98 protein-coding genes and 2 tRNA genes (2 of these 100 cut by a window edge) are annotated in these 115,343 nt (G+C 62.5%); 47 read left to right on the top strand and 53 right to left on the bottom strand.

Translation table 11 applies throughout. The annotated features are described in order from the left end of the window. Nucleotides 1-1,315: the 5' portion of a phosphoribosylformylglycinamidine synthase subunit PurL gene (gene purL, locus LGQ03_RS03355; protein ID WP_226747225.1), read on the bottom strand. 845 nt of this gene lie to the left of the window's left edge; the window shows 1,315 of its 2,160 coding nt (coding positions 1-1,315); the start codon lies at nt 1,313-1,315; its stop codon lies beyond the left edge, outside the window. Nucleotides 1,316-1,577: 262 nt separating this feature from the next. Continuing rightward, nucleotides 1,578-2,486: a LysR family transcriptional regulator gene (locus LGQ03_RS03350; RefSeq protein ID WP_090160657.1), complete on the bottom strand. Its 909-nt coding sequence runs from the start codon at nt 2,484-2,486 to the stop codon at nt 1,578-1,580. Between the two features lie 146 nt (nt 2,487-2,632). On the opposite strand from LGQ03_RS03350, the gene LGQ03_RS03345 reads away from it, so the two are divergent. The 11 genes from LGQ03_RS03345 to LGQ03_RS03295 all read left to right on the top strand — a co-directional run bounded on the left by LGQ03_RS03345 (nt 2,633) and on the right by LGQ03_RS03295 (nt 14,375). Then, nucleotides 2,633-6,037, top strand: a complete 3,405-nt coding sequence (locus LGQ03_RS03345) for an indolepyruvate ferredoxin oxidoreductase family protein (protein ID WP_226747224.1) — start codon at nt 2,633-2,635, stop codon at nt 6,035-6,037. Between the two features lie 129 nt (nt 6,038-6,166). After that, nucleotides 6,167-6,979 carry a glutamate racemase gene (murI, locus tag LGQ03_RS03340; protein ID WP_056035066.1) on the top strand — a complete coding sequence of 271 codons (813 nt, stop codon included), beginning with the start codon at nt 6,167-6,169 and terminating at the stop codon, nt 6,977-6,979. Between the two features lie 52 nt (nt 6,980-7,031). Then, complete coding sequence (argC, locus tag LGQ03_RS03335) at nt 7,032-8,060, top strand: N-acetyl-gamma-glutamyl-phosphate reductase (RefSeq protein ID WP_226747223.1); 1,029 nt, start codon at nt 7,032-7,034, stop codon at nt 8,058-8,060. Further along, a complete protein-coding gene (gene ccmE, locus LGQ03_RS03330; protein ID WP_090160664.1) occupies nt 8,057-8,515 on the top strand; it encodes a cytochrome c maturation protein CcmE in 459 nt (152 codons plus the stop codon). The genes argC and ccmE overlap by 4 nt, the downstream gene beginning before the upstream one ends. A gap of 45 nt (nt 8,516-8,560) precedes the next feature. Next, nucleotides 8,561-9,172 carry a holin-associated N-acetylmuramidase gene (locus LGQ03_RS03325; RefSeq protein ID WP_226747222.1) on the top strand — a complete coding sequence of 204 codons (612 nt, stop codon included), beginning with the start codon at nt 8,561-8,563 and terminating at the stop codon, nt 9,170-9,172. Beyond that, nucleotides 9,163-9,699, top strand: coding sequence for a holin family protein (locus LGQ03_RS03320; protein ID WP_226747221.1), 537 nt, complete (start codon nt 9,163-9,165; stop codon nt 9,697-9,699). The genes LGQ03_RS03325 and LGQ03_RS03320 overlap by 10 nt, the downstream gene beginning before the upstream one ends. After that, a complete protein-coding gene (locus tag LGQ03_RS03315; RefSeq protein ID WP_090160671.1) occupies nt 9,689-9,892 on the top strand; it encodes a hemolysin XhlA family protein in 204 nt (67 codons plus the stop codon). The genes LGQ03_RS03320 and LGQ03_RS03315 overlap by 11 nt, the downstream gene beginning before the upstream one ends. 75 nt (nt 9,893-9,967) lie before the next feature. Next, nucleotides 9,968-11,935, top strand: coding sequence for a heme lyase CcmF/NrfE family subunit (locus LGQ03_RS03310; protein ID WP_226747220.1), 1,968 nt, complete (start codon nt 9,968-9,970; stop codon nt 11,933-11,935). Then, nucleotides 11,932-12,375: a cytochrome c-type biogenesis protein gene (locus LGQ03_RS03305; RefSeq protein ID WP_226747219.1), complete on the top strand. Its 444-nt coding sequence runs from the start codon at nt 11,932-11,934 to the stop codon at nt 12,373-12,375. The genes LGQ03_RS03310 and LGQ03_RS03305 overlap by 4 nt, the downstream gene beginning before the upstream one ends. A 68-nt stretch (nt 12,376-12,443) precedes the next feature. Further along, the gene (locus LGQ03_RS03300; protein WP_226747218.1) at nt 12,444-13,217 is read left to right on the top strand and encodes an enoyl-CoA hydratase-related protein; all 774 of its coding nucleotides are present in this window, start codon (nt 12,444-12,446) and stop codon (nt 13,215-13,217) included. Between the two features lie 54 nt (nt 13,218-13,271). Beyond that, on the top strand, nt 13,272-14,375 hold the full coding sequence (locus tag LGQ03_RS03295) for an alkene reductase (RefSeq protein ID WP_226747217.1): 1,104 nt from the start codon (nt 13,272-13,274) through the stop codon (nt 14,373-14,375). A gap of 38 nt (nt 14,376-14,413) precedes the next feature. Here LGQ03_RS03295 and LGQ03_RS03290 read toward each other — a convergent pair whose 3' ends face one another. From LGQ03_RS03290 to gltX, 3 genes are all read right to left on the bottom strand, one after another. Further along, the gene (locus LGQ03_RS03290; RefSeq protein WP_226747216.1) at nt 14,414-14,938 is read right to left on the bottom strand and encodes a GNAT family N-acetyltransferase; all 525 of its coding nucleotides are present in this window, start codon (nt 14,936-14,938) and stop codon (nt 14,414-14,416) included. After that, nucleotides 14,910-16,199 (bottom strand): citrate synthase, encoded by a 1,290-nt coding sequence (gene gltA, locus LGQ03_RS03285; RefSeq protein ID WP_371260147.1) that lies wholly within the window; start codon nt 16,197-16,199, stop codon nt 14,910-14,912. The genes LGQ03_RS03290 and gltA overlap by 29 nt, the downstream gene beginning before the upstream one ends. A gap of 67 nt (nt 16,200-16,266) precedes the next feature. Then, nucleotides 16,267-17,670: a glutamate--tRNA ligase gene (gltX, locus tag LGQ03_RS03280; RefSeq protein WP_226747215.1), complete on the bottom strand. Its 1,404-nt coding sequence runs from the start codon at nt 17,668-17,670 to the stop codon at nt 16,267-16,269. Nucleotides 17,671-17,751: 81 nt separating this feature from the next. Between gltX and LGQ03_RS03275 the strand changes: the two genes are divergently transcribed. Further along, nucleotides 17,752-19,815, top strand: a complete 2,064-nt coding sequence (locus LGQ03_RS03275) for a ComEC/Rec2 family competence protein (protein ID WP_319004443.1) — start codon at nt 17,752-17,754, stop codon at nt 19,813-19,815. Here the strand turns inward: LGQ03_RS03275 and lexA are convergent. From lexA to LGQ03_RS03235, 8 genes are all read right to left on the bottom strand, one after another. Further along, nucleotides 19,809-20,495, bottom strand: a complete 687-nt coding sequence (lexA, locus tag LGQ03_RS03270) for a transcriptional repressor LexA (RefSeq protein WP_226747213.1) — start codon at nt 20,493-20,495, stop codon at nt 19,809-19,811. The two genes, LGQ03_RS03275 and lexA, sit on opposite strands and share 7 nt — an antisense overlap. A gap of 82 nt (nt 20,496-20,577) precedes the next feature. Beyond that, entirely contained in the window at nt 20,578-21,750 is a 1,173-nt protein-coding gene (locus LGQ03_RS03265) for a molybdopterin molybdotransferase MoeA (RefSeq protein WP_226747212.1), read from the bottom strand. Continuing rightward, nucleotides 21,747-22,619 carry a GIY-YIG nuclease family protein gene (locus LGQ03_RS03260; protein ID WP_226747211.1) on the bottom strand — a complete coding sequence of 291 codons (873 nt, stop codon included), beginning with the start codon at nt 22,617-22,619 and terminating at the stop codon, nt 21,747-21,749. Before LGQ03_RS03260 ends, LGQ03_RS03265 begins: the two co-directional genes overlap by 4 nt. Nucleotides 22,620-22,636: 17 nt before the next feature. After that, the gene (gene moaC / locus LGQ03_RS03255) at nt 22,637-23,110 is read right to left on the bottom strand and encodes a cyclic pyranopterin monophosphate synthase MoaC (RefSeq protein ID WP_226747210.1); all 474 of its coding nucleotides are present in this window, start codon (nt 23,108-23,110) and stop codon (nt 22,637-22,639) included. 1 nt (nt 23,111) lies between these two features. After that, a complete protein-coding gene (gene trpC / locus LGQ03_RS03250; RefSeq protein ID WP_226747209.1) occupies nt 23,112-23,924 on the bottom strand; it encodes an indole-3-glycerol phosphate synthase TrpC in 813 nt (270 codons plus the stop codon). Beyond that, nucleotides 23,921-24,574: a uracil-DNA glycosylase gene (locus tag LGQ03_RS03245; RefSeq protein ID WP_226747208.1), complete on the bottom strand. Its 654-nt coding sequence runs from the start codon at nt 24,572-24,574 to the stop codon at nt 23,921-23,923. Before LGQ03_RS03245 ends, trpC begins: the two co-directional genes overlap by 4 nt. Then, nucleotides 24,558-25,571 (bottom strand): anthranilate phosphoribosyltransferase, encoded by a 1,014-nt coding sequence (gene trpD, locus LGQ03_RS03240; RefSeq protein ID WP_226747207.1) that lies wholly within the window; start codon nt 25,569-25,571, stop codon nt 24,558-24,560. Before trpD ends, LGQ03_RS03245 begins: the two co-directional genes overlap by 17 nt. Continuing rightward, nucleotides 25,568-26,161 (bottom strand): anthranilate synthase component II, encoded by a 594-nt coding sequence (locus LGQ03_RS03235; RefSeq protein ID WP_090160702.1) that lies wholly within the window; start codon nt 26,159-26,161, stop codon nt 25,568-25,570. The genes trpD and LGQ03_RS03235 overlap by 4 nt, the downstream gene beginning before the upstream one ends. A 131-nt stretch (nt 26,162-26,292) precedes the next feature. Between LGQ03_RS03235 and LGQ03_RS03230 the strand changes: the two genes are divergently transcribed. Next, complete coding sequence (locus LGQ03_RS03230; RefSeq protein ID WP_226747206.1) at nt 26,293-27,921, top strand: divergent polysaccharide deacetylase family protein; 1,629 nt, start codon at nt 26,293-26,295, stop codon at nt 27,919-27,921. Nucleotides 27,922-27,924: 3 nt separating this feature from the next. On the opposite strand, the gene trpE is transcribed toward LGQ03_RS03230, so the two are convergent. The 6 genes from trpE to fabI all read right to left on the bottom strand — a co-directional run bounded on the left by trpE (nt 27,925) and on the right by fabI (nt 34,619). Further along, on the bottom strand, nt 27,925-29,433 hold the full coding sequence (gene trpE, locus LGQ03_RS03225; RefSeq protein WP_226747205.1) for an anthranilate synthase component I: 1,509 nt from the start codon (nt 29,431-29,433) through the stop codon (nt 27,925-27,927). A gap of 2 nt (nt 29,434-29,435) precedes the next feature. Then, nucleotides 29,436-31,277, bottom strand: a complete 1,842-nt coding sequence (locus LGQ03_RS03220; protein WP_226747204.1) for a SurA N-terminal domain-containing protein — start codon at nt 31,275-31,277, stop codon at nt 29,436-29,438. A gap of 64 nt (nt 31,278-31,341) precedes the next feature. Continuing rightward, entirely contained in the window at nt 31,342-32,514 is a 1,173-nt protein-coding gene (locus LGQ03_RS03215; RefSeq protein WP_226747203.1) for an aminotransferase, read from the bottom strand. Nucleotides 32,515-32,659: 145 nt separating this feature from the next. Beyond that, complete coding sequence (gene gpt / locus LGQ03_RS03210) at nt 32,660-33,181, bottom strand: xanthine phosphoribosyltransferase (protein ID WP_056034782.1); 522 nt, start codon at nt 33,179-33,181, stop codon at nt 32,660-32,662. A gap of 20 nt (nt 33,182-33,201) precedes the next feature. Next, nucleotides 33,202-33,816: a LysE family translocator gene (locus LGQ03_RS03205; protein ID WP_226747202.1), complete on the bottom strand. Its 615-nt coding sequence runs from the start codon at nt 33,814-33,816 to the stop codon at nt 33,202-33,204. Continuing rightward, nucleotides 33,813-34,619, bottom strand: coding sequence for an enoyl-ACP reductase FabI (fabI, locus tag LGQ03_RS03200; protein ID WP_090160717.1), 807 nt, complete (start codon nt 34,617-34,619; stop codon nt 33,813-33,815). The genes LGQ03_RS03205 and fabI overlap by 4 nt, the downstream gene beginning before the upstream one ends. Nucleotides 34,620-34,754: 135 nt before the next feature. On the opposite strand from fabI, the gene pdxH reads away from it, so the two are divergent. From pdxH to LGQ03_RS03175, 5 genes are all read left to right on the top strand, one after another. After that, nucleotides 34,755-35,360 (top strand): pyridoxamine 5'-phosphate oxidase, encoded by a 606-nt coding sequence (pdxH, locus tag LGQ03_RS03195; protein WP_226747201.1) that lies wholly within the window; start codon nt 34,755-34,757, stop codon nt 35,358-35,360. Nucleotides 35,361-35,393: 33 nt separating this feature from the next. Further along, nucleotides 35,394-35,918: a cold-shock protein gene (locus tag LGQ03_RS03190; RefSeq protein ID WP_226747200.1), complete on the top strand. Its 525-nt coding sequence runs from the start codon at nt 35,394-35,396 to the stop codon at nt 35,916-35,918. Further along, nucleotides 35,918-36,388 carry a DUF192 domain-containing protein gene (locus tag LGQ03_RS03185; protein ID WP_404807373.1) on the top strand — a complete coding sequence of 157 codons (471 nt, stop codon included), beginning with the start codon at nt 35,918-35,920 and terminating at the stop codon, nt 36,386-36,388. The genes LGQ03_RS03190 and LGQ03_RS03185 overlap by 1 nt, the downstream gene beginning before the upstream one ends. A 48-nt stretch (nt 36,389-36,436) precedes the next feature. Then, nucleotides 36,437-36,513, top strand: a tRNA-Pro gene (locus tag LGQ03_RS03180). A 532-nt stretch (nt 36,514-37,045) separates the two neighbouring features. Continuing rightward, nucleotides 37,046-40,702 (top strand): vitamin B12-dependent ribonucleotide reductase, encoded by a 3,657-nt coding sequence (locus tag LGQ03_RS03175; protein ID WP_226747199.1) that lies wholly within the window; start codon nt 37,046-37,048, stop codon nt 40,700-40,702. Between the two features lie 211 nt (nt 40,703-40,913). Here the strand turns inward: LGQ03_RS03175 and LGQ03_RS03170 are convergent, their stop codons facing one another. Further along, complete coding sequence (locus tag LGQ03_RS03170) at nt 40,914-41,789, bottom strand: hypothetical protein (protein ID WP_226747198.1); 876 nt, start codon at nt 41,787-41,789, stop codon at nt 40,914-40,916. Nucleotides 41,790-41,875: 86 nt separating this feature from the next. Between LGQ03_RS03170 and LGQ03_RS03165 the strand changes: the two genes are divergently transcribed. The 4 genes from LGQ03_RS03165 to LGQ03_RS03150 all read left to right on the top strand — a co-directional run bounded on the left by LGQ03_RS03165 (nt 41,876) and on the right by LGQ03_RS03150 (nt 44,943). Continuing rightward, nucleotides 41,876-43,531: an ABC transporter permease gene (locus LGQ03_RS03165; protein WP_226747197.1), complete on the top strand. Its 1,656-nt coding sequence runs from the start codon at nt 41,876-41,878 to the stop codon at nt 43,529-43,531. 76 nt (nt 43,532-43,607) lie between these two features. Continuing rightward, nucleotides 43,608-43,683 (top strand) — tRNA-Thr (locus LGQ03_RS03160). 61 nt (nt 43,684-43,744) lie between these two features. Then, nucleotides 43,745-44,455: a DUF6538 domain-containing protein gene (locus LGQ03_RS03155; protein WP_226747196.1), complete on the top strand. Its 711-nt coding sequence runs from the start codon at nt 43,745-43,747 to the stop codon at nt 44,453-44,455. A 20-nt stretch (nt 44,456-44,475) separates the two neighbouring features. After that, a complete protein-coding gene (locus tag LGQ03_RS03150) occupies nt 44,476-44,943 on the top strand; it encodes a tyrosine-type recombinase/integrase (protein WP_264194529.1) in 468 nt (155 codons plus the stop codon). 37 nt (nt 44,944-44,980) lie between these two features. Here LGQ03_RS03150 and LGQ03_RS03145 read toward each other — a convergent pair whose 3' ends face one another. Beyond that, entirely contained in the window at nt 44,981-45,553 is a 573-nt protein-coding gene (locus LGQ03_RS03145; protein ID WP_226747195.1) for a hypothetical protein, read from the bottom strand. A gap of 340 nt (nt 45,554-45,893) precedes the next feature. On the opposite strand from LGQ03_RS03145, the gene LGQ03_RS03140 reads away from it, so the two are divergent. Next, entirely contained in the window at nt 45,894-47,111 is a 1,218-nt protein-coding gene (locus LGQ03_RS03140) for an FAD-binding domain-containing protein (protein ID WP_226747194.1), read from the top strand. On the opposite strand, the gene LGQ03_RS03135 is transcribed toward LGQ03_RS03140, so the two are convergent. The 4 genes from LGQ03_RS03135 to LGQ03_RS03120 form a co-directional block, all read right to left on the bottom strand. Next, nucleotides 47,108-48,355 (bottom strand): multidrug effflux MFS transporter, encoded by a 1,248-nt coding sequence (locus tag LGQ03_RS03135; protein ID WP_226747193.1) that lies wholly within the window; start codon nt 48,353-48,355, stop codon nt 47,108-47,110. The two genes, LGQ03_RS03140 and LGQ03_RS03135, sit on opposite strands and share 4 nt — an antisense overlap. An 87-nt stretch (nt 48,356-48,442) precedes the next feature. After that, entirely contained in the window at nt 48,443-51,748 is a 3,306-nt protein-coding gene (locus LGQ03_RS03130; protein WP_226747192.1) for an error-prone DNA polymerase, read from the bottom strand. Between the two features lie 288 nt (nt 51,749-52,036). Then, nucleotides 52,037-53,752 (bottom strand): Y-family DNA polymerase, encoded by a 1,716-nt coding sequence (locus LGQ03_RS03125; protein ID WP_226747191.1) that lies wholly within the window; start codon nt 53,750-53,752, stop codon nt 52,037-52,039. 15 nt (nt 53,753-53,767) lie between these two features. Then, the gene (locus tag LGQ03_RS03120; RefSeq protein WP_226747190.1) at nt 53,768-54,445 is read right to left on the bottom strand and encodes an ImuA family protein; all 678 of its coding nucleotides are present in this window, start codon (nt 54,443-54,445) and stop codon (nt 53,768-53,770) included. A 130-nt stretch (nt 54,446-54,575) separates the two neighbouring features. On the opposite strand from LGQ03_RS03120, the gene xylB reads away from it, so the two are divergent. Beyond that, nucleotides 54,576-56,030, top strand: a complete 1,455-nt coding sequence (gene xylB, locus LGQ03_RS03115; protein ID WP_226747189.1) for a xylulokinase — start codon at nt 54,576-54,578, stop codon at nt 56,028-56,030. Between the two features lie 136 nt (nt 56,031-56,166). Here xylB and LGQ03_RS03110 read toward each other — a convergent pair whose 3' ends face one another. The 6 genes from LGQ03_RS03110 to LGQ03_RS03085 form a co-directional block, all read right to left on the bottom strand. Further along, the gene (locus tag LGQ03_RS03110; protein ID WP_226747188.1) at nt 56,167-57,234 is read right to left on the bottom strand and encodes a TRAP transporter substrate-binding protein; all 1,068 of its coding nucleotides are present in this window, start codon (nt 57,232-57,234) and stop codon (nt 56,167-56,169) included. 36 nt (nt 57,235-57,270) lie between these two features. Next, on the bottom strand, nt 57,271-58,749 hold the full coding sequence (locus LGQ03_RS03105) for a TRAP transporter large permease (RefSeq protein WP_090159616.1): 1,479 nt from the start codon (nt 58,747-58,749) through the stop codon (nt 57,271-57,273). After that, the gene (locus tag LGQ03_RS03100; protein WP_090159615.1) at nt 58,749-59,342 is read right to left on the bottom strand and encodes a TRAP transporter small permease; all 594 of its coding nucleotides are present in this window, start codon (nt 59,340-59,342) and stop codon (nt 58,749-58,751) included. The genes LGQ03_RS03105 and LGQ03_RS03100 overlap by 1 nt, the downstream gene beginning before the upstream one ends. 102 nt (nt 59,343-59,444) lie before the next feature. Next, nucleotides 59,445-59,948: a flavin reductase family protein gene (locus LGQ03_RS03095; RefSeq protein ID WP_177172697.1), complete on the bottom strand. Its 504-nt coding sequence runs from the start codon at nt 59,946-59,948 to the stop codon at nt 59,445-59,447. Between the two features lie 2 nt (nt 59,949-59,950). Continuing rightward, nucleotides 59,951-60,844, bottom strand: coding sequence for an aldo/keto reductase (locus LGQ03_RS03090; protein WP_226747187.1), 894 nt, complete (start codon nt 60,842-60,844; stop codon nt 59,951-59,953). After that, nucleotides 60,844-62,004, bottom strand: coding sequence for an LLM class flavin-dependent oxidoreductase (locus LGQ03_RS03085; RefSeq protein WP_226747186.1), 1,161 nt, complete (start codon nt 62,002-62,004; stop codon nt 60,844-60,846). The genes LGQ03_RS03090 and LGQ03_RS03085 overlap by 1 nt, the downstream gene beginning before the upstream one ends. A 58-nt stretch (nt 62,005-62,062) precedes the next feature. Here LGQ03_RS03085 and LGQ03_RS03080 point away from each other — a divergent pair, with 58 nt between their 5' ends. Genes LGQ03_RS03080 through LGQ03_RS03070 form a run of 3 tightly spaced genes read left to right on the top strand, consistent with a single transcriptional unit; the run spans nt 62,063 to nt 66,307 of the window. Beyond that, nucleotides 62,063-62,758 carry a GntR family transcriptional regulator gene (locus tag LGQ03_RS03080; protein WP_090159612.1) on the top strand — a complete coding sequence of 232 codons (696 nt, stop codon included), beginning with the start codon at nt 62,063-62,065 and terminating at the stop codon, nt 62,756-62,758. Continuing rightward, the gene (locus LGQ03_RS03075) at nt 62,718-63,872 is read left to right on the top strand and encodes a Gfo/Idh/MocA family protein (protein WP_226747185.1); all 1,155 of its coding nucleotides are present in this window, start codon (nt 62,718-62,720) and stop codon (nt 63,870-63,872) included. The genes LGQ03_RS03080 and LGQ03_RS03075 overlap by 41 nt, the downstream gene beginning before the upstream one ends. Continuing rightward, on the top strand, nt 63,869-66,307 hold the full coding sequence (locus tag LGQ03_RS03070; protein ID WP_226747184.1) for a beta-glucosidase: 2,439 nt from the start codon (nt 63,869-63,871) through the stop codon (nt 66,305-66,307). Before LGQ03_RS03075 ends, LGQ03_RS03070 begins: the two co-directional genes overlap by 4 nt. Here the strand turns inward: LGQ03_RS03070 and LGQ03_RS03065 are convergent. The 5 genes from LGQ03_RS03065 to LGQ03_RS03045 form a co-directional block, all read right to left on the bottom strand. Beyond that, nucleotides 66,304-68,520, bottom strand: coding sequence for a hypothetical protein (locus tag LGQ03_RS03065; protein ID WP_226747183.1), 2,217 nt, complete (start codon nt 68,518-68,520; stop codon nt 66,304-66,306). The genes LGQ03_RS03070 and LGQ03_RS03065 overlap by 4 nt on opposite strands. Nucleotides 68,521-68,650: 130 nt before the next feature. Further along, nucleotides 68,651-69,217 carry a PqiC family protein gene (locus tag LGQ03_RS03060; protein ID WP_226747182.1) on the bottom strand — a complete coding sequence of 189 codons (567 nt, stop codon included), beginning with the start codon at nt 69,215-69,217 and terminating at the stop codon, nt 68,651-68,653. Between the two features lie 3 nt (nt 69,218-69,220). Then, the gene (locus tag LGQ03_RS03055; RefSeq protein WP_226747181.1) at nt 69,221-71,659 is read right to left on the bottom strand and encodes a PqiB family protein; all 2,439 of its coding nucleotides are present in this window, start codon (nt 71,657-71,659) and stop codon (nt 69,221-69,223) included. Continuing rightward, complete coding sequence (locus LGQ03_RS03050) at nt 71,652-72,260, bottom strand: paraquat-inducible protein A (RefSeq protein ID WP_404807399.1); 609 nt, start codon at nt 72,258-72,260, stop codon at nt 71,652-71,654. Before LGQ03_RS03050 ends, LGQ03_RS03055 begins: the two co-directional genes overlap by 8 nt. Then, the gene (locus tag LGQ03_RS03045) at nt 72,260-72,886 is read right to left on the bottom strand and encodes a paraquat-inducible protein A (protein WP_090159666.1); all 627 of its coding nucleotides are present in this window, start codon (nt 72,884-72,886) and stop codon (nt 72,260-72,262) included. The genes LGQ03_RS03050 and LGQ03_RS03045 overlap by 1 nt, the downstream gene beginning before the upstream one ends. A 107-nt stretch (nt 72,887-72,993) precedes the next feature. On the opposite strand from LGQ03_RS03045, the gene LGQ03_RS03040 reads away from it, so the two are divergent. Then, nucleotides 72,994-73,680, top strand: a complete 687-nt coding sequence (locus LGQ03_RS03040) for a fumarylacetoacetate hydrolase family protein (RefSeq protein ID WP_226747179.1) — start codon at nt 72,994-72,996, stop codon at nt 73,678-73,680. Nucleotides 73,681-73,682: 2 nt separating this feature from the next. Here LGQ03_RS03040 and LGQ03_RS03035 read toward each other — a convergent pair whose 3' ends face one another. Then, entirely contained in the window at nt 73,683-74,318 is a 636-nt protein-coding gene (locus tag LGQ03_RS03035) for a nucleoside/nucleotide kinase family protein (RefSeq protein WP_226747274.1), read from the bottom strand. A gap of 156 nt (nt 74,319-74,474) precedes the next feature. Between LGQ03_RS03035 and LGQ03_RS03030 the strand changes: the two genes are divergently transcribed. The 5 genes from LGQ03_RS03030 to LGQ03_RS03010 all read left to right on the top strand — a co-directional run bounded on the left by LGQ03_RS03030 (nt 74,475) and on the right by LGQ03_RS03010 (nt 82,872). Beyond that, nucleotides 74,475-75,404: a YihY/virulence factor BrkB family protein gene (locus tag LGQ03_RS03030; RefSeq protein ID WP_226747178.1), complete on the top strand. Its 930-nt coding sequence runs from the start codon at nt 74,475-74,477 to the stop codon at nt 75,402-75,404. 110 nt (nt 75,405-75,514) lie between these two features. After that, a complete protein-coding gene (locus LGQ03_RS03025; RefSeq protein ID WP_264194518.1) occupies nt 75,515-77,998 on the top strand; it encodes a BapA/Bap/LapF family prefix-like domain-containing protein in 2,484 nt (827 codons plus the stop codon). Nucleotides 77,999-78,227: 229 nt separating this feature from the next. Further along, the gene (locus LGQ03_RS03020) at nt 78,228-79,457 is read left to right on the top strand and encodes a TolC family protein (RefSeq protein WP_226747177.1); all 1,230 of its coding nucleotides are present in this window, start codon (nt 78,228-78,230) and stop codon (nt 79,455-79,457) included. Then, nucleotides 79,454-81,703 carry an ATP-binding cassette domain-containing protein gene (locus LGQ03_RS03015; RefSeq protein ID WP_226747176.1) on the top strand — a complete coding sequence of 750 codons (2,250 nt, stop codon included), beginning with the start codon at nt 79,454-79,456 and terminating at the stop codon, nt 81,701-81,703. Before LGQ03_RS03020 ends, LGQ03_RS03015 begins: the two co-directional genes overlap by 4 nt. Continuing rightward, nucleotides 81,703-82,872 (top strand): HlyD family efflux transporter periplasmic adaptor subunit, encoded by a 1,170-nt coding sequence (locus LGQ03_RS03010; RefSeq protein ID WP_226747175.1) that lies wholly within the window; start codon nt 81,703-81,705, stop codon nt 82,870-82,872. Before LGQ03_RS03015 ends, LGQ03_RS03010 begins: the two co-directional genes overlap by 1 nt. A gap of 223 nt (nt 82,873-83,095) precedes the next feature. On the opposite strand, the gene kynU is transcribed toward LGQ03_RS03010, so the two are convergent. Together kynU and LGQ03_RS03000 are read right to left on the bottom strand one after the other, a co-directional pair. Further along, nucleotides 83,096-84,286: a kynureninase gene (gene kynU / locus LGQ03_RS03005; protein ID WP_226747174.1), complete on the bottom strand. Its 1,191-nt coding sequence runs from the start codon at nt 84,284-84,286 to the stop codon at nt 83,096-83,098. Between the two features lie 61 nt (nt 84,287-84,347). Continuing rightward, nucleotides 84,348-85,109, bottom strand: coding sequence for an SDR family NAD(P)-dependent oxidoreductase (locus tag LGQ03_RS03000; protein ID WP_226747173.1), 762 nt, complete (start codon nt 85,107-85,109; stop codon nt 84,348-84,350). Nucleotides 85,110-85,172: 63 nt separating this feature from the next. Here LGQ03_RS03000 and LGQ03_RS02995 point away from each other — a divergent pair, with 63 nt between their 5' ends. From LGQ03_RS02995 to LGQ03_RS02980, 4 genes are all read left to right on the top strand, one after another. Continuing rightward, a complete protein-coding gene (locus tag LGQ03_RS02995) occupies nt 85,173-85,610 on the top strand; it encodes a methyltransferase family protein (protein ID WP_226747172.1) in 438 nt (145 codons plus the stop codon). A gap of 79 nt (nt 85,611-85,689) precedes the next feature. Then, entirely contained in the window at nt 85,690-87,264 is a 1,575-nt protein-coding gene (locus LGQ03_RS02990; protein WP_226747171.1) for a Re/Si-specific NAD(P)(+) transhydrogenase subunit alpha, read from the top strand. Between the two features lie 14 nt (nt 87,265-87,278). Continuing rightward, complete coding sequence (locus LGQ03_RS02985; RefSeq protein ID WP_226747170.1) at nt 87,279-88,727, top strand: NAD(P)(+) transhydrogenase (Re/Si-specific) subunit beta; 1,449 nt, start codon at nt 87,279-87,281, stop codon at nt 88,725-88,727. Between the two features lie 181 nt (nt 88,728-88,908). Then, nucleotides 88,909-89,556 carry a HupA family protein gene (locus LGQ03_RS02980; protein ID WP_226747169.1) on the top strand — a complete coding sequence of 216 codons (648 nt, stop codon included), beginning with the start codon at nt 88,909-88,911 and terminating at the stop codon, nt 89,554-89,556. Nucleotides 89,557-89,649: 93 nt separating this feature from the next. On the opposite strand, the gene LGQ03_RS02975 is transcribed toward LGQ03_RS02980, so the two are convergent. After that, entirely contained in the window at nt 89,650-90,198 is a 549-nt protein-coding gene (locus LGQ03_RS02975) for a pseudouridine synthase (RefSeq protein ID WP_090159594.1), read from the bottom strand. Between the two features lie 226 nt (nt 90,199-90,424). Between LGQ03_RS02975 and LGQ03_RS02970 the strand changes: the two genes are divergently transcribed. Beyond that, complete coding sequence (locus tag LGQ03_RS02970; protein ID WP_226747168.1) at nt 90,425-91,591, top strand: type III PLP-dependent enzyme; 1,167 nt, start codon at nt 90,425-90,427, stop codon at nt 91,589-91,591. 145 nt (nt 91,592-91,736) lie between these two features. Continuing rightward, entirely contained in the window at nt 91,737-93,017 is a 1,281-nt protein-coding gene (locus LGQ03_RS02965; protein WP_090159592.1) for a DUF3422 family protein, read from the top strand. Nucleotides 93,018-93,071: 54 nt separating this feature from the next. Here the strand turns inward: LGQ03_RS02965 and LGQ03_RS02960 are convergent, their stop codons facing one another. The 6 genes from LGQ03_RS02960 to LGQ03_RS02935 all read right to left on the bottom strand — a co-directional run bounded on the left by LGQ03_RS02960 (nt 93,072) and on the right by LGQ03_RS02935 (nt 100,277). Continuing rightward, on the bottom strand, nt 93,072-94,424 hold the full coding sequence (locus LGQ03_RS02960; protein WP_226747167.1) for an MATE family efflux transporter: 1,353 nt from the start codon (nt 94,422-94,424) through the stop codon (nt 93,072-93,074). Nucleotides 94,425-94,475: 51 nt separating this feature from the next. Continuing rightward, nucleotides 94,476-95,450 carry an ABC transporter permease gene (locus LGQ03_RS02955; protein WP_226747166.1) on the bottom strand — a complete coding sequence of 325 codons (975 nt, stop codon included), beginning with the start codon at nt 95,448-95,450 and terminating at the stop codon, nt 94,476-94,478. After that, entirely contained in the window at nt 95,443-96,450 is a 1,008-nt protein-coding gene (locus LGQ03_RS02950; protein ID WP_090159590.1) for an ABC transporter permease, read from the bottom strand. The genes LGQ03_RS02955 and LGQ03_RS02950 overlap by 8 nt, the downstream gene beginning before the upstream one ends. A gap of 73 nt (nt 96,451-96,523) precedes the next feature. Further along, nucleotides 96,524-98,248 (bottom strand): peptide ABC transporter substrate-binding protein, encoded by a 1,725-nt coding sequence (locus LGQ03_RS02945; protein ID WP_090159589.1) that lies wholly within the window; start codon nt 98,246-98,248, stop codon nt 96,524-96,526. A gap of 3 nt (nt 98,249-98,251) precedes the next feature. Beyond that, nucleotides 98,252-99,289 (bottom strand): ABC transporter ATP-binding protein, encoded by a 1,038-nt coding sequence (locus tag LGQ03_RS02940; RefSeq protein ID WP_226747272.1) that lies wholly within the window; start codon nt 99,287-99,289, stop codon nt 98,252-98,254. Next, complete coding sequence (locus LGQ03_RS02935) at nt 99,279-100,277, bottom strand: ABC transporter ATP-binding protein (RefSeq protein ID WP_226747165.1); 999 nt, start codon at nt 100,275-100,277, stop codon at nt 99,279-99,281. The genes LGQ03_RS02940 and LGQ03_RS02935 overlap by 11 nt, the downstream gene beginning before the upstream one ends. A 191-nt stretch (nt 100,278-100,468) precedes the next feature. On the opposite strand from LGQ03_RS02935, the gene LGQ03_RS02930 reads away from it, so the two are divergent. Genes LGQ03_RS02930 through LGQ03_RS02915 form a run of 4 tightly spaced genes read left to right on the top strand, consistent with a single transcriptional unit; the run spans nt 100,469 to nt 105,036 of the window. Continuing rightward, nucleotides 100,469-101,272: a glycosyl transferase gene (locus LGQ03_RS02930; RefSeq protein ID WP_090159586.1), complete on the top strand. Its 804-nt coding sequence runs from the start codon at nt 100,469-100,471 to the stop codon at nt 101,270-101,272. A 44-nt stretch (nt 101,273-101,316) separates the two neighbouring features. Continuing rightward, nucleotides 101,317-102,483, top strand: a complete 1,167-nt coding sequence (argE, locus tag LGQ03_RS02925) for an acetylornithine deacetylase (protein ID WP_226747271.1) — start codon at nt 101,317-101,319, stop codon at nt 102,481-102,483. After that, nucleotides 102,480-103,820 (top strand): NAD(P)/FAD-dependent oxidoreductase, encoded by a 1,341-nt coding sequence (locus tag LGQ03_RS02920; protein ID WP_226747164.1) that lies wholly within the window; start codon nt 102,480-102,482, stop codon nt 103,818-103,820. The genes argE and LGQ03_RS02920 overlap by 4 nt, the downstream gene beginning before the upstream one ends. A 52-nt stretch (nt 103,821-103,872) precedes the next feature. After that, nucleotides 103,873-105,036 (top strand): M20 aminoacylase family protein, encoded by a 1,164-nt coding sequence (locus LGQ03_RS02915; protein WP_226747163.1) that lies wholly within the window; start codon nt 103,873-103,875, stop codon nt 105,034-105,036. 74 nt (nt 105,037-105,110) lie between these two features. On the opposite strand, the gene LGQ03_RS02910 is transcribed toward LGQ03_RS02915, so the two are convergent. The 3 genes from LGQ03_RS02910 to moaA are packed head-to-tail and all read right to left on the bottom strand — an operon-like array spanning nt 105,111 to nt 108,420. Further along, entirely contained in the window at nt 105,111-106,151 is a 1,041-nt protein-coding gene (locus tag LGQ03_RS02910; protein ID WP_226747162.1) for a glycosyltransferase family 4 protein, read from the bottom strand. Next, entirely contained in the window at nt 106,148-107,416 is a 1,269-nt protein-coding gene (locus LGQ03_RS02905) for a 3-deoxy-D-manno-octulosonic acid transferase (protein WP_226747161.1), read from the bottom strand. Before LGQ03_RS02905 ends, LGQ03_RS02910 begins: the two co-directional genes overlap by 4 nt. Then, nucleotides 107,416-108,420: a GTP 3',8-cyclase MoaA gene (moaA, locus tag LGQ03_RS02900; protein WP_226747160.1), complete on the bottom strand. Its 1,005-nt coding sequence runs from the start codon at nt 108,418-108,420 to the stop codon at nt 107,416-107,418. The genes LGQ03_RS02905 and moaA overlap by 1 nt, the downstream gene beginning before the upstream one ends. 85 nt (nt 108,421-108,505) lie before the next feature. On the opposite strand from moaA, the gene LGQ03_RS02895 reads away from it, so the two are divergent. After that, the gene (locus tag LGQ03_RS02895; protein WP_226747159.1) at nt 108,506-108,982 is read left to right on the top strand and encodes a D-galactarate dehydratase; all 477 of its coding nucleotides are present in this window, start codon (nt 108,506-108,508) and stop codon (nt 108,980-108,982) included. An 80-nt stretch (nt 108,983-109,062) separates the two neighbouring features. Here LGQ03_RS02895 and glmS read toward each other — a convergent pair whose 3' ends face one another. Together glmS and glmU are read right to left on the bottom strand one after the other, a co-directional pair. Further along, the gene (gene glmS, locus LGQ03_RS02890; protein WP_226747158.1) at nt 109,063-110,886 is read right to left on the bottom strand and encodes a glutamine--fructose-6-phosphate transaminase (isomerizing); all 1,824 of its coding nucleotides are present in this window, start codon (nt 110,884-110,886) and stop codon (nt 109,063-109,065) included. A gap of 1 nt (nt 110,887) precedes the next feature. Then, nucleotides 110,888-112,240: a bifunctional UDP-N-acetylglucosamine diphosphorylase/glucosamine-1-phosphate N-acetyltransferase GlmU gene (gene glmU, locus LGQ03_RS02885; RefSeq protein WP_226747157.1), complete on the bottom strand. Its 1,353-nt coding sequence runs from the start codon at nt 112,238-112,240 to the stop codon at nt 110,888-110,890. A 121-nt stretch (nt 112,241-112,361) separates the two neighbouring features. On the opposite strand from glmU, the gene LGQ03_RS02880 reads away from it, so the two are divergent. Beyond that, nucleotides 112,362-113,033 carry an HAD-IA family hydrolase gene (locus LGQ03_RS02880; RefSeq protein WP_226747156.1) on the top strand — a complete coding sequence of 224 codons (672 nt, stop codon included), beginning with the start codon at nt 112,362-112,364 and terminating at the stop codon, nt 113,031-113,033. 98 nt (nt 113,034-113,131) lie between these two features. Beyond that, complete coding sequence (locus LGQ03_RS02875; RefSeq protein ID WP_226747155.1) at nt 113,132-113,650, top strand: hypothetical protein; 519 nt, start codon at nt 113,132-113,134, stop codon at nt 113,648-113,650. A gap of 86 nt (nt 113,651-113,736) precedes the next feature. Here the strand turns inward: LGQ03_RS02875 and LGQ03_RS02870 are convergent, their stop codons facing one another. Continuing rightward, nucleotides 113,737-114,117, bottom strand: a complete 381-nt coding sequence (locus LGQ03_RS02870) for a RidA family protein (protein WP_226747154.1) — start codon at nt 114,115-114,117, stop codon at nt 113,737-113,739. A gap of 102 nt (nt 114,118-114,219) precedes the next feature. Here LGQ03_RS02870 and LGQ03_RS02865 point away from each other — a divergent pair, with 102 nt between their 5' ends. Then, nucleotides 114,220-114,963, top strand: a complete 744-nt coding sequence (locus LGQ03_RS02865; RefSeq protein ID WP_226747153.1) for a helix-turn-helix transcriptional regulator — start codon at nt 114,220-114,222, stop codon at nt 114,961-114,963. Between the two features lie 131 nt (nt 114,964-115,094). On the opposite strand, the gene LGQ03_RS02860 is transcribed toward LGQ03_RS02865, so the two are convergent. Continuing rightward, nucleotides 115,095-115,343, bottom strand: partial view of a CreA family protein gene (locus LGQ03_RS02860; protein WP_090159573.1) — the 3' portion only. 207 nt of this gene lie beyond the right edge of the window; 249 of the gene's 456 nt are visible here — the last part of the coding sequence; the start codon falls outside the window, past its right edge — the gene reads right to left on this strand; it ends in the stop codon at nt 115,095-115,097.

The raw sequence follows: 115,343 nt of genomic DNA, 5'->3' as shown, positions 1-115,343 counted from the left end.
CGCGGATGATGCCAGACCCGGCCCCGGGTGTGCGCAGCGTATCGGCCATCACCTGGCTGTCGTATTGCTCATAGACCCAGGCCTTGCTGGCACAGTTCGGGCTGCCGATCAGGCTGCGCAGACCGTCGATCGGGTCGACGTGTGGTACGTCACCCACGGGCGCGGCGGCGGGCGTTTCTTCCCACGGGCGGTCGTATTCGGGGGCGGTGGACGACAGCTTGGACAGCGGCAGATCGGCCTTTACCTCGCCGTTGTGGAGGATCAGGAACCGGTCCTCTGCAATAGTTTCACCCACGATGGCGAAATCGAGGTCCCATTTCACGAAGACCGCACGTGCCTCTGCCTCCAGCTCTGGCTTGAGCACCATCAGCATCCGTTCCTGGGATTCCGACAGCATCATCTCGTAGGCGGTCATGCCGGTTTCGCGCTGCGGCACGTCCTCGAGGTTGAGCTTGACGCCCAAACCGCCCTTGTCGCCCATCTCGACCGCAGAACAGGTCAGGCCGGCGGCCCCCATATCCTGAATGGAAATCACGGCCCCCGTGGTCATCAGTTCCAGCGTCGCCTCCATCAGGCGCTTTTCGGTGAAGGGGTCGCCGACCTGCACCGTGGGGCGCTTGTCCTCGATCGTGTCGTCGAATTCGGCGCTGGCCATCGTGGCCCCACCAACGCCGTCGCGGCCGGTTTTGGCCCCCAGATACACGACAGGCATCCCGACACCCGATGCGGCGGAATAGAAAATCTTGTCCGCGTCAGCGAGCCCGGCGGCGAATGCGTTCACAAGGCAGTTGCCGTTGTAGGATTTATCGAACCGGACCTCGCCGCCGACTGTCGGCACGCCGAAACAATTGCCGTAGCCGCCCACGCCTGCCACCACACCGCTGACCAGCGATTTCGTCTTGGGGTGGCTGGGTTCGCCGAACGAAAGTGAGTTCATCGCGGCGATGGGCCGGGCACCCATGGTGAACACGTCGCGGAGGATCCCGCCAACACCGGTGGCCGCACCCTGATATGGCTCGATATAGCTGGGGTGATTGTGGCTTTCCATCTTGAACACCACGGCCTGACCGTCACCGATATCCACGACGCCCGCGTTTTCGCCGGGGCCGCAGATGACCTGTGGGCCGGTTGTGGGCAGCGTGCGCAGCCAGCGTTTGGATGACTTGTAGGAACAGTGTTCGTTCCACATCGCGGAAAAGATGCCCATTTCCGTAAATGTCGGGTCCCGTCCGAGGATTTTCAGCACCTCTTGCCATTCGTCGGGCGAAAACCCGTGTGCTGCGATGACGTCGGCGGTGATGATCGGATCGGACATAAAAGATTCCCCACGAGCTGTTCTGTGCCTTTTAGGGGAGGCTGGGACGAAGGGGAAGGTGATCCTTGGGCCGCGCTTCAGGCAAAAAAATGCCGGGCACAAAGGCCCGGCGCAGTCCAACAGGGAGGTAGAGGCACACCAAATGATGTTTTTGCCTCTGTTTCAGCAGATAGGGCGCAAGGATTAAGCGATCAAGAAAAAACCATACGCGCGCGTGCAGACCCGCTATGTGATGCGTGCATGGCGCAACACTCGCTGAGGTTTAGTCTTCGCGCCCCAGCTCTGCCAGTGATCTGCGATGGGCGAAGATTTCGTCCTGAACGAAATCCCGAAACGCCATGATCCGTTTCGACTGCCGCAATTCCTCGGGGTAGGCGAGGAAGACGGGAACCTCGCCGCTTTCGAGGGATGGCAAGCAGCGTACGAGGTGGGGGAAATCCTGCACCACATAGTCAGGCAGGACGCCGACGCCGAGGTTGTTGATGACGCCCTGCAGGACGCCGTAATAGTTGTTCACCGTAAAGATCGACGTCACCTCATGTGACAGCAAGTGATGGATCAGCGTGGCACCGGCGCTGACCTGGGTCGACGACAGCTGTTGGCAGATCAGGCGATGGTTCGAAATGTCGGTGATATTGTCCAGCGGGCGGCGCTGGTCGAGGTAGGCTTGTGTTGCGTACAGACGCATGCGCACACTCATCAGGCGTTTGCGGATCAAGTCTGCCTGTGACGGTTCCTTCATGCGGATGGCGACATCTGCCTCGCGCATGGGCAGATCCAGCACACGTTCCTCGAGCATCAGGTCGATCTTGATGTCGGGATACATCTCGTAGAGTTTGGGCAGGCGCGGGGCGAGCCAGAGAGTGCCGAAACCGGTGGTCGTGGTGACGCGCAATTCCCCGAACACCTCTTCTTCGCTGTCACGAATGCGGGCTGCGGCCGCGTCAAGGCGGCGGTTCATGGATTTCGTGGCATCGAACAGCAGTTCACCCTGTTCGGTGAGAATCAGTCCACGCGCATGACGGTGGAAAAGCGTGGTGTTCAGCGTCTCTTCGAGGGCGCGGATCTGGCGGCTGACCGCCGATTGCGACAGGTGCAGGACATCGCCTGCATGGGTCAGTGACCCCGCATCCGCAACCGCGTGAAATATTCGAAGCTTATCCCAGTCCATGACCCGCCCGTAGTGCCTTAAATTATTTGTAGTTTGAAACTTGGTTACGCTGACTCTGTTAAATATACAATCAAAGCCGCCCTCGGAATTATTCTTTGTAGGTCAGCAAATGTGACCTAAGATGCCTATATTGCAGGGAGGTTTGCATGACACGTCAAGATATTTCGCTAAACGATCGGTTTGATCTGTCCAAGCGGCATGTGTTGCTGAACGGAACACAGGCACTGGTGCGGTTGATGCTCATGCAGCGGGCACGTGATGCACGCGCTGGGCTGAACACCGCCGGTTATGTGACCGGATATCGTGGCTCGCCGCTGGGCGCTGTGGACATGCAGATGGCGCGTGCGGCCAAATCACTGACTGACGCCCAAGTGACGTTTCAGCCTGGCCTGAACGAGGATCTGGCGGCAACCGCACTCTGGGGTAGTCAGCAAGCCGAGCTGCGCGGCGAGGGGAAATACGACGGCGTGTTCGGCCTGTGGTACGGCAAGGGGCCGGGTGTGGACCGGTCCGGCGATGTGATGCGGCATGCCAACATGGCGGGCACATCGCCCCACGGTGGTGTCATCATGGCGATGGGTGACGACCACACGGGTGAATCCAGCACCACGCTGCATCAGTCCGACTTCGCGATGATCGACGCCTACATGCCGATTGTCAGCCCTGCCGGTGTCCAGGAGGTGCTGGACTACGGCCTCTATGCCTGGGCGCTGTCGCGCTATGCCGGTGTCTGGGTCGGTCTCAAGACGATGAAGGACACGATCGAGGTCACCTCTGTCGTGGACGGCGATCCGCACTGGCTGTCATTCGTGACACCCGACCTGGCCCTGCCGCCCGAGGGTCTGAACATTCGCCTTGTCGATACACCCGTCGCCCAAGAGGCACGCATGATCGACCATAAACGGTTCGCGGCAGAGGCGTTCAGCCGGGCCAACAAGATGGATCAGCGCAAGTGGGGCAAGCACGGTGCCAAGATCGGTTTTGTCGCCGCGGGCAAGAACTGGTTGGATTTGCAGCACGCCCTGTCCCTGCTGGGCATCGACGCGCAAGAGGCCGAGCGTCTGGGTATCACCACCTACAAGGTCGGTCAGGTCTGGCCGTTGGACATGGCGGGATTTCACGATTTTGCGGCAGGTCTCGATCTGGTGGTCGTGGTCGAGGAAAAACGCAAGCTGATCGAGGTGCAGGTCAAGGAGGCGCTGTTCGACGACACCAACACCCGGGTGTACGGCTGGCACAAGGGCGATGAACATTCTGCCGGTCGCCGCGAAGAGATTTTTCCGACGCGCTATGCGCTGGACCCGATCTGGATCGCGGAAAAACTGGGCGGCATCCTGGTCGAAGAAGGCTGCGCCTCGGACGGTGTGATGCAGGGGTTGGATGCGCTGGCAGAGGCGCGCCGCGCCGACAATGTGCCGGAAATCGCGGCACGCTTGCCGTATTTCTGTTCGGGCTGTCCGCATAATTCCAGCACCAAGGTGCCGGAGGGATCGCGCGCCTATGCGGGCATCGGCTGTCACTACATGGTGCAATGGATGGACCGCGACACCGTTGGTTTCACCCAGATGGGCGGCGAGGGCGCGAACTGGGTCGGTGAGGCCCCGTTCAGCAAGACGGGCCATGTGTTCCAGAACCTCGGTGATGGGACGTACAACCACTCCGGCGTGCAGGCGATCCGCTTTGCCCTGATGGCGGGGACGACGATCACCTACAAGATCCTCTATAATGACGCGGTTGCGATGACGGGCGGACAAGGTAACGACGGCGGTCTGACGGCCGAGCAGATCGTGCGCGAACTGCTGGCGATGGGCGTGCGCGACGTGCGCGTGGTCTATGACGAAAAAGAGGACGTGGATGCATCCCACTTTCCCAGCGGTGTGCCGCTGGCGGAACGGTCAGAACTGCCGCGCGTGCAGGCGGAACTGGCGCAGGTCAAGGGCGTCAGCGCCTTGGTCTACATCCAGACCTGTGCCGCCGAAAAACGCCGGCGCCGCAAGCGTGGCCAGTTTCCCGACCCCGACAAACGCGTGTTCATCAACACGGACGTCTGCGAAGGCTGCGGCGACTGCGGTGTGCAATCGAACTGCGTATCGATCGTCCCGGTTGAAACCGAACTGGGCCGCAAACGCGCCATCGACCAATCGTCCTGCAACAAGGACTTTTCCTGCGTCAAAGGGTTCTGTCCGTCCTTTGTGACCGTCGCAGGCGCGCAGTTGAAAAAGGCCGCGACAACGACCGTGGATGTGGGCGACCTGCCGTTGGCGGATTTGCCTGCGATCAATGGCACCCATAACGTCGTGATCACCGGTGTGGGCGGCACGGGTGTCGTCACGATTGGGGCCGTGCTGGCGATGGCGGCGCATCTGGACGGCAAGGGCGCTGGCATGATGGAAATGGCCGGCCTCGCGCAAAAGGGTGGGGCCGTGCACATTCATTGCCGCCTGGCAGAGCGGCCCGAGGATATCAGCGCGATCCGCGTGGCCACGGGCGAATGCGACGCGCTGATCGGTGGCGATCTGGTGGTCAGTGCAGGGGCCAAGACGCTGGGCCTGATGAAAACCGGGCGCACGCGCGGGGTCGTGAACGCGCATGAAATCATCACCGGCGATTTCACCCGCAACACGGAATTTCAACTGCCCGTGGACGAATTGAAACTAAGCCTGACGCGGCGGTTGCAGGACAAGGTGGCGCTGTTCGACGCGACCGAACTGGCCAAAGCGACGATGGGCGACAGCATCTATTCGAACATGATGATCTTTGGTGCGGCCTGGCAGATGGGCGCGATCCCGGTGTCGCTGGACGCCATTCTGCGTGCCATTGAACTGAACGGTGCGGCCGTGGACCGCAACAAACAGGCGTTCGACCTTGGGCGCTGGGCGGTGCTGCACCCTGAACGGGCCGCGCGGGTGTCGGAACCGCAGGTCGTCGCATTGCCCAAATCGCTGGACGACCGGATCGCATTCCGCGTCGATCACCTGACCGCCTACCAGAACAAGCGGTTGGCGAAACGCTATCTGCGGATGGTGGATCGTTTCAGTGACCCCGCGATGCGTGAGGCAGTGGCGCTGGGTTATCACAAACTGCTGGCCTACAAAGACGAATACGAAGTCGCCCGCTTGTTGCGCGATACCGAGGCCAAGGCGCGCGCGGCCTTTGACGGGGATGTGTCGCTGACCTATCACCTTGCGCCGCCGATGCTGACGAAAACCGGTGCTGATGGGCGACCCGTGAAACGAGAGTTCGGGGCCGCGATGGCGCGTGCCTTTCCGCTGCTTGCACGGCTCAAGGTGCTGCGCGGCACACCACTTGATCCATTCGGTCGGACTGCGGAACGGCGGATGGAACGGGCGTTGATTGCGCAATACGAGGCCGATATGACCCACATCGCCGACCTGCCGGTCAGTGACGCCACGATTGCGCTGGCACGTCTGCCGCTGGACATTCGCGGTTTCGGTCCCGTCAAACATGCCAATGCGTCCAAGGCGGAAAAGACACGCGAGATGCTGCTGGCGGCCATCGCCCGTCCAGATCAGCAGGTGGCCGCGGAATAGGTCGCTGCCGTCCGCATTTTCCCGTCACCGTGCAAAACCCTGCATGGATTTCTGGCGTCAACCGACGTATGGCTGATGCAAACACGTCCGCGCCACGATTGGCGCGGGCCCGGCACAGAGGGTACGGCAATGGCAGTGGGTATTTTCGACAGCGGACTGGGCGGGCTGACCGTTCTTGACGCAATTTCCAAGCGGTTGCCCGATTTGCCGCTTGTCTATCTGGGTGACAGTGCCAACGCGCCATACGGCGTGCGTGACGCGGACGATATCTATGACCTGACCACCCGTGCCACGCAGCGTCTGTTCGACGAGGGGTGCGATCTGGTGATCCTCGCCTGCAACACGGCCAGTGCTGCCGCACTTCGCCGGATGCAAGAAGGCTGGGTGCCCAAGGACAAGCGCGTGTTGGGTGTGTTCGTGCCATTGATCGAGGCGCTGACCGAACGCGAATGGGGCGACAATTCCCCGCCGCGCGAGGTCGAGGTGAAACATGTGGCACTCTTTGCCACGCCCGCCACGGTGCGCAGTCGTGCGTTTCAGCGCGAGTTGGCATTCCGCGCCATCGGTGTCGATGTCGAGGCACAGGCCTGTGGCGGTGTCGTCGACGCCATCGAGGACGGCGATTTCATTCTGGCCGAGGCGCTGGTGCGCAGCCATGTGGATGCGCTGAAACGCAAGATGCCTGACCCCGATGCCGCGATGCTGGGCTGCACCCACTACCCCTTGATGGCAGAGGTGTTTCAGGATGCGCTGGGTGCCGGGGTCAAGGTGTTCAGCCAGGCAAATCTGGTGGCCGAGAGCCTTGCGCATTACCTCGACCGACGCCCTGAAATGGTGGGCAAGGGCATGACCTCGAAATTCCTGACGTCCGGTGATCCGAAAAAGGTATCGGACCGTGCGATGCAGTTCCTGCGACATCCGATCACCTTTGCCAAAGCGTGAATTGAAGCGGGCGCGCCGCGTCCCTATTTGATCCCACAAGGGAGACCATGACATGACCCATAACGTCGCCATTCTGGGCGCATCCGGATACACTGGTGCAGAGCTTGTGCGCCTGATCGCCACGCACCCGTCGCTGGCCATCACCGGCCTGTCCGGCAATTCCAAGGCCGGGATGGCAATGGCGGATGTGTTTCCGCATTTGCGCCACCTTGATCTGCCGCGCCTGACCACAATCGAGGACATGGATCTGTCCGGCGTCGATCTGGTGTTCTGCGCGCTGCCCCATGCGACCTCTCAGGCGGTCATCAAGGCGCTGCCGTCGAATCTGAAAATCGTCGACCTGTCTGCCGATTTCCGTCTGCGTGACCCGGCGGCCTATGAAAAATGGTACGGCAAGCCCCACGCCGCGCCAGAATTGCAAAAAGAGGCCGTCTACGGCCTGACCGAATTCTACCGTGACCAGATCCGCACAGCCCGTCTGGTGGCGGGCACCGGATGCAATGCGGCGACAGGCCAATACGCGCTGCGTCCGCTGATCGCGACGGGTGTTATCGACCTGGACGACATCAACATAAATCTGTTGGCGGCCGTGTCGGGCGCGGGGCGCGCGCTCAAGGAAAACCTGCTGCACGCGGAACTGTCCGAAGGCGCGCATGCCTATGCCGTCGGCGGCACCCACCGGCATCTGGGCGAATTCGATCAGGAATTTTCCGCCATCGCAGGGCGCGATGTGCGCGTGCAGTTCACGCCGCATCTGATCCCCGCAAACCGCGGTATCCTGGCCACCATATCGGTCAAGGGTGACGCTGCAACGATCCACCAAACCCTCTCTGACGCCTACGCCAAAGAGCCATTCATCGAGGTTTTGCCCATGGGACAGCATCCGTCCATCAAACACATCCGCGCCAGCAATTTCTGCCATATCGGCGTCGTGGCTGACCGCATCGCCGGGCGCGCGCAGGTGATCGCATCGCTGGACAACCTGACCAAGGGGTCGTCAGGGCAGGCGTTGCAGAACGCCAACCTGATGCTGGGTCTGCCGGAAACGGAGGGTCTGATGATGGCCCCGGTGTTCCCATGAAGGGTCTCAAGAAAAAACGGCGCATTCAGGTGATGGCGCTGTCCGGTGTCTGCGTTGCGGCGGTTCTTGGCTTGCTTGCGGTGCTGCCAGAGGAATCGTTCCAGTTCTTTCGCGCGCCGTCAGAAGTCGCCGCCGACCCGCCGCGCGAGACAGAGTTGTTCCGCATCGGCGGTCTGGTCGAGGTCGGAACGCTGGTGCGCGGCACCGGCACGCAGGTTGCGTTCAATGTGACCGATGGTGGTGCATCGATTCCGGTCGTCTACACCGGTATCCTGCCGGATCTCTTTGAAGAAGGTCAGGGCATGGTCGGGCAGGGCCGTTACATCAACGGCACCTTTGAAGCCATTGAAATCCTTGCGCGACATGATGAGGAATACATGCCGCAAGAGGTCATAGACGCGCTCAAGGAACAGGGCACCTACGTGGAACCGGGCGCTGAGGTCGCAACCAATTAACCTTTGACCGCTGATCCTGCCTGCACCCCAGCAGGAGGATCGCGAATGCAGAGCGTTGAACAGATTGCGGCTGAAATCGTCGCCCGCGAGGGTGGTTTCGTCGACGATCCCGACGATCCCGGCGGGGCTACGCAGCATGGTGTGACGATCCACACGCTGCGGCGGCTCGGACTTGATCTGGACGGTGACGGCGATGTCGATGCAGCCGACGTGCGACGGATCAGTCGCGACCGAGCCGTGCAGATCTATATCCAGCACTATTTCGAGGCCCCCCGCATCGGCACCTTGCCGGATGCGTTGCACGCCAGCGTATTCGATATGTATGTCAATGCGGGCAACAATGCGGTCAAGATTTTGCAACGTCTTTTCAATCGGATGCGGCTGGATGTTCAGGTCGATGGTGTCATCGGTGCACAGACTGCGACCGCTGCTGTGCGGGCGATGGAGGCCGCGCCGGATCATCTGGTCGATGCCTACGGTATCGCGCGGCGCAATTATTATTACGCGCTGGCGGACCAGCGCCCCGCCAGCCGGAAATACGCCCGCCGTCGCGATGGCGGCAGAGGCGGCTGGATCACGCGGGCGGAAATGTTCATCGCCCCCCGCTATCATCTGAGCGACGCGCAGCACCGCGAGAGGACACGGGCATGGGAATGATCGACAGGGTGATGGCTTGGGTTTTTGGTGACGGGCGCAATGTCGTGGCCGAAACGGTCGAGGTGTTCCGCGAGAACATCGAAGGCCGCGCGCAGCGGCTGACCGATGAAAAGGCGGCCGCATTGGCCCAATTCGCCGCCGAATTTGCGCAGCCGCGCAAGGGATTATTTGACAGAATGATCGACGGGCTGAACCGGTTGCCGCGTCCCTTGCTGGCGCTGGGAACGATCGGGTTGTTTGTCTCGGCGATGACCAGCCCGGCGTGGTTTGCCAGCCGGATGGCGGGTGTCGCGCTGATCCCCGAACCGCTGTGGTGGTTGATGGGGGCGATTGTCAGTTTCTATTTCGGCGCACGCTATCAGGTCAAAGGTCAGGAATTCCAACGATCGGTCGCGGAATCCGTCATCCGGAGCGAGGCGGTGATCAAGGACGCGGCCGCACCGCCCCCGGACACGATCGCATTGCCCGAGGGTTATGCCGACAATGCGGCCCTTACGGACTGGTGGAGGTCCCGCAATGCAATCTGACTGGCCCGATGTCGTTGAAAAACGCCTTGTCGCGCTGGAGACGCATAACGCGGTTGCTGCGGTCCAGATGCTGAATGTGTCCGAGCGGCTCAGCGCGATCGAGGACACGCTGAAATGGCTGGTGCGGCTGATTGTCGGCGGGCTGGTGGTGGCGGGGATCACCTATGTCGTCCAGGGCGGGCTGGCCGTCTGACAAGGGCGTTGTGCCGCAGATGAATTTGTTGCGAAACCTATGTCGGTGGCCCTTGCGATGGGCTATGTTACCGACATGTTTATTGAACTTGCACACTTCGCCCTGATCCTGGCCTTTGTCGTGGCCATCGCGCAAACCGTCGTGCCCCTGGTGGGCGCAGCCAAGGGGTGGCGCGGCTGGATGGCTTTTGCCGATCCGGCGGCCACTTCGCAGCTGATCCTTGTCACATTTGCCTTCGCGGTCCTGACCTGGGCCTTTGTCGTGTCCGATTTTTCGGTCGCGCTGGTCTATGCAAACAGCCACACGCTGAAACCGATGCTGTACAAGGTCACCGGCGTCTGGGGCAACCACGAGGGGTCGATGCTGTTGTGGGTGTTGATCCTCGCGTTGTTCGGGGCGAGCGCGGCATGGTTCGGTGGCAACTTGCCTGCCACGCTCAAGGCACGCGTGCTGGCGGTGCAGGGCAGCATCTCGGTCGCCTTTATCGCGTTCATTCTGTTCACCTCCAATCCGTTCGCGCGGCTTGCCGTGCCGCCGTTGGACGGGCGTGATCTGAACCCGCTGTTGCAGGATCCGGGTTTGGCGTTTCACCCGCCGTTCCTCTACCTCGGCTACGTCGGCCTCAGCATGACATTCAGCTTTGCCGTGGCCGCGCTGATCGAAGGGCGCGTCGATGCGGCCTGGGGTCGCTGGGTGCGGCCCTGGACGCTGGCCGCATGGATGTTCCTGACCGTGGGCATCGCGCTGGGGTCCTGGTGGGCCTATTACGAGCTGGGCTGGGGCGGTTTCTGGTTCTGGGATCCGGTCGAAAACGCAAGCTTCATGCCGTGGTTGATCGCGGCTGCCCTGCTGCACAGTGCCATCGTCGTGGAAAAACGCGAAACGCTCAAGAGTTGGACGATCCTGCTGGCCATCCTTGCCTTTGGGTTTTCATTGCTCGGTGCCTTCATCGTGCGGTCGGGGGTGCTGACATCGGTACACGCCTTTGCCAACGATCCTGAGCGCGGCATGTTCATCCTGCTGATCCTCGGTCTGTATCTGGGGGGGGCGCTGACCCTCTTTGCAGCGCGCGCGGGGGCGATGCAGTCGCAGGGCGCGTTCGGCACCGTCAGCCGGGAATCGGCACTGGTGCTGAACAACATCCTTCTGGCTGTCAGCGCATTCGTGGTGTTCATCGGGACGATCTGGCCGCTGGTTGCCGAAATGGTGTTCGACCGGACATTGTCGGTCGGTCCGCCGTTCTTTGACGCGGCATTCACGCCATTCATGGTCATCTTGGCCATCGCTCTGCCGCTTGGGTCACTCTTGGCATGGAAACGTGGCAAGCTGGGCCGCGCCACCGGACCGCTGGTCGGGCTGGTGATCCTGTCGGTGGCTCTCGCCGGTTTGGCCTACGCGGTCTATTCGGGCCGGTCGATGGTCGGGCCCGTCGGCGTGGCCCTGGGCGTCTGGGTTGTCGGTGGTGCGCTGCTGGACCTGTGGCTGCGGGCCGGGCGCGGTCCGGTCGGTGATCGCCTGCGGCGCATCACGCGGCTGCCGCGTGCCGATTGGGGCAAATCGGTCGCCCATCTGGGCATGGGTGTCACCGTGTTCGGCATCGCTGCGATGACAGCGTGGAACGTCGAGGATATTCGCGTGGTGAACGTAGGCGACACCTACGAGGTCGGTGATTACGCCGTCACGCTGACGGCGATCGACGATATCGAAGGGCCGAACTACCTGTCCACGATGGCCAGCCTGTCGATCAGCCACAAAGGTGCGGAACCCTTTGTCCTGATGCCGGAAAAGCGGTTCTATCCGGTGGCGCAGATGCCCACGACCGAGGCCGCGATCGACAACGGGTTCCTGCGCGATGTCTACGCGGTAATCGGTGATCCGCAGGCCGGTGGTGGCTATGCTGTGCGCGTCTATCTCAAGCCGTTCGCCAACTGGATCTGGGGTGGTGCGATCCTGATGTCGTTGGGCGGTCTGATCTCGCTTACGGACCGGCGTCTGCGCTTTGCCGTCGGCGCGCGCAAGCCGCAGGCGGTCGCCGCGGAATGAGGTGGCTCGCCCTGATCCTGTGCCTGTGGGCGCTGCCTGCCTTTGCGGTTGATCCCAGCGAGGTGCTGGATGACCCCGTGCTGGAGGAACGCGCCCGCGACCTGAGCAAGGGCTTGCGTTGCCCGGTCTGCCAGAACGAAAGCATCGACGAATCCAACGCGCCCATCAGCCGGGAATTGCGCGTTTTGCTGCGCGAACGCTTGGTCGCTGGCGACAGTGATGCAGAGGTGCGGGAATTTCTGGTCGCGCGGTTCGGGGAATTCGTGTTGCTGGAACCCGACCGCACTGGGGTGAACATTATCCTGTGGTGGGCCGCGCCCGCGCTGCTGTTGTTGGCGCTGGGGGTGGGCTGGACCGCGATCCGGCGCAAACCGGGCACGGGGGATGCGCAGCTGACGGAAAAGGAACGCGCCGAGCTGGAGAAAATCCTGCGGTCCTGACGTTTGGTTTTCATGGCTTTGACCCTGTCGTCGGTTAGGCTGTGCAAAACCAGCAGCAGGACCGACCCATGGACTATACCGCGATCACCGTGAACGTCAGCGACGATGTCGTCACGATTACCATGAACCGCCCCGAAAAGATGAACGCGCTGAACGGCACCATGCGGTCCGAACTGACCCATGCTGTCATGGATGCACCCAACCAAGGACGCGTGCTGGTGCTGACCGGGTCGGACCGTGCGTTCTGTTCCGGTCAGGAACTCAGCTTTGGCGAGGCGGCGAACCTCGACCTCGAAGCCGTGTTGCGCGACGAATACGTGCCGATGCTGAGGGCCATCGTGGATTGTCCGCTGCCGACCATCGCCGCCGTGAATGGTGTGGCGGCAGGGGCAGGGGCAAACCTCGCGCTTGTGTTCGACGTGGTGCTGGCCAGCGAAGATGCCTATTTCGTGCAGGCCTTTGCCAAGATCGGTCTGATCCCCGACGCGGGCGGCACATGGTTCCTGCCGCGTCAGGTCGGATTTGCACGGGCGATGGGGGCATCTTTGTTCGCGGACAAGATCAGCGCCAAACAGGCCGCCGACTGGGGTATGATTTATGAATCCGTACCGGCGGATGATTTCGCCGCACATTGGCAGGCGCGCGCCGGGCAACTGGCGCAGGGTCCGACGCAGACTTATCACCATATCAAACAGGCACTGCGCGCCAGTTTTGACAATGATCTGGATAAACAGCTCGCGCTGGAGGCCGAATTGCAGGGCAAATGTGGCAAGACGCGTGATTTTGGCGAAGGTGTCGCGGCCTTTGTTGAAAAACGCACAGCGCGATTTCAGGGGCGGTAACGGAACAGGTCGCCGGATTCCGGGTTGGTTTCCGAACCAAGAAGGAACCAACCCATGACCGACCAAGATATGCTGTTCAGCCCCATCGAGATGGGCACGATCACCTTGCCCAACCGCGTGCTGATGGCGCCGCTGACCCGCAACCGCGCCCAACCCGACGGAATGCCGTCCGATATGGCCGTGCCGTATTATCGCCAACGGGCCAGCGCGGGCCTGATCCTGACCGAGGCCACGCAGATTTCAGAAATGGGCAAGGGGTATATCAACACCCCCGGCATCCATACCGAGGCGCAGGCCGCCAAGTGGCGCGAGATCACCGACGCGGTCCATGCCGAGGGCGGGCGTATCTTTATCCAGCTTTGGCATGTCGGACGGATCAGCCATACATCCGTCCTGCCCGATGGCCGACAGCCTGTTTCCGCGACCGCCAAACCTGCAAAGGCACAGACCTTTACCCACGATGGTTTCGTGGACTGTTCTGATCCGGTGGCACTGGATGCGGACGGGATCAAGGAAACCCTAAACGACTACCGCGAGGCGGCACGTCTGGCCAAGGTCGCTGGGTTCGACGGCGTCGAGGTTCACGCGGCAAACGGCTATCTGATCGAGCAATTCTTGCAAGACAGCGTGAACGACCGCACCGACGAATACGGTGGCAGCGTCGAGAACCGGATGCGTTTCCTGCAAGAGGCGCTGGACGTCGTGGGTGAACACTGGGACGCCGACCGCATCGGCGTGCGCCTGTCACCGCTGGGTCAGGCCAACGACGGTGGTGACAGCGATCCGCTGACGCACTACAGCGCGATCTACAAGATGTTGAGCGACCGCAAGCTGGCCTACCTGCACGTCCTCGAAAGCTTTCCTGGTAGTGACAACGGCGAAGGGCAGGATCTGATCGACGCCCTGCGCGACCACTACGACGGTTTCTATATGGCGAACGGTGGCTATGACGTGGCCCGCGCGCGCGAGGTCATCACCAGCGGTCGCGCGGATGCCGTGACCTTTGGCCGCCCGTTCATCGCGAACCCGGATTTGCCACGCCGGTTCAATCTGGATGCGGCCCTGAACGAACCCGATCCCGATACGTTCTACGGCGGTGACGAGAAGGGCTACATCGACTATCCGTTCCTCGACGACCACGAGGCCGTGGCAAGCTGACGGATCAGGGGCACCCGACAGGGTGCCCCTTTTTCGTGTCAGGTATATGGCCGCTGCAGCGCGTAATACGCGCTGTCCGACCAGACACCGCCGATGCAATAGGTGCGCTTGGCGCGATGTGTCTCGATGAACCCCAGCGCGGTCAGGGCAGCGGCAGATGCGGTATTGCGTGGGTCGATATCGGCCATCAGGTGGGGGACCTGCGTGGTGGCAAACAGATAGGGAATGATGGCGTTCATCGCCTCGGTCACATAGCCCTGTCGCCAGTGATCGGGATGCAGGATGAAACCGACCTCTTCATCACGATAGAGACCGGCACAGCCGATGACCCTGCCGCTCAGGTCCAGCGCGAAATAGGTCAGCGGTGTCTGTGCGATCATCCCGTCCAGACTGCGGGATGTCACCGCGGGGCTGTCATGGGGCAGGGTGGACCAATACCGCATTGCGCGTGGGTCCGAATAGATGGCGAACAGATCGTCCAGATCGCCCGATGCGGGACGGCGCAGCACCAGCCGCGCCGTCACCAGAACAGGATCAGCGGTTTTCGATGTCAACGTAGTCACGGGTGGTTTCACCCATGTACAGCTGGCGCGGACGACCGATTTTCAGCTGCGGATCGGACAGTTGTTCCTGCCACTGCGATACCCAACCGATGGTCCGGCTGACCGCAAAGATCGGCGTGAACATGGATGTGGGGAAACCCATCGCCTCGAGGATGATGCCCGAATAGAAATCGACGTTCGGGAACAGCTTTTTCTCGGCGAAATAAGGATCCTCGAGCGCGGCCTGTTCCAGCGCCTTGGCGACCTTCAGCGTTTCGTTGTTCTCGATCCCCAGCAGGTCCAGAACTTCGTCGGCGGACTCCTTCATCACCGTCGCGCGCGGGTCAAAGTTCTTGTACACGCGGTGGCCAAATCCCATCAGGCGGAACGGGTCGTTCTTGTCCTTTGCCTTGGCGATGTATTCGGGGATGCGGTCGACGGTGCCGATTTCGCGCAGCATTTCCAGACAGGCTTGGTTCGCACCGCCGTGTGCCGGTCCCCACAGGCAGGCAATCCCTGCCGCGATGCAGGCAAACGGGTTTGCGCCCGACGACGATGCAAGACGCACGGTGGATGTCGATGCGTTCTGTTCGTGGTCCGCGTGCAGCGTGAAAATGCGGTCCATCGCCCGCGCCAGCACCGGATCGACATTATAGTTTTCAGCCGGAACGCTGAAACACATGTTCAGGAAATTCGACGCGTAATCCAGATCGTTGCGCGGATACACGAAAGGCTGGCCCACGTGGTACTTGTAGGCCATCGCCGCGATCGTCGGCATCTTGGCGATCAGGCGGAACGCTGCGATTTCGCGCTGCTTTTCGTCGTGAATGTCGGTGCTGTCGTGATAGAATGCGGACATGGCACCGACGACACCGACCATGATGGCCATCGGATGCGCGTCACGGCGGAAACCACGGAAAAAGTTCATCATCTGCTCGTGCAGCATCGTGTGATGCGTCACGATGAATTCGAATTCCTCAAGCTGTTCTGCATTCGGCAACTCGCCGTTCAGCAGCAGATAGCACACTTCGAGGTAGTGGGATTTTGCCGCCAGCTGGTCGATGGGATAGCCACGGTGCAAAAGCTCGCCCTTGTCACCGTCGATGAAGGTGATGGTGCTGTCCGTCGAGGCTGTCGACGTGAAACCGGGGTCATAGGTAAACACGCCAGCCTGCGCATAAAGCTTGCGAATATCGAGGACATCGGGACCAGAGGTCGGCGTGAAGATTGGCAGGTCATAGTCCTTGCCGTCGATCGTCAGCTTTGCGCTTTTTTCCGTCATAGTCAGTCCTTACTTTCACTCGTCGCCGGGGCGACCATATTGGGACGGCGCTTTCACCCTTGGATGATCAGGCCGCAGCGGCGGTGATCCGGGCCAGCGATTCCTCGCGGCCGAGCACCAGCATCATATCGAAAACACTTGGGGAAACCGACCGGCCCGCCAGTGCCGCCCGCAGCGGCCCGGCCAGCTTGCCCAGCTTGGTGTCGCGGGCGGTCGCAAAGTCGGCGATCGCCTCCTCTAACGTATTCCGGTCCCACGTAACATTTTGCAGGTGCGGCGTCAATTCTGCGAGATATTGCTGCGCCGTAGCATCAAGCGCCTTGGCGGCCTTTTCATCGGGCACGATGGGGCGTTCCGTCAGCACGAAATGCGCCTTTTCCAGCAGTTCGGGAAAGGTTTTGGACCGTTCCTTGAGCGCGGGCATCGCGCGCAGCAAGCCGTCCGCCTGACGTTCGGTCAACGCCAGCGCACCCGTCGCCGCAAGGTAGCCCTGAATTTCGGCAACCAGGGCGGCATCATCCATGATGGCGATATGCTGGCCGCTGATGTGTTCCAGTTTTTTCAGGTCGAACCGGGCGGGCGATTTGCCGATCCCGTCCAGATCGAACCAGTCGCGCGCCTGTGCATCGGTGAAAAACTCGTCGTCGCCATGGCTCCATCCCAGACGGGCAAGGTAATTGCGCATACCGGCAGCGGGATAGCCCATTTTCTGGTAATCGGCGGCCGCAGTCGCCCCGTGGCGTTTCGACAGTTTCTTGCCGTCGGCGCCGAAAATCAGCGGGATATGCGCAAGGGTGGGTTTGTCCCAACCCATCGCGTCATAGATCAGGTTCTGGCGAAAACTGTTGGCCAGATGATCGTCGCCCCTGATGACATGGGTCACGCCCATGTCGTGATCGTCGACAACCACGGCCAGCATGTAGACAGGCGTGCCATCGGATCGCAGCAGGATCATGTCGTCCAGCTGATCGTTCGACCAGGTCACATCGCCCTGCACCGTATCATGCAGCGTGGTCGATCCGTCGCGGGGCGCCTTGACCCGGACCACATAGGGCGCGTCGGGGTGATCGGCCTCTGCCACGTCGCGCCAGGGCGAACGGAACAGGGTCGATGTCTTGTTGGCGCGCGCGTCCTCGCGGAATGCCTCGATTTCTTCGGGCGTGGAAAAGCATTTATAGGCCGTGCCGTCCGCCAGCATTTGCAGTGCGACTTCGGCATGACGGTCCGCGTTGGCTGCCTGAGAGGTCGGCTCGCCGTCCCAGTCAAGACCCAGCCAGGTCAGCCCGTCCAGGATCACTTGGGTGTTTTCGGGGTTCGACCGTGCCTTGTCCGTATCCTCGATCCGCAGCAGGAAGGTGCCACCATGCCCCCGCGCATAGAGCCAGTTGAACAGCGCAGTGCGCGCGCCGCCGATGTGCAGGGCCCCGGTCGGAGAGGGCGCGAAACGGGTGACGGGCGGGGTGGCTGTCATGAAAATTAACCTGTCGTTTACCAGTGCAGGCCAAGCTGCCTGCGTTGCATGTTGGATATGGCGACAGGGGGTAAAGAACAAGTGCAAGCGGCCCTTTCGGCGCAGCGCGGCGGGTTGATCCACTGGTTGCCGGTTTGCCTTGGGATCGGGATCGGCGGCTACTTCGCATTGCGGTTTGAACCCGGGTTGCCAGTCTGGATCGGCCTTGCTGGGCTCTCGCTTGGATGTTTGTGGTTGGCACGTGCGCTGCCGCAGGCCTATGCGCCGCTTGCATTGGCCGTTGCCTGTATCTGCGCCGGGGCGGGACTGGCCAAGGTGCAGACTGCGGCACATGACGCGCCCGTGTTGAGCTTCAGATACTACGGTCCCATTGCGGGCCGTGTGGTGAATATCGACCGATCGTCTTCGGATGCGGTGCGCCTGACACTGGACCGGGTGGCGCTGGACGGTGTGCCGCTGGACCGGACGCCGCGCCGTGTCCGTGTGTCGCTGCACGGCGATCAGCCAATTACCGGCTGGCATCCCGGTGACCAACTGGTGCTGACAGGACATCTGTCCGCCCCGAATGGTCCTGCAGAACCCGGTGGATTTGATTTTCGCAGACACGCCTGGTTTCAATCGATCGGTGCCGTCGGCTATACTCGCACCCCCGTTCTGCGGTCCGCCCCGCCCGAAGGCGGCACTGCACTTCTCGTCTTTCGGATTCGCATGGCCATTTCCGAGGGTGTGCAGACACGTCTGCCGGGGGATGCGGGTGCCCTTGCGACCGCGATCATCACGGGTGACCGATCCGGGATCAGCCAGACGGCGCTGCAGGATCTGCGGGACGCGAACCTCGCGCATCTGCTTGCGATTTCGGGCCTGCACATGGGGTTGCTCACGACGTTCATTTTCCTTGTGGTCCGCGTGGGGCTGTCGTGCTGGCCTGCGCTCGCGCTGCGTGTCCCGGTGAAAAAGGTCGCCGCACTTGTGGCCTTGTTCTCCGGTGCCGCCTATCTCGGGCTGTCGGGCGGGTCCGTTGCCACCCAGCGCGCCTTTATCATGGTGTCCGTAATGTTGCTTGCGGTGTTGCTGGACAGACGGGCACTGACGCTGCGGGCTGTGGCACTGGCGGCCACGATCGTGCTGGTGCTGCGGCCCGACGCGCTGACCGGGCCGGGTTTCCAGATGTCGTTTGCCGCGACGACAGCCTTGGTTGTGGTGTTCGGTTTGCTGCGGGGACGCCAGTTTGGGCCTGGGTGGATGCGCGGCATCGTGGGTGTCGTCATCTCTTCGGCCGTGGCGGGGCTGGCGACCGCACCCATTGCCGCGGCTCATTTCAACCAGGTGCCGCACTACGGATTGCTGGCGAACCTGGCCAGCGTGCCGTTGATGGGCGCGATCATCATGCCGGCCGCGGTGCTGGCAGCCTGCCTGGCACCGCTCGGCCTCGAAGGTATCGGCCTGTGGATCATGGGCCAAGGGCTACGCTGGATCCTGTGGGTCGCGGGCACCGTCGCGGGCTGGGACGGTGCCGTCAGCCATGTTGTTGCACCGGGGCCATCCGTTCTGCCCTTGCTCTGCCTTGGGTTGCTGTGGTTGATCCTGTGGCGCGGGGCCGCGCGTTGGGCGGGGATCGTGGCAGTGATTGCGGCCTTTGGCCTATGGGCGGGCACCACGCGACCCGCCATCCTGATTGCCGATACCGGTGGACTGATCGGGCGCATGACACCAGAGGGGCGCGCCTTGTCGCGGGCAACGGGCAACGGGTTTGTGGCGACGATCTGGCTGGAAAACGATGGTGCTCCGGCCGAACAGGCGGTCGCTGCCGCCCGCGCCGGGTTTCTGACCCAAGGCGCCGTGGTTTCGGCCACCGTCGGACCACTGCATATCGTCCAGGTCCGGGGCAAGACCGAATTGGCCCGGCTCAAGGGATGCGGAGGCGCCGATGTGCTGGTCCTGACCGTGCCCGACACTGCCGTGCGACCCTGCCTTGTCCTTGACCCGGTCACGCTTCGCGCGGCGGGCGCGGTTGCCATCGACGTCACGGATGCTGACGGCCTCACTGTAACGACCGTGCAGATGCTTACAGGACAGCGGCCATGGACACCCACTGCGCCACAGCAACGCGTTGCTGTGGACATTCAGATCGCCCGCGTTCAGTAGGTGCGGATCAGACCCACCAGACGCCCTTGCACCTTGACCTGATCATCGCGAAACCGCCGCGTCTCGTAGGCGGGATTGGCAGCCTCCAGCGCGATGGTCGATCCTGTGCGCCGGAACCGCTTGAGCGTGGCTTCCTGATCCTCGACCAATGCGACAACGATATCGCCGTTATCGGCCGTGCTGGTTTCACGGATCACGACAACATCGCCGTCATTGATCCCGGCCTCGATCATCGAGTCGCCCCTGACCTCCAGCGCGTAGTGTTCACCCTTGCCTAACATGGATTGCGGCACAGCGACCGAATGCGACACCTCTGAAATGGCGGCGATCGGAACACCGGCAGCGATCCGACCCATCACGTTCAATTCCACTGCTGCAATGCTGACGTCGCGGTCCCGTGAGGGGCGGCTGTCTGGACGGTCACCATCGATGACGCGCGGTGTGAACCCCGGTTTGTCCATCATGCTGTCGGGCAGTTTCACGATTTCCAACGCGCGGGCGCGATGCGCCAGCCTGCGGATGAAACCGCGTTCCTCCAGCGCCGTGATCAGACGGTGAATCCCGGATTTCGACCGCAGATCCAGCGCTTCCTTCATTTCGTCGAATGAGGGGGGGACGCCGTCGCGCTGCACGCGCTTGTGGATGAATTCCAGCAGATCGAGCTGTTTCTTGGTCAACATGGCAGGCCCCCGGGGTCAAGCGACAGAAGTGTTCGCCCGTGTTCTACCTCTGTTCCCGTTTTGTGTCAATATTGCCCACGCGCTATATCGCAATCACCGCGATCCGGTCACCTGCGCGCCTTGCCGGATCACCGACGGGCCGGACGGCCAGGCAATTGGCCTGAGACAACACACTCAAGAGGGCGGAATCTTGACGATCGAAAACGGTGACGCTGTCACCCGCGCAAACGGCACGCATGTAGTGTTCGCGCGGTCCGTTCGCTGTCAGGTCATGGGTCAATATGGCACTGCGGCGCGGCGCTGGCCGGGCCGAAAGCCCGGACATGGCCGCGATCAGCGGCAACAGAAAAACATGACCGCAAACCATGGCCGACACCGGATTTCCGGGCAGACCGACCATCGCGGCACCATCCACGCGGCCTGCCATCAGTGGTTTGCCGGGGCGCATCGCCACCTTGTAGAATGCACGCTCCATGCCGCGTGCGCCCGCGGCAGCCGCCACCAGATCATGATCTCCGACAGACGCACCGCCGATCGTGACGATCAGATCAGCGCCGCGCGCCAGATCAAAGGCAAGCGCGAGACTGGCGTGCGTGTCCCGTGCGATGGGCAGCAGCCGCACGTCAGCACCATGTGCGCGCAGCAATGCCGCCAGACCATGATTGTTGGACGCGATGATTTGATCCGGACCGGGTGTTTCGCCGGGCTGTACCAGCTCGTCTCCGGTTGCGACGATTGCCACGACCGGCCGGCGCGTCACGGGCACCCGCGCGATGTTCATGGCCGCCAGCAAGGCGATATCGGCAGGGGTCAGCCGTCGCGGCGCACCCAGCAAGTCGCCTGCCAGAAAATCCGCCCCCGCGGGTCTGACGTAGGCATTGCCGTCCAGATCGGCACGCAGCGTGATCACGTCCGCGTCGCGCGCGACGTCCTCCTGGATCACGACGCGGTCCGCCCCTTGCGGCAGGGGGGCCCCGGTAAAGATGCGCACGGCCTGTCCATTGGCAATGGCACCGTCGAAACCGTGTCCGGCGGCGGCCTCTCCGATGACGTGAAACCGTGCACCCGGTGCGACAGCCGCGCCATGCACCGCATAGCCATCCATCGCCGAGGCGGCAAAGGGCGGCTGCGTGCGTTGCGCCGCCACGTTGCGTGCCAGAACACGGCCCGCCGCATGGTCCAGCGGCACCCATTCCACGTCCAGCGGGGTTACCAGCGCAAAGAGCGCATCCAGCGCCTCCACCACGCTGATCATGTTGCGGCCTCACCGATGCTTGCTGCTTCCCAATCGGCAAAGGTGCGGCCGTCGGGCAGGGTCCAGGAAATTCGCCCGTTGGCCGACCGGCCCGCGACGACTGCGGCAGCGGCCGAGGGGCTGCTGAAGGCATAGTCTTCGGTGAACACGAGATGGTCGCCTTGCCTCACAAGGATGCCCTGCTGCTGCAGTTGATCGTATTGCTTGGAATAGCTCTGAAATTTTGCAGAACCGACCCACGAGCCACGTGCGAGGGAGCCTTTTTGCACGACCAATTCACCATCATCAATCTGCGCCGTGGCCTGAACGCCGTATTTTGGCAGGATGAAGGAGAACACTGGGGCACGCTGTAGATGACCCGCTTGGGGCGTGACCGCCTTGGGCCGCGCCTTGCTCAGGAACAGATCAACCCGGATCGCAGGAAGGACCATGTTCAACGTGTCAAGGAAGGCCTCCATGTTCGCCGTCGCGGCTTCTGACAGGCTGCTGCGGGTTGGTTGGTTGCCATTTTCAAGCGGGGTGTGCCCAACCTGTTTCGCCAGTTCGACCAACCGCGATTCAAGGTATTTGACGTGCGCCTTGTGCAGGTTGTTGGCAGAGGTCGTGATCAGGATCGCCTCGTTCCACCAGTCCTTGTTCACCACGTGGGATTTGAGGCGCTCGCGCATGTCCTCGCCTTCGCCGATATAGGCCAGCGGTCCGTCCTCGGCTTCACCCAGCAAGACGTAGACGCCGGTATATCCTGCCTCGACCCGCGCCAGCGCCTTGGCAATCTGGGTGCGCGGGGTGCGCAGCACGTGTCCGGTCCAGTTGAACACTTCGGCGGTCAGCATCCCGTCGGGGCGACCGTCGATAAAGAATAACTCCAATGACCGGCCTGCTTCGCTCATTCGGCCGTGAACCGCCCGGATTTGCCGCCATCCTTGAGCGTGACGCGCACGCCGGAGATTACCATGTCCTTTTGTACGGCCTTGACCATGTCGTGCACGGTCAGGGCGGCGACCGATACGGCGGTCAGTGCCTCCATCTCGACGCCCGTTTTCCCGGTGGTTTTCACGGTGGCGCTGATGCGCACGCCGGGCAGGGCGGGGTCGGGGGTCAGATCGACGCTGACCTTGGTGATGGGCAGCGGATGGCACAGCGGGATCAGATCGGCGCAACGTTTCGCACCCATGATGCCGGCCAACCGTGCAGTGCCCAGCACGTCGCCCTTGTCCGCGCGGCCCTCGGTGACCAGCGCCAGCGTTTCGGCCGTCATCGTGATATGCCCCTCGGCCACGGCGATCCGCGCGGTCACATCCTTGTCGGACACATCGACCATATGGGCATGGCCCGCGCTGTCGAAATGCGAAAGTGTCATATCACAGGCCCGCCGGGTTCACGGGGTTGGCCAGCAGATCGCGCGTTGCCTGTTCCACATCGTCCTGCCGCATCAGCGTTTCGCCGATCAGGAACGTGCGCGCGCCGTAGCGGGCGAGGTCGGCCAGATCCTCTGGCGTGGCAAGCCCGCTTTCCGACACGATGGTCCGCCCGGCCGGCACGTGTTTGGACAGCGCCCGCGTGGTATCCAGCGTGGTTTCAAAGGTGTTCAGATCCCGGTTGTTGATCCCCAGAAGCTGCGCATCAAGATCGGCGGCGCGGTCCAGTTCGGCGCGGTCGTGCACCTCGACCAGAACGTCCATGCCCCAGGATTCGGCTGCGTCCTCCAGCTCGTGGGCCTGTGCATCGCTGACGCTGGCCATGATGATCAGGATGCAATCGGCCCCCCAGGCGCGCGCCTGTGCGACCTGATAGGTGTCGTACAGGAAATCCTTGCGCAGCACCGGCAGGTCGCAGGCCGCACGCGCCTGCACCAGATAATCGGGCGCGCCCTGAAACGACGGGCCGTCGGTCAGCACGGACAGGCAGGCGGCACCGCCTGAGGCATAGGCCGCGGCGATGGCGGCGGGATCGAAATCTGCGCGGATCAGCCCCTTGGACGGGCTGGCCTTTTTCACCTCTGCGATCAGGCCATATCCGTCCTGTGCCGCGCGGTGCAGCGTGGCCGCAAAGGGACGTACGGGGCCTGCGTCACGGGCACGGGCCTCCATTTCGGACAGTGGCACTTCGGCCTTCTCTGCCGCGATTTCGTCCAGTTTGTAGGCCTTGATGCGGTCGAGAATGGTCTGTGTCATGCGGGGTCCGTCCAATGAATGGGTCGTTCACTGCGGGTTGTAAGCCACGTGTTCACAGTTGAAAATGGCCCAGAGCCGAAAAACCCGCGATGCGCCGACAGTGGCGAGGGATGTGCTGCGGTCAGTACCAGATGATGTGCTGCCCGCGGGGCAAAGCGCCGCGCAGGCCCACCCCACAGCACAAAGGCCCGTGGCGCGTCCTCCAACCGGGCGATGACCTGTTTGACCAGCACGTCCCAGCCCAGACGCGCATGCGCCGATGCCGCACCCTGCGGCACGGACAGCGCGGTGTTCAACAGCAACACCCCCTGATCGGCCCAGTCGTCCAGCGAAGTCTTGGTCCGGGATGCGCCCAGATCGGTCCGAATTTCCTTGAAGATATTGCCCAGCGAATCCAGCCGCCCGCCAAAGCCGTCGGGGATCGAGAACGCCAGACCGTCGGCCTTGCCGGGGGTGTGATAGGGGTCTTGTCCCAAGATCACGACACGGGTGTCGTCCGGTTGCGTGCGGCGCAGTGCTGCAAACATCAGGTCCTGCGGTGGAAAGACCGGTCGCGCCTCGCCGGCCAGCGTGGCCTTGATCGCGGGCCAGTGGTCCGCCCAGAACGGCAGGTCAGCCCAGCCGCCCAGCCCCTCAGGCGGCGGTGACACGTGCCAGCGCCTCGACCGCGCGCAGGGCAGCGCCGCTGTCGATGCTTTCGGCTGCCAGCGCCACACCAGCGGGCAGGTCCGCTGCCTTGCCAGCGATCAGCAGGGCTGCGGCAGCGTTCAGCAGCACGGCGTCCCGATAGGCCGATGGCGCACCATCCAGCAGGGCGCGAAAGGCGGTGGCGTTTTCGGCGGGCGTGCCGCCGACGATATCGGCAAAGGGATGCACCGGCAGGCCCGCGTCCTGCGGTGTGACCTCGAATTCGGTAATGGCACCGTCCTTGATCGCGGCAACCCAGCTGGTGCCGGTGATCGTCAGTTCGTCGGTGCCGTCGGACCCGTGGACCAGCCAGGCGGCCTCGGTGCCCAAGGCCAGCAGGACCTCTGCCATGGGGCGGATCAGGTCGCGGGTGAAAGCGCCGGTCAACTGGCGTTTGACGCCTGCCGGGTTCGTCAACGGCCCCAGAATATTGAAAATCGTACGGGTGCCCAGTTCAGCCCGCACGGGGCCGACGTGGGCCATGGCGGGATGATGCATCGGGGCCATCATGAACCCGATACCGGCCTCGTTGAGCGCGCGTTCCACCACGTCCGGGCCGACCATGACGTTGATGCCCATGGCCGATTGCACATCCGCCGTGCCGGATTTCGACGACAGGTTCTTGTTGCCATGTTTGGCGACGGGCACGCCTGCACCGGCCACGACAAAGGCCGTCGCGGTCGAAATGTTCAGCGTATGTTTGCCGTCGCCACCGGTGCCCACGATATCCATCGCACCCTCCGGTGCGCGCACGGGCAGGCACTTGGCACGCATCACGGCGGCGGCGGCGGCATATTCGTCTACCGTTTCGCCCCGCGTGCGCAGCGCCATCAGGAAACCGCCGATCTGCGCGGGGGTGGCATCGCCGTTGAACAGGATGCCGAATGCATCCTCGGCTTGCGCGCGGGTCAGCGGACCCGTGGCCGCAGCGTCGATCAGCGGTTTGAGCGCATCGCTCATGCCGCGACCTGCGGTTTCACCTGCGCCAGATCGAGAAAGTTCTGCAACATCTGGTGGCCGTGCTCGGAACGGATACTCTCGGGGTGGAACTGCACGCCCTGGATCGGCAGGTCCCGGTGTTGCAGACCCATGATCGTGCCGTCCTCCAGATGCGCCGTCACCTCCAGGCTGTCGGGCAGGGTGGCGGGATCGACCACAAGGCTGTGATAGCGCGTCGCGAGAAACGGATCAGGCAACCCCTTGAACACGCCCTGTCCGGCGTGATGCATGGTGCCCATCTTGCCGTGGACGATCTCGCCCGCGCGCACCACCTTGCCACCAAAGGCCTGACCGATGGTCTGATGTCCCAGGCAGACACCCAGCAGCGGCGTCCGCGTCTCGGCTGCGGCATGGGTGAGGGCCAGACAGATGCCCGCCTGATCGGGGTCGCAGGGGCCGGGTGACAGCACGATGGCCTGCGGTTTCATCGCCATCGCCTCTTGCACGTCGATCTTGTCGTTGCGCCGCACCTGTACATCGGCACCCAGATCACCCAGGTAATGCACAAGATTATAGGTGAAACTATCGTAGTTATCGATCAGCAGGATCATGTTGTCACCGGGCCTTGGGTCAATTAGGGGCTACCGTCCGGGCGGGACCACACGGTATAGTCGCACCCGATATGAGGGCTGATGCAGGCAGGCGTCAAGGGCAGGCCCCGACAGGCAAAGGGATTAGCGGTATGGCATTCGTGAAAGGCGCGGCATGGGGCGTTGTTGTGGGCGGCATGGCCGTCGCCACGGGATCGTTGCTGGCACCGCAGCCTGTGGGCAACACGCCTCCGGTCTTGCCACAGACCGAGGCCCCGCAGGCAAATGCCACGCCTGAACCGTTGCCCGATGTCGCCTTGATCGAGGCGCCGGAGGCGTCGCAGCCAGCGGACATGACCGAACCCGCGCTGTCGTCCCCGACCGTCGAGGCCCAAACACCCACCCCCGAGACGCAAAGCGCGCAGACACCCGATCCCGCCGTGATCGAACCTGAGTTGGTATCGCCGGAACCCGACACAACGGTATCGATCGCCACCGCGCCCGAAGAACCCGTCCTGCCCAACCCGCAAAGCCTGTCACCGCAGGTGCCCGCATCGGAGGCGGATGTGGCGCTGTCGACAACGCCACCGCCGCCCGTCGTGGTCGATGTGCCGGAACCCGACGAAACGATGCCGTCCACATCGGACGATGCAGCCGATGCTCCCGTGGTCGTCATGGTCGAACCCGCCCCGACCGCCGAGGACATACCGCCGCAGGATACGCCTGAAACAGCAACCGGGACGCAAGATGAGACGGTCACAGATGTCGCAGAACCCGAGGCACCCGCGCCCGATGCGCCAGACGACGAACAGGTCATCGCATCAGCGCCCGTCGTGATCGATACGCCTGCACCCCAGGACCCGGACTCTGCGGGTGACGCGGGCTCTCCGCTTGCTGTCTCGGACATCACGACACCCGATGCTGCAATGCCCGATCCCGCACCTGCGGACGGGACGGTGGACAGCGCAGCTGAAGCCGCGCCGACGGTCGTGACGATCATCGACGGGCCCACCGGCACCACCACGGACCCTGCCACCGGCATCACGATCCGGCGCCCCGCTGGCGATACCCCTGTCGCGCCCGCTGCAGCAGAGGCGGAACCGCTGCCCGCCCTGGTGGAATTCGCGGCGTTTTTCGACAATCCCGATGCTCTGCCGCAGATGAGTGTAATTCTGATCGACGACGGCGCATTGCCCAACGGCCCGCGCGCGCTGCAAGAGGTGCCGTTTCCGGTCACCATCGTTCTGGACCCGTCGCGTCCCGGTGTGTCGGAGCTGATGGACGCCTACCGCGCAGGCGGATTCGAGGTGGCCGCCCGCGCAAGCCTGCCGCAGGGCGGGACGGCCGCCGATGTGGCGGTCGCGCTCGAGGCGACGTTCGACGCCTTGCCGCAGAGCGTGGCACTGGTGCAGACCGATGGTGCTGCACTGGGGCGGTCGGACCCTGCCACAGAGCAGGTCGTCGCCACCTTGGCAGCTGACGGTCGCGGGTTGGTGCAGGCAGACAGCGGCCTGAACGGTGCAGCGACCGTGGCCGATGCGCAGGATGTGCCCAATGGTGTCATTTTTCGTGATCTGACAGATGTCGATCAGGACGCGCGGGTCATCCGGCGGTTCATGGATCAGGCGGCGTTCCATGCTGGGCAGCAGGACGGCGTGATCCTGCTGGCACGGCTGACGCCTGAAACCCTGTCGGCGATGATCCTGTGGGGCACCGCCAACCGCGCGCGACAGGTTGCGATGGCACCGCTGTCCGCGACGCTACTGGCCGGGGGCGACTGACCGCTAGCGGTTGCCGCCCTTGGAGAACATCGCGGCATCGGCAGCGGCCTTGCGGATCGCATTCGATTTGTGGACGGTTTCCTGATATTCCGCCTCGGGGTCGCTGTCATAGACGACACCGCCACCGGCCTGAATATACAGGTTCTGATCCTTGAGGACGGCAGTCCGCAGCGCGATGCACATGTCCATGTCACCATTCGCACTGAAATAGCCGACACCACCACCGTAGACACCGCGCTTTTCAGGTTCCAGCTCGTCGATGATCTGCATCGCACGCACCTTGGGCGCGCCTGAGACCGTGCCTGCGGGCATCCCGGCAAAGAATGCCGACAGCGCGTCCTGGTCATCGGCCAGTTCGCCGACGACGTTCGACACGATGTGCATCACGTGGCTGTAGTATTCGACCTTGAATTCCTCGGTCGGGCGGACGGTGCCGATCTTGGACACCTTGCCGGTGTCGTTGCGCCCCAAATCCAGCAGCATTAGGTGTTCTGCCAGCTCTTTCTTGTCGGCCATCAGGTCGGCCTCGTTGGCGGCGTCCTCCTCAGGGGTGGCACCGCGCGGGCGCGTGCCGGCAATGGGCCGGATCGTCACGCGGCTGCCGGTCACCTGCACCAGAATTTCCGGTGAGGCCCCGATGACCTGATAGCCGCCAAAGTTGAAATAGAACATGTAGGGCGACGGGTTGGTGCGTCGCAGGCTGCGATACAGCGCAAACGGCGGTTCGGGGAAATCCAGCGTCCAGCGTTGGCTTGGCACCACCTGAAAGATATCGCCTGCGCGGATATATTCCTTGGCCCGTTCGACCAGCGCGATATAGGCATCATGCCCGATGTTGGACCGCGGTTCGCCTACGGGGGCCGGGTCGGCCATGTCGCGCCGGTCCGGCACGGCACGCGACAGGGCGCGTTCGGCCTCCATCACGCGTTCGGCCGCCTGCGCATAGGCCGCTTTTGCGCTGACGTCCGCATTGACCCAGGCAGGCGCCACAAGGATCACGTCGCCCTTGACCCCGTCCAGCACCGCGATCACCGAAGGGCGCATCATGACCGCATCTGGCAGGCCCAGCGGGTCGGGGTTCACATCCGGCAGATGTTCGACAAGCCGGATCATGTCATAGCCCAGGTAGCCGAACAAACCGGCACTGGCCCCCGGCAGGTCCACCGGCAGATCGATCCGCGATTCCGCGATCAATCCGCGCAAGGCCTCCAGCGGGGGGACCGTATCGGCGACAAATCCATCGGGGTCATAGCGTGCGGTCCGGTTGGTCCGGCTGGCACCCGCGTGGCAATCCCAGATCAGATCGGGGTTCATGCCAACGATGGAATAGCGCCCGCGGATTTCACCGCCCGTCACGCTCTCGAGCATGAAGCTGTTCACACCGGCATCGCCCAGCTTCAGCATCAACGACACCGGTGTGTCCAGATCGGCAGCCAGCCGGGTCCAGACAATCTGGTTCTGACCGGCGTTGTAGCCGGCGGCAAAGGTCTCGAAATCGGGGGACTGGCGCATGGTCATTGCATCTGCGAATTGACGGCGTTGACGGCGTTCTGGTCGATCACCACATCCGTCCGCATCCGTACATCATTGGCAAAGGCATCGTAGATGTCCTGCGCCAGACCGGCGGCAATCTGTTCTGACAGCGCATCGCGTTGTGCCGCGACCCGTTCGTTGTCGGGATCGGCGGGCGTCACGCGATTCAGACGCACGATCAGCGCCCCATCCGGGGTGGGCAGGGCACGCACCTGTGACGTCTCCATCGCGAACACCTCTTGCATGAAACCGGCGGGCGCGCCTTCGACAAAGCTGCCCCGCGTCAGGTTCTGCTGTTCGACCGGGTCGAGGCCAAGGCTGTCGAGCCGGGTCATCGGCATGACCTGCGTTGCCAGTTCTTCGGCGCGGGCAATGATTGCCAGTCGTTCGGCGGCCGCACGCCATGCAGCGTCCAGACGGTCACTGACCTCGGCCATCGGTTGCAGGGCAGGGGGTGTCACGCTGTCCAGACGGACGGCGAAAATTCCGCCGTCCTCCAGTTCTTCGAGGGTGGTGAATGCACCTTCCTCGACAGCCGCCGCAGCATTGCGAAAACTGTCGTAGGCAGCAGGGCCATCGGTCGTGTCGGGGGTGACGCTAATGCTGCCCAGCTCCAGTTCGGTCCGGTCGGCCAGATCCTCGAGCGTGGCACCGCCCGCGATCAGGTCGTTGATCTGCTCTGCGCTCTGGTTGATGACGCGGCGGGCCTGCGCTGTCGCAAGTTCCTGTTCCAGATCGGGTGCGGCGTCCTCAAAGGGGATGTTTTCCGCGGCAAGGATCGCGTTCACGCGAAACAGCGCCGGTCCCAGCGATGTCTCGATGGGGCCCACGACATCATCCGGTGCTGCGGCAAAGACGGCATCGCCAGCGGCCCCCAGATCGTCGCGGCTGACGTCGCCAAGGTCGACATCCGACAACGACAGACCGCGCTGAGTGACCAGCGCGTCGAAATCGGTCTCGTTCGCTGCGATCTGTTGCTGTGCGGTGTCTGCCGCCGCGGCGTCGGGAAACACAAGCCGTTCGACAAGGCGGCGTTCGGGTTGCTGGAACTGGCTGATCCGGTCCTCATATAGGTTGCGCACCTGATCCTCGGGGATCGTGACGTCATCGGCCAGCATGGCCGGAGTCAGCATCACATAGGTGATTTCGCGCGCCTCGGGGGCGGTGAACATGTCCGGATTTTCATCGTAAAAGGTCTGCAGATCGGCCTCGGTCGGGCCGGGCACCGGGGTGTCCAGATCATCGACGGTCACAGGCGCAAAGACGATATCGCGCGTTTCCCCCAGAAAGGTCAGCAGCGTATCCACATAGACGGGCGGCATTTCCACGCCGCTGATCACGGCACCCTGCAACAGCGTGCGGGCGACATCGGCGCGCAGGGACGCCTCGAATTCGGCCTCGGTCATGCCGGCATTGGCCAGGGCACGGCGGTACGTTTCGCGGTCAAAATTGCCGGACAGGGACTGAAATGCCTGGGTTGACAGGACCTCGTCGCGGACGCGGTCATCACCGATGGACAACCCCAGCCGGGCGGTTTCGTTGTCCAGCGTCGCGATCGTTACCACCTGGTTCAGCACCTGCCGGTCCAGACCGCTGGCCTGCGCCTGCTGGAACGTGACACGGTTGCCGACCTGCGCCTCGAGACTGCGCAACTGGTTGTTCAACGCGCTCTGGTAGCTTGACACCGAAATTTCGGTGTCACCCGCCATGCCCAGACGCTGGATCGACCCTGTGAATCCGCCGGTGCCAAAGCCCAGCAAGCCCACGAACAGCAGGATCAGGATCACCCAGACGCCGAATCGTGATTTCTTCTGCTTAGCCATGTGATGCGGTCCCCTGATACGTGGTCCGCGCTTCAATATGGGGGCCGGGCGGGTCGTGCAAGCCTCAGGGCGCGATCAGGGCCAGACGGTCGAACAATTCCGCGATGGCGGGGCGGTCGACATTGGCAAATGCGATCCGTATTTCCGATGCACCCAAGGGGTCGGACGCAGGCCGGAACATGGTCCCGGGCAGACAGAGGATGCCTGCGTTTTTCACCAGCCATGGCGCGAGATCGGCGGACGACATGTCGAACGGGTGACGCAGGTAGGCGAAATAGGCCCCGCATCCGCGCAACTGCCAGCCCTTCTCGGCCAGTTTCGGAAAATGGTCCATGATGGCCGCGCGCCGGTCGAGGATTTCTTGCCGTTCGCCGGCCAGCCAGGTGCCCAGATTGCGCATCCCCCAGAGCGCGGCGCGTTGGCCCAGCTGGTTGGGGCAGATCGTGACGGTGTCGAGAAACTTTTCCACCTCCGCGAGGCGGGCAGAGGACGCGACGATGGCGCCAACCCGGTGGCCGGTCAGCCGGTAAGCCTTGGAGAACGAATAGAGCTGGATCAGCGTATCGTCCCAATCGCCCGCAAAGAGGTCATGTGGCGCCCCGTCGCGGGCATCGAAATCGCGGTAGGTTTCATCAAGGATCAGCGCGATGCCGCGGCTGCGGCAAAGATCACGAAAATCGGTCAGCGTTTGCGCTGGATATTCGACGCCGCCGGGATTGTTGGGACTGACCAGCGCGATCGCGCGCGTCCGTCCGGTGATCAGCTTTGCTGCATCCACAGCCCGCGGAATCAGATCAGGCCCAGTCTGCAGGGGAACCGTCCTGACACCGGACATATCCAGCCACATGGCGTGATTGAAATAATAGGGCACCGGCAGGATGACCTCGTCATCCTCGCCGCACAGGGTCGAAATCGCGGCCGCGAATGCCTGATTGCAACCCGACGTGATGGCGATCTGGTCGGCACGGATCCGGCCGCCGTATGCACCGGACCACTGGGCTGCCACCTCGGCCCGTAGGTCGGGCAAACCCAGTACGGGCCCATAAAGGTGTGCGCCTGCGTCCTCCATCACGATCCTGGCCATTTCCGCACGCATCCGCTCGGGCGGTGCGTCCAGTGGGGCGGCCTGGCTCACGTTCAGCAATGCACGGCCTTCGGGATGGGTTACGCCATCCAGCCAGCGCCGTGCCTCCATCACCGGTGGCGGAAAAGTCAGTGATGTGCGTGATCGTGACATGAGACTTCCCCGAACAGAGCGGCTGCGCCGCACGCGATTTTTGCCTTTGGCCTTCGGCCACGGCGGTATTTTGAGTATTTTTGGCAAGATGATGCGGTTTAATATCATCTTGCCCCAAATACTCCCGCCGGAGGCTCCTACGATCTCAATCCTTGCCGCGGTAGGGTTCGACGTATTGCAGGGCCATGTCCCAGGGAAAGAAAATCCAGGTGTCCTGACTGACTTCGGTGATGAAGGTATCGACCTGCGGGCGACCCTTTGGTTTGGCATAGACCGTTGCGAAATGTGCCTTGGGATACATTTCGCGAACCACCTCGAGCGTGCGGCCGCTGTCGACGAGGTCGTCGACAATCAGGATGCCGGTCCCGTCGCCCATCATGTCGGCGTCCGGCATCTTGAGAACCTTGGTTTCGGATTGTTCCTGATGATCGTAGGATTTGACCGAAATCGTGTCCACCGTGCGGATGTCGAGTTCTCTTGCGACGATCATCGCGGGGGCCATGCCACCACGGGTGATGGCCACGATGGCGCGCCAGCCGCCGCCCTTTTCGCCGGCCTCGCCCTCTGGTCCCAGACCATCGAGCCGCCATGCCAGCGCACGGCTGTCACGGTGGATCTGGTCCCAACTGATGTGAAAGCCTTTTTCGTGGGGCAGGCGGTCCGGCATGGGGTGTCCTTTCAGGGTGGTCAGGTCAGGGCAATCTTGAGGCCGAGCAGGGCCAGGAAGCCGCCAAAGGCCCGGTCGATCCAGGTCTTTGCGCGGGCATAGGCCGCGCGGGGGCGCGGCAGTGAGAAAAGGCGGGCCACAAGGATGTACCACAGCGTTTCATTGGCAAACACGGCGGCGAGTATTGCCAGTTTCCAGGCCTGCGCCGTATCGGCCGGGACCAATCCGACAAAAACCGCGCCAAAAAATACGGCCGGTTTGGGATTGGAGGCAAAGGTCAGAAAGCCAAACCGGATGGCAGAGCCAGCGGTCCGCGGACGTGCAGCACTGTCAGGGGCGGGCAGCGGGTTGCGGGCGTGCCGCCACATCATCACGGCAATAAAAAACAGGAATGCCGCCCCCACCAGTTTCAGCGCCAGAAAAAGCGTCGGCATCAGTTCAAAGACCAGCGCAAGGCCCGCCATCGCGGCCCCCGCCCAGAGCAGAGCGCCAAGTCCAAAGCCCAATGCCAGCGCGCAGGCCACGCGAAACCCGTCCGATGCCGCGACCCGCAGTGCAACCACAAACGAGGGTCCCGGCGAAATCGCGGCGGCCAGATGGATCAGCACGACCGAGGCAAAGGCGGCAAATGTCATTCCTTGGTGATGTCGGGCGCGTCGACCGCCTTCATGCCGACAACGTGGTAGCCTGCGTCGACGTGCAACACCTCGCCCGTGACGGCGCTGCCCAGGTCCGACAGAAGGTAGAGCGCGGATTTACCGACCTCTTCCTGGGTGACGGTGCGGCGCAGGGGCGAGTTGTATTCGTTCCATTTCATGATCAGGCGGAAATCACCGATGCCGGAGGCGGCCAGTGTCTTGATCGTGCCTGCGCTGATGGCGTTCACACGGATGTTGTCCTTGCCCAGATCCTCGGCCAGGTAGCGCACGGATGCCTCGAGTGCGGCCTTGGCGACACCCATGACGTTGTAATGCGGCATGACCTTTTCCGCGCCGTAGTAGGACAGCGTCAGGCAGGACCCGCCGTCGGTCATCATCTTTTCCGCGCGCTGCACCACGGCGGTAAACGAGTAGACCGAGATGTCCATCGAGGTCAGGAAGTTCTGGCGCGAGGTGTCCACGTAGCGGCCACGCAATTCGTTCTTGTCCGAAAATCCGATGGCGTGGACGATGAAATCCATCTTGTCCCAGTGTTCGCCAAGCTGGGTGAACATCGCGTCCACGCTGTCCATGTCGCCCACATCGCAGGGCAGCACGATGTCGGACCCGACTTGTTCTGCCAGCGGTGCGACGCGTTTTTTCAACGCCTCGCCCTGATAGGAAAACGCGAGTTCCGCGCCCGCATCGGCCAGCGCCTTGGCGATGCCCCAGGCGATGGATTTGTCGTTGGCCAGACCCATGATGAGGCCTCGTTTTCCTGCCATCAGTGTAGAGGTCATGTGGGCACCCTTGCGCAAAATCGAAACGTCTGTTCCGTTTAGGTGATGAACGGGCGCTGGACAAGTATTGCCGCAAAGGCGAAAACGTTGTCCGCGGCCATGCGACGGGCGCGTTTTGAACTGTGGAGCGTTGCGATGACTGACCGGGACGGTATTTTTGCGGGCGATGATCCGTTCGAGCTGACCCGGCGGTGGCTGTCCGAGGCCGAGGCCACCGAGGTCAATGATCCCAACGCCATTGCATTGTCGACAGTCGATTCGACCGGCATGCCCAATGTGCGGGTCGTTCTGCTCAAGCAGATTGAGGACGATGCCTTTGTGTTCTATACGAACTATGAGGGCACCAAGGCGCAAGAGCTGGACGCCAGCGGTCGGGCGGCCTTTGTGATGCATTGGAAATCCTTGCGCCGCCAGATCCGGGTGCGTGGTCTGGTCAGCCGCGAGGACGGCGCGCAGGCCGATGCGTATTACCGCAGTCGTGACCTGAACAGTCGGATCGGGGCCTGGGCGTCCGCGCAATCGCAACCCGTGGAATCCCGGCAGGCCTTGATGGACAGGGTTGCAGCGGCGACGCAGGCGCAGGGTGATGACCCTGACCGGCCCCCGTTCTGGGGTGGCTACCGATTGCGGCCGCTGGAAATTGAATTCTGGGCCGACGGCGCGCATCGCTTGCACGACCGGTTCACGTGGCGGCGGCACGACCTGACGTCGGAATGGCAGATTCAACGGCTTTTCCCTTAGGCGCGGCACGAGCATGAAACAGGAGTGTGTCTGATGGAGGTCGACAAGACCGGCGAGGAGATGACGGGCACCGTCAAATGGTTCGATCCGGGCAAGGGGTTCGGTTTCGTGGTCCGCGACGGTGGTGGACCCGATGTGCTGCTGCATTCGAACGTGCTGCGCAACTACGGGCAGGCCTCTATTTCCGAAGGCAGCGCTGTGCGTATGACAGTGGTCAGCACCCCGCGCGGGGATCAGGCCGAACGGATTTTGTCCATCACACCTCCGGCCAGCAGTGGCGGTGCGCCACTGGACGATCTGGAACATCTGACCGATGCCGAACGCGCGCAGATGCCCTTGCTGCCGGCGCGGGTCAAATGGTTCGACAAGGCCAAGGGGTTCGGTTTCGCAAACGTGTTTGGTGCGCGGGATGATATTTTCGTACATGTCGAAGTGGTGCGGCGCTGCGGCCTGGCCGAGCTGACCGCCGGAGAGGCGATCGCGATCAGGGTCATGCAGGGCGAACGGGGCCGCATGGCGGTCGAAATCAAATCTTGGGATCTGGGCGAGGACATCTGATGCGACTGACACTGACGATCGTGGCGCTGGCGCTGATGCCGGCAACCGATGCCATCGCAGCAAGCTGCGATCCTGCCGTTGTCACCGTGCTGGGTGATTTCGGTCGCGCACGGTTCGCCGTGGATGTCGCGGATGACGACGCCGAACGGGCGCAGGGCCTGATGAACGTCGCCGAAATGGGCACGATGGAAGGCATGATCTTTGTCTATGATGCGCCGCAACCAGCCAGCTTCTGGATGCGCAACACGCTGATCCCGCTCGACATGATCTTTGCGGCCGAAGATGGCACGATCAGCCATATCCATCCGCAGGCGGTGCCACTGGACGAAACACCCATCTTTGGTGGGGACAACATCAAGTATGTTCTGGAAATCAACGGTGGGCTTGCACAGCGGTTAGGGATCGATGCGGGCGACGTGTTGCAGCATCCAGCGATCGGCCCGGATCCCGTGGCACCCTGCGATCCGTAAATTCGGGCTTTTCAATCGTCGTGGCCTCCCTTATGGGTGGCGACGGTTCGGGGCGTAGCGCAGCCTGGTAGCGCATCTGTTTTGGGAACAGAGGGTCGTAGGTTCGAATCCTATCGCCCCGACCAACATCCACACATCATGATCAGGACCGCGACACCCGGTCGCGATTCGTCCCCTGCGGGGCATGACACATCATCTTGTGTGTGACCCATTTGCACGGACACCTTGTTGTATCCAAATTGCGCGATTCTTGGGCGTCAAAAGTAAACATTGCGTTAACCACTGACCCTAAGTCACCGTAAACCCTGACGGAGTTCTGACCCGTTCGGTGGATGAAATTGTGGACAAGCCGCGCATGAATCGGTGGGCTGTTTTTCGCCCTCGGCTTTGCCTTTTGGTCAATCAGGAAAAAGCTGATTTTGTGTAAATAAATCCGTTGACCCTCTCCCCCCATGTACGTCAGGTTGTGCGAGCTGGCACCAATCGCACTAGATGTAGTGTCCGGTTGGTGCAGTTTAAGCGGTAAGCGTTGAGCGTGAGAGCTGGGTGAAAACCTGGCCAAGTCCGTTTTGACGCATCGGCTGAACGGGCCTGCAGGCGCGGGCGCACGCAAATTGAGACAGGGCCGCAGCGCGGCAGGGCACAAAGGGATCGACCATGAAAATTGAACGCAACTTTACGACCCAAGGACAGGACGCCTACGCGGATATCGCCTTCAAGAGCGCCACGTCCGAGATCCGCAATCCGGACGGCACCGTGGTTTTCAAACTCGAAGGCTGCGAAATCCCCAAGGCATGGTCACAGGTTGCGTCCGATGTCATCGCCCAGAAATATTTCCGCAAGGCAGGCGTCCCGTCGGCCGTGAAAAAGGTCAAGGAAAAGGGCGTGCCCGCGTTCCTGTGGCGTTCCGTTCCCGCTGACGACGCCACGTTCGGCGGCGAAACCAGTGCCAAGCAAGTGTTTGACCGTCTGGCGGGTGCCTGGACCTATTGGGGCTGGAAAGGTGGCTATTTCACCACCGAAGAAGACGCGCGCGCCTATTTCGACGAAATGCGCCACATGCTGGCGACCCAGCGCGCAGCACCCAACAGCCCGCAGTGGTTCAACACGGGCTTGCACTGGGCCTACGGCATCGATGGCCCGGCACAGGGGCACTACTATGTCGATTTCGAAACCAAGGAACTGACAAAATCCGCTTCCAGCTACGAACACCCCCAGCCGCATGCCTGTTTCATCCAGTCCGTCGGTGACGATCTGGTGAACGAAGGCGGCATCATGGACCTGTGGGTCCGCGAGGCGCGTCTGTTCAAATACGGCTCTGGCACCGGCACCAACTTCTCGTCCCTGCGTGGCGAGGGCGAGGCGCTATCGGGTGGTGGCAAATCCTCCGGCCTGATGGGATTCCTGAAAATCGGTGACCGTGCAGCGGGTGCCATCAAATCGGGCGGCACGACACGCCGCGCGGCCAAGATGGTGATCGTCGACGCCGACCATCCCGACATCGAGGAATTCATCAACTGGAAGGTGCTGGAGGAACAAAAAGTCGCCAGCATCGTTGCCGGGTCCAAGATGCACGAAGAAAAGCTGAACGCGATCTTTGCCGCGATCAAGGCGTGGGACGGCACCGCCGAGGACGCCTATGACCCCAAGGTGAACCCTGCACTGCAAGCGGCTGTAAAAGCTGCTAAAAAGGTCGCGATCCCCGAGACCTACGTCAAGCGTGTGCTGGACTATGCCAAGCAGGGTCACACCAGCATCGAATTTCCAACCTATGACACCGACTGGGATTCCGAGGCTTATTCCAGCGTCTCCGGCCAGAACTCGAACAACTCCATTCGCGTGACCGACGCCTTCCTCAAGGCGGTCGAGAACGACGACGACTGGAAACTGATCAACCGCCGCAACGGCGAGGTCGCCAAGATCATCAAGGCGCGTGATCTGTGGGAACAGGTCGGCCACGCCGCATGGGCCTGCGCCGATCCCGGCATCCAGTACCACGACACCGTCAACGCCTGGCACACCTGCCCGGAGGATGGCGCGATCCGCGGCTCCAACCCTTGTTCGGAATACATGTTCCTGGACGACACCGCCTGTAACCTGGCGTCCATGAACCTGCTGACGTTCTACGAAAACGGCGAATTCCAGGCAGACGACTATATCCACGCCACGCGCCTGTGGACCGTCACGCTGGAAATCAGCGTGTTGATGGCGCAGTTCCCGTCCAAGGAAATCGCGCAGCGGTCCTATGATTTCCGCACGCTGGGTCTGGGCTATGCCAACATCGGCGGTCTGCTGATGAACATGGGTCTGGGTTACGACAGTGACGAAGGCCGTGCGATGGCCGGTGCGCTGACCGCGATCCTGACCGGCGTGTCCTATGCCACCTCTGCCGAAATGGCCGGAGAGCTGGGTGCTTTCCCCGGCTACGCCAAGAACGCACAGCACATGCTGCGCGTCATCCGCAACCACCGCAATGCAGCCAAAGGCAAGCTGGTCGGCTATGAAGGGCTCGAGATCAAGCCTGTCCCGCTGGACCGCAAGTCCTGCCCCGACGCCCGCCTGCCAAAGCTGGCCGTCGAGGCTTGGGACACGGCGCTGGAGCTGGGTGAAAAGCACGGCTACCGCAACGCGCAGGTCAGCGTGATCGCGCCCACCGGCACCATCGGTCTGGTGATGGATTGCGACACCACGGGGATCGAGCCGGACTTTGCGCTGGTGAAATTCAAGAAACTGGCCGGCGGCGGCTATTTCAAGATCATCAACCAGTCGGTGCCTGCCGCGCTGGAAAAGCTGGGCTACCGCACCAGCCAGATCGAGGAAATCATCGCCTATGCCGTGGGTCACGGGTCCATCGGTCAGGCACCGGGGATCAACCACACGTCACTGGTGGGACATGGTTTCGGTCAGGCCGAGATCGACAAGATCGAAGGCGCACTGAAGGCCGCGTTCGACATCCGGTTCGTGTTCAACCAGTGGACGCTGGGCGAGGATTTCTGCACCGGCACGCTGGGCATTCCGGCGGACAAGCTGAACGATCCGACCTTTGACCTGCTGCGCCACCTTGGGTTCACCAAGGCAGACATCGAAGCTGCCAACGCCCACGTTTGCGGAACCATGACGCTGGAAGGTGCGCCCCACCTCAAAGAAGAGCACTACAGCGTGTTCGACTGCGCCAACCCCTGCGGCAAGATCGGCAAACGTTACCTGAGCGTCGACAGCCACATCCACATGATGGCCGCCGCCCAGTCGTTCATCTCGGGCGCGATTTCCAAGACGATCAACATGCCCAACGACGCCACGATCGTGGATTGTCAAAAGGCCTATGAGCTGTCGTGGTCGCTGGGGATCAAGGCCAACGCGCTGTACCGTGACGGATCGAAACTGAGCCAACCACTCGCCGCATCGCTGGTCGAGGACGACGACGAGGCCGCCGAGATCCTGGAAACCGGCACGCAGCACGAAAAGGCTGCGGTGCTGGCCGAAAAGATCGTCGAAAAGATCATCGTCAAGGAGATCATCAAGTCGCACCGCGAAAAGATGCCCGAGCGCCGCAAGGGCTATACGCAAAAGGCGATTGTCGGCGGTCATAAGGTCTATTTGCGCACCGGTGAATACGAGGACGGCAAGCTGGGCGAGATCTTTATCGACATGCACAAGGAAGGTGCCGGTTTCCGCGCGATGATGAACAACTTTGCCATCGCCGTGTCCGTGGGCCTGCAATATGGCGTGCCGCTGGAGGAATTCGTGGACGCCTTTACGTTCACGAAATTCGAACCCGCAGGCATGGTGCAGGGCAACGACAGCATCAAGAATGCGACCTCGATCCTGGATTACATCTTCCGCGAATTGGCGGTCAGCTACCTCGACCGGACCGATCTGGCGCATGTCAAACCAGAGGGCGCGGCATTCGACGACATCGGCCGCGGTGTCGAGGAAGGTGTGACCAACGTGCAGACGCCGACCGAATCCGCTGCCAGCCGCAGCCTGGAGGTGCTCAAGCAGATCAGCTCGACCGGATACCTGCGCAAGCGGATGCCGCAGGAACTGGTGGTGCTCCAGGGCGGTCAGTCCGCCATGGATGAAACCGTCGCCGCACTGCAGACGCTGGTGCCCGAGATGACGGCCAAGGTCGCATCCGCGATGGGACAGGCCAGCAGCAGCGCCGCTGTCGCTACGTCGATTTCGGCCCGCGACAAGGCCAAGATGCAGGGCTACGAGGGTGACCCCTGTGGCGAATGCGGCAACTACACGCTGGTGCGCAACGGCACCTGCATGAAGTGCAACACCTGCGGCGGGACATCCGGCTGTAGCTAAAGTTTAGGGAGCCCCGAATTTTCTGCGAAAATTCGGGGCTTCAGCGTTCCGCTTCGGTTTGACCGGATGCGGACGTAGATCGGGCCGCAGGCATAAAACATTCCGAGCGGTGAACCAATCGAGCCTGATCGACGAACCTCAAAGGGCGCCCCTGTGGCGCCCTTTTTTTCGTTCTTGCATGGACAGGTTGCGGTTGGCCCCGTGGCCCCGGTCAGACGCCGATGAAACGCACGCCGTCCATGGCGGCGATCCGCTGCACGTCCTCCTCGTAGAGGTCGCTCAACTCCTGGATGTCGTCGGCGGTCATGCCCGGCAGATCGACGGTTTCCTCGATTTCCTCATCCAGCGCGTATTTGTCCAGGAATGCCGCGATGACCCTCCGTTTCTGGGACAATGTCTTGGGCGGGTGGGCGTTGAGGTAGTTGATATAGCGGTTCATGCCCTCGTTCGACATGATCGTGGCCAGTAGGTCATGCGCGCCGTTGATCTTGGTGTCCTGCGGCAACCCGGTCAGCGCCAGCACGATTTCGTCCCAGATCAGCGGCGTATCCTCGTTGCACCAGACCGTCAGCGTCAGATGCGGTGCCACCTGGAGGATGCGTTCGATCATATCGGACCAACGGATGTCGAACGGGTCCTTGCCGGCCATGAATTCGTCAAAGGTTTCGGACTTTGACTTGCGGAAGGCATCGGGCAAGAAGGTCGCCGGATCGCGAATGGCAAGAAAGATATCCAGGTCATCCTGCGGAAACAGCTGCAACATCCCCCGCAGCTTGAATTCGGTCTGCGCATAAAGCACGCCGGATTCGAAAATGCGGTTGGGAATGCAGATGAAATTCGAGTTGCTCAGCACAATGCGGTCCGGCGTTTCGTCAGACAGGATCGAATCCAGCATGATCTGACGGGTATCGGGGGCAGGGGGCAGACCGTTGAGGTTCTGGATCGTCTCGCGCAGCAGCCGGCGGTATTTGCCAGGCCCGGGGGCCGCGATATCGTGCTCCTTGAGGATGGCACCGTTTTTCAGGATCGTGCGGATCAACCGGTCTTCGTCCGTGCAATTTGCGCCAAGGTGCAGGGCGATTTCCATAAAAGAGCCTGTTTTCAGTTCCGGACGGTTTGTCGCAATATAACGGGAAATCTGGACAGCGAAACAGCTATCGGTTAGCGCAAGGCATGTCCGACCAAACTGCTCAGATATTGTCACAACCGGGCCGTCCGGCCCGCCGCAGGGTCAACCTGTGGTCGGTTGGTGCGCTGTTGATCGCATTGATCGTGATTGCCCCGCTGGTGGCCGTCGTCTGGTTTGCGCTGAACCCCACCGAAAACATCTGGCCGCATCTGTTGCGCACCACCTTGCCACGCTACCTGACGAACACAGGATTGCTGATGGCCGGCACGGGGTTGCTGACGGGTGTCGTCGGCACGGCCTGTGCCTGGCTGGTGGTCATGTACCGGTTTCCCGGACGTGGCTGGCTGCAATGGGCGCTGCTGATGCCGCTAGCCGTACCGGCCTATGTCGGGGCCTACGCGTTGGTGGATCTGCTGGACTATGCGGGGCCGGTCCAGACCACATTGCGCGACACATTCGGCTGGGCCACGTCGCGCGATTACTGGTTTCCCCAGATCCGCACCCGTTGGGCGGCAGTCGTGGTGATCGGTGCCTCGCTTTATCCTTATGTCTACCTGCTGACCCGTGCTGCATTCCGCGAACAATCGGGTGCGGGATACGAGGTCGCCCGCGCGCTGGGTGTCGGGCCCTGGGGCCGATTTGGCCGGGTCGGGCTACCGCTCGCGCGGCCTGCGATCGCGGCGGGTGTAGCCGTGGTGATGATGGAAACCGTCAACGATTTCGGCACCGTGGATTATTTCGCGGTGCAGACGCTGACTACGGGAATCTTTTCGGTCTGGCGGCAGGGGGGCAACCTGGGGGGTGCCGCGCAGATTGCCTGTGTCATCCTGACGGTGATCGTCGTGCTCGTTACGCTGGAAAAGAAAAGCCGTAGGCGCGCCCGCTTTGCCGCCGGGGCGCGCAATGTGCGCCCGGTTGAACCCGTGGCACTGCACGGCTGGCGGGCCTGGGTGGCGACGGTGATCTGCACCATTCCGGTGCTGGTGGGCTTTGTCCTGCCGGTCAGCGTGATCGCATCCCACGCGATGAATGCCGCTGAATGGGCCGCACCCGGCCTCGCAGAGGCGATGACGCGCACGCTGATCATTTGCGGCAGTGCTGCGGTTCTGGCCGTGTTGGGCGGCGTTTTCATGGTCTACGGCACGCGCCTGTCGGGCCGCCGTTTGCCGCAGTTGTTGTTGCCTGTCACGGCGCTTGGATACGCGGCACCCGGTGCTGTGCTGGCCCTTGGCATTCTGGTGCCGCTGGCGGCCTTCGACAACCGGCTGGCCGATCTTGTGCTGGCGGTGACCGGAACAGACCCGGGCCTGATGCTGACGGGCAGCGCGGGCGTGGTCGTTCTGGCCTATGTGGTGCGATTCTTTGCCATTTCAGAGGGGAGCGCTGACGCGGCCCTGGGTCGTATCCCGGCCAGTCTGCCGATGGCCGCGCGCTCGCTGGGGAAATCCGCTGGCCAGACGCTGGCCCGCGTACATGTGCCCCTGATCAGCGCCAGCATCGGATCTGTCCTGCTGCTGACATTCGTGGACGCGGTCAAGGAATTGCCTGCGACGCTGATGCTCTATCGTCACGATACCCTGTCCACGCGGGTCTACGCCAAGGCATCGCTCGAGGATATTTCGGGGGCCGCCCCGGCCGCGCTGATCATCTGCGGGGTGGGCCTGTGCGCGGTGCTGCTTCTTGCGCGCGCAAACCGCTGATTTGGTACAAAGCGGGCTTGCGTTTTCCCACGGGCGTTTTTATAGCAGCGCCAACGGTCGACCCCAGGGTCCACCGGCCCCTATAGCTCAGCTGGTAGAGCAACTGATTTGTAATCAGTAGGTCCGCGGTTCGAGTCCGTGTGGGGGCACCACCAATCTACGCAACGCATTGAAAACGTTCAGCTAATTATGATTTAGCAGGAACCGTAGAACATGCCGAAGTACATTTATGCGCCCTATACCTTCGTCAAGGACGGGATATTTTACTTCATCAGACGAATCCCAGTGGACGTCAGGAAGCATTACACCACGTCTAAAATCTCTCACTCATTGAAGACTAGATCACCCCAAGTGGCCGCATCACGCGCTATGCGAACTGCCAGCCAGCTTGATGAATATTGGTATCAGTGGAAGTGCCAAGGTGTTCGACTTCCTGGCCAGCATCTTTTGAAGACATCAAGCATGGTCGTTTCGCGTCAGAGCAATGGCCCAGATGTCAAAGCCACTGCCCTGAAGGTTTCGGACTGTGTTGACATCTACTTGAACCAAAAAGGGGTAGGGAAGGGCGACACATTCAAGCGGGCAGCTACACGAAACTGCGGCTACGTCATCAAGTACTGCGGCAACGTTCCTATTGAACAACTATCAAAGGCCCACGCAAACAAAGTCCGTGACGAATTGGTAGCCAAAGGCATGGCAGGTAGCAGCATTGCCCGCATATTAGGGACTATTCGTTCCGTGTTGAATTTTGCGGCAAGCGAGGAAGGGGTCGATTTCAAGAATCCGTTTGGCAATGTCTATTTTGATCGATCTGCAAAGGTGCAGGTACGCAGCCCTGTGCAAGCTAGTGATATCAAGCTAGTGATATCAAGATCGTCCAGGCCGAATGCAAGAAGGTCGATGATGACCTACGCTGGCTTATAGCCCTAGTTGCAGATAGCGGTATGCGCCTTGCAGAAGCTGCAGGTCTTAGGTGCGAGGATTTTCAAATCGATGAGGATGGCAATATATCTGCTCAGATCATTCCCCACCCATGGCGACGCTTGAAAACGAGCCAAAGCGAACGAACGATACCATTGGTTGGGTCATCGGCATGGGTAGCGAAACGCGTCTTAGCATCACAACGACAAGGTGGTTTTGCCTTTCCTAGATACAACAGGACCGACGTTACGAATGCGAATTCTGCAAGTGCTGCATCAAACAAATGGCTAAGGGCATACTTGCCAGAGGGAACGTCCATGCACGGATTCCGACACTCAATGCGGGACAGGCTTAGGGCTGTTGAGTGTCCCGCGGATATTGTTGACCAAATCGGAGGGTGGGGTACGGTTGGTGTTGGTCAGTCTTATGGCTCTGGTTATCCCGTTGCAGTTCTTCGCAAGTACATGGATAAAGTTTCTAATAATATCTAAAGATGTTTTACGAGAATTAAAATTGTATTGACTGTGTCTAAAGTAAAGCATCTTCTAATTCCCGAAAAGCGCTATCAAGGAAGTTCAGGACTGAAATATTTGCGTTATTATTTGAGATAAAGTTCCCACCTCCCGCCATAACTTCGAACAGCCCGTTAAGTCCATCTAAGTTTTCTGGTCGGACAAGTGAAATGTCAACACTTCCATAACATTGACCATTATTCAATCTTTTCGCGCTAACGAATATCATGAAGGTCCATTGACTATTTTTATCTGATATCTCGTAGCCCAGATTTTTGAGCTTATCCTCCGAGTAGGTCTGTGACTCCCCCAAATTAGTCCAACATCCATCAATTGCGTTGTCATCCACAATGACGCGAATGGGGCCAAAATTAACTGGTTCCATATTTTTAGACCAGACAATTGCCGATGCTGTATTTGGTAGGAAGCTGAAAGCTAGAACTATTGAAAGAAAGGAACTCCGAAGTAGTTTGAAGCCAAATGAATGGATGGTCGTTATATATGGTATAGTTCGGCGAAGTAGATGCTTGGTGAAGTAAAATATCCCGTCCTTAACGAAGGTATGGGGCGCATAAATGTACTTCGGCATGTTCTACGGTTCCTGCTAAATCATAATTAGCTGAACGTTTTCAATGCTTTGCGTTGAAAAATGGTGCCCCCACACGGATATTGTGGTTTGTGTTGTGTTCCTGTTGCAGGCACCGCAAAGGTAGGAAACGTTAGCAAAACAAGGGGTATCGTAGTTTGAAGTTCTGGGTCAACAGGCACCAAATGTACTACGGTTTGTTCTACGGTAGCCTGACGGTGGCTTGAACGTGATCTTCAAACCGGACGCCTTTTGGTGTGCGTCTCTGCGCATCATGTCGCAACCTGTTGAAAGAACCAAAGCTTGCGCCATCTCTCGGCCAAATATGCCAAGAGGAGCTGCGATGATCCGCCAGACACCGACCCGTGCTGCTGCACTGGATGCCATGCAGGATTTTGTTCCGGCGATGGGGCGCCGATATGAAAACCGTCGCAACTACGATCTTGGGCCGGGCCAGCACATCGCCGTTTCGACATTGTCGCCCTATCTGCGCAGGCGTCTGATCACCGAGCAAGAGGTCGTGGCGGCGGCCCATGCGGCGCACGGGCCGGACCGTGCCGAAAAATTCATCCAAGAGGTCATCTGGCGCAGCTATTTCAAAGGCTGGCTGGAACGACGCCCGCAGGTCTGGGACAGCTACCGCAACGGGCTAGGTCATGATCTGGAATCGCTGGACCGGGACAAACGCCTGCGACGCGATGTCGAATTGGCCGAGGCCGGTCAGACCGACATCGCTTGTTTCAACGCCTGGGCCGAGGAACTGGTCAGCACCGGCTATCTGCACAATCACGCGCGGATGTGGTTTGCGTCGATCTGGATTTTCACCCTGGGCCTGCCATGGCGATTGGGTGCGGACTTTTTCTACCGGCATCTGCTGGATGGTGATGCGGCATCCAATACACTCAGCTGGCGCTGGGTGGCGGGGCTGCATACCCGCGGCAAACCCTATCCTGCACGCGCGCAGAACATCGCGACCTATACCGAAGGCCGGTTCGCTCCTGACCACGGGACGCTTGCCGAGGTCGACAAGGGGTTGGAGGATAACGAGCCCGACGGCCTGCCGGACCTGCAACCGCTGCGTGATGTGACCGCGCCGAAAACGGGTGCACCGACCGTGTTGTTGATCACGGACGAGGATTGCTGCGTGACCGACTTTGACCTTGATGGACTGGACCTGCGCGGCGCTGCGACGCTGGCGACCAGCCATTTGCGATCACCACGGCCTGTGGCGGATCAGGTTGTCCGGTTCGAGCGCGGCGCCGTTGACGACACGGCGCAGCGGGCCGGGCTGACCGCCACCGCCATGCAGGCCGATGATCCATCGGCACTGGCCGATTGGGCCGCCAGCTTGGGGGCCGCACAGATCGTGACGCCCTATGTGACCCGCGGCCCGCTCTATGATTGGTTGATGCAGGCGCGGGGTGGTCTTGATGCCAAGGGCATCACCCTGGCCGAGTTGCGCCGCGACTGGGACGCCGCGATCTGGCCCAAGGCAACGGCCGGATTTTTCAAGGTGAAAAAGACCATTCCGGACCTGCTGGACCGGTTCATCACGTCCTAGGCGTCTGATCGTCTGGCAAAGAGTGTGCCACCCTCGGCCCAGGCGGCTGCGGCCAATGCCACACTCGCCAGTACTAGCCCGCCGCCCAGCAGCGGGATCAGCGTCCCGTCATAGAGGTAGCCCACGATCCCGCCCAGCACACCGCCCAGCACCGTCTGTGCGGCCCCCAGCACGGCCGATCCGACACCGGCGACATGGCCCAACGGGTTCATGGCCAGCGCGTTGAAATTCGGCGGAACGATGCCCACGCAGCTCATCATTACGGTAAACAATGTGATGAACAGCCAGAACGGCGTATGTCCACCTGCGGCCACGGCCAGCCCCAGATGCAGCAGCGTGACGACGATGAACAGACACAGTGCCGCGTGCGACAACCGCCGGGTTCCGAATCTTGCGACCAGTTTGCTGTTCACAAAGGCCGTGACGGACATGACCAGCGCCACGACCGAAAACCACAGTGTGAATTCCGCGCCCATGCCGTAGATCTGCGTATAGATCTGTTCGGCCTGCGCGATGAATGCAAAGACAAAGGCAAAGAACGACCCCATGGCGATCAGGTAGCCGACCGAGATGCGGTTTGTCAGGACAATACGGAATGCCTCGGCCACCGGGCGCAATTGCAGCGGTCGCCTGTCGGCGGGTGCCAGGGTTTCGCGCAGGCGGAACCACGTCCAGACAAAGGCACCGGCCCCGATCCCGAACATCACGCCCGACACCTCTCGCCAGTTGCCCCAGAGCATGATCAGGCTGCCCAGATTGGGGGCCAGCACTGGCATGATCATGAAGACCATCATCACCAGCGACATGACGCTTGCCATCTGTTCGCCCGCAAAACGGTCGCGCACGGCGGCCGTGGCGATAACACGGGTGGCGGCTGCACCCACGCCCTGCACGAACCGCATCGCCAGCAGGGCACCAAAGGTCGGCACAAAGACGGCAGCCAGGGCACCGATCAGATAGATCGCCAGACCCGCAAACAGGATGGGTCGCCGGCCGAACCGGTCCGACAGCGGTCCATAGATGACCTGCGCGCCGCCAAAACCCAGCACATAGGCGCTGATGACGAACTGGCGCTGGTTTTCGTCCGATACGTTCAGCGCCGTTCCGATATTCTGCAGTGCCGGAATATAGACGTCGATGGCTGCGGAATTCAGCGCCATCAGCAGGGCCATCATGGCCACGAATTCCACATAGGGAATGTCTGTACCCGTCTTGCGCGGGATCGGTGTCGTGCGGGCCGTCATGCGCGGTGCCTTTGGTTGTTTCGGGTCCGGCTTCTGCCCTTTTGTGGCAAAGTGCAACCTGCGCGGCTGTGCGATTGCGCAGGTTGGTCAGTGGAAATCCCTGCTCTTGGGGATCACGCGCACATCGCGCGGGTGCTGGCGTCCGCCCTGTGATGGCAGTGGTTTGGTCACGTGATCGGCCCGTGACACGGCGACGGGCATGGCGTCGGGGGCCAGTCTCAGCAGCGCGTCGGATCGGTCGATCAGGCGTGTGGCGACGATATGGATGATCTCTGCGTCGCGCTGGATGTAACCTTCGACGGCCAGCAGGCGTGACTGCATGACAGCCTTGCGGTAGGTCGCCATGACCTTGGGCCAGACGACGATATTGGCCACACCGTGCTCGTCCTCAATGGTGATGAAACAGACCCCCTTGGCCGAACCGGGGCGCTGACGGATCAGCACGATCCCGGCCATGCGGACTTTCTGACCCATATAAGAGTTTGGCAAGTCGGCGGTGCTGGCATAGCCCTGCCGCGTCATGGACTGGCGCAGGAACGAAATCGGATGCGCCTTGAGTGACAGGCGCAGCGTCTGGTAATCGGCTACCACCTGTTCGCAGACGGGCATCACGGGCAGGGGCACGGTGACCTCTGATCCCTCGTCACTGCCGTCCTGAAACAGCGGCAGATCGGGTGCGTCGCGCAGCCCCTTTGCCTCCCACAGGGCTTGCCTGCGGTCGATGAACAGCGACCGGACGGCGTCCGCCTCGGCCAGCCTGCGCACGATGGCCGCCGACAAACCGGCGCGGGTGTGTAGGTCCTTTACGTCCGTATAGGGCGCATCGCGCGCCGCCACGATCCGGGCCGCAGCCTCGGCCCGCAAGCCGCCGATCTGCCGCATCCCCAGCCGCAGCGCGAACCCGCGCCCCGCCGGTTCCAACGTGCAATCCCATTCCGAGGTGTTCACATCCACAGGCCGCACCGTGACCCCGTGATCGCGCGCACAGCGCACCAGTTGCGCAGGCGCATAGAACCCCATCGGCTGGGAATTCAGCAGCGCGGCGGTAAAGGCCGCCGGATAATGACACTTCAGCCAGCTGGACACATAGACCAGCTGCGCGAAACTGGCGGCGTGGCTTTCGGGAAATCCGTATTCCCCGAACCCCTTGATTTGGTCAAAACAGCGTTGCGCGAAATCCGCGTCATAGCCGCGTTTGACCATCCGCCCGACCATCTTTTCCTGCAACAGCTCGATCGTGCCGCGACTGCGGAACGTCGCCATTGCCTTGCGTAACTCGTTCGCTTCTGCCGGGCTGAATTCTGCTGCATCAATCGCGATCTTCATCGCCTGTTCCTGAAAGATCGGCACCCCCAGTGTCCGGCCAAGGATATTCTTCAGCTCTGACGGGTCGTGCGGCGCGCCGGGGCTGGGATAGCTGACAGGTTCCTCGCCCGATCTGCGCCGCAGGTAGGGGTGCACCATATCGCCCTGAATAGGGCCGGGCCGCACGATCGCCACCTCGATCACCAGGTCGTAGAACGTGCGCGGTCGCAGCCGTGGCAGCATGTTCATCTGGGCGCGGCTCTCGATCTGGAACACGCCGACCGTGTCGCCCTTGCAGATCATGTTATAGACGCGCGGGTCCTCTTGCGGCACTGTCGCCAGCGTCCAGTCCTGCCCGTAATGCGCTGAAATCAAATCGAAACATTTGCGGATGCAGGTCAGCATTCCCAGCGCAAGGATATCCACCTTGAGGATACCCAGCGCGTCGATATCGTCCTTGTCCCACTCGATGAACGTGCGGTCCGGCATCGCCCCGTTGCCGATGGGCACGGTTTCGGTCAGCTTTTTCTGGGTCAGGATGAACCCGCCCACGTGCTGGCCCAGATGTCGCGGCATCCCGATCAGCTGTTGCGCCACGATCAGCGCACGCCGCACGGTGGGGTCGGTCAGATCGACACCGGCCTCGTCGGCGTTGTTCTCTGCGATCTCACGCCCGAAACTGCCCCAGACGGTTTTGGCCAGCGCCCCGGTGATATCCTCTGACAGGCCCATGACCTTGCCCACCTCGCGGATCGCGGACCGGGGGCGATAGTGGATCACCGTGGCACACAACCCCGCCCGGTCGCGGCCGTATTTTTCATAGATATGCTGGATCACCTCCTCGCGCCGCTCGTGTTCGAAATCGACGTCGATGTCGGGGGGCTCCTTGCGTTCCTCGCTGATGAACCGCTCGAACAGCAAGGCGTGCTGTGCGGGGTCCACGGCGGTGATGCCCAGCACGTAGCACACGGCGGAATTCGCGGCCGACCCGCGCCCCTGACACAGGATCGGCGGCTGCGCCTCTTCGCGGGCAAAGCGGATGATGTCGTGGATCGTCAGGAAATACTGGGCGATGTCCAGCTTTTGGATCATCGCCAGCTCCTTGCGCAGCACGGCCTGCGTCTGATCCGGTATGCCGTCCGGGTAGCGCGCGGCGGCCCCCGCCCAGGTCAGCGCCTCCAGATGCGCCTGCGGGGTCGTGTCCTGCGGAATGACCTCCGAGGGGTATTCATAGGCCAACTCGGTCAGGTCAAAGGTGCAGGCATCCGCCACCGCCCGGGTCGCGGCGATCGCGTGGGGCCATTCGGCGAACAGCGCCTGCATCTGGGCGGGCGATTTCAGATGCCGCTCTGCGTTGGCCTCCAGCCGGTAACCGGCCTTGGCGAGCGTCGTTTTCTCGCGGATGCAGGTCATCACATCCTGCAAGGGACGGCGTTGTGGCGCATGATACAGAACATCATTCGTCGCCAGCAGGCGCAGCCCGTGCCGGTCTGCCAGCGCATCCAGCCGGTTGATCCGCGCCCGGTCGTCACCGCGATACAGATAGCTTGCCGCGATATGGCGCAACGTCGGCAAGCGGCGTACCAGACCGGGCAGGACACGCGCAAAGCCCGCCAGATCATCGGGTGGCACAACAATCAGCTGCACCCCTTCGGCATGGGCCGCCAGATCGTCCAGCGTCAGATCACAGACCCCCTTGGCCTGCCATGTTCCGTCAGGATCGTGTCGCCGCCCCTTGGAAATCAGCGCGCTCAGCCGACCATAGGCCGCCCTGTCACGCGGATAGGCCAGAAAGGTCTCGCCTCCCACCAGTGCGATCCGCGCACCGATCACGGGACGCATCGTGGCCTTTTTCGTCTCGGTATGGATGCGGACAACCCCGGCGAGCGTGTTCAGATCAGCACAGCCCAGCGCATCATACCCAAGCGCCCATGCCTCTGCCGCGAAATCGGCGGCGTCTGATGCGCCCCGCAGGAACGAAAAACAGGTGAACAGCCCCAGTTCGACATAGGCCGATCTGGGGTTGGGGGTGTAAACACCATCCTCCGGCAAGGTATGGCGGGGGTGGGCATTGTCGTTCTCAGGCACCGGGGGCGTCCCGCACATCGCGGTTGCATGGGGGCGCTGCCCCCGCCGCCTGCGGCGGCCCCCCCGGGATATTTTGGACCAGAAGAAGGTCCTGACGCCTAAGAAGAGTCCAGCGTTCCATGCCCGGAACAGGACACGGAACGCCTTCTCCTGGTGCGGTCATCGGCGTCCCCGCCTGTACCGCAACACCATTCTTGCAAACGTTGGTTAAGAAACCCTTGCTTCTTCTGGTCAAAAATATCCCCGGGGGGGCCCGCAGGGCGGGGGCAGAGCCCCCGGCAACGCCAGTCACCCAAAGCATCCGTGCACGAACCAACGCGGGACCGTGCCGCGCTCGTCCCCAAGGACGCCGTCACGGTAAATCCACAGCCTGTGGCCCGCCTGTGCCTCGACCCGGTAATAATCGCGTAGGCGTGTGCCGGGGCGGTCGTTCCACCATTCGGGGGCGATCCGTTCAGGTCCGGCAAAACGCGTGACCCTGTGCGTCTGCTTGCGCCAGACGAATTGCGCGGGCGGTCCCTCTGGCACGGCGTAGAGCACGCGGATTTCCTCGGGGTAGTCGAACAGGCAGGGGGGGCGGTCCTGTGCGGCCAGAGCGGCAGGATCGGCGTCATGCAGCGACATCGCCGGCAGCCAGCCCGCTGCGCGTTCGGGCAGGTGGCTGGGCAGGGGCGCGGGCACCTGCACTGCGTGATGACCCAGGCGGGCCACCAGCCGGTCGATCAGCTGGGCCGCTTGCGCACCGTCATCGGCCCGCCCGTCCAGCCAGGTCTGCACCTGTCTCATGTCCTCGGCCATATCCGCGCTTAACGTGATCAGATCGAAGCCGAAACCTGGGTCGATCCGGTCCAGCCTGTCACCCCAGAGCCGCATCAGATGCGCGGGATCGCGGCTGGGCCGGGCCGTCGCGGCGCTGACGTGCGATACCTCGCCATCGGTGCGGTAGACCGTCACCGTCACGCGGCGTGCGCCAAATCCGGCAGCACCGAGCGCGTCACACAGATCCTTGCACAGGTCCGGCAGATAGGCGGTCGGGTCCTGCACGGGTTCGGCCAGTCGCGCCTGCACGGCAAAGCGGGGCGGCTCTGCCTCGGCGTTCACGGGTTCGGGCAACCGGCCCTGCAACTGGTCCAGCCGCGCCAGCGGGTTCTGTGGCAGGGCCGTCGTGGCAAAGCGTCTGGCCAGGCTGACACGCGGCACGGCGGCCAGATCGCCTATGGTTTTCAGCCCCAGCCGTTGCAGCAACAGCACGGTATCAGCCTCCAGCCGCAGAGCGCGCGCGGGCAGGGGGGCGGTGGCCTGCGCCAGCCCCTCGGGGGTGACGACTGCCCGCACGGGACCAAACCGTGCCAGCGCCCAGGCCGCGCCATGGGTGGGGGCCATGGCCAGCCGGGTGGACAGGCCCAGCAGGCTGAACTGGCCCTCGATTTCGCGCAGCAGCGCCGCCTCGCCGCCCCACAGGTGATCAGAGCCTGTCGTGTCCAGCACCAGCCCGTCATCACCGTCCAGCGCCGTCCAGGGACACCAGCGCCGCGCCCAGAGCATCAGCCGTTCCAGCGCCATGCGGTCGCCGTCGGTGTCGGCCCAGGCCACCCGCAGGGCGGGGCACAGCGCGCGCATGTCCACGACCCGTGCGCCTGGTTGAATGCCGGCCATGCGGGCCGCGCGATTGACAGCATGCACCACGGGGCCGTGCGGACCCTCGACCGACAGGGCAACAGGCAGATCGTCCGGGGGCGCATCCTGTCGCCCCGCAGCCCAGCGCAGCCAGCGCGCAATGGCCAGATCCTCGAACTGGATGCTGACGATGCGCCGTTGCCGCGCGTCGCGATCCGCCCGGGGGGCCTCGGGGGTGGCGGTTTCAGCCTTGCGCGCTGCCGGAACCGGAGGTGTTGTCGAGCGATGCGGCCGCACCGCGCGCCACAATGGCCCGGGCCCGGGGGCGTGATTTGGTGCGCGGGGGGCGTCCTGGTCCGGGACGCGCAGTTGTGTCAGGCGGCTCATCCAGTCCTCCCTGGCCTAGGCGCGCGCGGCGGCGGGTATTGCCGTGTCGGGGGCGGTGGCATGGCTGAGCACCAGGCCACGGTGATCCTGTCGCGCCACCCAGGACCCCGGCGCACGACCACGGGCGCGAAACAGGTCGGCCTGCCACAGGGGCGCACCCGGCGCGCGGTTGTCATAGGGTTGGGGCAGCGCGGGCAGCGCAGCGATCCGCCAACGCTGGCGTGCAGCACTCAGGTTGGGGGTGGCGGCGCGGCGGATCAGCAGGGCAGGCACCGCCCGTGCTTCGGCCCGCAGGGCCAGCCGCTTGGTCGCGGTGAAATCAAGGGCAGGCGGGTCGCCCCAGACCTCGCCCAAGACGGCACAGACGCCGCTGCTGTACAACGCCTCTTCCATGGCCCACAGGACATCCACGGGGCGGTTTGCCATGACGTGCAACAGTTTCAATCCGCGCGGCAGCCCCGCCAGATAGGGGCGGCCCGCCTCGCGCCGTGAAATACGGTCCTGCACCCACAACACCGGGCGCGGATCACCCGCCAGCGCCGCAAGCTGCGCGCAGACAAACCCGATCACCGCCGCATCCAGCGTGCTGGTGGCAAAACATTCCGACAGTGTCGGTTCCAGCGCATGCACATGGTCCATGGTCTGGTCTGCACCGGGAAAGAGGCTGTCCGACGGGTCCTGCACGGGGGTCATCCGATTCCATTTGTTCCTGATTTGTTCTAGTCCGTTCCGCCGGTTTGGTCAATTCGCGGGACCGTGTTCGCCCTCGTCAGGCGGGGGGCGATCGGCTAAGGTCTTGCGAGACAACAAAAGGATTTTTAGCATGTTTATCGGGTTGGACCTGGGCACGTCGGGGCTCAAGGGGATCGTGATCGATGACAACCAGCGTGTTCTGGCCGAAGCCGTCGCATCCCTTGCCGTGCAGCGCCTGCATGATGGCTGGTCCGAACAGGACCCCGCCGACTGGATCGCGGCTGCGCAACAGGTCATGGGCGGGTTGCGCGATCAGGTCGATCTGTCGGCTGTGCAGGGCATTGGCCTGTCGGGACATATGCATGGTGCCACGCTGCTGGACAGCAACGATGCGGTGCTGCGCCCCTGCATCCTGTGGAACGATACCCGTGCCGCGCGCGAGGCGGCCGTGCTGGACGACAATCCCGACTTTCGTCGCCTGACCGGCAATATCGTCTTTCCCGGTTTCACCGCGCCGAAACTGGCCTGGGTGCGCAACCATGAACCCGACATCTTTGCCCGCGTGGCCAAGGTGCTGTTGCCCAAGGACTACCTGCGCCTGTGGCTGACCGGCGAGCATGTCGCAGAGATGTCGGACGCGGCAGGCACCAGTTGGCTGGATGTCGGCGCACGCGACTGGTCGGACGATCTGTTGGCGGCAACCGGGCTGGACCGGGACGCGATGCCCCGTCTGGTCGAAGGATCGCAAGTGTCCGGCACCTTGCGTCCGGGACTGGCTGCGGAATGGGGCATGACCGCCGTGCCCGTCGCGGGCGGGGGCGGTGACAATGCCGCCAGCGCCGTGGGCGTGGGCGTGGTGCAACCGGGTCAGGCCTTTGTATCGCTGGGCACATCGGGCGTGCTCTTTGCGGCCAGCGACAGCTATCAGCCCGACGCGGCCAGTGCGGTGCATACGTTCTGCCACGCGCTGCCTGACACCTGGCACCAGATGGGCGTGATCCTGGCTGCAGGCGACGCGATCAACTGGTGGGCCGGTGTGGCGGGGGCGAAAGCGTCTGAGTTGACAGCAAACCTAGGGGATTTGCGTGCACCGGGCGGCGCGCTTTTCCTGCCTTATCTGGGGGGAGAGCGCACACCGCACAATGACGCCGCCGTGCGCGGCCAGCTGATGCATCTGGATCATGCCACCGACCGCGACGCCATCACCCGTGCCGTGCTCGAGGGTGTTACCCACGCGTTCCGCGACAGCTATGATGCGCTGACGGGGACCGGCACGCAGATCGACCGGCTGATCGGCGTCGGTGGTGGCACGCGGTCCGACTACTGGGTGCAGGCGATCGCCACGGCACTTGGTCTGCCAGTGGAAATTCCGGTGGCCGGTGATTTCGGCGGCGCATTCGGTGCGGCGCGCCTGGGCCTGATGGCTGCGACCGGCGCGGGTGTAGAGGCGGTTGCCACAACACCGCAGATCGCGCGGGTTGTGGAACCGGTGGTCGCGTTGCAGGACGACTTTGCTGCCGCCCATGCGCGGTATCGGGCGGCCTACGGGGCGGTGACCGGGTCGGGGGCGCTGCCCCCAGCCTGACGGCGTCCCCCGGAGGTATTTCTGGCAAGATGATGCGCAGGCTGTCCTGCCCCTGCTTTCGGTCTTTGCCATATACGCGAAGCAAACAAAAAGGGGGCCGCAAATTGCGGCCCCCTTGGGATCAGATTGGTCCGGGTCAGTTCAGTTCTGCTGCGTATTCCGCATCGAGCCGCGCCTGAACATCGGCGACGGTTGCGAGCATGGAGTCCAGTGCCTCGTTGCCGCCGTCGACGTTTTCACGGAACCAGTCCTGCACCGGGGCTGCGGCCTCGAGGAACATCTGCTTTTCCTCGGGGGTGGGGACATAGATGTCGCCGCCGCCGTCAACAAAGGCCTGGTAGGCCTCGATGGATTTCCGCTTGGGCGAGGCGAATGTCGCCTGCTGCAACTGGTAGAAACCGTCCGCCACGACCTTGCGCAGATCCTCTGGCATCGACATGAACTTTTCGTTGTTCATGAACCACAGCGCGCCCATATAGGCGTGACCGTCCAGCGTCAGATACTGCAGGCCCGCATCGGGGAATTTCATCGACATGATGTCGGTGATCCCGTTTTTCGTGCCCTCGACCACACCGGTTTGCAGCGAGGTGAACAGCTCTGGCCACGGAATACCCGTGGGCGAGGCACCCAGCGCCGACGTCAGCACCTGCGGCAATTCTGCCGGGACGGTGCGGATTTTCAGACCTTCGAGATCAGAGGGCTGCTGCACCCGGCGTTGCGTGTTGGCAAAGTTGCGCCAGCCACCGGTGTTGCCGATGGTCATCAGGCGGACCTGATCGTCAGAGGCGTCGCGCACCAGCTGGCGCATGGTCGCCACGAATGGCGATCCGTTGTCCAGCACGGCTTCGGCCACGCGGTCGTCGGCCATCAGATAGGGCAGGTCCAGCACCTGCACGAAAGGAAACAGCGAGGCTGTGCCGCCCGAGGTCGAGATATAGACGTCGATCGACCCTTCGGCCACGCCCTCGAGGCATTCCTCACCGGTGGAACACAGCTGCGTGCCGATGAACATCTCGACGGCGATCTTGCCGTTCGACGCGCTCTCGACGTAGTTCTTGAACACGACCAGACCGTCGTAATCCTCGTCGTTTTCGTTGGAATTGGCCGTGGCGCGGATGGTGAACTCTGTGTGGGCCTCGGCCCAGGCCGCGGTGGTTCCCGCCAGCATTGCGGCGGCCAGGGCCCCGGTCAGCAGATGTTTCATGGTCTCTCTCCCTTGGTTGGTGACGTCAGTCTCTTGTTATTGGGCGAACCCCGTCAAGCGGGGAATCGTCATGGATATCTCGGGGATATATGTGATCAGAAATATGACAAGGATTTCGACGGCGAGGAACGGCAGGATCGCGCGGGCGATGGTTTCCACCCTTTCGCCCGAGACGGTCGAACTGACGAACAGCACCAGCCCCATGGGCGGCGTGGCAAGGCCCACGGTGAGGTTCACGCTCATGATCATGGCGAAATGAATCGGATCGACGCCGAGGCTGACAAAGATCGGACCCAGAATCGGGCCGAGGATGATGATCGCGGGGCCTGCGTCCAGAAACATGCCCACGACGAACAGCAGGATGTTGATCAAGAACAGCAGGATCAACGGATTGGACGACAGCGACAGCATGAAATCCGACATGATCTGTGGCGCGTAGGACAGGGATACCACCGTCTTGAACGCGACCGCGGCACCCACCAGCAACAACACGGCCGCGGTACCCAGTGCCGATTTCGACAGCACCGCCCAGAGATCGGTCAGGGTCATCGAGCGCAACACGAAAAAGCTGACGATCAGCGCATATGCTACGGCTACGGCGGAGGCTTCGGTCGGGGTGAACACGCCCAGCAGGATACCGCCCAGAATGATGATCGGGGTTTGCAGCGGGGCCACGGCCTTTTTGCAGATCAGGCGGAAATCGGGGCTGACACGTTCACGCAGGCGCAGCAGGCCGAAATGCACCGCCAGAACCGATACCGCGTAATGCAGCCAGCCACCGTAGCCCTGCGCGTCAAAAAGCAGCCCTGTCAGTGCAAACAGCAGATAGCCAAGGTTCAGACGCAATAGCGTGAAACTGACCCAGTATTCCGTCCGGCTGATGGTCTGTCCGGGACTGACGATGCGTTCGGCCTTGGGCAGGTCATAGCGGTCGGCCATCAGGCGTACGGTCAGCATCAACCCCAGTCCGACCAGAATGCCGGGCACGATGCCGGCCAGAAACAGGGCCGCGACGCTCTCGCCCATGACGTAGGCGTAGATGATCATGATCCCGCTGGGCGGAATGATTGGGCCGATGACGGAACTGGCGGCGGTGATCGCGGCGGCAAACCGGCGGGTATAGCCGTTTTTCTCCATCGCGGGGATCAGGGTGGACCCCAGCGCCGAGACATCCGCCACGGCGGATCCTGACATGCCTGCAAACAGGAATGACGACAGGATGTTCACATGGGCCAGCCCGCCGCGGAAATGACCGATGAGGGCCTGCGAAAATTCGACCAGCCGCATGGTGATGCCGCCGCGGTTCATGATCTCGCCTGCCAGCATGAAGAACGGCAGCGCCATCAACGGAAAGCTGTCCATGCCGTTGTAGAAATTGCGGTAGAGGCCCGCCACCACGTTGCGTTCGTCGCCTTGCAGCAGGATCAGCGCGATGGGCGAGGCCATCAGGGCGAACACGATGGGCAGGCCGATCAGGATCAGCAGCAAAAACAGGGGCAGGAACCACAGCAGCATTATTCGGCCCCTACCGCATCGGTGCCCGGCAGCGGGCGCAACCGGTCGGCCCCGCCCAGCAGCGTCACGATCTGGCGCAGCATCAATTCGGTATTCACCAGGATCAGCAGACTGATCCCGACCCAGAGGGATGCGAACATCCACCAGTTGCGAAACCGGATGGTGTCACCGCCAAAGATGTCCAGCGGCAGCCGCAGCGCAGGCAGGCGGCCCCGGCCCGACATCGTGTCGATATGGTTGTTCAATCCGCGTTCCCACAGGATCAGCAGCACCCACATGGTGATCGTCAAGAGCACCAGCGACAGCAGCGCCGCCATCAGGCGGGGCAGGGCGCGTTCCAGCATGTCGATACTGACGAAACCGCCGCGGCGGTAGGCGACAGGCGCCATCAGACCCGTCATCCACAACATGCCGAAACGGGCGGCCTCTTCGGTCCAGTTGGGGGCATCGTTCAGCACATAGCGAAAGAACACCTGACCCAGGATCAGGGCCACCATGATGGCGAGTGCGATAACGGCCGCAATCCGGCCGATGGCCAGCAGCGTCGTGTTCAGTTTTTCGAGGGGCCAGAGGACCCCCAACAGGACCGGCATGCCGGCTCCTCCCCTGTCTATGTGCCCTGTAACGGGCGATGGCGGGGGCGCTGCCCCCCGGCTACGCCGCCCCCCGGAGTATTTCGGGCAAGATGATGCCTGTCAGTCGCCCTGGAATGCCCCGTATTTGCCTGCGTGAAACACCAGCGGTTCGCCGCCGCCGTGATGGGCCTTGGTCACCCGGCCGACGACGATGACGTGATCGCCCGCGTCGTGGGTCGCCTCGAGGCTGCATTCAAAGGTAGCCAGAGCGCCTTCGATGATGGGCATCCCGCAATGCGATTTATGCGTCGGCACCTTGGAGATGGCGGTTTTCGACGCGATGATCGCGGCGCAGATGTCGCGTTGGTCGGATGCGAGCACATGTACCGCAAAGCGGCGCGACCCTGAGAAATGTTCGAACCGTTTGCTGGCCTTTGCGGGGGACCACAGCACGAGTGGCGGATCGAGCGAGACACTGGCAAAGCTGTTGGCGACGATGGCGACCGGCCCCTCGGGGCTGTCGGTCGTGATGACGGTCACGCCGGTGACGAATGTCCCCAGCGCACCGCGAAAGCTGTCGGGGTCCGATGACGGGTCGAAGGTGGCGATGGTGCCTGCGTCCATGCTCATGCGACTTCCTCTCCGCGGGCTGCGGTATACAGTGCGAACCATTGCGGCCGCGTGAGTGCGATGTTCAGTGCGTCTGACAGGGCCTTGATCCTTGATAAGGTGTTCGTGCCCATCACGGGCATGATGTTGGCAGGATGCGCCAAGAGCCAGGCGGTGGCAACGGCGGCAATGTCGGTTCCCGTGTCTTTTGCGATGGTTTCCATCTCGGCCGTCAGTGCGGCGTTCGATCCGTCCATCAGACTGCCGCCGCCCAGGGGCGACCACGCCATTGCCGGTTTGCCCAGCCGTTGGAGATGCGCCAGATCGCCGTTCACAAAGGCATCGCGCGCGGTCAGCGACAATTCGATCTGGTTGGTCGCAAGCGGCGTGTCCATTGCCGATTGCAGCAGGTCCCAGTCCCAGGGGCGGAAATTCGACACGCCCACGGCGCGCACCTTGCCTGACCCCACCAGATCATCCAGTGCGCGGCCTGTTTCATGATGATCCATCAGCGGATCGGGGCGGTGGATCAGCAACAGATCGATCCGGTCCAGCCCCATCAGCGACAGCGATGCATCGACGGACGCCTCGATGTGCGCGCGGGTGGTGTCATAGTATTTGACCGGCGCACCTGCATGGCGGCCTGCATCGACCACGATATCGCATTTGGTCACAACCTCGATCCTGTCCCTGAGCGCGGGGGCCTGTTTCAGCGCGGCCCCCATGATCTCCTCGGCCATGTAACCGCCATAGATGTCTGCCTGGTCCATGGTGGTGATGCCCTGGTCCAGACAGGCCTCGATCTTGGCCTGTACATGGGCGGGGCTCGTGTCGGCGTCATCGCCCAGACGCCACATGCCGTAGACGATACGGCTAAAGCTGAGGTCGTCGGTGATCGAAATGCGGTCCATTAGCGGCGGTCTCCTGCGCCCAAGGGCGTCATCGGTGTGGTGGCGGGCACGCGGCCATAGGCCTGCGGCAGCGAACAGGTTTTGAGGTGCGGCATGACGCGGGCGCCGAAATGCCGTGCTTCGTCGATATGCGGGTAGCCCGAAAAGATAAACGCGCGAATGCCCATTTTCTGATAGGCTTCGATCTTGGACATGACCTGATCGGTGGACCCCACGAGGGCGGCCCCACACCCGGAGCGCGCGCGACCAATGCCGGTCCACAGCCCCGGTTCGACGTAGCCGAATTTGTCAGCCAATTCCCGCGCCCGCGCCTGATGCGCCACACCCAGCGAGATGGAATCATGCGCCCGGTCGCGGATCAGCTTGCCGTATTCGTCGTCCAACTTGCTGGCGATGTAGTCGGCGTATTCGCGGGCCTCGGCCTCGGTGTCGCGCACGATCATGTGAACACGCAGACCGTAGTCCAGCGTGCGCCCGTGGGCTGCCGCCCTCTCGTTCACGTCGCGCATGCGCTGGGCCAATTGGTCCATGATTTCGGGCCACATCAGGTAGACGTCGCATTGCGCGCCGCACAGTTCCAATGCTGCGGGGGAATAGCCGCCGAAATACAGCAGGGGGCCGCCGGTCTGATAGGGGCGTGCGGGGTCTGTCGATACACCCTCGAATTGATAGACCTCACCGCTGAAATCAATCGTATCACGGGTCCAGGCCTGGCGCAGGATCTCGACCACCTCGTGGCTGCGGCGATAGCGAAACGCGCTGTCGGCGACCTCTCCGGGGAAATCGCTGCTGATGACGTTCAGGGTCAGGCGCCCTTGCAACATATGGTCCAGCGTGGCCACGGTGCGGGCCAGCATGATGGGCTGCATTTCTCCGCAGCGGATGGCGGCGAGGAAATTGATGCGTTCGGTCAGGGGGGCCATGCCTGCGACATAGGACAGCGTGTCCTGACCGACCTGATAGGACGAAGGACACAGCAGGTTGCGAAATCCCTGCTTTTCGGACTCCAACCCGATGTCGCGGCAGTGATCCCAGCTGGATCGCAGGTCGCCGTCGGGGACGCCGAGAAACTGATAGTCGTCGGAACAAAGCGCCGAAAACCAAGACACCTCTGCGGCATCGAGATCGGGGCTGGTGATGGGTACGATTGTCTGGTTCATCCGACTTGCGTAGCACTGGCCCAGACGTGTAGCAATAGTGGATCAATTCGGGCGAAGCATGGCAAAGACACTTCCCAAGTATATCGCGGTCAGCGAGCGGTTGATCCGTCAGATCACGGCGGGGCACCTGGCTGATGGCACCCGGCTGCCGGGCGAACGCGAGATGGCGCGCGATCTTGGGCTGTCGGTCGGCACCCTGCGCAAGGCGCTGGCCGTGCTGGCGGACAAGGGACTGCTGGATCGTGTGCAGGGGTCGGGCAATTACGTCCGCCACCGCGCAGACGTGACGTCCATCTACAGTTTCTTTCGGTTGGAACGCCCCGAGGGCGGCGGATTCCCCTCTGCCCGCGTGCTGGACGTTGACCGCGATCCGCGCCCGTCCTTTGCCCCCCGCGGCTGGACCCACCCTCAGGCCTGGCGCATCCGGCGCCTGCGTCTGCTGGACGATATTCCCGCCGCGCTCGAAGAAATCTGGATCGACGGCTGTCATGCGCTGGGCGTCCGCGATCTGAGCGAATCTCTCTATCGCGCCTATAGCGCACGCCTGGGTCTGACGATCACCCGGATTGCGGATCGGATCGGGATGGGGCAGGTGCCGGACTGGGCACCGGTCGATTTCGCCCTGTCACCCGGCACGCCGTGCTGCCTTGTCTGGCGCGAAGGCTGGGAACAATCCGCAACGCCGATGGAGGTGTCGCGGACATGGTTCGATCATGACAAGGCGCGCTATGTTTCGCGCGCAGGAAAAGGCTGAAAAGTTGCAAACGTTGAATTACGGAATCGTCGGTTGCGGGATGATGGCCCGCGAGCATATCCAGAACATCGCCCTGCTGGACGATGCCCGCGTGGCGGTCGTCTTTGATCCCGTGCCGGAGCTTGCGCAATCGGGGGCCGCGCTGGCCGGTGGCGCGCGGGTTGCTGACAGTCTCGCGGATCTGCTGTCTGAACCCGCGCTGGACGCCGTGGTCATCGTCAGCCCCAATGATTGCCACGTCGCGCAACTGCGCCAGATCACCCAGACCCGGCCCGTCGCGGTCCTGTGTGAAAAACCACTGTTCACTGTACCGACCGACCATGCTGCCGTCGCTGATATTGTCGCCCGCCACGCGGCCCCGATCTGGGTCGCGATGGAATACCGATATATGCCACCCGTCGCCGCATTCCTCGCGCAGGCGCAGGCGGCAACAGGCGGGATCAGGATGCTGACGATCCGCGAGCACCGTTTTCCGTTTCTGCCCAAGGTCGGCGACTGGAACCGGTTCAACGCGCGATCTGGCGGGACATTGGTGGAAAAATGCTGCCACTTCTTTGACCTGATGCGCGTGATCCTCGCATCCGACCCGGTCCGCGTCATGGCCAGCGCCGGGCAGGACGTGAACCACTTGTCCGAAACCTACGACGGCCAGACCCCCGACATCTGGGACAACGCCTATGTCATCGTCGATTTCGCCAACGGCACCCGCGCCATGCTGGAGCTGTGCATGTTCGCCGAAGGGGCAAGGTACCAAGAGGAAATCACCGCAACCGGCCCGCAGGGGCGCATCGACGTGCAGGTGCCGGGGCCAGGTCGGTTCTGGCCAGCAGCCCTTGGTCCTGCACCCACAGCACAGCTGACCGTCAGTCCGCGCAGTCCAAAGGGGCCGCATACCCTTGAAATTCCCGTCGATCCGGTGCTGCTGGATGCGGGCGATCACAACGGATCGACCTTTTATCAGCACCAACGCTTTGCCGCTGCCGTGCGCGGTGCCGGTCCGGTCGAGGTGACGCCGACAGACGGCATCTGGGCTGTGCTGATGGGGCAGGCAGCCCAGGAATCGGCCCGCACCGGACAAGCCGTGACACTGACACCACCAAAGGAAATCTCATGACCGACCACTTCGATACGCTACTGGACCAGATGACGCTGGCAGAGCAGGTGCAACTCCTGTCCGGCGCTGACTTCTGGTCCGTGAACGCGCCTGACCGTCTGGGCCTTGGTACGCTGCGGGTCACCGATGGGCCCAACGGCGCGCGCGGTGGCGGGTCACTGGTAGGCGGCGTCACCGCCGCGGCCTTTCCCGTCGGCATCGCGCTGGGCGCGACATGGGACCCTGACCTCGCACATGAGATCGGCACGGCCCTCGCGGCAGAAGTCAAATCAAAGGGTGCGCACATGCTGCTGGCCCCGACGGTGAACCTGCACCGCAGCGTCACCAACGGCCGCAATTTCGAATGCTACGCCGAAGATCCCGAACTGACCGCCGCCCTGACCGTGGGCTATATCCGCGGCCTGCAATCCCAGGGCATCGCCGCCACGATCAAACATTTTGCTGGCAATGAGTCCGAGATCGAGCGCACGACCATCAACAGTGACGTGGACGAGCGGTCCTTGCGCGAACTTTACCTGCGTCCCTTTGAGGCCGCGGTCAAGGACGCTGGCACCTGGGGGATCATGTCGTCCTACAACAAGCTGAACGGCACCTATACGGCTGAAAACGCATGGCTTTTGACCAAGGTTTTGCGCGACGAGTGGGGTTATGACGGGATCGTCATGTCCGACTGGTTCGGGTCGCGCAGCACCAAACCGACCATGGATGCAGGCCTTGATCTGGAAATGCCGGGTCCGACCCGTGACCGTGGCGACACGCTGGTGCAGGCGGTCGAGGCAGGCGCGGTTGATGCCGCCACCGTGCGCCGCGCCGCGCGCAACATGCTGGTGCTGATGGACCGCACTGGCGCGCTGCGTGACCTCCGCCCGCATCACGAAGTTGCGGATGATCGCCCCGCCACCCGCGCCTTGATCCGGCGGGCAGGGGCTGCGGCAACCGTCCTGCTGCAAAACGACGGTATTCTGCCGCTGGCACCGCAGGGCACGCTTGCCGTGATCGGTCCGAACGCGAAAACAGCCCGCATCATGGGCGGCGGGTCCGCCCAGTTGAACCCGCACTACAGTGTTGCGCCATGGGATGCGCTGCTGGACCGGATGGGGGGCGACGCGCTGACCTATGCGCCGGGATGCACCAATCACCGCTGGGAACCCCTGCTGACAGGTGATTTCGAGGTTGCCTACCGACCCAAGGATCAGCCTGACGCCGACCCCGTCCACACCACGACCACCAACGGGGCCGAGATGTTCATCATCCCGCCCATCGGCGACGGCACACTGTCCCCCAGCGACGTGCAGGTCACGCTGACCGGCACCTATACCCCAACCGACAGCGGCACGCACCGCGTCGGCATCACGGCCACGGGCCCTTGCGCGGTCTACCTCGACGATGCGCTGATCGTGGACGGGCGCGACTGGCAAAAGGGCCGCACCTTCTTTGAGGAAGGCTGCGACGAGGTGGTGGGCACCATCGACCTGACCGCGGGCCAGACCTACGCCGTGCGGATCACCGTGACCGCCCGCAGCGGCGACAACCTGCAATTCACCGCCCTGCGTGCCGGGATCGGCAAACCCATGGGCGACGCAGAGATTGCTGCCGCCGCAACCGCCGCTGCACAGGCAGACCGCGCCGTGGTCTTTGTCGGGCGGTCCGGCGAATGGGACACCGAAGGGTCCGATCTGGAAGACATCACACTTCCGGGCCGTCAGGACGACCTGATCGCCGCTGTCGCTGCTGCCAACCCCAACACCGTGGTCGTGCTGCAAACGGGTGGCCCTGTGGAAATGCCCTGGGCCGGCGATGTGGCTGCCATTCTGCAAGCCTGGTATCCGGGCCAGGAGGCAGGCCATGCCGTCGCAGACGTGCTGTTCGGTGACGCAGAGCCCGGCGGGCGTCTGCCGCAGACGTTTCCAGCCAAATGGTCCGATAACCCGACTCAATCGCAGGACCGCCAAGTCTATCCCGGTCTGGACGGGACCGTCCGCTACGCCGAGGGTCTGCTGATCGGCTATCGCCACTACGACCGCCACGGCATCACACCGTTGTTCCCCTTCGGTCACGGGTTGTCCTATACGCAGTTCGCCCTGTCGGACCTGTCCGTGACGGCAAACGACACCGGGGCCAGCGTCACGCTGACCGTGACCAACACCGGCGACCGCACAGGGACCACTGTCGCACAGATCTACGTCTCCGAGGATGCGCCACAGGTGCCGCGCCCTGACAAGGAGCTGGAGGGATTTGCGAAACTGTCACTGGATGCAGGCGAGGCGCGGACGGTGACGATCCCGCTGGATCACCGGGCCTTTGCCTATTGGGATCAGGACACGCAGGGCTGGCGGGTGGACGCAGGCACATTCACGATCCATGCCGGGTTGTCCGCCACCGACCTGCAGGCGCATGCCCAGATCGCGCTGGAAAACTGGACGGGGGCGGCCTAGCCCCCGGCCATTTCCTTGACCATGTCGAAATCGTAGATACTGCGCGCAGTCAATTCGCGTGCAATATCTTCGCGGCCCAAGGCGCTGAATTGACGGTATATTTCGACGTGCGTATGTTCCGTGCCCAGCCCGCAATCCACCAGCTGTTCATAGACGGCGCGGCCTTCTTCGACGCGTTCCAGCATCATCAGCAACCGCGCCTTGGCCGCCAGCAGGCGCTGCGCACCATGGGCGGGTTTCAACCCGCGTTCCAGAACGGCGAGGGCTTCCTCCAGCCGGTCGGGGTCGCGGCGGATCATGTCCGAGGTCATCAGATGCACCTCGATGAAACGGTGATCGGCCACGGCAAGGCGGTTGTAGATTTCCCAGGATTCGTCGCGTTCCTTCATCCGCCACAGACGCCAGCCCAGTTCCGCCTGATAGGTCGGATGCCAGCCCATCAGGTTCGATGCCTTGCGTAGTTGGAACAGGGCCGTCTTGTCCGCGCCCTGGCTGAACAGCACGTCCGAGATGCGTTTGCGATAAAGTGGTGTGTCGGGGGCCGCCGCGATGGCGCGACGCTGGCATTCCAGCGCCTCGTCCGCGTCACCGGCGGCAAACAGCAGCACACCGCGCGCCGAGGTCAGTGCCGGGCTGCCCTCCAGTTTGGAAAAGGCGCGCTCCAACATGTCCAGTGATTTGGCAATCTTGGATTTGTTGGTGAACGCCCGGTTCAGCTTCTTGCCGCAGGTCAACCGCCAGTCCCGCACCACGATGTCCCACATATGGAAATCGCTGCGATCCTCGGGGTCGTATCCCTTGGGCGCGATCGTATTCAGCTCGGCCAAGGCCCTGCGGCCCTGCGGAAAGACGTTGCCCTTTTGTCGGGTCATCGCGGGATCAAAGGGATAGAAATTGTCCGGCGTCACGATATCGGCGGTCAGCCCCAGGTTCACGGCACCATGCACGACGTTTTCCAGTGGCCGAAACCAGAACGACGCATGCAACCGGTCCAGTGCCGTATCCGTGTTGCCCTGCGCCAGATGATGCAGCGCGGAATAGGTGTTTACCGTCGCCATGGAATCGTCGCTGTAGCTGGGCCGCGCATAGGCCAGATCACGGATATCCTCGCAGGCGGCCAGATCGCCCGTGGCCACCGACAATTCGCACAGCAACTGATAGGCGAATGATTTGTCCAGCCCGTCATCCATGTAGGCGCGGATGATGCGGCGCGCGCGTGCAGGATCGCCCAATTCCTTTTGGCGTTCGATCAGGAAATGCAGGCACTGGCCCACGTCGCCCATGTTGATGAACAGGGTTGATCGCGCCTCCAGCCGGTCGGTCATCCGGTCCATCGCGGCGGCCCGGTCCTCGGGGGACAGGGCGTCCTCGACCGCTTGCAGGCTGCATCCGCCGATGGTCATGGCGGTCTGGCTGAACGCAGACGACGGCGGCCCGTAGATATGTTTGCAGCGCGACATCGCAAAGAGTTCGAGGAAATCGCGCGCCCCCGGTGTCAGGTCGTTATCCCCCAGCAGGTCGTCGAAACCCTGCACCCGGGGATCGACCTTGCGCAGGCGTTCCACCTCGACCGGCGTGTCGGAAAAGATCAGCACCCGCGCATCGGGATCGGCCAGCGTGCGGCCGAGATGCTGTTCGTAGAATTCACGCGGAATGAACTTGTTGGGCCACAGTTTGTTCGACGTGATCGGGTCATAGATGATGTCGCCGCGCCGGATGTGGTAGGCGGTCAGCTTGGTCCCGGCGAAGATACTGTCGATCCGTTCGATCATCGCCCGTACGGGGGCGCTGAAACGGATGCTCTCGACGGCCAGTGGCAGTCGGGCCGCAACCTCCTGAGGGTTTTCCCACGGCAGGACGGTGACCCCCATCGCGGCCCCGGACAGAAAACTGGACCCCTGCGCGATTGCGGCGCGGAATTTTTCGGGCGTCCAGCCCGTGTGCTGGGTCAGCGTCGACAGGTCGATCAGGTCGTCATAAACCTCGCCCAGCACATCGCCGTCAAAGAAATGCTGCGCCACCCAGTCTGCGTCAAAGATCGCGGTCGGATCGCGCATTTCCTCAGACGTGCGCCCACCGGTGGTCCAGCCAACGAAAAACGGCAGGTCATAATCGCGCGTGATGCGCAGTGCGTTCAGCATCGCGATCATGCGACCGCCCATGCGGTCGTTGCGATGCGAAATGATGCTACCCTGTAGGTCGGCGGGGGTCATGCTGCTGCCTTTGCTTGCGCCTCTTGCGGGCGTTGGGATCGAACATGGCGCGAATTGCGCCCCTGGTCAAAGCCCTAGCGTCAAAGCATGTAGCAACTGTGGCCGGTTGGCGGCAATCCCATGCCTTTGATCAGCGGCCCAGACGGCGGGCAATATCCTCGGCCAGACGGGTCAGTGCCACCCCCTGTGCGGCCACGGCACCAGACTGATCGGGCGCGGACATGGGGATCACATAGTCAAAGGCCTGTGCGCTGTTGGGATAATCAATCCCGTCACCACCGATGAAATACTGACCTGATAGACGGTAGGTGCCGGTGACCGCGCTGCCCAGCATGTCGGTCACACGCACGTCGACCACCACGTCGGGGATCGACGGGAACGGCCACGGCTCTGGCCCGACGACAGCCGACAGGATGTCATCCATCTGCCGGGCCAGCGCTAGTGTCACGCCGCGTCCCGGATCATCCGCCGACAACAGATCACCGTCCGACGTGATGACACCCGGTGCTGTTTCCAGCGCGATTTCCTCTGACGCAGCATAGGCGGGCAGGGTCACATCGCGCAGCACCACCGTGCTCATGCGGGCGGTCAGGTTCAGTGTCGATGGCGGCACGGGGGCCGACAGGCGGGTGGTCGTGCTGCTGCACGCGGCCAGGGCCGCAACCCCAAGGGCGATCAATGCTGGTTTCATGGTCATGGTCTATCGCCCCGTGATGAGTGAGTTCGGATTGCGCTGGATGGTCCGCGCAAGGTTCGTGATCGCGTCCGCGGCCTCTTGGATCCCGCGCAGCACGCCCGTGATATCGTTGTTGAACCGCGACCGCTCGCCGTAGCTTGCGATGACATCGCCGGACGAGGTGATCAACGCACCGGCCTGATCGGTCAGGTCGGGCAGGGTGTTGGCGGCTTCCTCGATGGCCTGCGCTGCATCTGACGCGGATTGCAGTGCGGCATTCACATTCTCGATCGCACCGCCTTCGCGCACCTCTGCCAGCGTCAGCTGCACCTCATCCAGCGCAGACGACAGGGATGCAGGCAGCGCCTGTGCCGACGGCGTGGCGGTGATTTCGGTCACGCTTTGCATCAGTTGTGTTGCAGCGGCCGACAGCTCGTCCAGATCCATCCGTGCGGCTTCGGCTGACAATGCGTTCAGCTGTTCCGTGATTTCCGGCAATTGCTGGGACGCCGTGTCGATGCTTTGCGCAGCAGAGGCTGCCGCGTTGATCGCCTCGGTCAGGCGGGCCGAGATGTTTTGCGCCGTCAGGTCGGACAGGATTTGGCCTGCCTCGTCCGCCACACCGCGCAATTCGCCGGGCAGGGCCTGCACGTCCTGACTTGCGATCAGCAGACGCGCCTCGTCCAGCAGCTGGTTCACAAAGACCGGCACCTCTTGCAGGTCGTCGTTCGACGCCACCTGTTCGATCGCGGCCAGCGATGCTTCGGCCTGAGCGAGAAGCGCGTCCAGTTGCAGTGCGTTGGCCTTGGCAATGACCTGTTCCAGCTGGGTCGAAATCTCCGGCAGGTTTTCGGTTCCAGCAGACACATTGGTCAGGATGCCGTCCAGCTGGCCTGCGATATCGGCATCCCCCACGGACGTGATGATCCCTGACAAACCGCCGATGGTATCCTCCAGCGTGTTCAGCAGGTTGTTCACCTGTCCCGGCACGGCCTGGATCGCGTCGCTGCCCACGACATCGCGCACGTCCGCCAGCAGACCCGCCACCTGTTCCGGCGTGTCGATGACACCATCCGACCGCAGCAACGCGTTGGCGCTGTCCATCACATCGATGGCGGCGGCCAGCAGTTCCTCGATCGGCAGATCGTTGATCCGTGCCAGAACGCCTTCGGCTTGATCCGCAACGTCGGTGATGTTCGACGCCGTCGTGGGAATGATCGGATAGGGCTCTGCGCTGACATCCAGCGTGGCCTGCGCGGCATCCGCAACCTCGATCAGTTCGACCGTCAGGTTGCCTGACAGCAGGCTGCCGGTGACCAGTCGTGCCCGCAGACCCTGATCGACGAAACTTGCCAGCAAATCCAAGGCGTTCTGCGGCGTTGCTTCTTCGCCCAGGCCCAGGCGGCCGGGTTCGATGGCCAGCACCGTGCGCAATTCGACACGGCGTTCGGTGAATTCGTCGTCGACGACCACGGCCCCCAGTTCGGATACCTGACCAATGCGAATGCCCTGGAACCGTACATCGGATCCCACCGACAGACCGCTGACGGACCCGTCGAACAGCACGGCAACGTTCAGTTTCGGGCGACCGACCTCGTTGAACAGGCTGGACCGTGCTGTTTCCTCGTCGCTGAACAGATCAAAGGTGTATCCATCGTTGATCGGCGCGCCGCCGGACACCACGGTGTCAAATGCAACGCCGCCTTCGATCAATGACGCAAGCGAGCTGACATCAAGCGATACACCACCCGCACCAAGCGAGACGCTGAAGCCTGCCGTGTCCCAAAACCGCGTGGAGGAGGTGATCAGTGCGTCGTAGGGTTCTGCTACAAATGCGCTGACCGATACGCTCAGCCCGTCGGGTGACAGGACGGGTTCGGACAGGACGCCGACCTCGATGCCCTGATGCAGCACAGGTGCACCCGCCGACAATGCGCTGCCTTCGGTCGTGCGCAGCACGATTTCGGTTCCGGTCTGGCCCGGAGGGGCCACCGGCGCGCGTTGAAGCCCTGTAAAGGATGTCTGCGCAACGTCGGCCTCGCGGTCCCAGTCGCCTTCGATGTAGACGCCGGACAGGACCGTATCCAGACCGGTGATGCCGCGCACACTGACATCGGGGCTGATGATCCAGAACTTGGCGTCCTGATCCATGAACGGCCAGACCGCCTGATCGACGCGGGCGAATACCAGAACCTCTTGCAGGTCCTCGGAAAATTCGACCCGTTCGACGGTGCCCACAGTCACGTCGCGGTATTTGATCTCGGTTTCGCCCGCGTTGATGCCGGATGCGCTGGGAAATGAAATCTCGATCTCGACACCGCGGTCGGAGAACGATTGCCAGGCCACACCGACCGACACCAGCAATGCAAGGATCGGCACCAGCCAGACGAACGATAACCGCCGCCAAAAGCTGGGCTTGCCCGGTTTCATGTCGAGTTCCGCGGCAGCGTATTCTTCAGTCATGGCTGACAGGTTCCTCTTCATCCCAAATCAGACGTGGGTCGAACGCCAACGCTGACAACATCGTAAATATGACCGACAGCCCAAAGCTGAGCGCCGCAATACCCGGATTGATGGTTGCGACGGCATTCAGTTGCACCAGTGCCGACAAAATGGCAACGACGAACACGTCGATCATCGACCAGCGTCCGATAAATTCCACCACATCATACAGTTTGTGGCGCTGATGCTGGTTGCGGCTGGATCTGTGTTGCACAGCCCAGGCCAGATAGGCGATCGCGATGAATTTGCCGACCGGAATCATGATCGAGGCGACGAACACGATGGTCGCGATCCCGTAGCTGCCATAGTGCAGCAGTTCGATCACACCGCCGATAATGGTCTGTTCCGACCGGTCAAGCAGCGTTGATGTCAGCAGCATCGGATAGATATTGGCGGGGATGAACGCGATGATCCCCGCGATCAGCCAAGCCCAGACCTTTTGCAGGCTTTCGGTATCGCGTGACCGGATCGGTCCGTGGCACCGTTTGCAACGCACGGCACCGCCCGCATGGACCTGTCCACACCGGCGGCAGCCGATCAATCCCGCCTGTCGGGCAGTGATCAGTCGCGGGAGGTCAGGTCGAGAGCTTTCCAAACGGTATACCTACTCATGATGCGATCGTTGAAAATGGTGATGATGACCAGCGTCACAAAGGCCCAGAACGCAGGGCCGATTGTCACCTGTGCTATGCCCGTGATCTTGACCAGGGCCACGGCCACGCCGACCATGAAAATCTCGGCCATGGCCCAGGGCCGCAATTGTTCGGTCATCGCAAAGGCGATCCGCGCGCCCGGACGGGGTTTGTGACCCAATACCAACGGACCCACCGCATAGATCAGTGCCAAAAGCCGGGTCAGCGGCAACACGATGATGAACAGTGCCACCGCGATCGCCACCGGCACGCCTTTGCCCGAACTGAACGCCATGATTGCGCTCAGCACCGAGGTTTCATTGGTGAACCCGGCCGCGTTGATGTCCAGAAACGGGAAACTGATGGCCGCCATCATCAGGATCACGGCCGCACAGGCCAGGCTGACCATCTGCACCAATGCATCTGACCGCCGGGTGACCAGCACGATACCGCACCGCACGCAACGCGCGCTGCCGCCCTCGGGCAGTTCGCGTTCGATATGCAGCGTGTCGCAATGCGGACAGGCGATCAGATCATCCAGGGGTGGCAGTGACATGGGTTCCAACAGGGTTTGGACCGCAGGACGATTGCGGCTGGTCAGGTGAACCCTTGGCATCATATTCCGGGCAGAGACCTGAAATGACGTCAGAAAGGGCATAATCGATGTCAAACTATTCTATTGAGCCGCCAAGGCAACCCGCGCTTGCCGTTGTGGGATCAGACTTGCGTTACCCGGTCGCCCGGATTTTCTGCATCGGCCGCAATTACGCCGACCACGTGGCCGAGATGGGCGGCGACGTGACCCGCAGTGCGCCGATCTATTTCACCAAATCGGCACATCACCTGCTGACCGATGACGCCGACATGCCCTATCCGCCCGGCACGCAGGATCTGCACCACGAGGTCGAACTGGTCGTCGCCATCGGCGCACCTGCGACCGGCATCGACAGAACCGCGGCAGACAGCGTCATCTGGGGATATGGTGTGGGCCTGGACATGACCCGCCGCGATTTGCAGGGCACCGCCAAAAAGGCAGGCCAACCTTGGGACACGGGCAAGGATTTCGCGGGCTCTGCCATCATTGGCGCGTTGACCCCGGCCTCTGGATTTCACCTGACCGAGCAAAAGATTCATCTGTCCGTCAACGGCGACACCCGGCAGGAATCACCCCTTGCCGCGATGATCTGGTCCGTGCCGGAAATCATCGCCAACCTGTCCACGCTCTATACGCTGATGCCGGGCGATATCATCATGACGGGCACGCCTGCGGGTGTCGCGGCGGTGAACAAGGGCGACACGCTGGTCGGTCAGGTCGACAGGCTTGCCCCGGTGCGTACGCGGATCGTCTGACGCTATTCGCCCTTGGGGGTCAGCGTGATCTCGCAGGGGATCGCGCGGTCCAACACCCGCTGCGCATTGGGAATGTCATTGCTCTCGGCGCGGCGGGTGGCGGCGGCACGGCTGTAATTCAGGCTTAACCAGCGCTGGATCAGCCTGCTGCGCAGTTGCGGCATCGGCACCTCGACACGCACGGTCAGATCCCACAGGTCCGCCAGATTGTGCCAGGGCGCTTCGTCGAACATCAGGTAATTGCCCTCGACGAGGATGACCGGGCAATCGGCCGGAATTGCGATGGCACCAGCCACCGACAGGTCGCGGGTGCGGTCGAACATCGGGGCCACGACCTCGATATTCTCGCCCAGCCTGCGGATCAGATGCAGGAACCCGTCCCCGTCAAAGGTTTCGGGCGCCCCCTTGCGCGCGCGCAGATCGCGGGCGTCCAGAATGGCGTTGTCCAGATGAAACCCATCCATCGGCACCACGAGCGTCGGGCATTTTTGCAGGTTCAACCGGCGCGCCAATTCCTTGGCCAGTGTCGATTTGCCGGACGCGGGGGCACCGCAGATGGCGACCAGGATCCGGTCTCGTCCCTCGCGCAGGGCGTGTATCCGATCTGCAAGCAGATTGACCTGATCTGTGATATCCATCACGGCGTTACTTCCTTGTCCTGATCCGGCCGATTGTGCCGCGCTACAGCACGCTACCCAGCACCGCCCCTGATTTCGAGGGGAAATTTGAGACACTTCATCACTTTGTGCGGTTCGATCTTGGAGATTGGGCCCGACCCGGCGTAGCAAGGATTCATGACAGCGCAGACAAGTGATCTTGACCAGCAGACCACCCCGAAACCGCCGCGCGGCCGATTGCGCCGTGTCGTGTCCTTGCTTTGGGCAGTGTGGCAAACGGCGTCTGAACGGCACATCAGCCTGATTGCAGGGGGTGTTGCGTTCTTCAGCATCTTTGCGCTGTTTCCGGCGGCTGCCGCGATCATTTCGCTGTTCGGCCTGATTGCCGACCCGGTGGTCGTGGTCGAGCAACTGGAGCTGATGCAAGAGATCATTCCAGAAGACACGTACCTGTTGCTGACCGAACAGATGTCGCGTCTGCTGGCGACGCGCAGCGATAAGTTGGGCTTTGCTTCGGTCGTGTCGCTGTTGCTGGCGGTCTGGGCCGCGCGTCTGGGCGTTGCGGGGCTGATGTCGGGCCTGAACGCCATTGCGGGACGGCCTGCGCGCAACGGGTTCAAGCAGATCGTCGTGGCGCTGACGCTGACCGTGTCGCTTGTTGCACTGGCGCTTGTTGCCATGGTGGCGGTCGTGCTCGCGCCGATTTTCATCGCCTTTGCGCCGATCGCGAATGACACGGCCTGGCTGCTCGAGGGGATTCGCTGGCTGGTGGCGCTTGTCGTGCTCTACAGCGCACTCAGCATCCTGTACCGCTTTGGTCCGAACCAACGCGGTGCGCGCCTGCGCTGGATGACCGTGGGGGCAGGGACCGTCGTGATCCTGTGGATCGCGGCCTCGGTCATGCTGTCCTACTACCTGGGAAATTTCGCCCGCTACAACGAGGTCTATGGGTCCATCGGCGCTGTCATCGGGATGCTGCTATGGCTATATATCACAGCCTTTCTGATCTTGCTGGGGGCGGCGCTGAACCTGCATGTACACGGCAATATCGACGGCAAGCATGATGCTCCAGATGCGACAAAAGTGTCACCCCCACGGCAGCAATAAGGCAGCTGTCGCCAAGATTCATCTGGATTTACAAATCCCTCCTCGCTACGCTGACGGCAATCAAAATCGATACGTCCCTTGATGGGCGTGCACATGAGGCGGAGTATATTATGTCGGCGATTGAATTCGTCGTTCGCAACGATGCGGGCGGCTTGCAGCGTGGCGCGGTGTCCGGAAACGGGCAAGACGCGAACATCATCGTATCTCAGGGTCAGGACGTTTCGCTGAATTTGCAGCGCAGCCACGTGCTGAGCTATGCGCGTCAGGGGCAGGCGCTTCAGGTCATGCTTGTTGACGGCCAGGTGATCACGATCCAGGGCTTCTTTGGCCCGGACGGCACACCCCTGAATGATCTTTTCCTGTCTTCCGGCGGTCAGCTGGCGCAGGTGCAACTGGTGCCGGGCGACGGCAACCTGCTGCTGGCGCAGTACATTGACGAGGACGGGTTCGGCAAATGGTCGCCCGATGATGACCTTTATTTCATCGAAGTGGCGTCGCTGGATATCGCAGGCACCGAAACCGGCGCCGATGTCGGCATGCTGGGCGTGCCCCTGCTGGCTGGTCTGGGCGGAATCGGCGGTGGTGCCGCTGCGGCTGGTGCAGCGGCACTGGGCGGGATCGCATTGCTGGGCGGCAGCAGCGCCGAGAGCGATGACGGCGACACCGATGGCGGCACACAGGGCGGCGGCGGCGACGGCACACCCGGCGGCGGTGGCGACGAAGGCGGCGGCGAAAATGGCGACGGCGGCGGTGGCGGCGGTGGGACCGGCGGCGACGGCGGCGACAGCGCACCTGAAATCGTCATTTCGGGCGGCACACGCAGCACCGGCACCGTAGTCAACGGCGAAGACTGGGACGACGGTGTGGAAATTTCCGGCACCGGAACGCCAAACGCCTCTGCCACGCTGGTCATCAACGGATCGACGATCCCGTTCGACATCGACGGCAGTGGTCAGTGGTCCGTCACCGTCCCGACAAATATCGCGGGCGAGGGTGAATATTCCTACGAGGTCGTGGCAACCGTGACGACCGGTGGTGGCACGTCCTCTGCGACCGATTTCCTGGACGTGGATACCGTCAACGAAATCACCCTTGATACCTCTGCCGCTGGTGGCGACGGAACGGTCAACCTGGTCGAACGCAACGCTGTGGGCGTGCTGGTCACCGGCACCGCCGAGGCGAACGCCACCGTGACCGTGACCTTCAACGGCAACGGGTCCGGCAACATCACGCACACCACGCAGGCCGATGGCAACGGCAACTGGACCTACACCTTCTCGGGTGCCGAGGTGCCCGGTGGTGAATATCAGGCCGCCGTCAGTGCCACATCCACCGACGCGGCAGGCAACGCGGCCTTTGCCCGCGGCACGGTCGAGGTCGACACGCTGGCATCCGTCGATATCCGCGAGGAAATCGTCGGCGGCAACGGCGTCATCAACCACGTCGAGCGCGGCGCACAGACCATCGACATCACCGGTCAGGCCGATGCCTTCTCCGAGGTGCGCGTGACCTTTGAAAACGGGTCCAAGACGGTTGTTGCGGGCGAGGACGGCAGCTGGACCGCGAATTTCTCGACCTCGGTCATCCGCAGCGGCAACGTCGAAACCTTTACCACGATCACCGCAGTCGCGACCGATCCGGCAGGCAACGTCGTGACCGATCAGGCCGATGTGCGTCTGGATACCTGGGTCAACCGCCTGACGCTGAATTCCCCGGTCGAAGGGGCAGACAACACCGTCAACCGCGCAGAGGCATCCGATGGCGTGACGCTGACCGGCACGGTCGAACGTGGTGCCACCGAAGTGATCGTCCGTTTCGATGCCTCGCAGAGCGGGACACCCAGCGCTATCGTCACGCGGGCGGCCACTGTGGACGCCAACGGCAACTGGTCCGTGTCCTATGCCGCCGGTGAGATCCCCGACGGCACCTATCAGGCGAATGTCACGGTCGCGGCCAAGGATCTGGCGGGCAACAGCCGGTCGATCAACGGCCAGTTCGATGTGGATACCGATGTGCCTGATGCGCCCTCGGTCGAAGGCATCGGCGACTATGATCGCGGCGTCACCTTTGTCACCATCGACGGCAACCCCGACGACATCCGGGTTCATTCCTACGACGAGGGCGGCAACGGCCGGTCCCTGATCGCGACGGACGGCGACGGCATGAAGAATTTCCCAGCCGACGGCGAGGAAACATTCAGCTTTGACGCGCCGGTCGTTGATGGCAAGCAACTGGTGATCACCGCCACCGACGATGCGGGCAACAGCAACTCCACCCTGCTGGTGGTGGATGTGAATGGTGTGGTCAATCTGAACGCGGCCGGGCTTGATACCTTCAACATCGGGGCGATTGACCTGGATCAGGGCGACAACGCACGCCTGACGCTGACCAAGGAGTCCATCGACGCGCTGTCGAACAATGACAACGTGCTGGTTGTGCACGGGTCCATCGACGACAGCGTCACCTTCAACGGCAACGCTGCGTGGAAAGAAACGCAGCAGATCGATGGCCGCTCGTACGACGTCTACAGTCTGGGTGACGACAGCGAGCTTGTGATCGACAGCAGCATCGCGTTTTCGCAGAACGTCGTCTGACGATCCTCCTGGTCCGGTCAAACGGACCAGCATCAGGGGGGCAGGCAACGTCCTTGCCCCCCGCCTATCCCCAGGGCCCACGACAGGGCTTGGGGGTGGGCACTCCCCAAAGACTATAAAAATAACGGGCGGGCTGCGGGTGAGCTATCGGCAAATCACAATGACGACGGGGGTAGTGTGTCTTGCACTTTCCCTGACTGCCTGCGGGCGGAACGATACAGATGCAGAAGTGGCACGCGCACAGGGTACGCCACTGGATTTCGCGGGGGCCGCGGCTGCGCCGACGATGGATGCCACGCTGCCCGGTGGCGATACCTCTAACATCATTGCAGGACTCAAGGCGCGGCGGACCGTGCTGAATGACGGTTTGTATGCCGATGTGGCACGCGCCGCCGTTTCCAATCGCACGTCGCAGGCGGAACAGGATCTGCGCGCCGCACGGTTTCGCGCACAGGCACAGTCGAAAAACTGGCTGCCGTCGATGGGACCGCAAGTTAGCCTGTCATCGGTCGGATCGCTTGTGACGACCTTGTTCATCGAACAGACCATTCTGGATAACGGCCGTAATAAGGCCGAACGCGCCTATGCCAACGCCGAGGTCGAAGTCGCGTCTGTCACCTATGCGCAGGACGCCAACGACCGCGCGTTCGAGGCGCTGAACCTGCTGTTGACCGCCCAGACCGCCGAGGCGCGTGCCGCCGTCAATGCCGCAGCACTGCCGCAGCTGGAACGTTACGCCTACATCATGGACGAACGCGTCAAGGGTGGCGTCAGCAGTCCCGTCGACGCCAGCATCGTGCATCAGAAACTGCAACAGATGCGGGCTGACCGCGATCTCGACCTCGAAGGTGCGGCATCGGCGCGGGCTGAACTGGCCGCAATGACAGGCGCCCCGGTCACGGCCAGCACGACCGATGCTGCGTTCCGCACCGAATTGACCGCACAACCCTTGCCGGACCTCAAGGCCGAAGCCGAGGCGACCCTTGCCGGTGCCGAGGCTGACGCCGGGCGCGCCGGATTTTTCCCGCGTCTGGCAGGCATTGCCAGCATCGGTGACAGTTCCGACGTGGGACTGACCGCCCAGATGGATCAGGACATCGGTTTCGGCACCCGTGACGCGATGCGCGCGATCGAGGCGCAGCGCGTCGCCGCCATCGCCGCCGTGTCCGAAACCCGCGAGGACACCGCCCGCACACTGGCCAAGCTGGAGGCAGAGCGCAGCTCGCTTACCCGGCAGTTGGTGCAGGCCGAGGAACTGGCCCAAGGGGCCGCGCAGGCATTCGACACCTACGTGCAGGCACAGCGCGACGGTCAGCGCACCGTGCGCGAGGTTGTCACCTTGATGGAATCCCGCGTGGGCACCGCCCGGCGTGCGGCATCCCTGCGCTATGACATCATTCGCAACGATCTGAAAATTGCCGCCCTGCGCGGCGTCCTTGTTGACGGAGACATCCTATGAGCGGTCCGGTTCTTGCATTCGACGTCGCCAATTCGCGTGGCATGAAACTGGCCAAGATCGACCCGGTCAAGGTGCCCGCCGATCAGGCGATCGACGGCACTGTCCTGACCGAAAATACGCCACAGCATGCGGCACCGAACGCGCCGGTCCATTCCGCACTTGCCGTGGAAAAGGCTGCGATTACAGCGACCTATGCCGCGCTCTTGGGGCAACCGCTCAAGGCGACGGACGTGCTCGAAGGGCAGGCGGCGGATGCCCATGGCGATCTGGCCCCCGCCAATCTGGTCGCCGCATTGAACGCTGTGGGTCTGCGGGCGCAGGCCATCGTCGCCCTGCCGCCCAAACCGTCCCACTGGCCCGCCATCGCGCGGCTGACCTCGGACAAACTGGTGCTGGTGCTGGAACAGACCAAGGACACCATCGTCGTCCACGACCCCAGCGCGCCCGACAACTGCGAAGAAGTATCGCTGCGCGAATTCACGGAACATTTCACCGGCCGAATCATCCGCGCCGAGGTGCCCGCCGCCGTTCTGACGGAACGCCACGGCACCAAGGCCGCGAAACGTCACTGGTTCTGGGCCGAAATCCTGTCGTTCCGCCGCATCATCGGCGAGGTGGCCCTTGGATCACTGGTTGCCAACCTGCTGGCAGTGGCTGTCGCGCTGTTTTCGCTTCAGGTCTATGACCGGGTGATCCCCAACCAATCCACGGCAACCCTTTGGGTGCTGACCATCGGTGCCGGGCTTGCCATGCTGATGGAGGCCGCCCTGCGCATCGCCCGCGCGCGCCTGATGGACAACGCCGGCCGCCGGATCGAGTTGCGGTTGCAGGACATGCTGATGAACCGCCTGCTGGGGATGAAGGCTACGGCCGCACAATCCCCTAGCCAGACCTTTGCCGCGATGCGTGAATTTTCGTCTATCCGCGAATTCTTTACCGCCTCGACCATTGGTTCGTTGACGGACATTCCGTTCATCTTCCTGTTTCTCGCCCTCGTCTGGTCCATCGGCGGCCCGGTCGTCTGGGTGCTGGTCGCCGGTGGCGTGCTGATGGTGCTGCCATCGCTGTTCCTGCAGAAAAAGATGATGGACCTGACGCTGGCCGCACAGGGCGCATCCACAAAATCCAGCCGCCTGCTGCAAGAGGCCGTGTTCGAGGCCGACACCATCAAATCGCAGCGCGCAGAGGGCCGTTTCAACCGCATGTGGGCAGAACTGACGGGGCTGTCCGCCCTGTCCACGTCCGAGCAGCGTCGCCTGTCCACGACGCTGACCTACTGGGCGCAGGGCGTGCAGCAGGCCACCTATGTCGCCGCTGTCGTCATGGGGACCTTTCTGGTGTTTGCCGGTGAATTTACGGTCGGGACGATCATTGCCGTGGGCATCCTCACCAGCCGCACGCTTGGGCCGCTGAACGGTCTGGCGGGTCTGATCGCGCGTTGGTCCAATACCAAGGCCGCATTGACCGCCCTCGACCAGATTGCGGATTCGGATCAGGACAACGATGCCACGCGCACCTACCTGCGCCGTGAAACCGTGGCGGGTGAATACGAATTGCGCGACCTTGCCTATACCTATGACGCCGACGGCGCGCGCGCGCTGGATATTGCCTCGCTCAAGGTGCCCGCAGGCCAGATCGTCGCTATCCTCGGGGCCAACGGGTCCGGCAAATCGACGCTGCTGAAAATCCTGTCCGGCCTGCATGTGCCGACATCGGGCCGCGTGCTGATCGATGGTGTCGACATGGAACAGGTCGCCGCCCGCGACCTGCGCCGGTCCATCGGCTATCTGGGCCAGGAGGTGAAACTCTTTGCAGGCAGCCTGCGCGACAACCTCAATCTCACGCAGCTGGAACGTGACGACGACCGGATGCTGGCGGCGCTGGATTTCGCAGGTCTCGGCCCGTTTGTGCGCGCTCACCCCAAGGGGCTGGATCTGGATATCCGCGACGGCGGGGCAGGCCTGTCGGTCGGTCAGCGCCAATCCATCGGCTGGGCGCGCCTGTGGTTGCAGAACCCCAGCGTCTGCCTGCTGGACGAACCCACATCCGCGCTGGACCAGACGCTGGAAACGACGTTGATCAGTCGCCTCGAAGGCTGGATGTCCGGGCGCACCGTGATTGTCGCCACGCACCGGATGGCGCTGCTAAAATTGGCCGACCGCACCATGGTGCTGCACAATGGCCGACTAGCCGTTGACGGACCCCGCGATCAGGTCCTTGCCCATTTGAACAAGGAGGCATCGTGATGGCCGTTGCGGATACCGAATTTCAGGGGGCCGCCCGCGGTCCCAGCCTGATCATCTGGCTGGTTGCGGCCACCGTCATCATCTTTATCGGCTGGGCAAAATTCGCCTGGGTCGACGAACTTGTCCGCGCCGAAGGCGAAGTGGTCAGCGCATCGCGTCCCCAGATCATCCAGAACTTCGAGGGTGGCATCCTGGCCGAACTCTTTGTCTCCGAAGGCGACACCGTCGAAGAGGGCGATGTCCTCGCCCGGCTGGAAGGCACGCAATTCGTCTCGGCCGTGCAGGACCTGTCCGAACAGATCAACGCCGCCACGATCCGCCGCCTGCGGCTGGAGGCCGAAATTGCGGGCCTGTTCGATTTCGATGTACCTGCCGATATCGCCGAGGCCAGCCCCGGCATCGTGCAATCGGAACGCGCCCTGCTGGCCGCACGTCAGGCCGATTACGCGTCCAAGGTTGACGGCGCGCGCCGCGTCATGGACGAAACCGGCAATGAGCTGGCCCTGATGGAGGACATGCTGTCGCGCGAAATCGTGTCGCTGATCGAGACAACCCGCGTGCGCAAGGCCTTTGCCGACGCTGAAATCAAGTACAACGAGGTTGTCACCGGTGCCGATCTGGCTCGTGCCACCGAATATACCGAAACGTTGCAAACGCTGTCGCAGCTGGAACAGAACATCAAGATTGCCCGCGACCAGCTGGACCGGACCGTGATCCGCGCGCCGATGCGCGGTGTGGTCAACAACATGGCCGTTACCACCATCGGCGGTGTCATCCGTCCGGGCGAGGAAATTTTTCAGATCATCCCGCTGGATGACGCGCTCTATGTCGAGGCGCGCGTGAAACCGCAGGACATTTCCGGCGTGACGACGGGGCAGGACGCCACGGTGAAACTGACCGCTTATGACTACACCATTTACGGTTCGCTCAAGGGGACGGTTCAGACCGTCAGCGCCGATACGTTCAAGGACGAACGCCGCCCCGAGGGCGACGCCCACTACCGGGTCATCCTGCGTGTGGATCAGGAAAATCTGGGCGTGCGCCAGTCCCGCATCGAAATGCGCCCGGGCCTGATGGCCACGGTCGAACTGCACACGGGCGAGAAAACGATCCTCAGCTACCTGACCAAGCCGCTGTATCGGTCGTCAGAAGCGCTGCACGAACGCTAGGACGCAGCGCGGGGTCCGCGCCCTGCGGCCCACAGTGCCAATCGCCTGCATCAAGGTTGGCTTCACTTGCGTGAACGAAACCTTGATACGCAGGCGATTGGCGCGCCTGCAGCTACGGCATTTTGCGTGACAAGCACTGCGATATTCAGTGCATTTTCATCTAGATGAAGATTTGACCCTCAAATGACATAACATGTTTCGCATGCGAAACATGTTGATTTCGTTATGTAACGGCAGCCTTGGCGTGAAATTGCGGGTCGTCCCACAGCCGGTCTGTCATCACCCGCGCAATCACGTCCACTGCCGCATCCACGTCGCCTGCGTCGATGAACAGCGGCGTGAAACCGAACCGCATGATATCGGGGGCGCGGAAATCGCCGACCACACCATGCGCGATACAGGCCTGCATCGCGGCGTAGCCCTGCGGATGGCGAAACGACACCTGTGACCCACGCGCCGCAGCATCCCGCGGCGAGGCGAGCGTCAGGTCGGGGCAGGCGGCCTCGACCCCTGCGATGAACCTGTCGCACAGTGCCATGGAGGCCGCGCGGATGTCGGCCATGTCGATCGTGTCCCAGATGTCCATGGACGCCTCGAGTGCCGCCATCTGGATCACGGGCGGTGTGCCGACCCGCATCCGTGCCACGCCATCACCCGGGCGGTAGCCCTGTTCGAACGCGAATGGGGCCGCATGGCCCAGCCAGCCGGCCAGAATTGGCCTCGCGGTTTCGGCGTGCCTTGGCGCGACATAGATGAACGCCGGCGCACCGGGTCCACCGTTGAGGTATTTGTACGTGCAGCCGACGGCAAAATCCGCACCACAGCCCGCGACATCGACATCCATGGCACCGGCTGAATGCGCAAGATCCCAGATCGTGATGATGCCCAGCGTCCGTGCCTGTGCCGTCAGCCCCGCCATGTCGTGCAGCCGTCCGGTGCGGTAATCGACCTGCGTCAGCATCAGCACCGCGACCTCGTCGGTCAGGGCATTCGCGACGTCCTCGGGGTCGACGACGCGTAGCTCCAACCCGCCGCCCAGTGCCGCGATCAACCCCTCGGCCATGTAGAGGTCGGAGGGAAAATTGCCGCTGTCGGACAGGATGACCTTGCGGTCGGTCATCGCCAGTGCCGCGGCCAGTGCCTGAAACACCTTGACCGACAGCGTATCGCCGACGGTGACGTGACCTTCTTCGGCGCCGATCAGCCGCCCGATCCGGTCTCCCAGGTCCATTGGCTGGGCCATCCAGCCCGCACGGTTCCAGCCCGTGATGACCATCTCGCCCCATTCATCGGTCAGCGTGCGGGCTACACGTGCCGGCGTTGCCTTGGGCAGCGGACCCAGCGAATTGCCGTCCAGGTAGATCATCTCCTCCGGCAAATGAAACATATCCTTGGTCTTTGCAAAATCGGTCATGCCGCGCCTCCAAATTTTCGCGAAAATTTGGCCCGGTCCGGATTTTCGCGAAAATCCGGCATCAGACCTGCCCCCCCGATATCTCGATTGTCTGGCCGTTGACACTGCGCGCGCCGTCCGAACACAGCCACATCATGGCTGCTGTTGTTTCGGCAACATCCAAGAGTTGCTTGCTGCGGTTGGCCCTGGCGACCAGTGCCGCGGCGCCGGCCTTGTCCACGTCGAACTTGCGCATCAGGCCCGGCAGCTGCGACTGCACGATATCGGTGTCGACATAGCCCGGGCAGAGCGCGTTGAAGGTCACCGGACGTTTGTGCAGGTATTCCTCTGACAGCCCCCGGATCAGGCCGATCACGGCGTGTTTCGATACGGTGTAGGGGACCGCGTTTTTCAGCCCGCGCACCCCTGCGATGGAACTGACGACGATCATCCGGCCCGTCATGTCATCGGGCAGTGATTCGAGTGCGGCCTGAAACGTCAGGAACACCCCGTCGAGATTCGTGGTCATCGTGCGCCGCCATGTCGCGAGCGAGATTTTGGCGAATGCGCCACCCTCGGCGATACCTGCGTTGGCGATGCAGATCTGCACCGGGCCCCGGTCTGCTGCGGCCGCAGCAATCCCGTCTCTCACCGCGGATTCGTCGCCTACATCCATTTGCAGCGGGTGCAACCTGGGATGATCGGCGGCGGCTGCCTGCAGCACGTCCAGTCTGCGGCCGGTGATCGTGACGTTGGCCCCGGCATCGGCCAGCGCGATCGCGATATCGCGTCCGATGCCGCTGCCGCCGCCCGTGACCAGCGCATGTTTGCCCAGATGTTCCATAATCGTCCTTTCGTTTGTCCGCAGCCTACGGTTTGATGCAGCGGGGACAAGGAGTGTATGCAGATGAAACGCATCGATCTGCCGCCGGTCTGGCTGGCGTTCTGCGCATTGGGTGTCTGGCTCAGCCGTGGCATCTTGACGGCGGGCACCGCCGTCACGGTCGGGATCGGGACCGCATTGATCGTGCTGGGCCTCGTGATGATGGCGATTGCCGTCCTGACCATGGCGCGCAGACATACGACCGTCATTCCGCACCGTGAACCCAGCGCGCTGGTCAGTCACGGGATCTTTGCCTGGTCACGCAACCCGATCTATTTGGCCGACGCCATTGTCCTGGTGGGATTGTGCCTGCGTTGGCAGGCACCCTTGGGCCTGTTGCTTGTGCCGGTGTTCATCTGGTGGATTGCGCGGCATTTCATCGTTGCCGAAGAAGCACGCTTGCGCGCTGCATTCGGCACAGCCTTTGCACATTACGTGCAAAGGACCAGACGTTGGCTTTGATGTTACCGCCATCGGCGGCTTGTGAAATATTATTGCGCGGTCTAACACTGGCGCGATCAAAAATGGGGGACTTCGATCCGTGAAAATCGGCGCACCAACAGAAACGTACAAGGGCGAGGCCCGCGTGGCCATGACGCCCGCCTCGGCCCGGGATTTGCAGAAACTCGGTCATGAATGTCTGATTCAATCCGGCGCAGGCAATGCGGCCGGATTTACCGACGACGCCTATCGCGCGGCAGATGTGACCGTTGTCGACGATGCCAAGGCGCTGTTCGAACAGGCCGACGTGGTCGCCAAGGTGCGCCCGCCATCACAGGCCGAGGTCCAGATGCTGCGGCAGGGCCAGACGCTGATCTCGTTCTTCTACCCCGGTCAGAACGAAGACCTGATGAAGGCCGCGAACGATCAGGGTGCCACCGTCATCGCGATGGACATGGTGCCACGCATCAGCCGCGCGCAGAAAATGGACGCCCTGTCGTCGATGGCAAACATCGCGGGCTACCGTGCCGTGATCGAGGCGGGCAACAACTTTGGCCGGTTCTTTACCGGGCAGGTGACGGCCGCCGGCAAGGTACCACCCGCCAAGGTGCTGGTCGTCGGTGCCGGTGTGGCAGGCTTGGCCGCGATCGGCACGTCGACCTCGCTGGGTGCGATCACCTATGCATTCGACGTGCGCCCCGAGGTGGCCGAACAGGTCGAATCCATGGGGGCAGAGTTCGTATTCCTCGATTTCGAAGAGGAACAGCAGGACGGGTCCGCAACGGGCGGTTACGCCGCCGTGTCCAGCCCGGAATTTGCCGCAGCCCAGCTGGCCAAGTTCCGCGAGATTGCACCCGATATCGACATCGTCATCACCACCGCCCTGATCCCCGGTCGCGACGCGCCGGAACTGTGGACCGAGGACATGGTCAAGGCGATGAAGCCGGGATCGGTCATCATCGACCTGGCCGCCGAACGTGGCGGCAACTGCAAACTGACCGTGATGGACGAAAAGATCGTCACCGAAAATGGCGTGACCATCGTGGGTTACACCGATTTCCCGTCCCGGATGGCGACGCAATCGTCGCTGCTGTACGCGACCAACGTGCGGCACATGCTGTCCGACCTGACCCCCGACAAGGACGGTCAGATCAACCACAACATGGACGACGACGTGATCCGGGGGGCCACGGCCACCCATGCAGGCGAGGTGACGTTCCCGCCACCCAAGCCCAAGGTCGCAGCCATTGCCGCCCAGCCGAAAAAGCCCGCGGCCAAGGAACTGACCCCCGAGGAAAAACGCGCCAAGGAAGTGGCCGCGTTCAAGAAAGAGACCAAGACGCAGGTCGGTCTGCTGACAATCGGTGGCGCGTTGTTGCTGCTGGTCGGTCTGGTCGCACCCGCCAGTTTCATGCAGCATTTCATCGTGTTCGTGCTGGCGGTTTTCGTCGGGTTCCAGGTCATCTGGGGTGTCGCGCATTCGCTGCACACACCACTGATGGCCGTCACCAATGCGATTTCGTCGATCATCATTCTGGGCGCGCTGACCCAGATCGGATCGGGGTCATGGCTGGTCGTCATCCTCGCCGCACTTGCGGTGTTCATGACAGGTATCAACATCTTCGGGGGCTTCCTCGTCACACGGCGCATGCTCGCCATGTTCCAGAAGTCCTGAGGGGGTAAACAGACATGGAATTCGGTTTCACAACAGCGGCCTATGTGGTCGCAGCCATTCTCTTCATCCTGTCGCTGGGCGGTCTGTCCGGCCAGGAAAGCGCCAAGCGCGCGGTCTGGTACGGTATCGTCGGCATGGCCCTGGCGGTTGCGGCGACATTGATCGGACCCGGTAGCGGCTATTGGTTGCTGTCGGTCTTGATGATCATTGGCGGTGGTCTGATCGGCTATCAGCTGGCGACCAAGGTGCAGATGACGCAGATGCCCGAACTGGTCGCAGCGATGCATTCGCTGGTCGGTCTGGCGGCGGTGATCGTGGGCTACATCGCCCATATCGAAATCGCGCGGCTGATCGAACTCGTGGCCACAAGCGGTCCTGATTTCGACCGCAGCTCTCAGGGGGTATTTGCCGGGCTTTTGCTGAAAAAGACCGTGACCGAGATGAACATCCTGCGGGTCGAGCTGTTCCTGGGCGTGTTCATCGGTGCCGTGACCTTTACCGGGTCGGTGATCGCCTATGGCAAGCTGGCGGGCCGTGTGAATACGGCGGCGGCCAAACTGCCGGGCGGTCACATGCTGAACGCCGGGGCTGCGAGTTTGTCGTTGCTCTGCCTGATCTGGTATTTCAACACGGGCGGATTTTTCCCGCTGTTCATCATGACGCTGGCCGCGCTGTTCATCGGGTATCACCTGATCATGGGCATCGGTGGTGCTGACATGCCGGTCGTGGTGTCGATGCTGAACAGCTATTCCGGCTGGGCGGCTGCCGCGATCGGTTTCAGCCTGGGCAACGATCTGCTGATCGTGGTCGGCGCGCTGGTCGGTTCGTCCGGTGCGATCCTGTCCTACATCATGTGCAAGGCCATGAACCGGTCGTTCGTCAGCGTGATCCTGGGCGGCTTTGGCGGGCCTGCGGGTGAACAGATGGCGGTCGAGGGCGAGCAGGTCGCCATCGACGCCGACGGTGTCGCAACCGCACTGAACGAGGCGGACAGCGTCATCATCATCCCCGGCTACGGCATGGCGGTGGCGCAGGCACAACAGGCGGTCAGCCAACTGGTGACCAAACTGCGCGCGCAGGGCAAGAACGTCCGGTTCGCCATTCACCCCGTGGCGGGGCGTCTGCCCGGCCACATGAACGTGCTGCTGGCAGAGGCCAAGGTGCCCTATGACATCGTCATGGAAATGGACGAGATCAACGATGATTTCCCCAACACCGACGTGGCCATCGTGATCGGGTCGAACGACATCGTGAACCCGGCCGCACAGGACGATCCCAACAGCCCTATCGCCGGGATGCCGGTGCTGGAATGCTGGAAGGCGAAACAGGTATTCGTGTCCAAGCGCGGGCAGGGGACCGGCTATTCCGGGATCGAAAACCCGCTGTTCTTCAAGGACAATACGCGGATGTTCTACGGTGACGCGAAACAATCGCTTGAGGCGCTGTTGCCCAAGATCGACTGAGCGAAACCACCAGTTTGACTGGAATATACGCCCGGTGCCGCAAGGTGCCGGGCGTTTGCGTTTGCGCCCGCTGCGGCAATTTTGTCGCCGCGTCTGCGGATGTTTTGGCGGTGCAAAACGAATCTTTGCCGCGCCTGAGCGGCGCAGTAGTGATAGCCAAATTCAACTGTGGGGGGATCTCATGCCACGTATCGTTACTGCTGCAACCTGTCTGGGTCTGAGCGCCCTTTTGTCCGCCTGTGGCGGCGGTGGCGGTGTGACCGTCGACCGCGATTTCGTCGTGGGCAAGGCCGATCAGTTCGAGGCATTGTCAGACCGGCTGGACACGATTGCACCGACCCAATTTACGGCCATGCCGACCAGCGGCAGCGCATCATTCAAGGGGGCTGGCGGGTTCTTTGTCGAAAACAACGTGAACCGGACCTCGGATGATCTGACCATCGTCGGCGATGCCGACATCACCGCCAATTTCAGTCGCGGCACGGTGACAGGCGATGTGACGAACCTGTTCGGTGTCGTGGGGGCCAACCCCAAGACGGGCCGTTTCTTTGACGTGGATGGTGACATCCAACTGGGTCGCCGTGGGTCATCCATCGGACGTGGCGCGCCCAACAACTTTGCCACCACCTATGACGGAACGCTGCGCACCGACAGCGACGGCACATTCGTGCTGCGTGGGACGGTCGATGGTAAGTTCGGTGGCACGATTCCATCCGCTGCAAAGACACCCGATACGATCCGAGCGATTGCCGGTGTTGACGAGGACGCAGGCATTACGCGCAACGGTCGTGCCATCGACGCGGAATTTCTGGTCTTCGGCGAGAACTGATAGTCAGCCACCGCAGGTGGCACCATTTTCTATCAAAGCTCCCGGCGTCCTATGCGCCGGGCGTTTTTAGTTTCAGAGCCTCGCTGCACGGGATCAGCTCTTCGCCGCTGCCCATTCACCTGGGGCCAGGTCCGCAACGCACCAGTCACCGATTTGCCAGCGCACCAGCCGGAGTGTGGGAAACCCCACATGCGCCGTCATGCGGCGTACCTGACGATTTCGCCCTTCGGTCAGGATGATTTCCAGCCAGCAATCCGGCACGGTTTTGCGGAACCGGACCGGTGGATCGCGGTCCCACAGGTCCGGTGCGGGGATGCGTCGCACCTGTGCCGGACGGGTCGGCCCGTCCTTGAGTGTGACACCCGTGCGCAGCGGGGCGAGTGCGGCATCGGTGGGGTCGCCTTCGACCTGTACGAGGTAGGTTTTGGGGGCCTTGAACCGGGGGTCCGCGATGCGGGCCTGCACCCTGCCGTCACTGGTCAGCAGCAGCAGCCCTTCGCTGTCACGATCAAGGCGCCCCGCAGGGTAAACCCCTGATGGCAAACCGAAATCAGACAGTGTGCGGCGCGGGGTCGGGCTGCGCGCATCGGTGAATTGCGACAGCACGTCAAAGGGTTTGTTCAGCAGGATCAGATCAGACATTTCACTGTCCTAGCGTGCTGACGGCAGGGGTGCAAAATAAATGCGGTTGCACGAAAAATCCGCTTGATCGGACAGGGCGAATGCATCACATGCGCCTGACAGACGCCAACGCACGCGCATCCGGGTCGGTTTGCATGACCCCTGTAGCGACGGTAACGTCTCCCTTGGAACTGAGCGGTCTCGGGTGGGTTAAACCATCCAATGGCCGGGTCTACTGGAGATGACCATGAATGCATTTGCTGGCGCTGCTGCGCCCACACGCGTGCCGACACCCAAGCTTGATACATGGGTCGCATCACAGGATTTCGACAAACCGACACTGGTCATTGATGTTGACCGGGTCGAGGAACAGTACCGCGCGCTGAAGGCGGGTCTGGGCCACGCCGACATCCATTATGCGGTCAAGGCGAACCCTGCACCGGAAATTCTGAAACGCCTGACCGACCTGGGGTCCCATTTCGATGCCGCGTCCAAGGGCGAAATCCAGATGTGTCTGGATGCAGGGGCCCGCCCGGACATCATCAGTTTTGGCAACACGATCAAACGGGCGTCTGACATTGCCTGGGCGCATGCCGCTGGCATCACCCTTTTTGCCGCCGATGCCCCCGAAGAGCTGGACAAGATCGCCGCCAACGCACCCGGCGCGCGGGTCTACATCCGCCTGATCGTCGAAACATCAGAGGCCGACTGGCCGCTGACGCGCAAGTTCGGTTGCGACAGCGACATGGCGCTGGACATGCTGGATTACGCCAAATCCGTGGGCCTGTCGCCCGTGGGTCTGTCGTTCCACGTTGGCTCGCAAACCCGCCGGGCCGAAATGTGGAAACCCACGCTGGACCAGCTGTCGGTCATCTGGAAACGCGCCAAGGACGCAGGGCACGACCTGACCTTGCTGAACATCGGTGGCGGATTTCCCGCGTTCTACGGCGAGGCGATCGACACGCCGACCGATTACGCCGCCCGCGTGATTGCGCTGGTCACTGAAACCTTTGGCGATATTCCCCAAATCATGGCCGAACCCGGTCGTGGCATGGTGGCCGAGGCCGGTGTCATTGTGACCGAGGTGATGCTGGTCAGCCGTAAATCCGACCGCGACGTGCACCGCTGGGTCTATCTGTCGATCGGTCGGTTCTCGGGGCTGGCCGAAACCGAGGGCGAGGCGATCCGCTATCAGTTCGAGACCGACCGCGATGGTGATGCCACCGGCCCCTGCATCGTGGCAGGCCCGTCCTGTGACAGTGCCGACGTCCTGTACGAAAAGCGCCCGATGCAACTGCCGCTGACCCTGACCAGCGGTGACCGGGTGCTGATCCGCAACACCGGGGCCTACACCTCGACCTATTCCAGCGTGTCGTTCAACGGCTTTCCGCCGCTGGATGTGGTTGTGATCTAAGGGTTTTCACAGAACCGCGATGGTGATGGCGGCGCACGGTATACAGTCGTGCGCCGCTAAGTCGTTCTGCTACAGGCATTTTATCGCTTTACCCAAGGGCGGACACCGCTAGGTTGATCCACAACAGTTTCGAAGTGGATCACCGATGCCGCCGATTGCCGATCACCCGCTGCGCTATGCGATGGCCAATGAATTGCACGCCCGTCCGTTTCCGGCGGTGCAGGCCCCGTCGCGTGCGGCCTTTCTGGCGATCAAGCCGGCGGAAAACGCCGCAGGCCGCGACCGCGATGCGGATCGGGCGCATCTGATTGAACTGCTGGACCGCCACGGCGCGCAGCATCCGCAGCCGGGGGCCACGCATTATTCCGGCTATCTGGGCAAGCATCTGCTGAAATGGGAAAGCCACACGGAATTCGTGACCTTTACCCTCTTTGGTGCGGGCACGGCAGAGCGGCCCTTTGACGGGTCGACCTTTGGCATGTTTCCCGAAAGTTGGCTGGCCAAGGCACCGGGGGTCCGCATCACCTCGGCCCTGATCCGGATCGAACTGTCAGAGGATGATGACGGCATCACCGACAAGATCGACACCTGGTTCGTGCCGGAAAGCCTGGCCATCAGTCGTGTGCTGGACGGAGAGCTGATCATCGCATCCGATTTCAGGATCGACGAGGCCGGGCACATGCGGTTTGCCATCTTTGCGCGGCCCGCCGCCGGAGAGCGGCGCACGGGGCGCGTGGTACAGCGGTTGTGCGAGATCGAGACCTACAAGGCGATGTCGATGCTGGGCCTGACGCGGGCGCGTGATCTGGGCGCCGATATGGCGCAGATCGACGCCCGTCTGACCAATCTGCTGGAACAGATGTGCGGCACGGTGACCGAACCGGCCGAACTGCTGCACGACCTGCTGCGGGTGTCGTCAGAGCTGGAGAACATCGTTGCGCAATCGGCGTTTCGGTTCGGTGCAACGGGGGCCTATGAGACCATCGTGAACCAGCGGATCGAGGTGCTGCGCGAAACGCGCTACGCCGGGCGCCAGACATTCGGTGAATTCATGATGCGGCGGTTTGACCCCGCGATGCGCACGGTCAAATCGACCGAGGCGCGGCTCAAGGCGATGAGTGATCGTGCCTTGCGGGCAGGGGACCTGTTGCGCACGCGGGTGGATGTCGACCGGTCGGCGCAGAACCGCGATCTGTTGCGCAGCATGGATGCGCGGTCGGATATGCAGTTGCGGTTGCAGAAAACGGTCGAAGGGCTATCGACGGTGGCGATCAGCTATTACGCGGTCAGCCTCGTACTTTATATGACGGGACCGCTGGAGGACATGCTGGACGTCAGCAAGACGACGATGGCCGCCATGGTGACGCCACTGGTGCTGTTGGCGGTCTGGTTCATGGTCAAGCGCCTGCGCCGGCATCTGGAGTAGCCGAATTTTCGCGAAAATTCGGGCGCGTCCAATTTTTCGCGAAAAATTGGGGTGTCATACGAATGTCGCGCGCAGGTGGTCCGCACGAAACAGACCGACCTTCCACGCAAAGACCAGACCGACGGCGGCTGCGGCGACGTTGGCGGTGACGGCGGCGAGCGTGATCCCGGTAAAGTCCAATATGCCGACGCCCAGCCATGCCAGCGGCAGATACAGCGCAAAGATCCGTCCCAGCGACAGAGTCATGGACCAACCCGCCTTTGACCGCGCATTCATCGCAGCATTGATGACCACGACGAAACCGTAGCCGAACAGCGACCAGCCCACGATTTTCATATAGGTGACCGCGTAATCTGCAGCGCCGCCGCCAGAGGTCAGCCAGCTTGCGAAGGGTTGCGCAAAGACAAAAAGGATCAGGCCCACCAGAACGCCATATGCGATGCAGAACGCCAAGGCTGCCTGAAGCCCCTTGGCCGCGCGGTCCTTTTGTCCGGCGCCCCAATTCTGGCCTACGACAGGACCGATCCCGGACGACAGTGCCAGCATCGGCACCAATGCGATTTGCTGCACGCGGGTCGCTGCGCCAAAGCCGCCCACGGCATCGGTGCCAACGGTCGCTACGGCGGCGGTGACGGCGGCCATACCTGCCGGATTGATGGCGTTGGAAAAGGCCGCGGGCCCACCGACACGGAACAATTCTTTTGTTGACCACATCAGGTCCTGGGTCACGTTTTCGCACCAGATCAGGATGTTCTGCCGGCCTGCATAGGCAATGGCGACCGCACAGATGACCATCCGTGCGACGAACGTGCCAAGGGCGGCACCCGCTGTGCCCATATCGAATGTAAAGACGAAGAGCGGCGTCAGGATGATATTCAGGACCGCTTCGGCCGACATCAGGACGGCGGGGGCAACGGAACTGCCGTGGGCGCGGATCAACGCGTTGATCTGCATCGTGATGACCAGCGGCGGAAACGACAGGCACCAATAGGGCATGAATGCCGCGATTTCTGTCTGCACGTCGTCCTGTGCGCCAAGTGCGGCAAAGAGGTAGGGATAGGTCAGATAGAGGGCACCCGCGATAAACAGGGACATGATCAGCCCCAGCCCCACCGTGTGCAGGCCGATGCGCGTCGGGTCACGGTCGGTGTCATCAGAGCCTAGCGTCTGGCTGACGGTGGCGTTGGCCCCGGCGCTGAGACCGATGGACAAAGATGTGATCGCCGCTGTGATCGGATAGATGAAGCCGACGGCGGCGAGTGGAGCGCCCCCCAGCTTACCCAGGAAATAGGCGTCGGCAAGGCCGACGGACAGGACGGCGAGGATACCGATGACCATCGGGCCGGACAGGCGGGCGAGGGCGCGCCAGACAGGCCCCTGTGTCAAATCGGTATCATCAGCGCTCATGAGGGGTCCTTTGACGTTCGGACCCAATGCGCCCGGACGACGATCGGTTCCCTACAGGCCGCGAATGCGTGGATCGAGGGCGTCACGTAACCCGTCGCCGATATAGTTTACCGCCAGCACGGTGAGTGAGATCGCAAGGCCGGGCCAGACCACACGTTCGGGGAAACTGACCATGCGCGGCACCGCGTCGGCCAGCAGTTTGCCCCATGTCGGGTAATCCGGCGGAAACCCGAGGCCAAGAAACGAGATCGCGGATTCGGTGATGATCGCAGTGGCGAGGCCCAGCGTGGCGCTGACCATGATGGGTGACAGCACGTTGGGCAGCAAATGACGGGTGATGACGCGACGGCTGGGTGTGCCGATGGACCGGGCGGCAAGGACGTATTCGCGTTCCTTCAGCGCCAGCACGTCGCCGCGCACGATGCGGGCGGTCTGCATCCAGCTTGTGATGCCGATGCCGATGACGATCAGGATAAAGATGCCTTGTTCGGGGCCAAAGGCGGCACGTAGCGGATCGCGGAACAGCAGCATCATCACGAGGAGCAATGGCAGCAGCGGCAGGGCGAGGAACAGGTCGGTCAGGCGCATCAGCACGCCGTCGAGGCGCGGGAAATAGCCTGCGATCACACCGACGAAGGTGCCGATCAGGATCGCAAGGATCATCGCGGTCCAGCCCACGGCGAGGCTGATCCGCCCGCCCTGCATGGTCTGCGCCATGATGTCCCGGCCCAGGTTGTCAGTGCCGAAGGGATGCGCCCAGGATACGTTGTCCGCGCCCCAGAGCGCGTTGATGATCGGGCGCAGATCCTTGTTGCGGATATCCAGCTTGGCCGGGTCCAGACCCCACAGCCACGGACCGATCAGGCAGAACAGCGTGATGCCCAGCAAAAAGATCAGGCCCGCCATTGCCCCTTTGTGACTGCGAAATTGGTCCCAGACGTCCCACCACTGGTTGCGGTCCTTGACCGGGGCCACGGGGGTCGGGTCGCCTGCGGGCAATGCGGGGTTGGCTGTGCGATCAGTCATAGCGGATCCTTGGATCAAAAACGCCGTACAGCACGTCGGCAATCAGATTGAACATGACGATCAGCACCGCGAACAGGAACGTCAGCGTCATGACCATCGGGATGTCGTTGCCCTGCAGGGCGATGATCAGCAGCTGGCCCAGACCGTTCACCTTGAAAATCTGTTCGGTGATGATCGCCCCACCAAAGATGCTGGGGATCCCCAGTGCGATCACGGTGATCACGGGGATCATGGAATTGCGCAGCACGTGGCGCAGGACGACGACGCTCTCGCTCAGGCCTTTGGCGCGGGCGGTGCGGACGTAGTCCTGGCCAAGGTTGTCGAGCATGGCCGCGCGCATGTAGCGGCTGATCTGGGCGGTGGTTTGCAACGCCAGCACCATGACCGGCATCACCATCTGGCGCAGCTGGAACACGAAACTGTCCCAGTCGCGGACCTGATGCGTGGTGTCATAGATGGACGGCAGCCAGCCCAGCGAGACCGAAAAGATCACGATCAGCAGGACGCCGGAAAAGAACGGCGGCACGGAAAAGCCGATCATCGACACGAATGTGCCGGCCTGATCGAACACCGAATACTGCCGGTAGGCGCTGATGATGCCGACGGGCAGGGCGATCAGCACGCCCACGACATAGGACATGCCGACGACCCACAGCGTCTGCGGCAGGCGCTGCGCGATTGTGTCGAACACCGGGCTGCGCGACTGGAAACTGATGATGCGTTGCTGACCGTCTGCCAGCGACGTGCCGAATGCGCTGTCGATCCAATAGGCGGGTTCGACGATGAAAAACTGTTTCAGCCACAGCGGAAAGCGGACCCACCAGGGTTCGCCCAGTCCCAGCGCCTCGCGCATTTGCTGTTTGACCTCGGCCGGGATCGTCAGCGGCATGGATGCCATCGGGTCACCGGGGGCCAGTTCCAGCAGCATGAAGATCACGAAGGCGATCAGCAAAAGCGTCGGAATGGATATCAGTAACCTGCGGAAGGTGTAGGTCAGCATGATGTCATACGCCTTGGCTAAGTGTCTACGTGTCAGTGTGGGCGGGCCAGTGTGGCCCGCCCGGTTGTCAGGTTCAGCGGTTGTCGCCGGTGCGATACCAGTCAGCAACGTTCCACAGTTCCGAATCCCATGTGTTCAGAACCACACCGCCGAGGCTGTTGGCATGGGCGGACAGACGACCACGATCCACCAGCGGGATCATCATCCCGTTCTGGACCGCCATGTCGTTGAGTTCGCGGGCGATGCGGCCACGCTCGTTCAGGTCGGCGGTCTGGGTCAGTTCTGCGTGCAGGGCGTCGTATTCTTCCATGCAGAAACGGCTGATGTTCTCACCCTGCCACTGTGTGTCAGGTGTGGGGGCCGCGTCGCACTTGCCGTTGCCCAGATAGGCCTGCGGGTCGGTGCCGGGGAAGTTGTTGGCGTACATCTGCACGTCAGCCATGAATTTCTGGAAGGTATCGGGCGAACCCGGATCACCACCAAAGAAGACAGAGCTGTCGATGTTGCGCAGTTCGACCGACAGGCCGATCTGTTCCCACCAATCCTTGATCAGCGCCTGAAAGTCCTGACGGACAGCGTTGGTCGAGGACTGGAACAACATCGCCATCGGCACGCCATCGGGGGTTTCGCGTACGCCGTCACCATCGGTGTCGACATAGCCTGCCTCTTCCAGCATGGCCTTGGCGCCTTCGATGTCCTGCGTGTCGCAAGTCATGGAGTCAGACGCATAGAGATCAGGTGCCGGCACCCAGTTGCAGGTCACGCGACCGGCCTGACCGTAGCCGACCTCGACCAGCAGCGGACGGTCGATCGCCATGGACAGCGCGTTGAACACGGCCGGATCGCCCAAGAAGGGGTGCGGACGGATGACCGAACGTTCGGCGTCGGACAGGGACGGGTCGGGGTTGGTGTTGTTCAGCATGATGCGTTCAACCAGTGTGCCGAAACCAGCGACAGGCACGCCCTGACCGCCTTCTTGCATCTGGGCGATCACGTCGGGCGCCAGTTGCAGGTTCCATGCGTAGTCGAATTCGCCGGTTTCCATGACGGCACGGCCAGCGGCGGTTGCGTCGCCGCCACCCTTGAGCGTGACCGTCTGGAACGCGGGCTTGTTCGCGTCACGGTAGTTTGGGTTCGCCTCGAACTGGATTACGTCGTTGGTGCGGAAATCTGTCACGACGAACGGGCCCGTGCCGATGGGCATAAAGTTCTGATCGGTACATTCCGGTGCCTTTGGCCCCAGACAATCGGCGAATTGGGCGGCCTGGATGATCGGGCTTTCCGCGCCGTTGAATGCCGAATAGGGGTAGGGCGTCGCTGAGGAAAAGTTCACGATGACCGTCAGGTCATCGGGGGTTTCGACGCTGGTGATGCCGTCGAATTTGGTGGCCTGTGCGCAACCGCCGCCTTCTGCGGTGCAGTATTCATAGGTGAATGCCACGTCGGCAGAGGTGAACGGCGTGCCGTCCGACCATGTGATGCCTTCGGTGATCTTGTAGGTGATCGAGGTCAGATCCTCGGCCACGCCACCGTTTTCGACCGTCGGGACCTCGTCCACCAGCCAAGGCACGATTTCGCCCGTCTCATTGAACCGCATCAGCGGCTCAAGAACCAGCGATGCGGCCTCGACGTCCTTGGTGCCGCCCGACAGGAACGGGTTCATGATGGATGGCGCCTGCCAATAGATGATGTTGACCTGGCCGTCGCGGCCCCGGTCACCCTCGTGGGCATCTGCATGCACCATGGGCGCTGTGCCCATGGTCGCAATCGCGCCCAGCAGAATTGTCTTCATTTTCATGCGTTAACTCCCTTGTTGGTTTGCATGTGCCTCGGCCTTTTCGGTCTCTGAGGCGTGGTTTTCATAGAGGTGGCAGGCCACGAAACGGCCTGGTTCCACCTCTTGAAAAGTCGGGTCGATGCGTTTGCACACGTCCATGACGGCAGGGCATCGGGTACAGAAATTGCAACCCTGTGGCGGGTTTGCGGGGGACGGCACGTCACCTTGCAGCACGACACGCTGGCGGGTCTGTGCCTTGGACGGATCGGGTTCGGGGACAGCGGACAATAGCGCGCGGGTGTAGGGATGCAGCGGCGCATCATAAAGCGACCCGCGTGGGGCCAGTTCGACGACCTTGCCCAGGTACATGACCGCGATGCGGTTCGCGATATGGCGCACCATCGACAGATCATGGCTGATGAACAGATAGGTCAGGCCGAATTGTTCCTGCAGATCCTCCAGCAGGTTCACCACCTGCGCCTGAATGGACACGTCGAGGGCAGCGATGGGTTCATCGCAGACGATGAACTTGGGGTTCAGGGCCAGCGCGCGGGCGATGCCGATGCGCTGCCGCTGACCGCCTGAAAAGGCGTGCGGATAGCGTTTCGCAAAGGCGCGGTTCAGGCCCACGGCGTCCATCAGTTCGGCCACCTTGGCCGCCTTTTCGTCCTTGGACAGTTTGGTGTGTTCGTCCAGCGGTTCGCGGATGATCGCCTCGACCGTCATGCGCGGATTCAGCGATGCCTGCGGGTCCTGAAACACCATTTGCATGGTCGGGCGCATTGCGCGCAGGTCGGATTGGCTGGTCTGGCTGATTTCGACGCCGTCGATTTCCACGGTGCCGCCGGTGATATCATACAGGCGCAGCACGGCGCGGCCACAGGTGGATTTGCCGCAGCCGGATTCACCGACCAGACCCAGGGTTTCACCGCGCTGAATGTCGAAACTGACGCCGTCCACGGCCTTGACCGCACCCGTCTGGCGGCGGAACAGGCCCGAATAGATCGGAAAATGCATCTGCAGGTCGCGGATGCGGACCAGTGGGCTGTTGTCATCCAGCATCATGGGCATCCTTTGCGACGAAACAGGCGGCGTCATGGCCCGCGCCAAAGTCATAGCGCGGCGGATTGGCCTGCGCGCAGCGCGGTTCCGCGACATCGCAGCGATCGCGGAACGAACAGGCGGTGGGGGCGGCCGACAGGATCGGTGGTTGGCCTTCGATGATGGTCAACCGGCGCGCGCGTTGTTCTGAAATCTTGGGGATCGTCGTCAGCAGGGCGCGTGTGTAGGGGTGTTGGGGGTTCTGGAACAATTCCTTGACCGGGGCCTGTTCGACGACCTGACCGCCATACATGACCATCACGCGGTCGGCGATGCCTGCGATGACGCCCAGATCATGGGTGATCCAGATGACGGCCATGCCCAGTTTGTCGCGCAGTTCCTTCATCAATTCGATGATCTGCGCCTGAATGGTCACGTCCAGCGCGGTTGTCGGTTCATCGGCGATCAGCACCTTGGGATCGCAGGCCAGTGCGATGGCAATCATCACGCGCTGGCGCATGCCGCCGGAAAACTGGTGGGGATAATCCGACAGGCGTTGGGCCGCACCCGGAATGCCGACCAGTTCCAGCAGTTCCTGGGCGCGGGCGCGGGCGGCCTGTTTGGTCAGCCCCATATGCGTGCGCAGCGGTTCCATGATCTGATAGCCCACAGTGAAGACCGGATTGAGCGATGTCATCGGGTCCTGGAACACAAACCCAATCCGGCCCCCGCGCACACGGCGCAGATCGTCATCGCTGACGTCCAGCAGATCCTGACCCTCAAAGGTGACGGTGCCTGCACGCACATCGGCGGGCGGCGACGGTAACAGACCCAGCAGCGACATCATGGTCACCGATTTACCCGACCCGCTTTCGCCGACAACGCCCAGCAGTTCACCGGCCTTGAGGTCAAAGCTCACGTCATTGACCGCGTGGACCTCGCCACCGCGCGTTTTGAAAACAGTCGTAAGGCCCTGCACATCAAGCACAGCCTGCGCCCCGTTGGGCATGGGCGAACCTCCCTGGTTCGATATGGTTGATCGCAGTCCGTCATTGGCGCGGCCCGTCGACAACCGGAACGGTAACAAGAAATTTTTCCCTAGCAAGTGCCAAAGGTTGCTTGACGTGGAGGCGGATCGGGTGGCTGGTCACGGGAGGCCTGTCGCGCGATAAGGGCACAAACCGCAGGCGAGGGCGCGAGATGAAGCAAGTGATATGTATCAATTGGGGCACGAAATACGGGCCGACCTATATCAATCGCCTGTATGGTATGGTTGCGCGAAACATCACGCCGCCTTTTCGTTTCACGTGTTTTTGCGACAATTCCGAAAATATTCGCGCAGAAGTCGACTGCCAGCCGCTGCCCAAGATTGATTACGAGATTCCGAAGGCCAAGACGGGGATCTGGCCAAAATCGCGCCTTTGGGGCGAAACTTTGGGCGATTTAAAAGGCCCGGTTTTGTTTCTGGACCTCGATGTGATCGTGACCGGATCGCTGGATTCGTTCTTTGAGGCCGGTGCGCCGGAGGACGTGATTTTGACGCGCAACCGGGTGGTCGTTTTCGAAAAACTGGGTCAGACGTCGGTGTTTCGGTTCATGGCGGGTGGGCTGAAACCGTTGCAGGACCTGTTCAAGACCGACCCGCAGGGCATCGCCGAGGAATACCGTTATGAACAGCGGTTCGTGACCCGCAACGCGCCCGGCGGTGTGAAATTCTTTCCTGACGGATGGGTGGCCCATTTCCGGCGCGACTGCCGCAGGCCGTTTCCGCTGAACTATTTTCTGCCGCCAAAGCTGCCCAAGGGCGCGCGGATCGTCATCTTTGCCGGGCACCTCAATCCGCAGGACGCGATTGAAGGACGGTGGAGCGATGCCGTCCCCCCGCGCAGTCCTTTGGCGCATCTGCGCGCGATCGGCCAGCGTGATCGGTCCGGCAGTATTTGGCGTTATCTGCGGCATTATATCCGTCCGGCCCCGTGGGTGGGCGATCACTGGCGGCCTTGAATATGTCCGGGGCCGGGTTCAGGATGTCCTGACCAGACCGGAGCATCCCCATGACACTGACCGCAAGAGACTTGCTGGATCGCCTCGTGAGCTATCCCACCATCAGCCGGGATAGCAACCTGGACCTGATTGATTTCGTTGAGGATTACTTGCGCGGTTATGGTGTGGAACCTGTCCGGGTGCCGAATGCGGACGGCACCAAGGCCGCGCTTTATGCACATATCGGCCCAGCGGTCGATGGTGGCGTCGTGCTGTCGGGACATACCGATGTGGTGCCGGTTGACGGGCAGACCTGGGACACCGACCCCTTTGTGGTGACGGAACGCGACGGGCGGCTCTTTGGGCGCGGCACCTGCGACATGAAGGGGTTTGATGCGCTGGCGTTGTCGGCCGTACCGCTGGCTCTGGCGCGCGGGATCAAGCGGCCGTTGCAGATCGCGTTGTCCTATGACGAAGAGGTCGGCTGCCTGGGCGCGCCGCCGATGATCGACCACATGGTCAGCCACGGTCTGCCGCGTGCGGATACCGTGCTGGTGGGCGAGCCGTCGATGATGCAGGTGGTCACCGCGCACAAGGGCGGGATCGGATTTTCCGTTCACGTTCAGGGGTTTGAAATCCATTCCTCACGCATCCACGAGGGCGTCAGCGCGATCATGCAGGGCGCGCGTCTGATCGATTGGGCCAACCGGCTGAACGCGGAACGCGCGCAGGCCACGCCCAGCTCGCTCGCCGCGGCTTTTGATCCACCCTATACCACGGCGCATGTGGGCGAAATCGCAGGTGGCACCGCGCATAACATCACCGCCAAGAACTGCCGGTTCGACATGACCTTTCGTGTGGTTCCGGGCGAGGACGTCGATCACTGGCGGCAGCTTTTCCTGATGGAAGTCAAAAGGATCGAGGCCGAGATGCAAGCCATCCAGCCGACGACCCGGATCACGGTCGATGAATATTTCGGCCTGCCGGGACTGGCACCAGAGACCGCAGGCCGGGCCGAGGCGCTGGCGCGCCGGCTGACCGGCGACAATGCCACCCATGTCGTCAGCTACGGCACCGAGGCGGGTCAGTTTCAGGAACGCGGCTATTCGGCCTGCGTCGTGGGACCGGGTGACATTGCCCAGGCTCACCAGCCGAATGAATTCATCAGTTGCGACCAATTCGCCAAAGGCGAGGCGTTCATCGCGCGTCTGATCGACGATCTGGCGCGATGATGGGGCCGGTCACGGCGGCAACCCCGCAGCAATTTGCGCCAGACCTGCCTGACCAGACCGAGGTCGTGGTCATCGGCGGCGGCATCATCGGCGTGATGACGGCGTGGGAACTGGCCCGCGCAGGCATCCCCTGTGTCCTGCTGGAAAAGGGGCGTGTCGCGGGCGAACAATCCAGCCGTAACTGGGGTTGGATTCGCGCACAGGGCCGCGACATCGCCGAATTGCCGATCATGCTGGAATCGCAGGCCATGTGGCCCCGTCTGGCGTCAGAGGCGGGCGACGTGGGCCTTGCGCAGACCGGAACGCTGTATCTGGCCAAGGATGCCGCCGATATGGCGCGCTATGCCGATTGGATCACGCAGGCAGCCCCCTATCAGGTGTCGTCGCGGCTGCTGACCTCGGATCAGGTGGCAGATCAGATACCCGGTGCCGCACGTCGCTGGGCCGGGGCGTTGTGGACACCCACCGATTACCGCGCAGAACCCTGGGTGACGGTCCCCGCCTTTGCCCGCGCGGCACGGGATGCGGGTGCAGTCATCATCGAGAATTGCGCCGCAAGGACGCTTGATCTGTCCGGCGGACGTGTCACTGGTGTGGTGACCGAGGTCGGACTGATCGCCTGCAAGAGCGTCGTCCTGGCCGGTGGGGCCTGGTCGTCGCTGTTTCTGCGCAACCACGGGATCAGCATTCCGCAACTCTCGGTACGGGCAACGGTCGCTGCGACCGTGCCGCTGGGGGATGTGAACCCCGGTGGGGCCGTCGATGACCGGCTGGCTTGGCGCAAGCGTAGCGACGGCGGCTTTAGCCTTGCCCCTGCGGGATTTCACGAATTGTTCGTGGGGCCGGACGCGTTTCGTGCCTTTGGCGGCTTTGCGCGGCAGCTGATCAAGGATCCGCTGGGTACGTCTTACAAGCCATTCGCACCAAAGGGGTTTCCGGATGCATGGGGAACGCCGCGGAACTGGTCCGGCGACCGTGCCAGCCCGTTCGAGGCGATGCGTGTCCTCGACCCGCGGCCCAACGCAGCCAGGATCACACGGCTGGCCCGCGACTTTGCCGCGACCTTTCCTGGCTTGGGCGAGGTGAGGATCGCGCAGGCCTGGGCGGGGATGATCGATGTGATGCCGGACGTCGTGCCGGTCGTGGATCATGCGGACACCATTCCGGGCCTGACCATCTGCACCGGCATGTGCGGCCACGGGTTCGGCATCGGACCTGCGATGGGGCGTATCGTTGCGGATCTGGCGCAAGGCAACGACGCAGGCCACGATATCAGCCGCTTTCGCCTGTCGCGGTTCAGCGATGGTTCGCGCTTGGTGCTGGGACCGAACCTGTGATGCTTGCAGGGGCTGCGCCGGGGTGACAGGATCAACCCAAAGGAGACATATCATGCCCGTCAAGAACCGCTTTGCCGAACTGCACGACGACATCACCGCGATTCGCCGTGATCTGCATCAGCACCCCGAAATCCTGTTCGAAACACACCGAACGTCGCAGGTTGTGGCCGACCGCCTGACCGCGATCGGTTGTGACGAGGTGGTGACCGGAATAGGTCGGACGGGGGTCGTCGGCGTCATCAAGGGCAACAGCGATAAATCGGGCAAAGTCATCGGCTTGCGCGCTGACATGGATGCGCTGCCCATCCATGAGGCGACCGGGTTGGACTATGCGTCCAAGACGCCGGGTGCCATGCACGCCTGCGGCCACGACGGACATACCGCGATGCTGCTGGGGGCCGCGCAATACCTGGCAGAGACCCGTAACTTCGACGGGACCGTTGTTGTCATTTTCCAACCCGCAGAAGAAGGCGGCGGTGGCGGACGCGAGATGTGCGAGGACGGTCTGATGGATCGCTGGAACATCCAGGAGGTCTACGGCATGCACAACTGGCCCGGTCGTCCCATCGGCAGCTTTGCCATCCGGCCAGGCGCTTTTTTTGCCGCCACCGACCAGTTCGACGTCGTGATCGAAGGCAAGGGCGGGCATGCCGCCAAGCCGCATGAAACCGTGGACAGCACGCTTGTCGCCGCGCATTGCGTGACTGCGCTGCAATCCATCGCGAGCCGTAACGCGGACCCGGTCGATCAGGTGGTGGTCTCCGTCACCTCGATCGAGAGTTCGTCCAAGGCCTACAACGTCATCGCCCAGCGGGTGCATCTGCGCGGCACCGTGCGCACCATGTCCGCCGAGATGCGCGCACTGGCCGAACAACGGCTGACAGCGATCTGCCAAGGGACGGCAGCCACTTTCGGCGCGCAGGCCGATGTCACCTACCACAAGGGCTATCCCTGTATGGTGAACCACGACGAACAGACCGCATTTGCCGCCGACGTGGCGCGGGCGGTGGCCGGCAGTTGCGATGATGCGCCCCTTGTCATGGGCGGCGAGGATTTCGCATTCATGCTCGAGGAACGCCCCGGTGCCTATATCCTCGTGGGCAACGGCGACACGGCCAGCGTCCACCACCCGGAATACAATTTCGATGATGCCGTGATCCCGGCGGGATGTTCCTGGTGGGCCGAAATCGTGGAACGCCGGATGCCGGCTGCCTGACGGGCAATCGCTGTTTTGAAAATATCCCGGGGGAGGACCGCAGGTCCGGGGGCAGCGCCCCCATCCCCGGCAGATCAGCTTCGCAGCAGGTCGCGGTAGATCGCGATCAGGCGTGCCGCCTCATCCGCAATGCGAAAGCCGTTTATGGCGCGCGGACGGCAGTTGGCAGACCAGCGGTTGAGGGTGTCCGGATCGGCAAGGGCCGATTGAATGGCTTGTTCCAGCGCCGGGTAGTCTTCGGTCGCAATCAGGGTGCCGGTTTCGCCGTCCGCCACGATCTCTTCGAACGCGCCCGTGCGGGTGGCGATGCAGGGCACGCCGCAAGCCATCGCCTCGAGCGGGGTCAGGCCGAATCCTTCGTTGCGTTGCGGCGCGATATAGAGGTCGATGGCCTGAAACCACGGGGCGATGGTCCAGCCGGGATCCTCTGGCAGGATATGGATGCGGTCGGCCACGCTTGATGCGGCAACACGGGCGCGCAGGTCGTCCATGAAACCTTTGAAGTGTTCCGTGACGCCACCCATCATGACTGCGTGGGCATGTGGAAATCGCGGCAGCAGGGCAATCATCGCGTCGATGAACAGGTCATTGCCCTTGGACGGGCGGATGCGGCCAAAGCAGCCGAGCAATGTCGCGTCCACAGGCAGGTTGAGCCGCGCGCGCAGGGCCGCGCGGTCATCGGCAGGGCAAAAATGATCGGTGTCGATGCCGTGGTGGATCACTTGCGCGTCGCGCCTCAGGAATGACGCGGACCGGGCAGAGGTCGCGACCAATGCGTCCTGTTTGCCGATCAACCACTTGGTATAGCCCGAATGATCGCGCTGTGCTGCGGATGTGAACATCAGTTTCAGCGGCTGGCGCAGGATGTGTTTCAACGCAAGGCCGGCCAGCATCTCGTTGTTGCGACGGGCGTGCCAGACGCGGGGGCGGCGGCGCATGGTGAACAGATCGCGGATGCGGATCTGCGGGATTTCCGGCGGCAGCTTCGGCCCCACGCTTGCAATGGCGATGTCCTTGGCCTGCAACGGCACCAGCCGCAGCACGGTCGAGGTCACACCGGAATACCGCTTTTTCAGGTTCGGGGCGATCACCTGCACGGTGTTGGCGTCGGTCATGGGGCGTGGTCCTTGGTCAGCGACAGCAGGCGACGGGCGAGGTCGGCGGTGCCGTCACCCTGCGCCTGTTTACAGGCAATCGCGGCGGTGGCCATGGCCTGTGCTGCGTTGCCGGTCAGCAGATCATTCACGGACCAGGCCAATGTGTCCGGTGTCACGGCGCGCGCGCCGCCTGCGCCGTTCAGCGTGGCATAGTCTGCTGCGCAATTCGCAACCTTTGGTCCGTGCAGAATGGCGGTGCCTGTGCAGGCCTCCCACGGGTTGTGACCGCCAGCATCGCCGAATGATCCGGCAATGAAGGTGACAGGCGACAGGCGATACCATGTCCCCATCTCGCCTAGCGTATCGGCAAGGTAGACGTCAGCGGTGGGTGCGTCCCCGGCGCTGCGGCGCGTGACGGTCAGGCCGCGCTGTCGGGCGAGGGTCGCGATTTCATCCGCGCGGTCAGGGTGGCGCGGTGCAAGGATCAGGCACAGGTCAGGATGCTGCTGGCGCAGGGCAGCATGCGCATCAAGGAGTGGCGCATCTTCGCCTGCATGGGTCGAAGCGGCCAGCCAGCGGTGGCGACCTGCAAGTGCGGTTTCCATTTCGGCCCGCAAGGCAGGGTTATCGGGTGCAGGTGGTGCTGCGGCCTTGAGGTTTGCACCTACCTGAACACGTGCTGCACCCAGGCTGCGCAGGTTCTGCGCCGTGGCCTCGGTCTGGGCCACGATCAGTGCGAATTGATCCAGCAACCACCGGGCGGGCGCGCCAAGTTGACGCCAGCGTTTGACGGAGCGGTCGGACAGCCGGGCGTTCAGCAACACGAGCGGCACGGCGCGGTCTGCGCAGGATCGGATCATGTTGGGCCAGAATTCCGATTCGATCAGCACGGCCAGATCGGGTCGCCACTGCGCGTGAAAACGGCGCATGACGGCGGGGCTATCCAGTGGCGCGAACTGGTGGATTGCACGGGCGGGCAGGCGGCGCGCCAGAATCTCGGCTGATGTCGCGGTGCCAGAGGTGACGAGGACCGTCAGGTCGGCGCGCTGTGCGTGCAGCGCGTCGATCAGCGGCAGGATTGACAGTGTTTCGCCGACGGAAGCCCCGTGAAACCAGATCAAGGTGCTGTCCGGACGGGGTTGCGTGGCGTGTCCGGTGCGTTCGCGCGCACGGGCGTTGGTGACGCCCTGATCTGTCAGTTTGTGGATCAGCCTGCGCTGCAAGACGGGCACCGCAAGGGACGCGAACCCGGCATAGGCGCGCAGCAGAAGCGGCGGGCGCATCAGCCGCCAGTATGGCTCATGTGGCGGGACACCTGACCGTCGACCTCTTGTCGGGAATAGTCGAAATCGTGGCCCTTGGGTTTGAGCGCGATGGCGGCGCGGATCGCGTCCTCCAGCACGGCGTCGGATTCGGACGATCGCAGCGGGCCACGCAGGTCGGAATGACCCTCTTGACCGAGGCAAGTATAGATTTCGCCGGTGCAGGTGATCCGCACGCGGTTGCAGGATTCGCAGAAATTATGGGACAGCGGCGTGATGAAACCGATTTTCTGGCCGGTTTCTTCCAGCCGGACATAGCGCGCGGGGCCGCCGGTGGACAATGGCAGGTCCGTGACGGTGTAATTCTGCGCCAACTGGCTGCGCAGATCCTTCAGCGACCAATACTGGCCGATGCGGTCCTCGTTTCCGATGTCGCCCATCGGCATGACCTCGATGAAGGTCAGGTCAATGTCGCGGCTGGCGCACCAGCTTGTGAGCGTGAACAGCTCGTCCTCGTTGAAATCCTTGAGCGCGACGGCGTTGAGTTTGACCCGCAGACCGGCCTTTTGGGCGGCGTCGATGCCGCGCAGGACCTGCGGCAGGCGGCCCCAGCGGGTCACACGGGCGAATTTCGCCTCGTCCAGCGTATCAAGGCTGACGTTCACGCGGCGCACGCCGGAGGCATAGAGGTCATCTGCAAAGCGCGCGAGTTGGCTGCCGTTGGTGGTCAGCGTGAGTTCCTTGAGCGCGCCGCTGTCGAGGTGCCGCGACATGGAGCGGAAGAACGTCATGATGTCCCGGCGCACCAGTGGTTCGCCGCCGGTGATCCGCAGCTTTTCCACGCCGAGGCGCACAAAGGCGCTGCACATGCGGTCTAGTTCCTCGAGCGTGAGCAGTTCCTTTTTCGGCAGGAACGTCATGTTCTCCGACATGCAGTAGACGCAGCGAAAATCGCAACGGTCCGTGACGGAAACACGCAGGTAGCGTATGGCGCGGGCGAAAGGGTCGATCAACGGTGCATTCATGAGGCGAACCTAAGGGCCGGCGGCGCTGCGCGCAAGCATTGCACTTGGCCTTGTCACGCGGGCGGCATGACGTATCTTGCAACGCATGAAAGCTTTATTCCTGATCCCCGTCATCGCCCTGTCCGCCTGCGAGGCCATGATGGTCCCGGCGTCAGCCCCTGCAACTGCGCCCGGTGCGACGCCAGCGACGGCGCCGGTCGCCACGCTGGACCCCACGCCGCCGCCGCCGCCGCCAGCGGCCGCAACCACGGTCGATGATTTCGACACGACAACGGAAGAAGACAAGGCCGAGGCGCTGGAGGTTACGACGCCGGTGTCCGCTGAACTGGGCACCACGCTGGTGACGCTGGGGTCGCCTGCCGATCCGGGGATCTGGTTGAAAACGCCGCTGGTGACAGCGCTGACACCGGGGCGTGTGGCCTATAGGTCGAACGAGGCCAACGTGGAGTTGCGCCCGTCGGGCGGCACCGTCGGGTCGGGCAGTGAAATGTCACTGCCCGCGATGCGCGTGCTGGAAATCCCACTGACGGAGATCGCCGAAGTGACCGTGTCGCGCCGGTAAATCTGGGCGGGCGGGCCCACCCGCCCACCCTTTTTGGGGCTTTGCCCCATACCCCAGGATATTTTTGACCAGAAGAAAACCTATTCGACGGTGACTGATTTCGCGAGGTTGCGGGGTTGGTCGACGTCGGTGCCTTTGGCGATGGCGGTATGGTAGGCCAGCAGTTGCGCCGGGATCGCGTAGAGGATCGGTGCCAGGAACGGGTCGATCTTCGGCAGGATCAAGGTTTTCCAGACGCCGTCGGAGGCTGTTTTCGCGCCTTGTTCGTCGGTGATCAAAAGGACCTTGCCGCCACGGGCCATGACCTCTTGCATGTTGCTGACGGTCTTGTCGAACAGCGGGTCGGTCGGTGCCATGACGATCACGGGGACATGGGCGTCGACCAGGGCGATGGGGCCGTGTTTCAATTCGCCGGAGGCATAGGCTTCGGCGTGGATGTAGCTGATTTCCTTGAGTTTCAGCGCACCTTCATGGGCGAGGGGATACATGGCCCCGCGGCCCAGGAAAAGGATGTCGCGGGCCTCTGCCAGGTCGGCGGCGATGGCGCGGGTGTTGTCTTCGATTCCGAGGGCGGTGTTCAGGATGCCGGGAAGTTGCCGCAATTGTCCCAGGTGCGTGTTCAGGGTTGCGGCGTCGATTTCACCGCGGTCGCTTGCGGCCTTGAGGGCCAGTAGTGCGAGGGTGGTCAGCTGGCAGGTGAACGCCTTGGTCGAAGCGACACCGATTTCGGCACCCGCATGGATCGGCAGCGCAAGATCGCTTTCGCGGGCGATCGAGCTTTCGGCGACATTGACGACCGATACGATCTTTTCCGCCTTGCCGGCCATGTAGCGCAGGGCGGCCAGCGTGTCGGCGGTTTCCCCCGACTGACTAACGAACAGGGCCACTGTCCCGCGTGTGACGGGTGGTTCACGGTAGCGGAATTCGGAGGCCACGTCGATTTCGACGGGCAGGCGGGCGATCTGTTCGAACCAGTATTTTGCGACCATGCAGGCGTAATAGGCCGTGCCGCAAGCGACCATCGTGAGGCGTTCGATCTGGGCAAAGTCGATGCCCGGATCAGGGAGTGTCACGGCGTCGGCGTCCGGCGCGATATAGTTGGCCAATGCACCTTGCAGCACGGTGGGCTGTTCGGCGATTTCCTTGGCCATGAAGTGTTTGTAGCCACCCTTGTCGGTGGCGGCGGACCCGCCTTCGATCTTGCGGATGGGGCGGCTGACCTGTTCGCCTGCGGCGTTGCGGATCTCGACGGATGTGCGGGTCAGAATGACCCAGTCGCCCTCATCCAGATAGCTGATGCGGTCCGTGATCGGGGCAAGTGCGATCGCGTCCGAGCCGATGAAGTTTTCACCGTCACCGTAGCCGACAGCCAGCGGGCTGCCCTTGCGCGCGGCAATCAACAGGTCGTCCTGGCCGTCGAACAGAAAGCAGACCGCATAGGCACCTTCGAGCCGGGCGATGGTGTCGCGGGCGGCGTCGCGCGGGCTGTGGCCAAGGTCGAGGTAGTATTGCGCCAGCAGCGCAATGGTTTCGGTATCCGTGTCGGTGGAATAGCTGATGCCGTTTTCGGCCAGAAACGCCCGCAATTCACGGAAATTCTCGATGATGCCGTTGTGGACGACGGCGACGCCCGCAGCGCGGTGCGGATGGGCGTTCGCCTCGTTCGGGACACCGTGCGTGGCCCAACGGGTGTGGCCGATGCCGACCTTGCCGGCCAGCGGTTCATGCACCAGCCGATCCTGAAGGTTCACAAGTTTGCCCACGGCGCGGCGGCGTTCGAGTGTGCCGTTGTTGATCGTAGCGATACCCGCGCTGTCGTAGCCGCGGTATTCCAGCCGCTTGAGACTCTCGACGAGGAGAGGGGCGGCCTCATGCCTGGACAGCACACCGATGATTCCGCACATGTCAGTGGTCCTTTGTCTTGGCGGCCTTGAGGGCCTTGAGTTTGTCCATCAGCCGCCGCGCGAGGCCCGGTTTGTTGATTTGACGGGCACGTGCGATAGCCAGCGCCTCGGCCGGAATGTCCTGCGTGATCACAGAGCCGGACCCGGTCAGGGCACGGTCGCCCACGGTGACAGGCGCGACAAGCATGGTGTTCGATCCGATAAAGGCGTCGTCGCCCACGGTGGTACGATATTTGAACACGCCGTCGTAGTTGCAGGTGATCGTACCTGCGCCGATATTGGCACGCGCGCCGATGGCCGCGTCGCCGATGTAGGACAGGTGATTGACCTTGGCCCCTTCGGCCAGCGTGGCGTTCTTGATTTCGGTGAAATTACCGACCTTGGCGTTCTCGGCCAGTTCCGCACCGGGGCGCAGGCGCGCGTAGGGGCCGACAACGGCGCCACGGCTGACATGGCAGCCCTCGAGGTGGGAAAAGGCGCGGATGGTGGCACCGCTTTCGACCGTTACGCCGGGGGCGAAGACAACGTAGGGTTCGATCAGAGCGTCAGCGCCGACATAGGTGTCGTGGGCAAAAATCACGGTGTCGGGGGCTGGAATCGTGACACCGTCCTCAAGCGCCTGTGCGCGCATCCGGGTCTGGAACGCGGCCTCGGCGTTTGCCAGTTCAGCGCGGGTGTTGATGCCCAGTGTTTCGGATTCGTCGCAGGTGACGACGGTGGCGGACAGACCGCGCGCGCGGGCGAGGCCCACGATATCAGTGAGGTAGTATTCCCCGCTGGCGTTGTCGTTGCCCACCGCGTCGATCAGGGAAAACAGTGTGTCCGCGTCGGCGGCGATGACGCCGGAATTGCACAGGTCGATGGCCCGGGTGGCGTCATCCGCGTCCTTGAATTCAACAATGGCTGACAGCGCGTCGCCGTCCATGACCAGCCGCCCGTAGCGACCGGGATCGGCGGCACGAAAGCCCAACACCACGACGTCGTGATCGGCGCGGGCGGCGATCATCGCCTCTAACGTTTCACCCGTGATGAAAGGTGTATCGCCATAAAGCACTACGGCATCGCCTGTAAAACCGTCCAGCGCAGGACGGGCCTGGGCGACAGCATGCGCGGTGCCCAGTTGTTCGGTCTGGCGCACTACCGTGATGCGGTCGTCAAAGGTGAGGGCGGATTTTTCCACCAGATCGGCACCGTGACCGGCCACCACGACGGTGCGGTCGGGGTCCAGCGCACCACCTGCCGACAGCGCGTGCAGCAGCAAGGGGGCCGCCCCGATGGGATGCAGCACCTTTGGCAGGTCGGACTGCATGCGGGTGCCTTTGCCTGCGGCGAGGACGATCAATGCGGTTGCCATCTGGACTTTACGCTCCACTTCAAACTGGACGCGTTGTAGCTGATAGGGCAGAGCGCACAAGACAGGCGACTGTCACAAAGCTTTACGGTCGGTAATATGGCCACGATGACAGGAGTGGCCGATGCGCTGTGTGGTTTTTGATCTGGATGGGACGCTGGCCGATACCAGCGGTGATCTGATTGCGGCGGCGAATGCCTGCTTTGCCGATCTGGGTCATGCGGCCCCCCTGGATGCAGCGGCGGACGGGGACACGGCGGTGCGCGGCGCACGGGCGATGCTGCGGCTGGGGTTTGCGCGGATCAGGGGCGAGGGCGACCACGAGGCGGATGTGGACGCGCAGTATCAGCCGCTGCTGGATCATTATGCGCGGGATATCGCCAGTCATACCTATTTCTACGATGGTGCGCTGGATGCGATTTCTCGGCTGCGTGCGGCGAGCTTTCGTGTTGCGATCTGCACCAACAAACCCGGCCACCTGACGGATCTGTTGCTGGATGCACTGGACGCAAGGGACCATTTTGATGCGGTGGTGGCAGCTGATACCTTGACCGTCAGCAAACCGGATCCCGCACCGTTTTTCGAGGCAGTCTCGCGCGCGGGCGGCGATCCGACGCGCGCCTTTCTGATTGGCGATACCCAGACCGACCGCGATACGGCACGTGCGGCGGGGGTGCCCATCGTTCTGGTGTCCTTTGGTCCTGCGGGCGCGCGTGTGCTGGATATGGCGCATGACGTGGCGCTGCACAGCTACGCCGAACTGGACGATGTGGCGGTGCAACTGTTAGGCCGTTGACGCTGCACGGAATATCCGGAACACTCTGCCACCATGGGGGAATGTTTCAACGTCTCGGTCGCGCAACGGTCCTGCCAACGGTCTTGGCGGTGGGTGGCATGACGCGTTCCGAGATCGAGGCAGAGGTCCGCGCCATGCTGGCCCGGCTGCAACAGCCTGATGAGGGCTGGACGCTGGACGCCGTGCCGCGTGGTGACGGCACCCCCCATGTCGAGGGCAACGGGCCGGCCTATACGCTGGTTGTGGATGCCGACGGGGCGGAAGTGTCCCGCGAGACGATGGATGGCTACGAGGTCGTGTATCAACTGCTGCGCCTGCAGACCAGGCGGATGGCGATGGCCTGCGAACAGTCGGCCCGCAAGACGACCGTGCCCGGTTGGATTGCGCCGATCGGGGCTTGGCTGCCGGGCTGGTTGGTCGCGCAATTGGGGACCGACACCTATTCGCGCAGCACATGGATCGACGCGCATTGCCGTCTGATGGATCACCTGCGCGGCGACTGGGGTGCGCGGGTGCGCGGTGAACACGAGGCGCTGCTGCGCCGCTACCCGCTGACCAGGGACGAGCGCGAGAATTTCACAGTGCTGGATTTGCGGGCGTATGGGGTAAGGCGGTGAGCGGGTCAGAGGGGGGCAGCTTCGTCCGCTGAGCGAGACAAGGCGGCCATTGGCATTTGTTCCTTCAATGGCCGCTTTGGCGTGCGTCAGGCCGCTGCAGTCGCTTCAATCTCGAACAGCAATCCGGGAATGGCGAGGCGTGTCACACCCAACAGTGTCATGGGCGGGGCAACCTGATGGGGCCCGAACCGCATGCCCATCAGGTCGAAGTTCTTCAGCGCCTCGTCTACATCTGTTGCATAGACCCCGAGTTTGATCACATTGCTCAGGTCCATCCCTGCGCGTTTCAGGACGGCTTCGAGATTGTCGAGCGTCAGGCTGATCTGCGCGCGCATATCGCCTGGATGCTGAGGGGCGCCATTTTCGTCTACTGAGGTCTGCCCCGCGCAAATCACCTGCCGCGTCGCGCCGCCGATCACCTCGGCCTGATTGTAGCCCAGCTTGATCGACCAGTCCCAGGGGTTCACTGCCGTCCGTTCCATGTCGCAATCTCCTTGTTTTCAGTTGCTGGAATCGGTGTAGGACGAAATAGTGCCAAATATTGTCACTAATTGTGATAGGGTCGAGATATGAACGTGAGACTCAGACATGACGCCATCGTGCGCAGCCTTCGCCGCAACGGCACATCCACTGTTGATGCACTGGCCGAAGAGGTTGGTGCCTCGCGCCGGACCGTCTTGCGCGATATCGGCGCACTGCGGGACGAAGGCTATGTGATCCACTCCGACGTCGGCCGCGGCGGCGGCCTCCAGCTTGACCCTCAATCGATGCAGACACGCGCCAAGTTGTCCGTGCCCGAAGTGTTCGCGCTGCTGATCAGCGTCGCGGCAATGCGAGCCGCTGGGAATCTACCCTTTTCCGAACTTGCCGACGCGGGGTTAGCCAAGATCGAAAAGGCCTTGCCGTCGGACAAGGTGAAAGACTTACGCGCGTTTTTGGAGTGCCTGCACATCGGCCAGCTGTCACCTTTGCAGGATTTGTCGGACATGGGGACAATGGACCCCGGCCTGCTTGGAGCCTTTGAGACGGCGTTTCTGGGCCGGCACTTGATCAGGTTCGACTATAGAGATGCAAAAGGACGCAAGACCGAGCGGCAGGTGGAACCACAAGCCATGCTGATCCTGCCACCCCTATGGTATCTCGTTGGCTGGGACCCTGCTCGCGACGATTTCCGGCATTTCCGCATGGACAGGACCAGCGACCCGGAAGCGGTTCCGACTACAAGCTTTCGCCGTCGGCATGTTCCGTTCGAAGATGATGTCTGTCCTTACGACGCACTGCAGCCGGAGCGTCGAAGCCGTCATTCGTGCTAAGTGCAGCATCCGAAACATTGGGTTCAAACCGGTCATACGCTGCGACCCGAATGATTGGCTTCAGTTCATAGGCTGTCAGGCACCTAAAATTACCGCAATGACACTGATGTCAGATGCGTTGCACAGAACGCTTACTCGGCCACCGGCACATACAGCGGCACGGTCGAGATCGACATTTTCGCGGACCCCTGGGTCAGCTCTGTCGCGTGGGCCACGTAGATCAGGGTGTTGTTCGCCTCGTCAAAGATGCGTTTGACGCGCAGTGATTTCAGCAACACGGACTGGCGTTCGCGGAACACGTTTTCGCCGTCGTCGCTGCGGTCGATGTCCCCGATCACGATGGGTCCGGTCTGGCGGCAGGCGATGGACGCGTTTGACGG

Origin of the sequence: Loktanella gaetbuli (genome assembly GCF_020531945.1) — a bacterium.
Taxonomy (GTDB): Bacteria; Pseudomonadota; Alphaproteobacteria; order Rhodobacterales; family Rhodobacteraceae; genus Loktanella; species Loktanella gaetbuli.
This window is presented reverse-complemented; position numbering and strand designations above follow the sequence as displayed.

Excerpts from the sequence above, each read along its gene's own strand:
- LGQ03_RS03025 (WP_264194518.1), top strand. The coding sequence starts at position 75,515 with ATGTCGGCGATTGAATTCGTCGTTCGCAACGATGCGGGCGGCTTGCAG.
- LGQ03_RS02985 (WP_226747170.1), top strand. The coding sequence starts at position 87,279 with ATGGAATTCGGTTTCACAACAGCGGCCTATGTGGTCGCAGCCATTCTC.
- LGQ03_RS03175 (WP_226747199.1), top strand. The coding sequence starts at position 37,046 with ATGAAAATTGAACGCAACTTTACGACCCAAGGACAGGACGCCTACGCG.
- LGQ03_RS03265 (WP_226747212.1), bottom strand. The coding sequence starts at position 21,750 with ATGATCAGCGTGGTGGAGGCGCTGGATGCGCTCTTTGCGCTGGTAACC.
- LGQ03_RS02905 (WP_226747161.1), bottom strand. The coding sequence starts at position 107,416 with ATGCGCCCGCCGCTTCTGCTGCGCGCCTATGCCGGGTTCGCGTCCCTT.
- LGQ03_RS02970 (WP_226747168.1), top strand. The coding sequence starts at position 90,425 with ATGAATGCATTTGCTGGCGCTGCTGCGCCCACACGCGTGCCGACACCC.
- LGQ03_RS03095 (WP_177172697.1), bottom strand. The coding sequence starts at position 59,948 with ATGGACGCAGGCACCATCGCCACCTTCGACCCGTCATCGGACCCCGAC.
- LGQ03_RS03105 (WP_090159616.1), bottom strand. The coding sequence starts at position 58,749 with ATGCTGCTGTGGTTCCTGCCCCTGTTTTTGCTGCTGATCCTGATCGGC.
- moaC (WP_226747210.1), bottom strand. The coding sequence starts at position 23,110 with ATGACACTTTCGCATTTCGACAGCGCGGGCCATGCCCATATGGTCGAT.
- LGQ03_RS02960 (WP_226747167.1), bottom strand. The coding sequence starts at position 94,424 with ATGAGCGCTGATGATACCGATTTGACACAGGGGCCTGTCTGGCGCGCC.
- LGQ03_RS02955 (WP_226747166.1), bottom strand. The coding sequence starts at position 95,450 with ATGACTGATCGCACAGCCAACCCCGCATTGCCCGCAGGCGACCCGACC.
- gpt (WP_056034782.1), bottom strand. The coding sequence starts at position 33,181 with ATGCCGGACCGCCTGCCCCACGAAAAAGGCTTTCACATCAGTTGGGAC.
- LGQ03_RS03110 (WP_226747188.1), bottom strand. The coding sequence starts at position 57,234 with ATGAAACATCTGCTGACCGGGGCCCTGGCCGCCGCAATGCTGGCGGGA.
- fabI (WP_090160717.1), bottom strand. The coding sequence starts at position 34,619 with ATGACCTCTACACTGATGGCAGGAAAACGAGGCCTCATCATGGGTCTG.
- glmS (WP_226747158.1), bottom strand. The coding sequence starts at position 110,886 with ATGTGCGGAATCATCGGTGTGCTGTCCAGGCATGAGGCCGCCCCTCTC.
- LGQ03_RS03315 (WP_090160671.1), top strand. The coding sequence starts at position 9,689 with ATGCAATCTGACTGGCCCGATGTCGTTGAAAAACGCCTTGTCGCGCTG.
- LGQ03_RS03155 (WP_226747196.1), top strand. The coding sequence starts at position 43,745 with ATGCCGAAGTACATTTATGCGCCCTATACCTTCGTCAAGGACGGGATA.
- ccmE (WP_090160664.1), top strand. The coding sequence starts at position 8,057 with ATGAAGGGTCTCAAGAAAAAACGGCGCATTCAGGTGATGGCGCTGTCC.
- LGQ03_RS03100 (WP_090159615.1), bottom strand. The coding sequence starts at position 59,342 with ATGCCGGTCCTGTTGGGGGTCCTCTGGCCCCTCGAAAAACTGAACACG.
- LGQ03_RS02910 (WP_226747162.1), bottom strand. The coding sequence starts at position 106,151 with ATGACCGACGCCAACACCGTGCAGGTGATCGCCCCGAACCTGAAAAAG.
- LGQ03_RS02995 (WP_226747172.1), top strand. The coding sequence starts at position 85,173 with ATGAAACGCATCGATCTGCCGCCGGTCTGGCTGGCGTTCTGCGCATTG.
- pdxH (WP_226747201.1), top strand. The coding sequence starts at position 34,755 with ATGACTGACCGGGACGGTATTTTTGCGGGCGATGATCCGTTCGAGCTG.
- LGQ03_RS02930 (WP_090159586.1), top strand. The coding sequence starts at position 100,469 with ATGAAGCAAGTGATATGTATCAATTGGGGCACGAAATACGGGCCGACC.
- trpC (WP_226747209.1), bottom strand. The coding sequence starts at position 23,924 with ATGACACAGACCATTCTCGACCGCATCAAGGCCTACAAACTGGACGAA.
- glmU (WP_226747157.1), bottom strand. The coding sequence starts at position 112,240 with ATGGCAACCGCATTGATCGTCCTCGCCGCAGGCAAAGGCACCCGCATG.
- LGQ03_RS02915 (WP_226747163.1), top strand. The coding sequence starts at position 103,873 with ATGCCCGTCAAGAACCGCTTTGCCGAACTGCACGACGACATCACCGCG.
- LGQ03_RS03080 (WP_090159612.1), top strand. The coding sequence starts at position 62,063 with ATGGCAAAGACACTTCCCAAGTATATCGCGGTCAGCGAGCGGTTGATC.
- LGQ03_RS02880 (WP_226747156.1), top strand. The coding sequence starts at position 112,362 with ATGCGCTGTGTGGTTTTTGATCTGGATGGGACGCTGGCCGATACCAGC.
- LGQ03_RS03325 (WP_226747222.1), top strand. The coding sequence starts at position 8,561 with ATGCAGAGCGTTGAACAGATTGCGGCTGAAATCGTCGCCCGCGAGGGT.
- LGQ03_RS03065 (WP_226747183.1), bottom strand. The coding sequence starts at position 68,520 with ATGACCCCCGCCGACCTACAGGGTAGCATCATTTCGCATCGCAACGAC.
- LGQ03_RS03085 (WP_226747186.1), bottom strand. The coding sequence starts at position 62,004 with ATGAACCAGACAATCGTACCCATCACCAGCCCCGATCTCGATGCCGCA.
- LGQ03_RS03030 (WP_226747178.1), top strand. The coding sequence starts at position 74,475 with ATGACAGCGCAGACAAGTGATCTTGACCAGCAGACCACCCCGAAACCG.
- LGQ03_RS03305 (WP_226747219.1), top strand. The coding sequence starts at position 11,932 with ATGAGGTGGCTCGCCCTGATCCTGTGCCTGTGGGCGCTGCCTGCCTTT.
- LGQ03_RS02940 (WP_226747272.1), bottom strand. The coding sequence starts at position 99,289 with ATGCTGGATGACAACAGCCCACTGGTCCGCATCCGCGACCTGCAGATG.
- LGQ03_RS03090 (WP_226747187.1), bottom strand. The coding sequence starts at position 60,844 with ATGGACCGCATTTCGATCACCGACGACCTCAGCTTTAGCCGTATCGTC.
- LGQ03_RS03190 (WP_226747200.1), top strand. The coding sequence starts at position 35,394 with ATGGAGGTCGACAAGACCGGCGAGGAGATGACGGGCACCGTCAAATGG.
- LGQ03_RS02950 (WP_090159590.1), bottom strand. The coding sequence starts at position 96,450 with ATGCTGACCTACACCTTCCGCAGGTTACTGATATCCATTCCGACGCTT.
- LGQ03_RS03235 (WP_090160702.1), bottom strand. The coding sequence starts at position 26,161 with ATGATCCTGCTGATCGATAACTACGATAGTTTCACCTATAATCTTGTG.
- LGQ03_RS03145 (WP_226747195.1), bottom strand. The coding sequence starts at position 45,553 with ATGCCGAAGTACATTTATGCGCCCCATACCTTCGTTAAGGACGGGATA.
- LGQ03_RS03010 (WP_226747175.1), top strand. The coding sequence starts at position 81,703 with ATGGCCGTTGCGGATACCGAATTTCAGGGGGCCGCCCGCGGTCCCAGC.
- trpD (WP_226747207.1), bottom strand. The coding sequence starts at position 25,571 with ATGAGCGATGCGCTCAAACCGCTGATCGACGCTGCGGCCACGGGTCCG.
- LGQ03_RS03000 (WP_226747173.1), bottom strand. The coding sequence starts at position 85,109 with ATGGAACATCTGGGCAAACATGCGCTGGTCACGGGCGGCGGCAGCGGC.
- LGQ03_RS03075 (WP_226747185.1), top strand. The coding sequence starts at position 62,718 with ATGACAAGGCGCGCTATGTTTCGCGCGCAGGAAAAGGCTGAAAAGTTG.
- LGQ03_RS03320 (WP_226747221.1), top strand. The coding sequence starts at position 9,163 with ATGGGAATGATCGACAGGGTGATGGCTTGGGTTTTTGGTGACGGGCGC.
- LGQ03_RS03060 (WP_226747182.1), bottom strand. The coding sequence starts at position 69,217 with ATGACCATGAAACCAGCATTGATCGCCCTTGGGGTTGCGGCCCTGGCC.
- lexA (WP_226747213.1), bottom strand. The coding sequence starts at position 20,495 with ATGTTGACCAAGAAACAGCTCGATCTGCTGGAATTCATCCACAAGCGC.
- murI (WP_056035066.1), top strand. The coding sequence starts at position 6,167 with ATGGCAGTGGGTATTTTCGACAGCGGACTGGGCGGGCTGACCGTTCTT.
- LGQ03_RS03150 (WP_264194529.1), top strand. The coding sequence starts at position 44,476 with ATGCGCCTTGCAGAAGCTGCAGGTCTTAGGTGCGAGGATTTTCAAATC.
- LGQ03_RS03350 (WP_090160657.1), bottom strand. The coding sequence starts at position 2,486 with ATGGACTGGGATAAGCTTCGAATATTTCACGCGGTTGCGGATGCGGGG.
- LGQ03_RS02920 (WP_226747164.1), top strand. The coding sequence starts at position 102,480 with ATGATGGGGCCGGTCACGGCGGCAACCCCGCAGCAATTTGCGCCAGAC.
- LGQ03_RS03070 (WP_226747184.1), top strand. The coding sequence starts at position 63,869 with ATGACCGACCACTTCGATACGCTACTGGACCAGATGACGCTGGCAGAG.
- LGQ03_RS02935 (WP_226747165.1), bottom strand. The coding sequence starts at position 100,277 with ATGCCCAACGGGGCGCAGGCTGTGCTTGATGTGCAGGGCCTTACGACT.
- LGQ03_RS03345 (WP_226747224.1), top strand. The coding sequence starts at position 2,633 with ATGACACGTCAAGATATTTCGCTAAACGATCGGTTTGATCTGTCCAAG.
- LGQ03_RS03310 (WP_226747220.1), top strand. The coding sequence starts at position 9,968 with ATGTTTATTGAACTTGCACACTTCGCCCTGATCCTGGCCTTTGTCGTG.
- trpE (WP_226747205.1), bottom strand. The coding sequence starts at position 29,433 with ATGCGCCAGTCCCCCGATTTCGAGACCTTTGCCGCCGGCTACAACGCC.
- LGQ03_RS03295 (WP_226747217.1), top strand. The coding sequence starts at position 13,272 with ATGACCGACCAAGATATGCTGTTCAGCCCCATCGAGATGGGCACGATC.
- gltA (WP_371260147.1), bottom strand. The coding sequence starts at position 16,199 with ATGACGGAAAAAAGCGCAAAGCTGACGATCGACGGCAAGGACTATGAC.
- LGQ03_RS03215 (WP_226747203.1), bottom strand. The coding sequence starts at position 32,514 with ATGTCACGATCACGCACATCACTGACTTTTCCGCCACCGGTGATGGAG.
- LGQ03_RS03045 (WP_090159666.1), bottom strand. The coding sequence starts at position 72,886 with ATGTCACTGCCACCCCTGGATGATCTGATCGCCTGTCCGCATTGCGAC.
- gltX (WP_226747215.1), bottom strand. The coding sequence starts at position 17,670 with ATGACAGCCACCCCGCCCGTCACCCGTTTCGCGCCCTCTCCGACCGGG.
- LGQ03_RS02975 (WP_090159594.1), bottom strand. The coding sequence starts at position 90,198 with ATGTCTGATCTGATCCTGCTGAACAAACCCTTTGACGTGCTGTCGCAA.
- LGQ03_RS03170 (WP_226747198.1), bottom strand. The coding sequence starts at position 41,789 with ATGGAAATCGCCCTGCACCTTGGCGCAAATTGCACGGACGAAGACCGG.
- LGQ03_RS02965 (WP_090159592.1), top strand. The coding sequence starts at position 91,737 with ATGCCGCCGATTGCCGATCACCCGCTGCGCTATGCGATGGCCAATGAA.
- LGQ03_RS02895 (WP_226747159.1), top strand. The coding sequence starts at position 108,506 with ATGAAAGCTTTATTCCTGATCCCCGTCATCGCCCTGTCCGCCTGCGAG.
- LGQ03_RS03040 (WP_226747179.1), top strand. The coding sequence starts at position 72,994 with ATGTCAAACTATTCTATTGAGCCGCCAAGGCAACCCGCGCTTGCCGTT.
- LGQ03_RS03205 (WP_226747202.1), bottom strand. The coding sequence starts at position 33,816 with ATGACATTTGCCGCCTTTGCCTCGGTCGTGCTGATCCATCTGGCCGCC.
- argC (WP_226747223.1), top strand. The coding sequence starts at position 7,032 with ATGACCCATAACGTCGCCATTCTGGGCGCATCCGGATACACTGGTGCA.
- kynU (WP_226747174.1), bottom strand. The coding sequence starts at position 84,286 with ATGACCGATTTTGCAAAGACCAAGGATATGTTTCATTTGCCGGAGGAG.
- LGQ03_RS03300 (WP_226747218.1), top strand. The coding sequence starts at position 12,444 with ATGGACTATACCGCGATCACCGTGAACGTCAGCGACGATGTCGTCACG.
- LGQ03_RS03220 (WP_226747204.1), bottom strand. The coding sequence starts at position 31,277 with ATGGCTAAGCAGAAGAAATCACGATTCGGCGTCTGGGTGATCCTGATC.
- LGQ03_RS03125 (WP_226747191.1), bottom strand. The coding sequence starts at position 53,752 with ATGAGCCGCCTGACACAACTGCGCGTCCCGGACCAGGACGCCCCCCGC.
- LGQ03_RS02945 (WP_090159589.1), bottom strand. The coding sequence starts at position 98,248 with ATGAAAATGAAGACAATTCTGCTGGGCGCGATTGCGACCATGGGCACA.
- LGQ03_RS03015 (WP_226747176.1), top strand. The coding sequence starts at position 79,454 with ATGAGCGGTCCGGTTCTTGCATTCGACGTCGCCAATTCGCGTGGCATG.
- LGQ03_RS02875 (WP_226747155.1), top strand. The coding sequence starts at position 113,132 with ATGACGCGTTCCGAGATCGAGGCAGAGGTCCGCGCCATGCTGGCCCGG.
- LGQ03_RS03230 (WP_226747206.1), top strand. The coding sequence starts at position 26,293 with ATGGCATTCGTGAAAGGCGCGGCATGGGGCGTTGTTGTGGGCGGCATG.
- LGQ03_RS03135 (WP_226747193.1), bottom strand. The coding sequence starts at position 48,355 with ATGACGGCCCGCACGACACCGATCCCGCGCAAGACGGGTACAGACATT.
- LGQ03_RS03140 (WP_226747194.1), top strand. The coding sequence starts at position 45,894 with ATGATCCGCCAGACACCGACCCGTGCTGCTGCACTGGATGCCATGCAG.
- LGQ03_RS03165 (WP_226747197.1), top strand. The coding sequence starts at position 41,876 with ATGTCCGACCAAACTGCTCAGATATTGTCACAACCGGGCCGTCCGGCC.
- xylB (WP_226747189.1), top strand. The coding sequence starts at position 54,576 with ATGTTTATCGGGTTGGACCTGGGCACGTCGGGGCTCAAGGGGATCGTG.
- LGQ03_RS03035 (WP_226747274.1), bottom strand. The coding sequence starts at position 74,318 with ATGGATATCACAGATCAGGTCAATCTGCTTGCAGATCGGATACACGCC.
- LGQ03_RS02865 (WP_226747153.1), top strand. The coding sequence starts at position 114,220 with ATGAACGTGAGACTCAGACATGACGCCATCGTGCGCAGCCTTCGCCGC.
- LGQ03_RS03185 (WP_404807373.1), top strand. The coding sequence starts at position 35,918 with ATGCGACTGACACTGACGATCGTGGCGCTGGCGCTGATGCCGGCAACC.
- LGQ03_RS03055 (WP_226747181.1), bottom strand. The coding sequence starts at position 71,659 with ATGACTGAAGAATACGCTGCCGCGGAACTCGACATGAAACCGGGCAAG.
- moaA (WP_226747160.1), bottom strand. The coding sequence starts at position 108,420 with ATGAATGCACCGTTGATCGACCCTTTCGCCCGCGCCATACGCTACCTG.
- LGQ03_RS03120 (WP_226747190.1), bottom strand. The coding sequence starts at position 54,445 with ATGACCCCCGTGCAGGACCCGTCGGACAGCCTCTTTCCCGGTGCAGAC.
- LGQ03_RS02980 (WP_226747169.1), top strand. The coding sequence starts at position 88,909 with ATGCCACGTATCGTTACTGCTGCAACCTGTCTGGGTCTGAGCGCCCTT.